Here is a 115,343-nt window from a genome sequence, read left to right on the forward strand (position 1 = left end):
GTCTGAATCGTCGTTTTTTTGTTCCGCATTTACGACTTCTTCTGACTTGACTTCGGCTTTCGGTGCGGCCTGCGGCGCTTGTTCGGAAGTTTCTGTTTTCGTCACCCCCGCTTTAAACCTCGGCTTAAATCCTGTTGGTTTGTTGGCAACAGGTTCTTGGGTATCCGAATTGTTATTTTCTGGTTCAGCGTTTATAGTTGTTTCTGAACTGATTTCCCCTATTGGTGCGGCCTGCGGCGCTTGTTCGGAAGTTTCTATTTTCGTCACCCCCGATTTAAACCTCGGCTTAAATCCTGTTGGTTTTGGTGCCGATGGAGTAGCTTTGTCAGTTGTTTCTTCGGATGCAGGAGTAGTTGCTGCTGTGTCAGGAGGTTTAGTGACTCCGGCTTTAAACCGCGGTTTGAATCCTGTTGGTTTGTTGGCAACAGGTTCTTGGGTATCCGAATTGTTATTTTCTGGTTCAGCGTTTATAGTTGTTTCTGAACTGATTTTATCTATTGGTGCGGCCTGCGGCGCTTGTTCGGAAGTTTCTGTTTTCGTCACCCCCGCTTTAAACCTCGGCTTAAATCCTGTTGGTTTTGGCGCCGATGGAGTAGTTTCGTCAGTTGTTTCTTCGGATACAGGAGTGCTTGCTGCTGTGTCAGGAGCTTTAGTGACTCCGGCTTTAAACCTAGGTTTGAATCCTGTTGGTTTTGGCGCCGATAGAGTAGTTTCGTCAGTTGTTTCTTCGGATACAGGAGTGCTTGCTGCTGTGTCAGGAGCTTTAGTTACTCCGGCCTTGAATCTCGGCTTAAATCCTGTAGGAGCAGAGTCAGTCTCAGTTTTAGCAGAATCAGGTGCTTCGGTGGTTTTACCCTCATCAACTGCAGGTGTAATTGCAGCTTTGAACCGAGGTTTGAAACCCGCCGGCTTTATCGCCTTCGAACCAGAAGTCTCCGTTGGAGTATCAGTCACGGCCTGTTTTACTGCAGGTTTTGCGGCTGGAGTTTCTTCCTCTTTCAGGTGGAAGCTTTTTCGAAGCTTATTGAACCAGAACTTCTTGCTGTGGTCAAAGCTTTTTTCTCCCATCGCAGAATAATGTGCTTTGAACTCCTCAAATAAAGGTTTATCTGCAGCTTGTAAAGCTTTTAAATCAATTTTCTTTTTTATGAAAAATTCTTCAAAAGTCATTCTGATACGAGTTTGATTTAGTCTATTACAAATGTAGTAATTTTTCTGACGGGGCTAGACGGTGTTTTAAACAAAAAAGAGCGACTAGCGCTCTTTTTTGTTATTTGACAGATTCCTTAACTATGCCATATTATGGTAAACAGCTTGAACATCATCATCTTCTTCGATTTTATCAATCATCTTTAAGACATCCGCTGCTTGTTCTTCGGTAATATCTGAATGCGATAAGGCGATGCGTTCCAATTTCGCAGATTTCACCTCAATTCCTTTCTCTTCCAGTAATTTTTGCATATTACCAAAGTCTTCAAAAGAAGTTTGAACGACAGCAACATCATTGCCCTCTTCATCAGATTCCACGTATAATTCTTCTAAGCCCCCATCGATCAACTCTAATTCCAACTCTTCTAAGTCCAGTTCTTCTGTTGCAGCAAAACGGAAAATGGATTTGCGGTTAAAAATAAAATCCAGTGATCCTGTTTTTCCCAGTGAACCGCCAGCTTTCGTAAAATAGCTGCGAATGTTTCCTACAGTTCGGTTGGTATTATCGGTAGCAGTTTCAATTAAAACAGGTACACCATGAGGGCCATAGCCTTCGTATACATATTCTTCATAACCCTTGGAATCTTTCTCTGAAGCGCGTTTGATTGCAGCTTCAATACGATCCTTGGGCATATTAACAGCCTTGGCATTGTGTATTGCTGTACGAAGTCTCGAGTTGGTTTCGGGATGAGGGCCGCTTTCTTTAACCGCCATAGCGATTTCTTTACCTAAACGTGTAAATTGAACGGCCATTTTGGCCCAGCGTTTGAATTTCCGCTCTTTTCTGAATTCGAAAGCTCTTCCCATTGTTATATTTTGTTTTTAAGATTTTCAATCATGTCGACCGTCATCTTTTGGATGTCAAATTCTGGCGTCCAGTTCCAGTCTTTTCTTGCATAGGAGTCATCTAGACTAGCAGGCCATGAATCGGCAATCTGTTGTCTCGGATCGTTCTCTACGTAAGAGATTGCAAAATTAGGAAGAATTTTTTTAATTTCTTGTGCAAGTTCTTTTGGAGTAAATGTGATACCTCCAAGATTATAACTGTGGCGAATGCTTAGTCTTTCTTTTGGTGCATCCATTAATTCGAGTGTACCCCGAATGGCGTCCTCCATGTACAACATCGGTAATGCTGTGTTTTCAGATAGGAAGCAAGCATAGGAACCGGTTTTTAATGCTTCATAAAAAATGTCTACCGCATAATCCGTTGTACCGCCCCCTGGTTCAGTTTTCCAAGAAATGATGCCGGGATAACGGAGGCTGCGAATATCAAGACCACGATGTTCTTGATACCATTCAATGAGGCGCTCGCCTGCAAGTTTGCTGATACCATAAATTGTGTTTGGATCCATTACACAATATTGTTCGGTATTATTTTTTGGAGAATGCGGTCCGAAAACGGCAATTGAGCTTGGCCAAAATATCTTCGAAACTTTATAGCTCACAGCTAAATCAAGAACATTTAATAAGCCATTCATATTCAATTCCCAAGCTTTTTCAGGGTACTTCTCTCCTGTAGCCGAAAGCATAGCCGCTAGTAGGTATACTTGAGTAGGTTTATATTGTTGAAATAATTTCTCAAGTCCATTTTTGTCAAGAACATTAGCGATTTCGAAATTTTCGTCAGGGCTTTTAATCTGTGGTTCTCTAATGTCAGTGGTTACAACATTCTCTGCACCAAACTTTTTGCGCAATGCGATAGCTAATTCTGTGCCGATCTGGCCATTTGCACCAATGATAATAATGCTTTCTTTCATTTGTAAGTTTAATTTATGAAGCTACTACTTTTACCATCTTGAGTATCCATGCTCAACAGTATAAAGGAATCGCTCCGCTCATTTGTTCCCATCGATTAGGACAGGATCTAGCCTGACATAATTTACGTTTCATCGTGTAATGAAAATGAAATTTCAACCATGGCGGTTTATGATGCAAATATAAAGGCTTTTCAGTATCTATCAACTGCGGGATGCTGGATGATGTGTGTAAAAAACGTTAATTTATAGACTCTTGGGGCTGTTTTTATGAGATTTTAAACTGTTTCAATCGTTTGTTCTTTTTTTTTGAATAAGCAGCGAAAATTTTTACTTTTTTTGAATTGCTTTAATATTAATTTTTATCGGCTGGTAAGTGATGTAGAGATCGTTCTTCGGCAATTAGCGCCAATAAACTCTAAATGTTGTGACATTTTTATTAGAGGGACTAATATTTTGTTATTTTAATAGTGAAATTGCTGAATATTTTTTAAATTTGAAGAATTCATTCTTCGAGAATCAACTAAAACAAAATCAAATAACAAATTTTATATACACAATTTAAACACAGACAAAAATGAAAGTGGCAGTAGTCGGCGCAACAGGCCTTGTAGGTACTGAAATGCTAACCGTGTTGGCGGCGCGAAATTTCCCAGTAACAGAATTAATTCCAGTAGCTTCAGAGCGTAGCAAGGGTAAGGAAATTGAATTCAAGGGAAAGAAGTATAAGGTGGTGACTCCATCTGAGGCTATTGCTTTGAAACCTGATGTTGCTTTGTTTTCCGCTGGCGGTGATACATCGAAAGAATTTGCTCCTAAATTTGCTGAAGCTGGAATTACGGTGATCGACAATTCTTCGGCTTGGCGTATGGATCCTACAAAAAAACTGGTAGTTCCGGAAGTAAACGGTGATGTGTTATCTGCTGACGACAAGATTATTGCAAATCCAAACTGTTCGACGATACAAATGGTAGTGGCATTGAAGCCATTACACGATAAATATAAAATTAAGCGTGTGGTAGTTTCGACCTACCAATCTGTGACAGGTACGGGTGTAAAAGCCGTCAACCAATTAATGGATGAGCGTGCCGGAAAAGATGGTGAGAAAGCTTATCCTTATCAGATTGATCTCAATGTAATCCCTCATATTGATGTTTTCCAAGAAAACGGCTATACAAAAGAGGAGATGAAAATGATTCTTGAAACAAATAAAATCATGCGTGATGATTCTATTAAAGTCACTGCAACGACAGTGCGCATACCTGTAATGGGTGGACACTCTGAGTCGTTGAATATCGAATTTGAAAATGACTTTGATTTGAATGATGTACGTGCAGCTTTAGCGGCACAAAGCGGTTGTATCGTTGTTGACGATCCATCTTCACTGCAATATCCGATGCCGAAAGATGCACATGGTAGAGATGAAGTGTTTGTAGGACGTATCCGTCGCGATGAATCTCAACCAAATACCCTTAACATGTGGGTAGTAGCGGATAACTTACGTAAAGGTGCTGCAACCAACGCCGTTCAAGTAGCCGAGTTATTAGCTGAAAAAGGATTGATCTAACTCAAGTAGATTCCATAATAAATATGGAGCCCTCATGATAACGTTCATGGGGGCTCTTTTTTATAAGCTATTAATAATTTAGGGCACTTACTGGTTGACTCTGAATCGTGTCCTAAAAGATTACGGCATCAATGTGCTGGGCTTGATAGAAAACTCAATCTTATCATTTAATGGGGAGTATGCTTCTTTACTTTGCTCTTCGAGTCGATCCGGAAACAAGATCCCGAAGAGATGATCGGTTTCGTGTTGAAAAATAACAGCAGTAAAGCCTTCGATATTTTCTTCGATCACTTTCCCTTCTTTATTGATGTATTGCAAGCGGATCGCGTAACTCCTCAATACGTCTTCTTTACGGTTAGGAATAGAAAGGCAACCTTCGGCACCCGTACGTTTTAATTTGGAGCGCCATAGAATTTTAGGATTGATATAGAACTCAAAAGGTTGATCTGGTTTGTCAAATCGCTGTACCCAGATTAGATTTTTATTTATACCGATTTGTGGCGCAGCGATGCCTACACCCGGGTGATTGGGATCACGTACCGTCGCAAACATTCTTTTGGAAAGTGATTCAATCAATGGGTCGTTGTATTTGACATCAGTGCATGTCGCTTTTAAAACTTTCAGATCTTTTTCGTCCGTTGTCTGCAATACACGAAGAATTGCATTTTCACCTCCAGATGAAATGATTTTCTTGTCGGCAGCACTGAATTCCTGGCCTGCATTAAGATTGACCGGCCTTTCGTTTTTTGACTTATGAAATGCTTTTTCTCCTGCCATAATTTTTGTTTCTAAATTGTTTTCAACTGGGGGAACCGGACAACGGTAACCGTTACTATAAGCGCAATAGGGGTTATATGCTTTGTTAAAATCTATCTCAACGTTGTCCCCTTTTATATCGTCTGTGGATAGATCAATATATCGGCCACCACTATAACTTTCCTGGCCATTTGTTAAATCTAAAAATGGCAAAAATAAATGCTTTTTGTATGCAGGGTTTTGAAATAATGCGACGCTTTGGTAGACATTCAGTACACGTTTTTTACCTTGAAGGATAAATGTTATGATTCCGTATCTTTTGTATTCATTGCTTGTGCCGTCGTAGGTCGGCATCCGAAAAACTGGTTCATCAAACAGAATATCAATTTTGCCCTTGACTTTGTAGCTGACGTCTACAGGAAAGTAATCCAAAAATGCCACTTGATCTGATTTCAATGGACCATATTGTTCTTTCGCCAATTCAGCGGCTTTTTCTTCACGAAGAGTGGTAATGTATTGCTCGTATTTAGTTTGTGCATGCGTATTCAAGCATAAGGCCAACAGGAAACTGGCGACAAGTGTTCTTTTCATTTGTTTAAATATCTTTCTGTCCGATTTTTATGATTTAATACTGTGCCACTTCTTGCCAACATTAGAATGTGACAAAGCGTAAAGGAAGAGATTATAGTTTCAAAAATCAATATCTTTTGTCGTAGCAAAATCGACAATCAAAGTTATTACTTGATTTCGATTATTCAAAACGTTGTTTTTCATTGTTTAACACCATTGTGCCCAATCTTAATGAGTTGAAATTTGACGTATTCAACCATCCATTTCCATGCAATAGCTGTGTTCATTTGCCCAGTGAGTAAATTTCGCTCTCAAGATCAATGTCTTCAAGCTTAAAATCGTCATTGGGATTTGATGAGGTATACAATGATATAGTAAAGATCTGTATGTTCCTACATTACCTTAGGATTTGTATAGCTATAAGTTAGATTTTAGTTAGGGTTTACTTAGGTTTTACCTATACTATACCTAAACTAACCCTAACTAAACCCTAAACTAAACCTAAGTAAACGTGGAACTAAATAGGACACAAAAGAACGTTATTTTAGTGTAAATAATTTAATCCGATTATGTTAACGTATAAATGGAACTTCATGCATATATCTCCCAATACTCATATCTAAATTGTACTTTTGTAAAAAAACATATCCATGAGACTGATGGCATTTGATTACGGTACAAAACGAATAGGGGTTGCAGTGACCGATCCAATGCAAATTATTGCGACGGCATTGACGACTGTACATCCGGAGGATATCTGGACATTTCTAGCAGCGTATTTACAGACAGAGCAGGTAGAAACTTTTGTTGTCGGCAAGCCGCGTCAGTTGGATGGTACCGACTCTGAATCCGCACAGCATGTTGTCGGTTTTATTCGAAAACTTAAAAAGACTTATCCAGCCATTGCTGTCGCTGAAATAGATGAGCGTTTTACTTCTAAAATGGCTTCTGCAGCGATCGCGCAAAGTGGGAAAAAAAAGAAGGACCGTCAACAGAAAGGGTTGATTGATACCGTGTCTGCAACAATCATTTTGCAAAGCTACATGGATAGCCGCAATTTTTAGATACACAACGACTAATACGTCAAACAAGAATGAATAAAAAATAGAAGGATGAAGAGCATATTATTTTTTACCGAGGATACGGATTTCAAATTAAAAGAAAAGGGAAAGATTCGCCAATGGATTGCTGATGCCATCAAAGGAGAAGGATTTAAACGTGTTGGCGAATTGAGCTTTATCCTTTGCTCGGATGCTTACTTGCTTGAAATCAATAAGCAATATTTAAATCACGACACCTATACTGATATCGTTACTTTTGATTCTTCCGAATATGATGACACTATCGCCGGCGATATTTTTATTAGTGTGGAGCGTATTCAGGAGAATGCTGAAAAGTTTAAGGTTGATGTGCGTGACGAGCTTCACCGGGTTATTATTCATGGTGTCATGCACCTGTGCGGTTATCCCGATAAAAAACCGGCAGATAAAGCCAAGATGACCGCCAAAGAGGATGAGTATCTTGATAAAAGAAACTTTTAAAGATTCCTACGCGGCTTTTTAAACTGCGACTACTGGTATGAGAACGGAATTGAACGCTGGAGCTTGTCGAGAGAGTGGAGGGCAAAACATAAAAAAAGGTCTTTACAAATTTTGTAAAGACCTTTTTTTATGTTGTTCTAAAGATTAAAATCTTTCAAATTGCGAGAAGAAGAAGTTACCCTCGATAGCAGCATTATCATCTGAATCAGATCCATGAATAGCGTTTGCATCGATTGATTTTGCATATTTATTACGGATTGTGCCTTCAGCCGCGTCAGCAGGGTTAGTTGCACCGATCAGTGTACGGAAATCTTCAACAGCATTGTCTTTTTCCAAGATGGCAGCAACGATAGGACCTGAGGTCATAAATTCCACCAATTCACCATAAAAAGGACGCTCTTTGTGTACTGCGTAAAATGCACCAGCTGTCTCTTTAGAAAGTTGAATGTATTTCATTGCGATGATTTTAAAACCACCAGCAATGATATCGTTTAAGATTGCACCGATGTGACCGTTCGCTACAGCGTCAGGTTTGATCATCGTAAAAGTTCTGTTAGTTGCCATTATTTTAATTTTTATGCAAAATTAGATAAATTGCATTTCATATGCAATATCCTTACGATTCATATACACACAATTCTTGATAAACTTAATAGGCTCTTACGGGTGAAATCTTTCTGTTTCACTTCCGATCGCTATTGATGTTTAGATAAATGTTTCTTTCTGATCCGTTACAATTGACTTTTTTTGTGCAGACGGTAACAAGCTTTACATTTTATCGATTGTATAAAAGTAAAAGAACAATTGATCTAAGTTCAATATGAATATGTAACTTTGTGATATTATGGCATTAAATCTAACAGTAGACATCGATAAGGATTCAGGCTTTTGCTTTGGAGTAGTATACGCTATTGATATGGCGGAAGAGATCTTGGAAGAGGATGGTTATCTTTATTGTTTGGGTGATATTGTTCATAATGATGAGGAAGTTGCTCGATTAAAAGCAAAAGGTTTACGAATTATAGATCATGCTGCTCTGCCCACTTTGAGCAATGAAAAGGTATTGATCCGTGCCCACGGTGAAGCGCCAGATACCTATCGTATTGCTTTGCAAAATAATATTACTTTGATAGATGCCTCTTGTCCAGTAGTCCTTAAATTGCAGAACCGTATAAAGACGTCCTTCGATCAAAAGGAGAAGATTTTGATTTTCGGTAAGCATGGACATGCTGAAGTGATTGGTTTACAGGGGCAGACGAATAATGAAGCCTTGGTTTTTCAGGATCTTTCTGAGCTGGATCAAGTCGCGTTGCCATCTTCATTTACGCTATATAGCCAGACAACAAAAAGTGTGGATAAATTTTATGCGATCAAAGACGAGCTTATCAAGCGTGGGTATGAAGTGAAGGCAAATGACACTATTTGTCGCCAGGTCTCCAATCGATATGAAGATCTGGGTGCTTTTGCGAAACAATATGACAAAATCGTTTTTGTGTCAGGCAAAAAATCGTCCAATGGAAAAGTGCTGTTTGAAGTCTGTCAAAACGCAAATCCAGCAAGTTATTTTATTTCTGATCCAGCCGAATTGGATGCATCGGTCTTCGCTGAGAACGATCGTATTGGTATTTGTGGTGCCACTTCAACGCCAATGTGGTTGATGAAAGATGTAAAGGCAACTTTAGAAGCCTTATAAGAGCAATTACCCGTCACAGATATTTCATAATTCCAAGGTTTAGATCCCTGGTGTATTCTTTTTGTGTAGCTTTGTAAGCTATGAGCAATAAAGGCAAAAAAGGTATTCTTTTGGTACAATTGGGTACACCTGATAGTCCCACTACTCCTGATGTTAGAAGATATTTAACGGAATTTCTAATGGATCCGCGTGTAATTGATATCCCTTACGTCCAACGAACCTTGTTGGTAAAAGGAATTATAGCACTGACACGTGCTCCGAAATCCGCAAAGGTATACAAATCAATCTGGGATAAAGAAACTGGATCACCTTTGATGCATTATAGTATCTTGCAGCGTGACCTGCTTCAGAAAGCGTTGGGAGATGAATACCATGTGGAACTGGCGATGCGCTACCAGAATCCATCGATTGAGTCTGCTTTGAAAAATATGGAAGGTCTATTGTTGGAATCTATTCGGGTCATCCCTTTATTCCCTCAATATGCCTCAGCAACATCGGGATCAGTGATAGACCGTGTTATGGAATTGATTCGCAAATGGAATTATTTGCCAGAAATCAGTTTTGTGAGCAATTTTTGTACTAATGATTTAATGGTAGAGACCTACGCAGATCATGCCCGCAGGCATGATTTAGAAAGTTTTGATCATTTTGTTTTTAGTTATCATGGCCTTCCTGTGCGGCAACTTGGAAAAGTTGATCCTACAGGTCAGCTAAAATGTCCCGAATCAGGCTGCGAGTCCTGTAAAGCGACAGTTAATTCATACTGCTATCTTTCTCAATGTTATGCAACAACACGTGCTATTGCTACCAAACTAGGTTTAAGAAAGGAGCAATATTCGCAGTGCTTTCAATCCCGTCTGGGTAAAGAACCCTGGATACAGCCTTATACTTCCGATTTATTGCATGATCTTGCCGCCAAAGGATGTAAGAAATTATTAATTTTCAGTCCTGCCTTTGTGGCAGATTGTATCGAGACCATTGATGAAATTGGCGTGGAATATGCTAATGAATTTAAGCAGTTGGGCGGAGAAGAAGTGTGTTTGGTAGAAAGTCTTAATGATGATCCCAAATGGATTGAATCTTTAAAACAAATGGCACTCAATGCCAAAAATTAAAACAGGTAAAAGATGTTGTTAATAAACGCGTGTGTATTACTCCTATTAGATTTTTATATTTTCTTTGCGCTCCGTGCAACGAAGATTAAGTTCCCCAAAACAAAAGTATTTTCGATCTTGTGGTGGTCTTATTCTGCTTTGCTTCTATTAGGTGTCTTTATCTCCGCAAAATATAGTATTCCTTTAATCGTAAGGTCGGTTATCTTGGTGGCCTTTTTTCTAACGGCGGCATCCAAGATATTTTTCTTTTTGATTTTGTTAATTGATGATATCCGACGTGGTGGTGTATGGGTAAAACGTCTTTTTGCAAGGAAGAAATCAGTCGAGGATTTGGTCGAAGATGCCGGGGACCCTTTACCAGAAAATCCAGTCAAAGGAATTAGCCGATCGGAGTTTTTGACCAAAGCAGGTATTCTAGTTGGCGCCTCGCCCTTGATACCGCTGAGCTGGGGTATTATTTCAGGAGCTTACGATTATCGTGTCAGAAGAGTTCCTTTGTATTTGCCTAATTTGCCGAAGGCATTTCACGGTATGACGATAGCGCAGATATCGGATGTGCACTCTGGATCTTTTTACAATAAGAAAGCTGTCAACGGAGGGATTGATATGCTATTGAAAGAAAAGGCTGATGTGACGTTTTTTACTGGTGATATTGTGAATGCACAAGCTTCCGAAATGCGCGGTTATCAAGATATTTTTGCACGTGTAAAATCTGATTTAGGCGTATTTTCTACACTGGGTAACCATGATTATGGCGACTATTATTATGGTAAAGAAGATTCTCCTGCAAAGCGCAAGAACCTCCAGAATGTGATCGATGTTCATAAAATCATGGGCTGGGATCTTTTAATGGATGAAAATCGTAAAATTAAAGTAGATGGGGAAGAACTTTGTATCGTAGGCGTTCAAAATTGGGGTACAGGCCGTTTTCCGAAGCATGGTGACATTCAGAAAGCTTTAATGGGCACCGAAGAACAGCCTGTTAAGTTATTGTTGTCGCATGATCCTTCTCATTGGCGCGCTCAGGTATTGGACACAGATGTGGATGTGATGTTTGCCGGTCATACGCATGGTATGCAATTTGGTGTCAGGTCTGAAATGTTGCAATGGAGCCCGGTACAATACATCTATAAAGAATGGGCGGGATTGTACCGTGCAAAACAGAATAAACGACTTTATGTCAATGTTGGCTATGGCTTTTTAGGTTATCCGGGACGTGTTGGTATTCTTCCTGAAATTACCATATTCGAATTGTTAAAAGCGCAGGACCCGAAGTTTAAAGCATAAAAAATCCCCTTTGACTTTTCAGTTAATATAGCTATAATTGTGTATTCTGTACACCAGTTATACATGACATGCAATCAACTTTAAACTTTGGGGACTCTCCCCACACACGCGTTAATATTCTTACCGGGGAAAAAGTACTTGTGTCTCCGCATCGTAGTAAAAGACCATGGCAAGGACAAGTGGAGGGTCTTCCGGGAGATAATAGGCCTGAATATGATCCAAAATGTTACTTGTGTCCCACCAATCAACGGGCAGATGGCGATATTAATCCAGATTATAAAGAAAGTTTTGTCTTCGTGAATGATTTTTCTGCTTTACTCCAAGATACAAGCCAGCAAGAATTTAATGAAGATGAATTATTTGTAGCCGAAACCGAAAGAGGAATCTGTAAAGTAATTGCATTCACGCCCCGCCACGACCTCACTCTGCCAGAAATGGATCAAGAGGCAATAAAAGCTGTGGTAGATCTTTGGCAAAAGGAATTTGTGGATCTCTCCAAGGTTGAATGGATCAAATACATTCAGATTTTTGAGAATAAAGGTGCAATTATGGGATGCAGTAACCCACATCCACATGGACAGATTTGGTCACAAAACCATTTGCCTGTAGAAATTCAAAAAGAATGTGTTCAGCAACAGAAGTATTTCGATAAATATCAGCGCACCATCCTGTCAGATTATGTTAAAGCTGAACTAAGTAAGGAAGAACGAATTATCGATGAAAATGATTCATTTGTTTCCTTGGTTCCTTTTTGGGCGGCTTGGCCTTATGAGACGATGATCGTCAGCAAACGGGCTATTCAGAATATTGCTGGCTTTGACGATAAAGAAAAGGCCGATTTTGCGGCTATACTCAAGCTTTTGACGACACGTTACGACAATCTTTTCAAGACATCTTTCCCTTATTCCGCTGGAATGCATCAGGCTCCAGTGAATGACGGCGAACATCCCGAGTGGCATTGGCATATGCACTTCTATCCACCACTGCTGCGTTCTGCAACGGTGAAAAAATTTATGGTCGGCTATGAGATGTTAGCAAACCCCCAACGTGATATTACACCAGAAGTTGCCGCTGAACAGTTGCGAAATTGTTCGACAATACATTATAAATCTAAACAAGATGATAACAAAGGATACAATAGTAAATAAATTTAAAGAGCACTATCAAGAAGAGCCGCTTGTGGTTTCTTCGCCTGGACGCATTAATATTATCGGCGAACATACCGATTACAATGATGGCTTTGTATTGCCTGCAGCGATTGATAAGGCAATTTATGTTGCTGTAAGTAAGCGATCGGATGATACGATCGTATTGTATGCAGAAGACTATCAGGAACGGCACGAGGTGAAAATGGCAGAGATTGCTATTTCGGAAAAACATTGGCCAAACTACATCCTCGGAGTGGTCGATCAGTATCAGAAACGCGGAGCAGTATTAGGTGGATTTAATCTTTATATCGATGGTGATGTGCCGCTAGGAGCAGGCTTGTCATCTTCAGCGGCTGTTGAATGTGCGGTTACCTTGGCCCTCAGCGAATTGTTCAATCTGCAGGTAGAACGACTTGATATTCCCCAGATCGCGCAGAAAGCTGAACATACTTACGCTGGCGTGATGTGTGGTATCATGGACCAGTTTGCGTCTGCTTTTGGTAAAGAAAAAAATGTTATTAAGCTGGATTGCCGTACGTTAGGGTTTGAGTATGTTCCGCTTGATCTGAAAGGATATGAAGTTGTATTATTGAATACCAACGTAAAACATTCATTGGCTTCTACCGCTTACAATACACGCCGAGAGCAGTGCGAGCAGGCCTCTGCGTGGATACAGGAGAAATACCCTGAAGTCAAAAACTTACGTGACGTAACTGTCGAGATGCTGGATGAATTGGTGAAAGAAAAAGATGCCGATATTTACGCTAAAGCAAGCTTTGTTGTCCGTGAGAATGAGCGCGTCGAAAAGTCATGCGATGCACTACGTTCTGGCGATGTTGTTCAGTTGGGGCAATATATTTTCGAAAGCCACGAAGGTTTAAGCAAAGTATATGAAGTCAGTTGTGCGGAACTGGATTATTTAGTGGATTATGTCAAGCAGTTTCCCGAAGTGATCGGAGCCCGAATGATGGGCGGCGGCTTCGGCGGCTGTACGATCAATATCGTTAAAGAAGGTGTATTACCTTCAATTTTGCCAACACTCGAAAAGGAGTACAAACAGAAATTTGATAAAGAACTCTCTGTGATTCAGGTCAGGATTGCGGATGGTACAAGGGTATTGTGATTGGATAGTATTAAAGAGGGGGATAGCAAGTTCATGTTATCCCCCTTTTTTGTTCTCCGCGATAACGATCTAATGGATAGATCCTAGTTAATCTGGTCCAAGGCTTGTTTTAAGTCGGCGATTAAATCATCGATATGTTCGATCCCAACGGAGATGCGTAGCATTCCAAGTGTGATTCCCGAAGCTTCTTTCTGTTCCTTTGTATGATGGCGTCCCCACATACTCGCAGGGTGTACAATAAGGGATTCAACACCACCTAAACTGGCAGCATTGATAAATATGTGCAAGCCATTGATGAGTTTCTGTGCATTTAAAAATGCCTTCTCCTCATCTTTACCATCAACATCGATGCAAAGCATGCCCGAAAAGCCTTTCATTTGTTGGGCTGCAAGCTCATGTTGTGGATGGTTGGCTAATCCAGGGTAACTGACTTTTTTGATTTTTGGATGTTGATCCAAAAATTCGGCCAGCTTCAGCGCATTGGTATTGATCTGTTTGACCCGTAGACTTAGCGTTTTTAATCCGCGTAACAATAACCAGGAGTCAAGCGGTGCAAGTGATGCCCCTAAAGCGACAGACCGTTTCCATACACGCGCAATATAGTCTCGTGTGCCGCACACGATACCTGCAGTGAGATCACTATGTCCACCCAAATATTTCGTAGCGCTATGTACAACGACATCAATTCCAAAATCTGTCGGTGTTTGGTTAATGGGGGAGGCAAAGGTATTATCGACCATGCTCTGAATCCCATGCTTTTTGGCGAGTTCTCCGATCGCTTTTAGATCCGTGATATAGAGATTGGGATTGGATGGAGTCTCTATATATATCAGCTTGGTATTTGTCTGAATAGCTTTTTCAAAAGCTGAAACATCTGTTTGATCCACAGCAGTAACTGTAATGCCATAATCCGTTAAGAACTCCTTAAAGAAAATAGCCGTTCCGGAATAATGTGCATGTTGGGCGACAATATGATCTCCCGATTTAACGATGGCCAATATGGCCGTACTGATCGCTGCCATACCAGTTGCAAATACCAGTGCATCCTCGGTTTTTTCCAACTTCGCTAAGATGGTAGCCACTTGACTATTCGTTGGATTGCCATGGCGATGATAAAAATAAGGATGCTTTGGTTCGGTAGCGGCTTTAATATACTCCATTGGATCTGGGTCGGCAACGTAGGTTGATGTCTGAAAAATTGGAGTGGTTACTGCAGATGTCTGGTTGAATTGCTGTCCTTCATGAACGAGGATCGTTTCAGTATTGCTTGTCATGCTAATGGTGTTTATTGATGCTTATGATGCCTTATTCCTCCATAACAAGATTGCTCAATAGCGAGAGTAAGTAAATTCCCATTTGTGTGGAAGTACTTTTGGTACTATTCGGAACGAATAAGGTGTTTCCTGCATACCAAATATAAATAAAATCTACAGATGGAGTAGATTTTATTTATACGCGGGGTATTTAAATATCTTATAACATTTCTCTCAAGAGGTTCAGTGCATATCCAATGGTATTCACATTGTTCAACGCCAAACGGAGCTGGCCTTTAACTTCTTTCAGGTTGCTAATCTCTGGATGGCTTTGTACAAAAGACAGTACGCGGCCGAATTGATCTGACTCAAAGTAGCTTGATTTAGGATTACTTACAAAGTAAGCTTTCAGCGTATGTTTTTTGTAAGCTATTTTTTCGAAGCCGATCGTTTTACCAAACCACTGCAGACGGAGTGTATTGAATAATTCAAACACTTCACGTGGAATAGGGCCAAAGCGATCTTCAAGCTCCTGCTCAAAGGCTGCCAATTGCTGCTCGTTTTCCAGTTTGGAGAGTTCGGTATACAGATTATATCGCTCCGTAATATTTGTCACATATTCGTCGGGAATCAATACCTCGAGGTCTGTGTCAATCTGTGTAAAGGACACATATTGTCGTTCTTTTTCATCGGCAAATACTTCCGAGAATTCGTCTTCTTTCAGTTCCTGAATGGCCTCGTCTAAGATTTTATGGTACATTTCGAAACCGATTTCGGCAATAAAACCCGATTGTTCGCCTCCTAGGAGGTTTCCCGAACCGCGTATATCCAGATCGCGCATGGCAACATTAAATCCAGAGCCCAGTTCAGAAAATTCTTCTATCGCCGAAAGTCGTTTGTAAGCCTCCGGTGTTAAGGTTGACAATGGTGGACTGAGGAGATAACAAAATGCTTTCTTATTGGAACGACCAACCCGACCGCGCATTTGGTGTAGATCGCTCAGACCAAACATATGCGCGTGATTGATAATGATCGTATTGGCATTTGGAATATCAAGACCTGCCTCAATAATCGTTGTTGCGATCAAGACATCAAAATCATGGTTGATAAATTTGAGCATCACATCCTCAAGTTCATCGCCTTCAAGCTGGCCATGAGCCACACCGACCCGGGCTCTGGGGACCAGTTTACGGATTAAATTGCCCAGCTGCGGAAGATCCGCCACACGATTATGGATAAAGAATACCTGCCCACCTCGATCAAGTTCGTAGCTGACTGCCTCGCCGATCAATGTTTCATTGAAAACGTGCAGTTCTGTCTGTACAGGCTGCCGGTTGGGGGGAGGAGTGGAGATAATACTTAAATCGCGGGCACCCATCAATGAAAAGTGCAATGTCCTTGGAATTGGTGTTGCTGTCAGTGTTAGCGAATCTACATTCGCACGCATAACTTTCAATTTTTCCTTTACAGCAACGCCAAATTTCTGCTCTTCATCAATAATCATCAGGCCGAGGTCTTTGAACTTAACATCTTTGCTGACTAGACGATGGGTACCGATAATAATGTCTATTTTTCCTTCGGCAAGCCTTGCTAAGGTATCTTTAATCTGTTTGGTCGTTTTAAAACGGTTGATGTAGTCTATATTGCATGGAAGACCTTCTAGTCGCTCCGAAAATGTACGGAAATGCTGCAATGCAAGAATTGTCGTCGGTACGAGTACGGCAACCTGCTTACTGTCTGCTACAGCTTTGAAAGCCGCACGGATGGCAACTTCCGTTTTTCCAAATCCAACGTCCCCACAGATCAATCGGTCCATTGGATGTGGAGATTCCATATCTTTTTTTACATCGGCAGTAGCTTTCTCCTGATCGGGCGTATCCTCATAAATAAAGGAGGCCTCCAATTCATTCTGTAAGTAGCTATCCGGTGAAAAAGCATTTCCGTGCTGTGCCTTTCTTTTGGCATAAAGCATGATTAGGTCACGCGCAATATCTTTTACCTTTTTCTTGGTCGTCTTCTTCAGTTTGTCCCAAGCATCGGTCCCGAGTTTGTTCATTTTGGGAACCGTACCCTCCTTACCGGAATATTTGGAAATACGGTTTAAAGAGTTGATGTTCACATATAAAAGATCATTATCTGCATAGATCAGACGGATCATTTCCTGGGATTTACCATTGACATCCACTTTTTCCAAACCTCCATATCGGCCGACACCGTGGTCAATATGGGTAATAAAATCGCCTGGTTTGAGATCCCGTAAATCCTTCAGTGTAATTGCCTGCGAACGTTCGTAAGCTTTCTTGCGTTTATATTTATAATAGCGGTCAAAAATTTGGTGATCTGTGTAGCAGGCCAACTTTAAACTGTCATCTCTAAAACCTTCGCGTAAAGCTTTATGAATCGGGATGAATGTTGCCGATTTGTCGAGATCTTCTAGAATGGTATAAATACGCTCAACCTGTTTCGTTGAATCTGAAAAGATAAGATTTTGGATGCGTTGGTCTTCATTCTCCTTGAAATTATGGATTAAAAGATTAAAATCTTTATTGAAAGAGGGTTGCGGATGGATATCAAACTTGAATGTATTCTCCGCTTTATAAAAGAATTGTTTGCCGAATTCAATAATTGGGAACTCAAAAAACAGCGCATTGAGGTTTTTTTCGTCTGTAAATTCGTGGGCTGGATTATGCCATTCGGGGTTGTCTTTTTTCTGCTTATCGTTCAATCCTGCCCATAATTTTTCCGCCTTCTTTATGCCCTCTCTAACAATATCTAAGGTGAATTGAGCGTCTTTTATCCAGATCGTGGCGCCCTGATCAATATATTCTAGCAGCGAAATGTGCTGTGATGTCAAGAACTTGGCCTGAACGTTAGGAACAATGGTTACTTTGTGGATCTTTTTGACGGAAAGCTGCGACTCAATGTCAAATGTCCGTATGCTTTCAATATCGTCGCCAAAGAATTCAATACGGTAAGGAAGATCGTTCGAAAAAGAAAAGATATCGACGATGCCTCCTCGTATCGCGAACTGCCCAGGCTCATACACAAAGTCTACACGATCAAAATCATATTCAATCAAGAATTCATTGATGAAATCAATACTTAAAGCGGTATTCTCTGTTATCTCCAATGTATTCTTATCCAAATCACTTCGGTTGATTACTTTCTCCGCAATAGCTTCCGGATACGTAACCACCATTTTAGGTAACTCTGAGGTATGGTTGAGTGAACTTAACGTCTCTGCACGCTGTAATACGTTGGCAGAGTCGGTCTGTGTAAAATCAAATGCTTTTCGATAAGACGAAGGAAAAAAAAGGACCTGTTTATCCAGTAGGCTTTCCAGATCGCTTAAAAAATAAGATGCGTCTTCATGGGTCGGTAAGATAAACACCATTGGACGTTCCTGTAAGTTGTAAGAAGATACGGCTATAAATGCATCCGATGATCCAATAAGTCCTTTAAGCTGAATTTTCGGATTTTTGGATTGCATAGCCTTGGTTAGCGACTGGATGGATTCGCTTTGGCTGTATTTTTCTAATATTTCTTGAATTCCCACGAGCAAAAATTTCGAATAATTGCGAATTTAGCGAAATACTATTAAGTATTGGGTATGAAGTGCTAAATTTTTTGGTAAAAAAATAGCAGACTTGCTCGTTATGAAAGGTGTGGCTTTTGTATGGATTGAAGTGTATAACCGATGACTCCGGGCGGACATTTATCTCGCTAGGTAAAAGGTATAGGCGAAAGCGAGTAAAACTAGCAATGTAGCTAGGTAAATTAATTTATATTGCTCGTAAGCAGTAACATGAAAGGATCCAATTTTAACGCGGTTTTTGCTATTTCTCATAATTAATTTAGGTCGATATCAATCTTCTGTTCACTAATATAGCTTTTTAGCGTCGTATTACCAAAGGTATCCAATGTATTTTGGAAATCTTCCCGATAGTCGAACTGAAAGTCCTCATGAAGTTTGCTGTATTTGCCCACCGCATGCTTTATACGTCCTGTTATATATTTATGTAATTTGTGCGCAGCAGATTGATAAGAGGAATCAAAAAGTCTGTCGTAATCCACGATCGTTCTTTTCAGGATATAGATTCTAAATTCCACCTCACTAACTTTATCCTTAGTGACTTTTTCGTGTTCATTGACCAGCCCACTCGCCTGTTTGACAAGTTTACTAAGCGCAATAAAATTACTGTGATGTGGCGTATTGCCAATCTGGCTTATACTAGTATCGAACAGTTGTGCCAGTTGCTTGCGTAGTTTTTCAATACGTTCCTCTAAGTCATCTGCATTCTCCAATAATTGGAAATGCAATTGTTTGATCAGCATTTTATCCTTGCTTATCAGACGTACGAGAAGCTTGTCTTTCTCCTTTTGGGGCAAGTCTAGGACAGCCTTCTTTAATTCGGGATCCTGATGTAAGGACATAACGCGTTTTTTTTTGTGAAAGAGAGCGATTGAAATATAAATCAGGCACCGCTATGGGGAGCCTGATTTATAGCAATCGTTTAATATAAGATTCTAAATTTTATTGTATTCTCGATCTGTTTGAGTTGTTTCAAAAGATCTTTATCGTATTCTCCTTGTATATCTGTTACCGCATATCCGATATCGCTTTTGGTCATTAGAAATTGGGCAACAATATTAATGTTATTTTGAGCATATACCTTATTGATTTGAGCCATGATTCCAGGAACGTTTTTATGGATATGGAGCAATCTGGTTACCTGTTTCACTTTGGGTAAAATCAGATTCGGGAAATTACGGCTAAGGTACGTGTCGCCATTATTAATGAATTCAGCCATTCGACGAGGAATAAACTCTGAATTCTTCTTTTTATTTTTCTTGTCGTCGAAAACGACAATACCTTTGGCGTTACAGATCTCCTTATTAATGTGACCTTTGATATCGCCCAAATACCCGATCGTTTTTAATTTGTCAGCTTGCTGAAGCAGCTCATCACTGATATCAATATTGCCGCCCAATAGTAGCATACCGACATCTTTGATGTACTTTTCTTCAATGGTATCCTTTATCCGGATTGAAAAGCCGTCTCTTTTTAAGATATGAGCTGCTATTTCTGGTACCTCGCCTACGATCAAACATAGGATACGATTCTTGGGATAGGATATTGCACGGGGAAGATCATTGACATAGAGGAACTCATCAAAACTTGGTGTAATGAAATCGGCTTTTTCAGTCACGCTTTTACGTTGGATATTCTCAGTGAATGCAAAAAACTTTTCAATTAACCCCGACTCTTTTAATTGGAAATCGGAATATCCGTCGCCAATGCCAAATAACCTTCCTTCAATTTTTAATTGTCTCAATAATTGCACTTTTCCACCTTCATTTGACAGTGGATTCTCTTCGTCAAAACCGATAATATTGCCTTCATCATCGAATCTGAATGTGTTGGCATAGATATTTTCCGTCTTTATATGGTAAGGGGTAACGACAGGTGTAATAAACTCTTTAAAACCTCCTGAAACAATCCATGCGGTGTCAGCGTTTTTTTTGAAGAATTCACGATTTCGCGAAAAAGAGGTTGATACTTTCTTTTTAAGATGTGAAACAAGTTTATCCAGATGAGTTTTATTCGCATTTAAGAGCTTTACGCGGCCAGCCAAAGCTTCGCGAAAAGATAGTTTACCCTCCATCGCGAGATTGGTATACCGCTCGATTTCGAGGTAGATAGCCTCGCGATCGGGGTGATGTTCCAAAGAGATTCTTGCAAGTTCATCAAGTGCTTCTACTTGCGTAAATGTACTATCAAAATCAATGATGTAATAGTTTTTCATTGTATTATTTTTTTATGAAACAATGGTGAATAATGCATCCAAATACTGATCTTCCCTATCGGTATTTCCCTTAAAAACATATTGATTAAGGGAAATAAAAAATAGTTAAGGGATCGTTATAGAATGTCTGTTACGCACGATGAATCAAGGTTTGGTTGTTTAATATGTTATAGTTTACTGTTTGTTATATAATGCTGCAATTTCTTTTAAGGTTTGTTCCAAAGGACGATAACTGTGATTAAGAAGTGCTTGGATTTTAGCATTGGAATAGTGCAATTTAGCACTGGAAGCAACTGCCGTCTCTTTTGTTAAGGTTGCATTTGATTTTTTAAATATGGAAAGCAAGCTGGATACTGTAGACGCAATTTGAAGCATGGTCTCTGACACTTCGATTGTCGGTTGAGGCTTGTTCATTAATACACTCGCCACACTCAAAAGGTCTTTGTTGCTAATATTGAGATTATTGATGATATAGCGTTCCGCAGTAACATCTTCTCTTTCCATCAGCTGAATCATGATTGAAGCAACGTCTTCTACATCAACAACGCCAACGCTTCCTGTTGGGTAAAATCGTAAGCCTTTATCGATCATCGAAAATATAGCTCCAGAGCCTTTATCGCTAGCTGAGGCCCCTAAAATTACAGAAGGATTGACAATAACTGCATTCAAACCTTCTGTTATACCGCGCCACACCTCCATCTCTGCCTGATATTTGGATAGCGAATAGTTAGATGTCAGTGAATTGTGTTCCCATTGATCTTCTTCGGATACAGAAATGTTATCCCTATTTGTACCCAAAGCGGCAATAGAGCTTACATGTAAGAGACGAATGCCCTTTTCAAGGCAAAGGTTGACTACGTTTGTCGTTCCTTCAACATTCACCTTAAACAGTGATTTAGCATCCTTTTTTTGGTAGGAAACCATTGCAGCGCAATGATACACTTTGGTGACTCCTTCGAGAGCATCCTTGAGTTCAAAATAGTTGTTGATATCTGCGTCGACCCACTGAATCAAAGAAGAAGATAACAGCGGGGTGGGAATAGTCGATTGAGCTCTTTTAATGGCAATTACGTCAATTCCTTGGTCTATCAACTGCCTAATTAGTGTAGACCCTAAAAAACCTGTTCCTCCAGTTATTAATATCACTTGATAAAGATACTGTTAAAAATAATGTTTTCAAAAGTTAGTTAATAAATGGATATTTGTGTGAATTGTATCTTGAAAAATAAGATATTTTACAAATTATAGCTTATGTCATCACTGTCCGTATTCTTTCGTCCAATTTCAGTTATAAGTTTTGCGCCCGAGCATGGCTTCTTAAATTCTCAACTAGGAAACGTTATTCAAGCCTATGAAACAGACTTTCCAAACTGGGAAGGAGATAAAAAGCCGCACTTAGCTATTGTCGGGGTAGAAGAAGACCGGGCTTCTCTGAATAATAACGGAACAGATAAAGCGCCAGATGCCGTGCGAAAACATCTATATGCGCTGTATCAGGGGGATTACAAGATGAATATTGTTGATCTGGGAAATATCAAAGCAGGCAATACAATTCAAGATACCTATATTGCTTTAAAATCCGTAGTTGAAGAGCTGGTGAAAGAAAATATTGTCCCTATTATCATTGGAGGAGGCCAGGATCTTACTTATGCACAATATTTGGGGTATCAAAATTTGGAACGGAAAATAGAGCTAGCGGTTATCGATGCACGTTTTGATATTGATCAGGAAGATGCTGAAAATGTAAGCTTAACATCTCGCTCTTATGTGAATCATATTATCCTTCATCAGCCAGACTATTTGTTCAATTTGAATTCCATAGCCTATCAAACCTACCTCGTCAGTAAGGAATCTATCAATATGTATGATAAGCTATTCTTCAACGCAACGCGAGTAGGTATGATTGCCGGTAAAATGGATCAATCAGAGCCACTAATTCGCGCAGCCGACCTAATTAGCTTTGACATTGGTGCTATTCGGTCTTCCGAAGCGCCAGGGAATGCCAATGCAATTCCGAATGGCTTGTATGGCGATGAAGCTTGCCAACTTGCACGTTATGCTGGGATGTCGGATAAATGTTCTTCCATTGGTTTTTATGAATTCAATCCAACATTTGATCCAATGGAGCAGACAGCGATGTTAGTATCTCAAATGATATGGTGCTTTATTGATGGCTACTATAACCGTAAGCAAGATACGCCTTTGTATCCCAAATCATCTTATATCATCTATCGTACAACACTGGAACACGAAGCGCACGAGTTGGTCTTTGTGAAGAGTAAAAAATCAGACCGTTGGTGGATCCAAGTTCCCTATTTTGGTTCAAAATCGGTCAATGAGCGCTATTATCTCGTCCCATGCCGTTATGAGGACTACCAATTGGCGATTTCTGGCGAAATGCCTGACCTGTGGTGGAAAACACATCAAAAGTTACAATAATGTGGCTTTGAATGAAATCTAACTATTATACTTTCCGATAGCGGGCAACTTTAGATTAAGAAGAGAGTTGACACGCTGTGTGCGCTGATAAAGGACTAAACTGTATTGCTCTTTAGAATCGTACTCAACCCTTAGAATATGGTCAGTTATATGTAATTAAACGTAATGGCAAAATATCATTAAGGATAATTTTAGCCATCTTAAGAAATACAAATCATGGAAATAGTTTTCTTTGCAGGAATCGTCCTGTTGTTAGTCATTTTGATAGTCTTGGTGCTTAAAAAGAATAACCAAGCCACTATTGAGCCTGGGTATAGTAAAGAAGTGGAAACACTGAAAATTGAGCTCGCTAGATCCCAACAGCGGGAGCAAAGCTTGTTGGAAGAACGTTTGATGCTAAGAAATGAACTGGAAAAGGAACGAGAGAATCTTTTGGTTGCCGAACGTTCTTTAGAAAGTACACGTTCATTTTATGAAGCGCAGCTTGATAAATACCAAGAGCAAAAGAATGAAATCGCCGAAATCAAACGGCAGTTCAATAATGAATTTCAGGTTATTGCCAATAAAATATTAGAAGAAAAGACGCAGAAATTTACAGAAACTAACCATCGTTCACTGGGCTTGATCTTGGATCCATTGAAAGAAAAGATCAAACTTTTTGAAGAAAAAGTTGAAAAAAATTACAATCAGGAAGCAGCAGAAAGGAATTCTTTAAAGGGGGTTGTTCTCCAGCTGGTTGAACAGAGTCTGAAAATCAAAGATGAAGCCAATAGCTTGACCAAAGCCTTAAAAGGAGATACCAAAAAACAGGGAAATTGGGGCGAAGTAATTTTAGAAAGGGTGTTGGAGCGTTCGGGACTTATGCGCGATCGTGAATTTAGATTACAGGTATCTCTTATGGATGCTGAGGGAAGGAGAATGCAGCCGGATGCAATTATTGATCTTCCCGAAGATAAACACTTAATTGTGGATTCAAAAGTCTCATTGGTTGCCTACGAACGCTGGGTCAATGCCGAGACGGATGAAGATCGAGCAATTTTTTCAAAACAGCACATACAATCCGTAGAAAACCATGTGAAAGAACTTTCCGCAAAAAATTACCACGAGTTATATGGTATTGAATCACCGGAATTTGTATTGTTATTTATGCCGATCGAATCTGCTTTAAGTATGTCAGTGGTTCAGAAACCAGATTTGTTTAGTGATGCCTGGGATCGCAAAGTTGTCATTGTTAGCCCTTCTACGTTATTGGCAACCCTTCGTACCATCGCTAGCATATGGAAGCAAGAACGTCAAACTAGAAATGTGATTGAAATTGCAAAAGAAGCAGGAAGTCTTTATGACAAATTTGTAAGCTTCTTAAATGATATGGAACAGGTACAAAACCAGTTGGAACGTGCATTAAAAAGCCATGAAGATGCGACCAAAAAACTGTCCACCGGAGCAGGGAATGTGATTGGTAAAGTGGAGAAATTAAAACGTCTGGGGGCTAAAGCAAATAAACAAATAGATCCTAAATTCCTGGACGAAGAAGATTAACGTAGACGGGCTTAACAAATAGTAAGCCCGTTTATAATTTTTATCTGTTAGATTTAAAGTCCGTTTTTCTACTAATAATAGTGGTTTCCCTTAGAGCTCTTTCATTCGCTTATTGATGGAAACATCAACATATGTATCCCTTAATCGGTCTACAGCTTCTTTCTGAACGGTTACATTGGTGTCTGACTCATAATCATGAATAGTCCTTTGGTTTTGGAGTTCATTATCATAAGGGTCTTTCCCTGCCAACAGTTTAACGATTACCGGCAAGCATTCAAGAAAGACAAAAAGCAAAGCAATAAAAAATACAGCGTTCGCATTTGACTCGTTGACTTTACCATTGGCATCATACCGGAGATTGCCTAAAGCCGAGTTGCGATCGGCAAAACCAGCCACATTCACGGCGCTATCCAACGAAGCGTTCGATAAAACTTTTTGATCTAATATACCTTCAAATTGTTGCTTTTGGCGTATCGCGTTCTGCTGGAGTGTTATTTTGTTGCGTAGCGTGTCCAAGTAGCCCTCTTTTTTCTTCAATTCCTCTTCTTTCATCTTGGCATAAGGGCCATAGCCCGTTACACCCGATGTTTCGGTCGTTTTGTTTCCAAAAATTTCATAATTCAATTTTGTTCGGTCATTTTTTATGCTAGATTCCAACGAATCCCGTTCTGTCGTAATCGATTTTAAAAGGGCAACCTCATTGGCATATTTCTTATTGAATGTACTATTAAGCGTATCAATTTTAGCACGTTGATCGGCGAGAAACCGAACTCGGAGGTTTTCTCGGATCTCTTTGTCAAAGATTTTTAACTCTAATGGCCTTGAAATTACCAATCCAATCAAAATGGCCAATAGAATTCGAGGAAGAGCCTGCAGAAGTTGCATAAAGCCACTTTTCGATTTATTTATACTCAGGACAATATAGCGATCCATATTAAATATCGCTAATCCCCAAATAATACCAAATACAAGGGCTAACAGCCAGTCAAATGCTCCCCCACTAAATACGAAATACATGGCATAGCCGCCAGAGAGGCTGGCAAATAATCCCGTGAAAAAAATAGTAGCACCTATGGCTGTGTACTTACTATGTTCTTCTGGATATTTTTCAAGAGTCTCTTGATGCACTCCGGCACATCTCCAAAAGAAACGGTTAATATCGCTCATTAAAATATTTTTACTCAAATTGACAGATTATTTTTAATAAGATTATGAATAAGTTTTTGTTTTACAATAGGATGACGTTTTTCCCTTCTCAATTTACAGTTCTAGTTCGAAGCCGTTCATTTGTCTAATTTTATTATCTTTGAAAAATAACAGGAATAATCAGATAATATGAAGAAAAGACAACTTTTGCCATTTTTTGCGATAGTGGCAACTGCATTTGTTGGTTGTGAGGAAAAAAAAGTGATGACAGATAATCCTCTTTTATTGGCTTATGAGACCCCATTCAATGTCCCTCCTTTTGACAAGATCAAAACTGAGGATTTTAGGCCAGCTTTTGATGAAGCTATAAAAGTACATAATTTGGAGATTGACACAATAGTCAATAATTCGGATAAAGCAACATTTCAAAATACTATAGTTGCACTTGAAAATGCAGGTAGGTTGTTGAATAATGTATCTACTGTATTTTATAATCTAAATAGCGCCAATACAAATGACAGTATTCAGGCAATAGCAAAAGATCTGGCGCCTATTTTATCGAGTCATTCAGATGAAATCTCGATGAATAGTAAATTATTCGACCGTATTAAAACCGTATGGAGTAACAGAAATACATTGGGACTTGATGAACAGGATAATAAGCTCCTGGAGGAAACTTATAAGAGCTTTGTACGTTCTGGAGCAAATCTTAAGGATGCCGATAAGGAAAAAATGAAAAAGATTAATGCTGAACTTTCAACATTAACAACCCAATTCGGACAAAATTTGCTTGCTGAAACAAATGCGTATATGCTCGTAGTTGATTCCGCTAGTCAATTGGAAGGATTGCCAGAGTCGTTGAAAACAGCGGCTGCTGAGGAGGCCATAGCAAAAGGTAAGAAGGACAAATGGGTTTTCACTTTACAGAATCCTTCAATTATGCCTTTCCTACAATATTCAAAAAATCGCGAGTTGAGAAAACAGCTTTGGGAAGCGTATCAGCTTCGCGGGAATCAAGATAATACAAACGATAACAAAGCAATTATTCAAAAAATTGTCAACCTTCGTCTCCAGAAAGCAAAATTGTTGGGCTATTCATCCCATGCAGCCTATGTACTGGAGGAGTCCATGGCCAAGAATCCAGCCAATGTGTATGCGTTGTTAAATAAGTTATGGAGTCCAGCGTTGGCGAAAGCGAAAGGTGAGGAAGCAGATATTGCGAAAGAAATAGCCGCTGAAGGTGGGAATTTTGCAGTAGCACCCTATGATTGGAGATATTATACAGAGATTATTCGCAAAAAGCGTTTTGCCTTGGATGAGGATGAGATTAAACCATATTTAAGTTTGCCTGCTGTCCGTGAAGGCGCATTTGGTGTAGCCAATAAATTATACGGTTTGACATTCGTCGCTTTAAACAATGTCCCAACTTATCATAAAGATGTGGAAGTATATGAAGTAAAAGATAAAGACGGTTCACATTTAGGTCTTCTATACGCTGATTTCTTTCCGCGCGAGTCTAAACGCGGTGGAGCTTGGATGACCTCTTACCGTAGCCAGTCAACAGAAGACGGAAAACGTGTCGCGCCGGTAATTTCCATCGTATGTAACTTTACAAAGCCAGTAGGAAAGAATCCAGCACTTTTAACATTTGATGAGGCTACTACACTGTTTCACGAATTTGGACATGCTTTACATGGGCTCCTCTCCAATGTGAGATACAGATCGATGGCCGGGACTTCCGTACCACGTGATTTTGTTGAACTGCCTTCGCAGGTGATGGAAAATTGGGCTGCAGATCCTGAGGTGCTCAAAACGTATGCAAAACATTTTAAAACCAAAGAGGCAATGCCAGATTCATTGATTCAGAAGATGGAGAAAGCTGGTACTTTTGACCAGGGATTTGCAACAGTTGAATACCTTTCGGCAGCATTGTTAGATATGGATTACCATGCTACGACAAAGCAGATTTCAAAAGATATCAATGGCTTTGAAAAAGCTGCGATGAAAAAAATAGGTATTATTGATGCGATTATCCCACGCTATAGAAGTACCTACTTTCAGCACATCTTCGCAGGTGGATATTCAGCCGGTTACTACGCCTATATCTGGTCTGAAGTATTAGACTCGGACGCTTTTGCAGCTTTCAAAGAAAAATCATTATACGATCAGGTAACAGCAGATTCTTTCCGCAAAAACATTCTTGAAAAAGGAGGTACAGATGATCCTGCCAAAATGTACCGCACGTTTAGGGGCGCGGATCCAGATCCAAAATATCTATTGAAGAAGAGAGGTTTAAACTAATCTTTAATGACTAAAAGGCGATATAGAAATATATCGCCTTTTTTTTGTTGATGTACTTGTTATTATAAAAACTATTCTTACATTTGAATATTATTTATAACAAGTCTAAATAAATAGATAAATATGTGTGATACGAAGATACTAAGCCAAAGAGGGGATACCCATATCAGTGTTTGTCTCAAGTGTCAAACCTATTATATCTGGCAACAGAGTTTTGTACTGACATTTACAAGGAATAAGTTTGTTGATTTTTTGAACATGACACGAACCACTGGTGATGAGCTCTTTTTTAGTTCTTTTCCAGACGGCGAATTTCGATTGATCATGAAGACACCCTATCCAGATATTGTATTTTCTTTTGACGAAGAACAATGGCAAAATTTTCGAGATGCACTCCAAGAATCTTATTATATGAATGAGTTTTATGGAATGCTGAATAATTAAGATAAAAAGTCCTGTTGCATCGCTTGTGTTTCATCTCTCTTTCCTTATGCGTTGACAACAGGCACAAACAAAACCCTCAGTTATACTTGCATAAGTTCATGCGGATATATCCTGGGGGTTCTTATTTATATCTATAAATCTTTGTATGTTTCCGAAGTATCAATTTACAAGCAGATTGATGGTGCCATTCAATATATTGGCATAGCTTTTTAAAACATTTTATCTAATTTTACATTAAAAAGCAAACGGTTTGATAAAGCAGGAAGTTATTGACAAGGTACTGGAAACAGCACGGATAGAAGAGGTGGTGGGCGACTTCGTTGATTTAAAGAAACGGGGTACGTCTTTGATTGGAAATTGCCCTTTCCATCATGAAAAGACACCCTCCTTTCACGTATCTGTTTCGAAGGGTATCTATAAGTGTTTTGGATGTGGTGTTGGTGGAGATTCCCTTAAATTTGTGATGGAACTGGAAAAGTTTTCTTATCCGGAGGCCATCCGTTATTTAGCCGATAAATATTCGATTCAAATAGAAGAGGTTGAGCGTTCTCCTGCTCAGCTTGCAGCACAAGATAAAAGGGAAAGCCTGTATGTACTGAATGCGTGGGCCGGTAAGTTTTTTGCCGAACAGCTCTGGAAAACTGAAATGGGGCAGGTCATTGGACTCAACTACTTTAAGGAGCGGGGCTACACTGAGGATATCATTAAAAAATTTGAATTGGGCTATTCGCCGGAGGAATGGACAGCATTGGTCGACAAGGCACAAGTGGCCGGTTTTCATCCCGATTATTTAGCAGCAAGTGGCCTGGCCATTGAACGTGACGATAAATCATTGTATGACCGCTTTCGTGGTCGGGTTATGTTTCCTATACATAACTTGACGGGCCGTGTAATTGGCTTCGGCGGGAGGACGCTAAAGACAGATAAAAAGATTGCCAAATATGTAAATTCTCCTGAAAGTGAAATCTACCATAAATCCGATGTGCTGTATGGATTGAATTTTGCCAAGAAGGCAATTATGGAAGAGGATAATTGCTACTTGGTAGAGGGGTATGCAGATGTTCTTTCGGTACATCAAGCTGGAGTCGAAAATGTTGTTTCCTCCTCGGGAACTTCGTTGACAACAGGTCAGATCAAGCTTATTTCCAGATTCACAAAAAATGTGACCATACTTTATGATGGGGATGAAGCAGGGATCAAAGCCTCACTACGGGGTACAGATATGCTGCTCGAAGAAGGCTTAAACGTTAAGGTATTGCTTTTTCCTGATGGAAATGACCCCGATTCTTACGTGCAGAAGTTTGGTGCCGCAGCTTTTAAGGATTATGTGAAATCCAAGCAGCAGGACTTTATCTTTTACAAAACGAATATTCTACTTCGCGATGCCAATAATGACCCAATAAAGAGGGCCGAGGTAATTCGTGATGTAGTCGAAAGTATTGCATTGATTCCAGATGAGATTAAGGTATCTGTTTTTATCCGGGAATGTAGCAGCCTTTTGGATATCGAAGAGCGGATTTTATTGGCCGAGCTCAATAAAATCAGACTAAATAGGGCAAGAAAAGCAGATAAGGATGCAGCACGGAAACCTCAAAGCTCACTGCCAAACGCCGGCATGTCGCATGTTGGAATGGATGGTCCGCCTCCGGATTTCTTTATGACTGACGATGAGCGAGGCGGAGTTGCCCCTATGGAGCCCATTGAGCAGCCGGCACAGCTGACATCGGAAATTCTCCAGGAACGTGAGATTGTACGTATCTTAATCAACTATGGTGACTATCTAGCTACTTGGGAAGGCGATGGAGATATTCCTGTTGCAGGCGTATTATTGGGAAATATAAGCGACATTGAGTTTAAAGACAAAGCCGCAGCTTATATTTTGAAAGTGTATCGAGAGGCTGCAGCAAAGTACGAGATTCCTGATGCCAAGCAGTTTTATTCGAACCCGGATCCGTCAATCTCGGATTTGGCAATTAATAGTGTTGCCAGTAAATATTCGCTTAGTGAAAATTGGAACGACGATAAGCGTAAAATTTATGTAACGCATGAATATGAGCATTTAAAACCGCTTGTTGTTACGGCGATCTATCGAATTAAAAAACGTAAAATTGAAACCGAAATGCATCATATTCGTGAAGAGATGAAACACGAAAAAGATGAGGCAAATTTGGAAGTCCTTATTTTTAAATATCAGAAGCTAAAAGAAGCTGAAAGGTTGTTGGGTGGGTTTCTGGGAAATACTATTGTAAAGTGATCAACTGTTATGGCCAAGCATCTTGAAACGGGCAACTGGGGTGAACAAATGGCGATGGAATACCTCGTAGAGAAAGGCTATAAAATAGTGTTAAGAAATTGGCGATTTAAGAATTTAGAGGTAGATTTGATCGTGAGGGACAAGGATACACTTGTATTTGTTGAAGTTAAAACACGGTCGGGAACTGATTTCGGCGAACCTTACGAATTTGTAGATGTAAAAAAGCAACGTCGACTGATTCGTGCTGCCCAGGCTTATATCCTTAAAACCCATTACACCGGTGAGCTTCGATTTGATGTTGTCTCCATAACGAGAGCCCCCAAAGTTGAACTCAATTATATCAAAGATGCGTTTTGGGATAGTTGATAATACGTACTTATAAATAACTATACATAGATGAGAAAAATCACTTATTTTATGGCAATTGCAGCACTTGCTTTTGCTTCTTGTAAGTCAAAAAAATCCAGTTTGGAATTTGCGTCTCCTGGAGCAAATCAAGCTGTTTTAAAAGGTGCTCAAGTGCAATTGAAACTGAAATTTGAATCAGTGACAATGGACTCTGTAGCTTATTTTGTAGATAATAAACATGTGGGCTCATCAACCGACACCACGGCGATTACCGTAGATACAAAGGACATGGCTTATGGTACACGGAATATTTCCGCTTTGGTATACAACGCCGGAAAACCTGATTCTGTTTCCAGTACCTTTTACGTTGTACCCGCAAGCGCAAAAAACTATGGTTTTGAGGTAGTGAACAAATATCCGCACGATACGACAGCATTTACACAAGGTCTACAGTTTGCAGATGGTGTTCTCTATGAATCGAATGGGCGCTATGGCGAGTCTAACCTGAGAAAAGTTGATCTAAAAACAGGTAAAGTACTGAAAGAGATTAAATTTGATGAAAAGACATTCGCTGAAGGAATGACCTTGGTTGGTAATAAGTTATTTATGTTAACTTGGCAACAAGGAGAAGGCTATGTCTTTGATAAAAACTCTTTTGTAAAGGAAAGTTCCTTTAAATATGAAAATAGTAAGGAAGGTTGGGGTCTAACCTACGATGGTCAGCACTTGATTAAATCTGATGGCTCCAATAAGCTATACTTTTTAGATGCAACAACCGGTAAGGAGTTGAATGCTATCGGAGTTTACGACGAAGCCGGCCCAGTGGATGAACTTAACGAACTGGAGTATATAGACGGCAAAGTCTATGCAAATGTCTATCAGAAAGATGTTATTGTTATCATCAACCCACAAACAGGAGCAGTAGAGGAGCGGATTAATTTGGTGGGCATTTATGAGCATACGTCTGCTTACGATAATGAATTGAATGGCATCGCTTATGATGAGGTGGGCAAACGCCTATTTGTAACAGGTAAGCTATGGGATACGTTGTATGAAATCAAAACCGTTGAAAAATAGCGTTCCAACAATATACTTTCCTCATAAACATCATGTGATGCAATCAATTTATAAAAACGGAATGGAGGTGTGGTTTTAATAAAAGTGAAAGGGGTTATCCAAATGGCATTTGATAACCCCTTTTACTTCGAGAAGTTTTGCATTCACCATTTGATATATGCATTCCCCTAAAAAGTCGTCTATATACCACTTGATAGGTAAAGCTAATGTAAAAACGTACCGACATTAAAAAAGGAATGCAGATAGACCACATTCCTTTTTTCTTTTGATTCCTAATTATTTACTAGTACACAGGTGTAAACATCCATGTGTCGTCAAGTGGATTTGTACCATTTAATCCGGTAGAGATAAATCCATTTGAACCAATAGCAAAGCTGATTGCGTTATACCTTGCGGAGCCAGCTAAAGCAGTATTTTCTGTCGTCCAATAATCTCCACTTGCTACATATTTATATGTTGTGTTTTGAGCAACAGAGTTCTTCAATCCACCTACTAAAAATCCATTGCCACCAATCGCAAATGTAGAAGCATTAGAACGCGTCAAATCGTATGAATAAGTTCCGTCCGAACGTTTAAGTGAATTTTTAGTAATCCATCCGCTTTTGCCATCGAATTGGCGAAGAGCTTCTCCATAACCATAAGAAGAAACACCACCACCTACGTAAGCTACGTTATTGATTACAAAAGCAAATGCACCAGTTACTTTATTAGGAAAAGTAACAGCATCAATTTCTGTCCATACGTTTGTTGCTGGATTATACTCAAAAAATCTATTTTCATTTTTTGAACCACCCTGCGTACCATTTGTGGCACCAGTACCTACATATCCTTTTCCACCTACCGAAAAAGCAACTGCACCATTTAATGCGATTGGTAAATCAGCTATTTTCTTCCATGTTTCTGTTGCGGAGTCAAATGAATAAAAATCACTTAAAGCGTTTGTACCATCATCAGTTCCGCTACCGACATAGCCAATTTTTCCTATAGAGAACCCCACTGCGCCACTTCTTGCGATACCCGGGAAATTAGACGAAGTTGGAAGAGATATCCATGATTTTTTATCTGCGTCAAATTTTTGCACATCAACTGCTCTAACCTTATTGTTGATTAATCCAGTCGTTGCATATACCTTATTATCGATCACGAAACTCGCAGCACCAGATCTAGGATCACCACTAAATGCTGCTTGAGCAGACCACTCTGTAGTTTTGTCGGTTTCATCGTTGTTATCTTTTTTACAAGAAGAAAAAGATGAAACGGTCAATACAAGAGCTGATAGAATGAGTAGCCAATTTTTCTTGTTCATAAATTATTGAAATTTAGTATAAAGGATGTTTAATTTAATTTTTGGTTCATTACCCTGTTTGGACAAGATCAATCTGTCGCCTGTTGCAAAAAGATTCTGCAACGGTAGAGATACGTATAACGACGTATTTTTATAAGTTGTCTTAAATCTGGTTAAATATTCAATCAAATTAAAAGTATATTTACCATAATTTGTATTGTCGGAGACAGCAACTGCTTGTTGAACTTCATTAGGATTACCGAAAGGTGGATGCAGTAGACCAATTGGGTTACCTAAACTATTTGCAATCATGAGTACCAAACTTCTTGGTTGCGCAAAATTCGTTTGAGCGCTATTTTCTGCCTCAATGACTAATTCAGCTTTATTGATTGCAATCGTCGGATCATTCACTAACTGTAGTAACGTAGGAAATTCTATTTTTGCTACAACACCTGTAGATCCTTCTATAAAGGTATAACCATCTGTTTGGCCGCTAGCTATCTCCGGGTTTGATAAAGTCATTGAAGCAAACTTGGTTGCTGAACGATCCGCTTCAACATGATTATACTGAAAACCTCTATTATCAATGTTAAAATATTGTTTCCCTGAAGTCTTTGCGCCCTGCGCATTCATGAAGGAGTAATGTACCTGTAGATAAATTGTATCTTTAAGTCCGATCATTGTTGTGTTCCCTGCATCAGGAACGAGCGCTAAACCTTTAAAATATTCTTGAAAACTTGAACTAGTAGAAACTCTATTATCTTTATTTTTGATCAGTGAAAACAATTCATTACTGATCATATCGTTGAATCTAAAATGAAGTGAATCAATCGATCTAACACGGGGTCTGAAAGAAATTTCCGCTAGATTATTAGTCTCGTAAGCAAATTTTTTCGTGCTTGCAATACTTAGTGAAGGCAGATAATAAGGACGCTCATAAATAGGTTTAGTAGGGTCGAGCTGAGTTTGCGTGATATCTTCCGAAACACGGTGAACCGAAATTTTTTGCATTTGAGTCGTATCACCATAATAATATTTGTTGAGCGGCATCACCAATGAAACAGAATCCAGTACCGCATCATCCGGTAAGGTAGCACTGTTAATCGTACCGATTCCCAAACGCATATAAGAAGTCGATTTCACGCTTCCTGTGACATCATTTTTATTGTTCCCGACTAAAATCATCCCGGTAGCAGACGATGGGACGATATTCAATTGATAAGTAGAAACTTTGACGGAAACGCTATCAATAGGTACTAAGCCGATTGTTTCATTTCTCGAACTATCCAAGGAGAGTGAAACGTCTTTATTACAACCAACAAAAGCGGCCAATGTAAAAAGTGGAAGTAAAAATTGTATACTACGTCTCTTAAAGTCTTTAATCATATTAATTTTTGAATAGTGCAAAAGTAATCAATGACAACTGTTAATCAGTGTTATATTTTGTTAAATATGGTTAATTACCACAGCGATTGCAAATCTAGTAATTTAAATTTGTTTTAGTTATGGGTAGAAGATTTAAATTACTGATCAGTTTGATCGTTTTAATCGGGGTAGGAATTACTGTAGTTCTGGGGATTTGGCTCTATGGAAGTTATACCAATCGGCGGGATCTATTTCTATCCACAGCTGAGCGTTCACTATTCAACGCAGTTCAGGAGGCGTACCAGGCTCGCAATGGAGACCGGCAATTGGATGGGCGGGAGGCTGATCGGAATCGCCTCCTACAAGATGTAAAACGAGAGCTTTCGGGATTATTGCCCGCTTCAGAGCTCGATAGGGCTTTACAACGAGTAAATGCCGAACGGCCTAAAAACGAGCATTTTGAGCGTGAGAGCCACAACAGACGAGAAAAAATATTTCCTAAAGATCGCGAAGGACAGGGTGCAATCATTCCGCCCTTTTTGTTCCGTGACTTTGATATGAATACAGCTAATCTCAATTTGATCGAAAGAAAATTCAAAGAATCTTTAAACAATAAGAGCATATCAGTGCCATTTGAAATGGCTATTGTTACGATTCCTCATGATCAAATCAAAGACGTGCGCCGCAAGTACCGTGAAGCAAATCTCGCTTGGACTAGGCCGATGATGGTCAATCCGCAAAAAAATGAATTTCTTGTTATCAAATTTCAGGAGGATTGGAAGTATCTCTTGTATAGCTTGAGCTGGCAGCTACTCATCTCGTTGCTATTGATAGGGCTGCTGCTGGGCACATTCTTCTATCTGATGAAAACGATTCTAAACCAAAATAAAATGGCCGAGCTCCGTAAGAATTTTGTCGACAACATGACACATGAGCTTAAAACACCAGTGTCTACAGTCATGGCAGCCATAGAAGCTATACAAATGTATGGTGTAAAGGATGATAAGGAAAAGATGAATCGGTATCTGGATATTTCTAAAAGAGAGCTGGAACATCTGTCCAATATGATCGAAAAGGTTCTTCAGATGGATATTGATGCCAACAGGGGGATTGTTTTACAACGTTCGGATTTCGATCTTGTCGCCATGGTGGAAGGAGCTATTCAAGTTGCCCAACTGAATAAAGCCAAAAAAGTGGATTTTAACCTTATTACGATACCGGATAAGATCATGATCAATGGCGATGAAGCCCATTTAAAAAATGTGGTCAATAATTTGCTTGAAAATGCGATAAAATATGCTGGACAGGAAGTTTATATTGAGGTGGAAGTAAAGGAAATGAAGGAAAATGCCCATATTCGTATTACAGATAATGGCAAAGGGATTAGCTCCGAATACCATAATCAGATTTTTGATATGTTTTTTCGGGTCCCGTCCGGTAATCTACACGATGTAAAAGGATTTGGTTTGGGCCTTGCCTATGTCAAGCAGGTGGTAAAAAGACACGATGGGAAAATTACTGTCGAAAGTGAGCTTAGCAAAGGAAGTACCTTTCGTATTCTTTTACCTCATTAATAAATAGTGATATATACGTCTGAAAGCAAATGCCATTATATAGTGAGTTGTTAACAAGTGAATTTCACCAAATGGTTTTTGAAACGAGGAAAAAATATATTTTAATTGGATCATTTACGCTATGATTGAAATTTTATATGTAGAAGATGAGCCGAGTCTCGGAATGATCGTTGCCGATAGCCTAGAAGCAAATGGGTTCCATGTCACCCATTGCAGCAATGGGCACGAAGCCCTGGAAGCATTTACAGCGACTCGGCCAGATATTTTGGTTGTTGATGTGATGATGCCAGTCATGGATGGCTTTACATTGGCAACAAAGATAAGGGAATCAGATACCCAAATACCCATTATATTTTTGACCGCCAAAGTGCAGACAGAGGATGTTGTGAAGGGATTTCGTCTGGGCGGAGACGATTACGTCAAAAAACCATTTAAGATCGAAGAATTGGTTGTGCGGATAGAGTCCCTATTAAAAAATAGCCCCAAAATGCTGTTCGGCCAAAAGCTGATGATAGGAGACTATAGCCTCGATAGCCTAAAACATCAGTTGACCTATCAAAGTGAGGTGCTTAAGCTGTCTTTCCGCGAAAGTGAACTACTGCGGAAGCTATACGAACAGAAGGATAAAGTCATTCCACGGGAGGATATCATGCGCGCCTATTGGAGCCATGATAAGTATTTTACAGGACGTAGCCTGGACGTGTTTATCAGCCGGATACGAAAATACCTCAGTCAGGATGAACGGATCAAGATTATCAATGTCAGGGGAGTGGGATATATGCTTACCGTTGATTGATCGAAGTGTTCCACGTGGATTGATCTAATGGGCATTTTAGGCTAACGACGATTTTTCATCACCGATTTTCCGCCAAGACCCCGAATATGATAAGTGAAACTTAATACCGCGTAGCGCGTTATGGCATTGGATTGCGAAACACGTACCCAAAGATCGTTGACCTGCTGATTGATATTTTTATTGTCATTAAATAGATCAAATACCGTGAGATTGATTTCAGCGTTCCTGCGCTTAAAAAGTTTTTTGCCAACAGAAACGTTCCATAGCAAACTTGTTGTACTCGGTGAATTCAGGATACTACCATTGTAGAGGTAGTTGAACGTTGAATTGAGCGTCCAGGTTTTTAACAGGGTTAAAGCGATAGAATTACCGATGGTATGCTTATAGACTGAATAATTGGACTTCTCGGTCGCTGAGTTCTTGGAAAATGCTATATTTCCATTGTAATCCAATCCAATGATAACGTCTTTACTGAATGCTGTATTGACGCCAATGCGTTGACCCATTCCATATGTTTGCGCGTTGACCTTTTCGAGATTTAACAAAGTGTAATTCTGGTTGAAATACATATTGTTGTTCAGGTTTAAGTTGAGCTTCAACGGTTCAAAGCGATACCCAAGACTGTTCTGCCATTTCAGGTTATAAACTCCATCGAAGTTTTCTGGCCTGATATACTGTCCTCCTGGTCCCAATACGACGTCCTCCGTAATTGTGAATGCCGAATCTGTGGTGAAAATGGTGTTGGCGATTTTATGTTGAATGAAATCTGCTGTAAAATCAGAGGTGAAGCTTTTCCCCGTGCCCTTATTGATTGATCTGAATTGCAAAACAAGGTTATGGTCATACTCCTGTTTGAGATTTGGGTTTCCGGAGCTGATACGAAGTGGGTTTTGATTGTCTATAAAATCCTGCAATTGCTCGATTGAAGGTGTGTTTGTCTTTGTATTGTACCGAAACTCAACCCGTGTGTCCTTATTGAAACTATACTGGAAGTTCAGATTAGGCAGCAGACTGGTAAAGTGACTTTTTGTTGTCAGCGTATTGGGGAATAATTTGTCATTGACTTGCGCTGCAGTCTGATAATCTAAGCCAATCTGAAACCTTATGCTGTCTTTTTTGCTAAATAAGTAGGAGACACCACCGCTATGGTAGACAAAATCATTTCGAAATTCATTGGAAAGACGGTTTTTTAATTCCCCGAGCTGACCTGTTTCAGCTAGGAATTCATAGGTCTTCCGGTCCGAATAACGTGCCGTATTCCGAAAAGTATAATTCCCCTGCACTCGGGAATATTTACCTAACATTTCTGTATAGGCAATTTTGGAACGAAAACCATTATTGTCACCAAGGGAATAATTTCTATTGTTGACCGTATCGACCCGGCTGAATAGCCCATCTTTATAATACGAGTTTAGCGCGAAATTTTCAGCATGGCTTTTATTACTGCTAAATGAGCCATTGATATTAAAACTGATCGTGCGACCGGGTTTGTTGAGTCTTCGCATATACGTGAGGTCTCCGCCCCAGTTGAAATTTTCTACAAAGCTCTTATTCCTGCGGTCAGAACTATTTAGCATCTCGGCAAGATTTAATAAGGTATTGCCCGTGGAGCTACTGTTCCTGTCATTATTTTGATAGGAGAAATTAGGTTGAAAGTCCAGCTTTTGAATAGAATCTATCTTCCAGTTCGCGCGGACCGACAGCGCATGGCTGTTGCTGTAAGTATTGTTAAATTGATTCTGGTTGTTGATTTGGTTGGCCCGGTTGCCTGCAGTATATTCTGTTTTGCTTTGGCTGAGTACATTGTTGTCGGTATAGTTGTAGGTGTAATTTGCATTGAAGTCCATCCGGTCATCAAAAAAACGGTCCAAATAATTAAACCCCGCATTGAAACGTGTGGTCACTCCCTGACCGGTGCGGCCTCTTGTGTTTCCGCGAGGGGCAAAACCATTGGGCTGATTGACATTGTTGGTATTAATGTCAATTGAATATTGCCGTTTAGGATTCATTTTCGTTACCTGTGTATTGATGGCATATTTTCGGTCAGGACCTGCCCCCCCAGAGAGCTTACCGAAATAGGATTTTCTTTTATCGGGTTTGGTGACAATATTGATCACTTTCATCCGTTTTCCATCATCAAAACCACTAAATTTCGCTTGTTCTGTTTTATCATCGATAATTTGGATCTTAGCAATAACATCGGCAGGAAGATTTTTCAACGCCACTTTAGGATCTGTGCTGAAAAACTCCCGACCATCAATAATAATCTTATTGACGGACTCACCCTGAGCTTTAACATTGCCATCGTCATCAATTTCAACCCCAGGAATCTGTTTGATCAATTCGTCGGCATCTGCAAAATCTTGTGTAACATATTTCTTCGTATCAAATTCGAGCGTATCTCCTCTAACCTGTATACTGCTCGCGGCGATACTGATTTCATCCAATACAATTTCAGTACTACTGAGTTTAAACGTAAGGTCAACGGTTTTACCAAGCAGCTTAACGCGCCGAAGGTCTGTCGTATAGCCCATCGCTTGTGCTGTAACCAAATAGTCGCCGTCGGAAAGTTTGCTGCTGCTAAACTTCCCTAAAATATCTGTAGGAACCTGAAATTTAATTGAATCTTTCACCGCGATGAACGTGATACTTGCAGCTTGGATAGGGCGTGATGTTCTATCATCCAGCAGCGTGCCCATAATATAGTGCTGGGCTAAGACATTTTTTCCCAATAACAACATACTGATCGCTAGGAGCGAGATAGTCCACAAGTTGATCTTCATTGATTGAACAGCGAATGTGTTTTAATATTCGGTTAATGGTTACATAAATTGATTTGCCAAAAATAGGGTACTATTTGTTACGAATTATTATCATTTTGGTTACAATACCCCCAAGAGAATGGAAAGATTAGATATATTTGCAGTGGAATTAAAAGTCAGCTAAACAAAACCGTATAGCAGATGTAGTGTTATAAGGTTTTGATAAAAGGAATAAAAGATGAAAGAAAGTGTTTTGAGTAGAAAAGAGCGTATTATGAAAGAAGCATTGCTGCTTTTCTCAGATCAAGGCTATACGAATACCTCTACCAAAACGATTGCCCAAAATGCTGGAGTTTCTGAAGCCTTGATCTTTAAACATTTTGGAAACAAAGATGCGTTGCTGGTTTATTTGATTAAATCAGGATATCGCAAAGTGCTTACCCATCACCGCGGCATGATGACCTATCGTGAACCAAAAGAATTTCTGCGCACAATGATCAATCTCCCAAGTAAGCTGGTGAGTGCAGAACCCATATTTTGGCGATTGCAGGAGCGTTTGTCTCATCATCCATTTTCAAAACAGCAGCATGAACAGTTTATGAAACCGGTTCAGCCCATTATTCATCGTGCTTTTAAAGAATTAGGTTATGAAAGTCCTGAGTTTGAAACCGAATTCTTATTGCTGATTATAGATACCTTATGGAAAAAAGAAGCTATCGGCGAATTGGAGAATACCATGGAACTGACCCTGTTTTTAGAGAAAAAGTATAACCTGATTTAGCATACAAGATTCAGTGATTGGTTTTTGCCAAAGAACTGTTTCGTTAATCGCGGTAATCAATTGCCGCCCCGCGTTTTGCTCCCTTAATCCGTAGCGTCAGTACTTTTGCTGCCCCTTCCAAATCTTGAGAAGTTCTTTACAGCCAGTTATGTAATAAAAATGCCGTTTTATGCGTTTTTATATAAAAATATTGCAAAAACAATTTCTTATTCTCCAAAATAATAGCGTTCTTAGTACTTTTAAATACATTATACAAACTAATTTATGTTCAAAAAATTCGGTCTGACAATATTGGCACTAGTCGGCACAATTCCTTTTTTGAAAGCTCAGGATAAAAAAGATTTTGTGCGCTATATTAACTCTCAGCATGAATGGGTCGATTCGGTATTCAATACTTTGACCCCAAAAGAAAAAGTTGCTCAGTTATTTTTAGTTCGTGCACACACCAATCTGGGGCAAAAGTATATTGACTCCGTCGCACAAGTGGTACAAGACGAGCATTTGGGGGGACTGGTCGTATTTCAGGGCGGTCCAGTACGACATGTGGAGATGTTTAATCGGTATCAGTCACTAGCTAAGGTTCCTTTGATGATGACATTTGATGGCGAATGGGGTTTGGGTATGCGCATGCCGGATTCTACCTTGTCTTTCCCTTATCAAATGACATTAGGCGCCGTGCAGGATAATAAGTTAATCTATCGTATGGGACGTGAGGTTGCCTTAGATTTCCATCGCATAGGGATGCATTTTAATTTTGCGCCCGACGTAGATATCAACAATAACCCCAAAAACCCAGTAATAGGTATACGTTCTTTTGGTGATAATAAATATAATGTGACGCAAAAGGCAAAGGCTTATATGGAGGGTATGGTGGATGGCGGAATATTGGCTTCCATCAAACATTTCCCTGGCCATGGTGATACCGACGTGGATTCACATTACGATCTGCCGCAGCTTCCTTTTGATAAAAAGCGATTGGATAGCCTTGAAATGTATCCTTTCAAAGAGTTGATCAAGGCTGGTGCTCCCGCTGTTATGGTGGCTCACATGAATATTCCGAGTTTGGACGACACTCCTAATATGCCATCCTCTATTTCCAAGAAAGTTGTTACCGATCTTTTACGCAATGAACTTGGCTTCAAAGGGCTAACGGTTACAGATGCAATGGACATGAAAGGCGTGAAGAAATTTTTTCCAAACGGTGAAGCCGATGTACAGGCCATTATTGCAGGCCATGATTTACTTGAAGTGTCGGAAAATAGCAAACGCGCAATCGATTTAATAATAAAAGCGATTGAAGCGGGACGTATTTCCCAGGCCGATATTGATGCGCGCGTCAAAAGAGTGCTCGCCGCTAAATTATGGCTTGGTTTAGATAAATACCAGGCAACTGCTTTACAGAATCTATATAGTGATCTACACCGTGCCTCGGCAGTTCAGCTTATTGATGAACTTTCAGATGCAGCAATAACCGCATTGAATTCGACAGAAAAATTAAAGTCATTCAAGAAAGATTTACCCACCGCTATTATCAATATCGGAATCACCGCCAACCAAACTTTTCAAAATGAATTAGGAGCAGCGCTGACTAATGAAACACAATATTTCATCACCGATAGCATGAGTAAAAATGAGATTAAGCGTTTGACAAAAGAAATTAAAAAGCATAAGCAGTTTATTATCGCTGTACACGATACAAGACTTCGTCCGCGCCCAACGATGGTGTTGAATAAAGATGTGCAAGGGTTGATGAAGAAATTTGCAAAAAAATCAATCTTGACCTTATTCACTAACGCTTATGCATTAGATGGTTTTGAAGCTGCAAAAAAGGCGAAGACCATTTTGCTTGCCTATCAGAATGATGCATTCATGCAGAAAGCAGTGGTAAAAACGATTTTAGGGCAAAATATCCCCAAAGGCAAGCTCCCTGTAACAATTAATAAGAAATTTAAATACGGGCAGGGAAAATAAAGTTTATAGCATTACACCCAAAAGCGCCTCTTCCCAAAATGGTCTCCCTACAAAGCAAAACCATTTAGGAAGAGGTGTTTTTTTAAGGGTTGGTTTAATTCTCTTCGATGGCTGTCCTACTATCAGACGGCTTACTTTCATTTTTCATTCGGTCTATTGCCGTCACGACATATTTATACTGTTGGTGCGGTTTGATGTCGTCATCGGTATACTGAAGCTTATCTCCGTCAAAGGTGATAAAAATAATTTTTCCCGGATCCTGGATACCGACTTTTTCATCGAGGTTGAATCGATAGATTACATAACCATAGGCAGACTCCCCATCGCTTGCCATATCTGGCTTTTGCCAAAATAGGGTGTTCATTTTAGCATTGGGCGATTTTTTCACTAAAAGACCAAAAGGTGCATTCGGTGGAATACTGTCTAGCCAAGGCATCGCAGGCGGTAAAGCAGGGCTTCGGTATAGGTCATTCCGCATAGAGTCCTGCAACCCAGCAAGGTTATCAGTAAGCGATTTGGAACTAAAATAAATACTTCCTTCCACATTGTGTTCCTCCCTTAAGTGGCGTACCTGTCTCGGAATTTGGCTTCGGTCTGTCCACCCGATCTTATTTTCGTTAACACGGTAAGCTCCATGGCCCACATAAAAATGGCGGCCATAGGTGTGTTTCTGCCACCAGTCAACTAAGATCTCATACGCCGCTGCTCGATTTTTGAAAGGAAAGTAGATCTGCGGATTGATATAATCAATCCAGCCTTCCTGCATCCATTTGACGCCATCAGCATATAACTCCCGATAAGCACTCAGCCCACGGGTCTCCGAGCCAGCACTATTGTTTTCTTTGTTGTCCCATACACCACAAGGACTGATACCGTATTTGACATAGGGCTTTACTTTTTTGATAGCAACACCAAGATCGCGTACCAACAGGTTGACGTTGTTGCGTCGCCAGTCGTCAATTTTTTCAATCCCATTATTATATTGACCAAAAGTAATCTGATCCGGTACGGGTGTATTTCTGTTATCAGGATAGGGGTAAAAATAGTCATCGAAGTGGACTCCGTCTACATCGTAGTTCTTAACCACATCCATAATCACATCAATTATATATTTACGTACTTCAGGAATCCCCGGATTGAAAAGTTTTTTACCGGCATAAGTGAAGAACCATTCAGGGTGACGCTTGGTAATATGGTCTTCCGAAAAATGAGCGGGATTTAACGTAGTTGAAGCACGATATGGATTGAACCAGGCATGAAGTTCCATTCCTCTCTTGTGTGCCTCATTGATTGCAAATTCCAAAGGATCATAAAATGGAGAAGGAGCCAATCCCTGTTTTCCGGTTAAGTATCTACTCCAAAGCTCTCTGCCTTTTGCATAGAAGGCGTCTGCCGCAGGACGCACTTGCAGAATAATCGCATTCAGTCCCGCACTACGATGTTGGTCCAGCAAATCGATGAATTCCTGTTTTTGCTTTGCAACATTATTGCCAGCTTTCACGGAGGGCCAGTCTATGTTACCTATCGTGGCAACCCATACACCGCGAAACTCCCGCTTAGGGAGCAGCTGAGAATGCGATCTAATCGAAAAGAAACAAATAAAAAATGTAAAAAAAGAATATAAAACTGTTTTTCCCGTCATCCTATAAATTATAGCCAACAAAGATAGGGAAGCATTTCTTACTTTTTCGCTAAAAAATGTAAGATGTTTGTTGGATACTTGCTAAAAGAACGTGAGCTTGGTTTTCAAATTGATAATAATGCAATTGCAGGTAACATTGTACTTTATTTGTACTAATTTAGATGCGGTTTTTAATAAAGCATGACTTGATCGGCTGACCGCAATAAAAAAAATTATGAGCAAAGAACAAATATCCGTTTTTGATATGTTTAAGATTGGTATAGGACCCTCTAGTTCGCATACCTTAGGACCGTGGCGTGCGGCGCAGCAATTTACCGCTGTGCTCAAGTCAAATGGTGTATTAAACGAGGTCGAACAGGTTAAAATTTTGCTTTATGGTTCTTTAGCTAAGACGGGGGCTGGGCACGGTACTGATATTGCTGTTCTATTAGGATTGAGCGGAGATGATCCCGTTACCTTTGATGTTAATCAAGTTACGCCTAAAGTGGACCATATCAAGGCAAGCGGTAAACTCCAAGTCGCTGGGGAACGAACCATTCCATTTTACTACCCAGAAGATTTACTTTTTTTATATGCTGAAAGCTTGCCTTTTCATCCGAATGCTGTTACTTTTCAGGCTTTTCTATCCAATGGGAAAGCAATTAGTGAAACCTATTATTCTATAGGTGGCGGTTTTGTCGTGCAAGAAAATGACACCGAAGGTGTTTTATCGGAAGTAGACCTTCCATTTCCTGTAGATACTGCACAGGAACTCCTGCATTGGACGATGAAAACCGGATTGAAAATTTCCGAGCTGGTCCTCGAAAATGAATGTGCATGGCGTGAAGAAAGCGAAACGCTGGCGGGGGTATTAACTATTTATCAAACGATACAGGAGTGTATCTACCGGGGCTGCCATACAGGAGGGACATTGCCCGGAGGATTAAATGTCGAACGTAGAGCGGCTAAGCTAAATAAAAAATTAATGCAGGGGCGTACCTATCAGGATTATACGTCTTGGGTTGGCGCAATTCGCGAAGGAGGGCAAAACTTTCAATATATTCTGGATTGGGTAAGTTGTTTTGCACTTGCCGTCAATGAAGAAAACGCCTCTTTCGGACGTGTGGTGACAGCTCCTACTAACGGCGCATCAGGTGTTATCCCGGCTGTATTGCAGTATTATATCACATTCCACGACGGAATGCGTGAAAATAAAATTATACAGTTTATCCTTACAGCATCTGAAATTGGTTCAATTTTTAAGAAAAATGCAACTATTTCTGCTGCAATGGGAGGCTGTCAGGCAGAGATCGGCGTTTCCTCGGCCATGGCTGCCGGAGCGTTGACCGAAGTGCTGGGTGGATCGCAGCGGCAGGTGCTAATGGCTGCCGAGATTGCTATGGAGCATCATCTTGGATTGACATGCGATCCAATCGGTGGGTTGGTTCAGATCCCATGTATTGAACGCAATACGATGGGGGCTATTAAAGCGATAACTGCAGCACAGTTAGCGTTACAATCGAATCCGGATAAAGCAAAGGTTAGTTTGGATACTGTGGTTAAAACGATGTGGGAGACGGCTCTTGATATGAACGCTAAATATAAAGAAACAGCCGATGGCGGACTGGCCGTCAATATTCCTTTGAGTTTGCCGGAATGTTAATGATTGTCTGAGTCTTTTTGTTTTTTGTATCTTTGAGGCGATAATATATATTCTTAAAAATAAATTCTACGAATGAAATATTGCGCAATCGCCTCCGGAAGTAATGGGAACTGTTATTATGTCGCTAAAGACGATTCTGCCATTTTGATAGATGCTGGTATCAACAGTAAACATATTCACCTTCGGATGTATAATTTGGGTATTTTACCCACGCAGATCAAAGCAATTTTCATTACACACGAGCATTCTGATCATATAAGGGGGCTATCCGTATTCGCTAAAAAGTATAATCTACCGGTTTATATCACTAAAGGTAGTTATGAGGGTACCAGGTTGCAACTTCCATCTCATTTGGTACATATCATAAGTCACGATGAAGTTGTTGAAATAGGAGGGCTCAAAGTGTATGGTATTCCCAAATATCACGATGCCAAAGAACCGTGCAGCTTTCTTGTTTCGGATGGCACATACAATATTGGTATATTGACCGATATAGGGCGGCCCTGTGAAAATGTACAACATGTTATCCAGCATTCGGATGTATTGCTTCTGGAATCAAATTATGATGAAGATATGTTGCGGATAGGCCGATATTCCTATTTTCTTAAAAACAGGATTAGTAGTGGATGGGGCCATCTTTCAAATCGGGTTGCCGTTGAACTGTTTAATGCCCATAAAACAAAACGTCTTAAACATCTTATTCTTACTCACCTCTCCGGTGAAAACAATACGGTTGATCTTGTACAGCAAACTTTCGAACCGCATTGCGAACGCATCAAGCTCCATGTCGCAACACGATATCAGGAAACTGAATTGTTCGATCTGAAACATGTGCTCGAACAACATTTAGCTGCGTTTTCAATGCCTGTGGCTCTTTCTTCTTAAACTTTAACTCCATTCGCTTCGCAGTTTTTCTTAACCCAAGAAGATAAAATACTGTAAAATAAAAAATATACTTGATTTAAAAAGATTTCCTGTTATATTTGCTCTGTTTTTAATCAGTCTAAATTACATCGGTGTAATAAAAGACGGCTAACAAATACCATGCAATAGACGGCAATCTATTACATGGTACAAATCTACATACAGCGGCAACTGCATGTAGGTGACTGAAACAGTATGCTGTATCAGTTACTCCCGATATACGATATGGAAGAATTTACAAGATAACGAATTTTATCATTTATTCGTTGTTGGACTCCAACAAAACCTGGAATTCTCCCATAATAAGTTGAAGAAAAACTAAACATCAATCAACATATTATGAAAATTTTAATTTCATTCTTTACCTTTTTAGCGGTACTGCTGTGTAGTAATAATAGTTATTCACACGCACTCTGGATTGAAGCATCTTCTTATGGGACACTCAACCAAGCCCATGAAGTAAAAGTATATTACGGTGAATTTGCAACAAACGAAAGAGATCAGGTCGACAAATGGTATTCCGACGTGAAGGACTTCTCACTAATGTTGCATACTCCTGGAAAAGAACCCATCAAACTTCAGCTGACGAATAAAGGTGATCATTTTAGCGGCTCATTTCAACCTGACGTAACCGGAACCTATTTTCTATCCATTGTCAAGGCACCTAAAGATTTGGGTGGTAAAACGAAATATGAATTTTCTTCGCTTGTACCGGTTATCGTTGGAAAACCGACAGTACTTGATTATAGCGTCGTAAAAAATCCATTGCAGATTGAACTGCTTACAGCGAATAACTTAAAAAAAGGTCAAAGCTTGCAAGCAAAGATCACCAGTAATGGCAAAGTCGTACCTCAAGCCAAAGTATCCGTTTTTTCTGCGACAGGTTGGGGGAAAGAGTTTGTTGCCGATGAGAATGGCCTGCTAACGTTTGATGCCCTCTGGTCGGGTCCTTATGTTTTGGAAGCAAGTACCTTTGCGGAGGTTGCGGGTGAACATGAAGGGAAACCCTATGCATCTGCATGGCAGGGTAGTACGACTTTTATTACCGTGAAATAGCTGCAGACCCGAAATATGCTGAATAATCAAAAGGATCCATTGAAACGTCGAAACATTAATGGATCCTTTTGAAAAAAGAAGATCTAAAAAAACATCTACCATACTACATTCATGAATAAAACATTATCCTTTTTAGCCATTCCTTTGATAAGTTCGGTTTTTTCTGTTGCACAGGCACAGACGAACAAAGTTATTGAAGGGGTTCTTATCAATGAAAAATCTGAGCCCATTTCCGGAGCGACCGTAAAATTGACGAATACTGGTGTCACGACAAGTACGGATAGTGAGGGACACTTCATCTTCGATAAGCTTGCTTCGAAGACCTACCATTTGGAGATTAAAGCGATCGGTTATAGCAAACACGTGATGGAAGTGAACGTGAAAGATGTACCTACAAACCTAGGCCCCATCCTATTAAAGGACCAATCGCAAGCAATCGATGAAGTTGCTGTGTATGGTAAATACTATGAACACTATAAATTCGATAGTATATCGGGATCTTTGCGTCTTAAAACACCAATCTTGGAGTTGCCTCAGAATATACAGGTTATTTCATCCGATTTAATGGCCGATCAGCAAGTATTTGATATTGTCGATGGTATCACCCGGAATATTAGCGGGGCTACACGCCAAGGTCACTGGGACAATCAGTACGCTAACATACGCATGCGCGGATCTAAGATTCCGGCATTTCGTAACGGTATGAATATCGAGGCCTCTTGGGGACCAACTGCCGAAGATGCGAGCATGATCGAACGAATCGAGTTTGTAAAAGGACCAGCAGGTTTTATGCTAGCGAATGGTGAGCCAGGAGGGTTTTATAATGTTGTTACCAAGAAACCAACAGGAAATACTAAGGGATCGGCGACATTTAATGTGGGAAGTTTCAGTACCTATCGCGCCGCGGTTGATTTTGATGGTAAATTACGGAAAGATGGCAAGTTGTTATACCGTTTAAATATGGCTGCCCAGCAAAAGGATTATTTTACAAAATACAACTACAATAATCGTGTTGTTGTGGCTCCAGTTGTGACTTATAAGGTCGATTCTTTGACGAATTTAACATTTGAATACACTTATCAAGGATCTACCTATCTGGCAAATGGTAATTATACTTTTTCGCCTAAGGGATTTGCCGATCCAGATATTTCCAATGATTTTTTCTATGGTGACCCTTCCATGGAACCAGGTAAGCTTAAGGACCACAGTGCATATGTTTATTTAGATCGAAAGTTGAGCGATCGCTGGAAATTACATGCGCAGATGGCGTACTTCAATTTTGATATGAAGGCGACAAGTACCTGGTTGAATTACATGACTGCGAATGGTAACATGCCTCGTTATTACAGTATTGCGGACGAGCATGGTGAAAATCGCTTCGGTCAGGTTTCTTTAAATGGAGAAGAATATACCGGTAGTGTTCGTCACCGAATATTGGTCGGAGCGGATTATGGAAATAAGAAGTTTTGGGGCGATTTTGGAACTCTACTCGCTGAAATTCCAGGTACGCCATTGAACGTCTATAATCCACAATATAACATTCCGGGAACAGTTTTTCCTGTTGTTGACCGATCAAAGAATATCAAGGTGCGCGCCGGAGGTTCCAACTATGTGAATTTAACTAGCTATATGTCTTTCTACGCACATGATGAGATGGCTTTTTTAAATGAAAAGTTACGTCTTTCTTTAGGATTGCGTTATACTGTGGCAGAGACGCTGGGAAAAACAGTAGGCACGCAGGTAATACCAGACCAAAATGATAAGGCATTTTCTCCACGTGTCGGGTTGAGTTATTCTATTGACAAATCGACAAGTGTTTATGGGTTATTTGATCAATCTTTTGTTCCTCAGGCTGGTTCTGATTGGGAAGGAAATCCTTTCAAGCCAGTTCGTGGGAACGATCTTGAAGCTGGTGTGAAAAGAGAATGGGGAGGTGGAAAGTGGATATCGACTTTAAGTGCCTATCAGATAAAAAGAAAAAATGCACTAGCTGATGATTTTGATCATCCAATACCAGGAAGTACAAATAGTTTCTTTAAAATAGCTATAGGTGAGACAACATCGAAAGGTATCGAATTTGATGTAACTGGCGAAGTGCTACCCGGATTAAATGTGAATGCCAACTATGCGTTGACGGACTCTAAAATATCAAAAGATTCAAGAGAAGAGAAGATTGGTGATATTACGCCAAATACTGCAAAACATACTGCCAACGCTTGGGTATCCTATCGTTTGCAGCAGGGTCCGTTGAAAGGTATCGGCTTTGTCGGTAGCGTTCAAGGAATGTTTGATCGTGCTATCGGAACCACGAAAGAAAGTAATTTCAAGAATTATTTGCGAACCGATGGTGGTATTAGTTACCAAAAAGGCAGATATAATATCTCTGTAATGGTTAATAACTTGTTGGACAATAGAAAGCTGCTTACAGCAGGCTCTATCACAGCAAAAAATGCTAAAATAGCAGAAAGTGTGAGCTATTATACCTACATCGTAGAAGCGCGACGTAATTTCCGTATGGGAGTTACCTATAAGTTTTAAACAAACGATCTAGCTAAAATATATAACTGATGTATAGTACATTGCTTATCGTGATACTTTGTGGAACCTATCTTTTTTACAGTTCAAGTAAAAAAGTGAAGTTCGGGCCTAGACCACCTTGGCTAGAAAGAATGTGCGCACAAACGAAGTTTGTGCGCATTTTAAGCATATTACTGCTACTCATTCCCTTTGCCGTCGTGCTTTATCTGCAAGGTTTCGGAGCGGGCTTTTTTGCTTTTTTTGCTTATTTCATGTGCATGATGAGTCTCGTGGTTTTATTGAATCCTTACCGCTATTTTAAATTGTATCCGATTTTGGGCCTCTATTTATTTAGCCTTTGTGTTGAATTGTTGATTTCCTAACCGATAAAATATGCCTGCCAATAAAAAATATCTCAGTACACCCTTTCAACGGTTCCTGAAAATTACAGCCGGTTTTGTCGGTGGTTATGTTGTGATGCTCTCATTTCATGTCTTAGTCACACATATTTTTGAGAAAAAAGATGTTGTTGCTACAGCGTGTCTCACCGGTTATCTATTATGGGCAATATTGCTCTTATTGGCCTTCCTTGCTAAGAGCGGATGGAAGATATGGGGGATATACTTGCTTTTGGCAGCAATTTTCTCTTTGCCTTATTTCTTTAAAATGTAATTCGTCATGAATAACCGAAATTATAATATTTACTTCAATACACATACCATCAGTGGCATTACCATTTGTGCTATCCTCTATGTGATATTCTTTGCGGGTTCATTTGCATTTTTTAGACATGAAATTGCTGCCTGGCAGAATAATACATCCTATAAAACCTACCGTGAAGATCATCAAAACTTTGACCGATTGCTAGATTCAATCAAGGGGCAGACCAATTTACAAGGACGTGATATCACCTTTTATATGCACCGCGAAGGCACAGCAGCTTATGTAGCACTTAGTGCATCTAATGATACAATCGTAAACAAAGAAAATTTAGCCAAGATAACGCCCGAACAAAAAGCCGCAAAAAAAAATAGCCGAAGAAGAGGAGGAGAGGATGATTCGAAAAACTTTACCTACAATTTCGCCAACAAAAAATATGGTGATTATGTGCAGAATTACGATATGGGAGAGTTTTTATTCCGTTTACATTTCTTGGCCCAACTCAATCAAGTACCGATTAGGGTAGGCATAGCACCATTTGGTTATCTTATTGCAGGCATAACCGCTTTTATTTTTCTATTTGCTCTTATCACTGGGTTATTGTTACATTGGGATAAGATTGTATCGAACTTCTTTGTATTCAGGCCTTTCAGCAAATGGAAAACAGTATGGACCGATATGCATACGGCATTGGGTGTTATCGGTTTTCCATTCCAATTTATCTTTGCCGTGACCGGAACCTTTTTGATTATCAATTCGGTATTGGCTTTACCACTTAGTAAGCTGCTTTATGACGGTGATCAACAAAAAATGTATCAAGACATAGGTGTTAGTGCGGATACAAATTTCCCTTATACCTATAAGCACCTTGATGCACAGGTTAAGATCGCTCCATTTTTGGATTTGGCAAAGTATAAATGGCCAGAATCCGATTTTCAGCGCATCACGATCAAAAATTACGCAGATTCCAATATGCATGTTGTTATGGAACTGGAGCCGCATTTTAATAAGAGTTTTGCTGGTTCGGGTATATTATCCGTGCGAGTTGCCGATAATACAATTGTTGCCGAAAAATCCCCTGTAAGCCAAGCTACCTATGCAGATGGGGTCCGCAGCATTATATATCGGCTGCATTATGGCGATTATGGAGGCTACCCGCTCAAGATGGTGTACTTTATTTTAGGCGTTATGGGCTGTCTCGTTATTATCTCCGGTATACTGATCTGGTTGGTCGCGCGTGACAAAAACAACGTAATTCCACGAAAACGAAAATTCAATTTCTGGGCGGCCAATATTTTCACAGCAATATGTCTGACGATGTTGCCTGTCACTGCATTAACTTTCATTGCTATTAAATTGATTCCGGAAGTCAATCAGGATTTTATATACCGCGTTTATTTCTATAGCTGGCTCCTATTTTCACTGTATTATATTATCCGGAGAAGCATTCGCAGAACCAATCGCGAAACATTGCTTGTGGGAAGTATCTTGGCATTTTTTATTCCACTTGTCAATGGTTTTATGACTGGTAACTGGATCTGGGATACCTTCCGCAATGGACAGCGGGATATTTTTGTCGTCGACTTTTTATGGCTGATGATTGGTATAATTGGTTTAATCGCCTATAACAAGACTAAAAAATTCTTTGAGACGATTCGTTAACAAAAATTCTTTTCTCTCTGCGAGGTAAATATATTTCGTGCTTTTAGATTTCAGCGCGCCAACAAGGTATCCTTGGCGCGTTTATAGGATAAGGGTTAAATACTTTTAAGGTCAAGATCTGGGTAGACAACGCCTCGCGGCGCAGATCAATTTTTATCCAATGATACCAAACTGATGATCGCGGAAATTTCCTCTTACAATACAGCCTTAAAAAATCGCCCGAGGCGCATCAGATCCTGTGCCGTCTTTTCGTTCCAGTCCACCGCATAGTTAAGCCGAATACAATTCTTAAACTGATCGTGCTGCGTAAACATCCTTCCAGGTGCAAAACTCAACTTTTGTCTGAGCGCATAATCGTAGAGCACCGTTGAGTCTATCTTTTTGTCCAGCTCTAACCAAAGTACAAAGCCACCTTCGGGCTGCGACATTTTGGTGTTTTCAGGAAAGTGTGCCTCAATGCTGTTTCTGAAATTGACATAATTGTTGTACAGTTTTTTTCTGAAACTATTGAGGTGATGGTCGTACCGGCCGATCTGTAAGAATTTAGAGACCGCCTCTTGATAAATTGCAGGCTGCGAAATCGTCTGTATGAGTTTTTGTTTTAGGATCTTATCCTTGTATTGCCCGGGCTCAACCCAACCGAGCCGAAAACTTGGGGCTAATACTTTGGTAAATGATCCACACCACATTACCAGTCCCTCTTCGTCAAAATATTTGCATGGCTTGGGCCGTGACGAACCGAAATAGATGTTCCCATAGAGGTCGTCTTCAATCAATGGAATATGGTGGTGTGCCAGTAGTTTGACAAGCTCTTTCTTGTGCTCCTCAGGCATGAGTGCGCCCAATGGATTGCTAAAGTTGGTGACAAAACAACAGACATCAATTTTATGAATAACTTTTTTCAGAGCATCCAATTCAATTCCCGTAATAGGGTGGGTAGGAATCTCGATGGTTTTGAGACCCAATAGTTGAAAAGCCTGAATAAAGCCAAAATAAAGGGGACTTTCTACCGCTATGGTGTCGCCGGGTTTAGTGACGGCACGAAGGCAGCTGTAGATGGCATTCATGGCACCCGACGTGATAATAAGATCCTCGTCACTTATTTTTCCTTCAAGTACCAATGACCATTTGGCAATTTCTTTCCGTAAGTTCGGACTTCCCTGTACCTGTCCATATTGATCACCGTAATCATGCAGCTCATGAACCGACTCTATAATGCATCGATTAAGTTTTTGAATCGGAAGTAATGATGCACTGGGTAAACCCAGTGAAAAGCGTGTAATTTCCTTGTCTTCCAGGGAGTGGAAAACTTTATCGATCAATGCCGCGGGATCTTGTTTCTTTTCGTCGATTTTGAAGGTAGAAATGGACGGGATAGCCATCCGACGAAGGCCGGATCGACTAACGAAATAGCCTGATTTGGGACGTGATTCAATTAGCGATCGACTCTCTAGTTCCATATAGGCACTTTTTGCCGTATTTAAACTTACATTGTATAATTTCTGAGCGCTGCGGACAGAAGGTAAACGATCGCCATATACTAAAGAACCATTTTTGATCTGGTTCTCGACAATATTGGCTATTTTTTTATATAACAGTTGCTGTTCCATCCTTATGCTAATTTACTGTTTCTGCTTTGATTTAACCAGTTATTATATCGGTAGATTCCTTTTCTGAGCGATTCTTCCGAACCAAATAGGTCCATCAACTGCTGCTCAAAGAAGGATTGCGCTTTGTCCGTGAATACTTTGAAGAGCGTATCCGAAATAGGACCCTCGTAGGTCATTTCGACCGACAGTAAATTCTTTTTGCAGAGTATTACAGATGAAAAGGCTTTTAATTGATTGCCTTGTTCGAGCACTAGGAAAGGCATGCTTATCGAGTCTGTATCCAGGTGTTTTTTGTTGAGTATTTCTTTGATAAGCGCTAAATCAGAAAGATCCACTTGTCTGATCAGATACGGTTGATGTGCAGTTGTCGGCATAAGAATAAATCTTTTTGCTAATTTAAGAAGGGTACAGGATGCAGTTTAGGTACAGAGTGGTGTTAAAACAGGGGTACAGAAAAAAATTAGGTTGTCCTGTGATTTTTGTAATTTCCATTTAAGATCTTTAGACTTTATCTGGATACTTGTCGGTGGCGTGGTTAGCTATTGGTTAGAAATTTTCTTACAATAGCTTTCCATCTCCTAGTTACATTCTTCGATAAATGTAATGGTGATTTCTTAAAGGCTTCAACTGATCAATTCTGCGTATTCCATCGTATTTAAGGCAGTATTTAATAGTATACAAAAGTTTAATAATCTTGTTATTCACCAAAAGTAATGCTTTTTGGTGAATAAACTCACCGAAAAGCATTACTTTTGGTGAATACAGAATGTACTATGATACAGCGATTAATCAAAAATAAGTTGGAGCAAGCACTTTTTAAGGGGAAGACTATCCTACTAATTGGTCCGCGGCAAGTAGGTAAAACTACCCTGATCAAAGAGATACTTTCTGGTGACGATTATTTATTTTTGGATGGGGATGATCCCTTGGTAAGGACTTATCTCAACAGTCCTAACACAAAAAAGATTGAAACAATTATTGGTCAAGCTAAAGTGGTATTTATTGATGAAGCACAGCGCATCGAAAATATAGGTTTAACAGCAAAAATTATACATGACCAATTTAAAGATGTACAGCTTATCCTCAGCGGATCCTCGGCGCTTGAGTTGAAAACTCATACGCATGAACCATTGACAGAACGTAAGAGAGAGTTCAATCTTTTCCCTATTTCTTATGCAGAATATGAGCATAGTAGTGGCTTTCTTAATGCTGCAAGCGATCTGGAAACCAGACTGGTTTATGGATTTTATCCAGAATCGATTACTAGCCGCGGTGACGAACGGGAAGTACTCAATGAGATCTCTCAAAGTTATTTGTATCGGGATATTTTAGCCTTAGCGAATATAAAAAAACCAGAAGTTCTCGAGAAGATCCTTCAAGCCCTAGCCTTTCAAATTGGATCCGAAGTGAGCTATAATGAAATTGCCCAGCTGACAGGAGTTGATAAAAACACTGTTGCCAATTATATTCATCTCTTGGAAATTTCTTACATTATATTCCCCTTGACTTCCTTTAGCCGAAACCTGCGTAATGAAATAAAGACAAATCGAAAAATATATTTTTATGACAACGGAATCCGCAATGCTGTGATACAAAACTTTAATCCAATCGAATTAAGAGATGATGTGGGTGCACTTTGGGAGAATTTTCTGATTTCAGAACGCTTAAAACACAACAGTTATAGCCGACGTTTTGTCAACAAATACTTTTGGCGGACGAAACAGCAGCAAGAAATCGATTATGTAGAAGAAGCGGACGGCAAAATAACTGGTTACGAATTTAAATGGAACCCTAAGGCGAAAGCAAAAATACCGTCAAATTTTGTAGAAGCCTATAGCGCAGATGTTCAGGTAATCTCAAAGGATAATTTTAGAGCGTTTATTGGTCTTGAATAATCCCTTGAAATAAGGGTGCCCAGGCTTCTATTTTTGATAGCCCGTTCTATTCAACTTGTTCGACCAGCTGTTGGTTAGAAATTTTCTCAAAATAGCTTTCCATCTCTTGGTTACATCTTTCCATAAACGTTTTTGTGCGTTTTTGCAATTCTATAATTGTTAATGGATCTCCTTTATAATTTGCATTGTGCGTAAATTGTTGTTGTGCTTCCGTAATGTTTTTAAAGGCCTTAAGCGACTCTTCACGGTCCAAGCAAAATGTGGCGTAAGCATCAGGAACTATCAATTTGCAGAGTTGCATGAGGAAAGTGAGATTGATCCGTTGCGGTTTGTATTGAAGTACGGTATTGATTACGCCAAGACAAACTTGTTCCAGCGCTTGAGATAACATATAATATATGGCCTCGATGCTTATTGCTAAGTAGTCTTCCTCACAAGGTAAATATAATGTGCGCGCGTTATTATAGCGTGTCTTCCATTGTTGACGTACATAACCTAGATTTAGCTGTGGGGCAATGATGCTTTCCCGATCGATATTGGCTATGGATGGATTCTGAAACCAGATGTCGCCCACTTTGATGAGCGAGACAAAAAATGGATGCCCGTTTGAGAGCTGTTTGGTGAAAGCTTTCGTGTTTTCCGCGACCATCGTAAGTGATACATTGTTGGGAAGCATACCTGTTATGAGCTGCGTTAGATTATTGATGTCGGTGCTTAAAATATCATAAGCGACCAAGATATAGTAAGCATGCGTTATGCAATCATTTTTTACCCTTTTCAGCGCATTATGATAGTTGTGATGATCAGAATCATAACCGAAACATACGACCAGCGCAGGGGTGCAATAGCGCTCTATAGCATTTAAAATGAGGTCCCGATAATTAGCGTTACAATAACTTTGATTGTATATTTCATTGTTATTTTTGCAATTTTCAACTTCGAAGTTAGTGACTGCAGGCGAGTTAAGTTTTGACTTAATTTCTTTGAATAAAATATTCGAATAATCGTATATCCAGTTTAATGTATTGATAGCAATCTGATAGGCTGTTTCTAATACATCTTCATCGATAAAATAGTCAAAGTGATATCGATAGTCAATGTAAGCCTTATTAATTTTCTCCAAAGCCTGTTTGTTTTCGTTATTATCGGCTAGTGTGCCGAGGCGATCGTCGAAAGCTTTGAGATAGTTTATATGGTTTTTTAGCGAATGCGACTTTTTATCCTCAACGACGAGGATGTTTTCTGCTGTTCGAAATGCAAGTTCTAAAGCTTGGTGTAGCATAAATGCTGCGTGTGCATGATTTTTATGTTCGAAATAGAAATTGTAACCCTCTATAAAAGATCGAATCTTGCCCTTTTCCTTATCGATATATGTTCGTGTTTTTTCGATGACTTCGTCACTTTTATTATCTGGTAAGACAAGGGGGATGTCTTGCACAGGATTCAGATAAATGCGGTTTTCAGGTTGGCAAATAAGGTATGCCCGACCTAAACCTTGATCTATTTTTTGTTGTATTTCGTGCGTGAAGTTCACATTGATATATACATTGGGATAGGAACCAACAGTTTTGTTTATAAGACCATTGGCATCGGAAAATCGGATTCCGGCATTTGAGCTAAGATTGACCTGTAACATTTGATACTTTTTACCATCGTGGTCAAAAGTCCATTGGTAAATTTCATCGACGGCAACGGCACGAAGGATTGCCTCGATAATAGGGGTAAGTTCGGTGTTCATAATTAATTTGGTTTGGTGTTCTGGTTATTATCTATTTTTCCTTCATACCTCTTTGTCGACGCACAAATTAGGTTTTTATTAAGCACTGTTTTAAGCGGTATTCAACGAGCCTGATACCATTTATTAATTCCCTTCTTTAATTAATCATGAATAGTTTATTTTTCAACTGTATTCATGAATTGGTTGCACTTTGGTAAAATAATTTATGCGGGTTTCATTGATCTTTGGTGATTTAAAAGAGATTAGTCTATCGTTTCTAAAGTGCTATTTTCGCTTACGGGGATTTCTGATGTGTCCGAGCTTTGGCTGTCTTCAATATCACTACTATTTTTCTGCGCTTCTTTTTGAGCATATTTTTTATCAATACTTTCTTCCATGATTTGCCGTAATATAGGTTTCTCTTTGGTAGACTGATGAGGTTCATCATTGATAGCTTTTACATAAGATGGAACATTTAAGGATATTCCCTCATCTTTATAAATATAGTGTAGGGCGAATGCGAGGCGCATCAGCAATTCTCGTATGGCCATAATTTGATCGCCAAAATATTCGTAGTTACCGGAGTCGGATACCGTTAGATAGTGCATGATATCATCCATTGTATCGTACCATTTTTGAAGAGATTGGTAGGAGAAGAACTTACTGATGGTGTCAGAAGGATCTATATGTCCATGGGTCGTATATTCCAGTTTAAATACGTAGTTGTGGTAGTCTTCTTTTGTCGAAAAGAAATTCAATGGATTTTCTTGTTTCGGAAGTTGACATTGGTGAAAAATTACATAAGCCACCTCAATCTGTTTGATCATTTCTTTGCAATAATATCCGTTTTCAGCAAAATTGCGATTTGCCATTTCGGGGACAGTTGCTGCGTTGACAAAAAGCTGAATATGATTCATCCAACAAATAATATCCATTTCATAGCGATAGAAATCCCTGATATAGATCATTGGATTTTTGACTATATCCTTGCATAAATAGCGAAAATGTTTCGCTTTTAGTTTCTTTTCCGTATTTTTCATCAGATTATAATTTTTTAGTCAATGAAACCGCTGTTAGGGCTAATGCTGATCCGTGCACTGATTTAAAGCCTTGTTGGTTTCATATTTTTTGGTTCGTAAAGTAGTTTATAATTGTCTTCGATGACACTAAATTAAGAACTATTTTTCGGTAAAGCAAATATTTATATTAAAATTTTCGGTAATGGGTTCTGTTTTGAAGAGAATTAAGATTGTTGCGGATAGGGAGGGGATGAGTGTTTCAGCTTTTGAAGCTACAATAGGGGCAAGTAAAGGGGTTTTTACCCGTGCGCTTGCCAATGGAACTGATATACAATCTAAGTGGTTAATAAATCTTGTTGAAAAATATCCGCAATATTCTTCCGAGTGGTTACTAAAGGGGGAAGGCGATATGCTAAAGCCTAATCTCATATTAAAAGAAGAAGAGGGAACTTATTTAACACCTGAATTGGAGGGAATTACGAATTCTGTAATCAATAGTTTGAGACAGGTTATAGCTTCGCAAAACATCACGATTAAATCTCAAGAGAAGACAATTATGTCCTTGGAGAGATTGTTGTCTTCATTAGAAAGAGAGCTCGATTTACTAAAGAATAAATAAAGCACAAAACATTTTTTAAAAAGGGGCAAAAGTGAATGTAAAGGAACGCGTGCTGCTGATCGCCGAAACCAAAGGCATCAGTAAAACCAAATTTTTCAGAGATGTGCAACTTTCCTATGCAAACTTTAAAGGAGGGCAGAAGAATACCGCACTCAGTTCGGATGCCATGATCGCTATATTGTCCAAACATCCCGATATTAGTCCCGCATGGTTGTTGATGGGCGAAGGAACCATGATGCGGAAGGATGAGAAAGTGGAGGTAAGTGCGCCGCCTGTCGAAACACCTCCAACCACAGCCGAAGGCCTTGGGATTTATAAGCAGTTGGTCAATGCTTTAGAGCAAACGGTCAAAGCACAAGAAAAGACAATCCTCTCATTGGAAGTTCAGGTGAGTTTACTGCAACGCAAATAGTGACATACGGTAGTTTATACATCTGATCGTTCCCTAGCTCAAAAAATACCTGACCCCCGTGATTTCATTGGCTTCTTTTTTGTTTTAATTTCGATACTAAGAAGCTGTTTGTTTAACTGGCATTTGGGAACGCTTCAATTGCATTTAGAGAAAGAGTATTCCCTGCTGTTTGAGCGATATTAAACGTAGCTCATATCTGAAAAAGAATTAAATGTATGTCAAAAAAAGGATTACTTATACTCTGCTTTTTTGTTAGTTGGTTTATCAATTACGCAGTAGCACAGCCAGCAGGTCAGCGGCCAATGTATACCTCAACATGGGGGCACCTTTACCGTGAAGCAGGAAACAGTAAAGACCTCTTGGGAGTTTTTCCGACGGAGGCACCTGTCTACCTGCTAGATTCCACCAATACACAGTATAAGGTGCAGGTGAGTAATGGGGATATCGGGTATATAAACCGTCAGCCCCTCAAAAGTGCCATGTTCGGAAAAAAATCTGCTGGCGAGCCAAAACAATATTTCTATCGTGGAACAACAGATGCCCAATGCCCACATTTCTATATACAGGTCTCGCAATTGCGCGTGCATAAGGCACCCAATACAACAAGCACCGCTGTGCGTAGGGCAGGGCTCAATGAAATGGTATGTGTCGATTATGTGCCGCTGTATGCTGACGGATGGGTGTATATTGGCGATCACTTTCATGAGCGACCTGAATATATTCAAATGAAATATCTGGGGGCTCAACTCACCTATGAAAAGGTCTTAAAAGATTACTTGGACGTCAAAGGAAAGGATCAGGAAAAGGAGCTGGCGGCGGTAGGTCGTCTGCGGGAAATAGGCTGGACCAAGTATTCCAAATTGAAAGAAGCCCTTACTTATTGGAAGGAAACCTACACCAAAGCAGGAGTAGTGGATCCCAAAGTTGATATCGATTTTGAATTGGTCTTGGCCGATAAGTTTCACAATGAACTCCAGTCTGAAGTATATGCAAAGAAACTAAAAGCTTTAAACTTTCATTTCGAGTGGAAAGGCGTGTCTTTATTTGACGGAAAGATCACAGATGCTCAAATGAAGCAACTGGCTTTACAACGGGTTTCCGAAATCCCGGATATGCCCGAATGTGGGTGGGAGCCACAGTACTATTATAAAACACCCAATATGATCGTCGCTTTTGAAAAAAATAGTAAAGGGCGAGTGGCGGGTAGTTTGTACCAGCTATTTTTTAGTGCTGGCGAAACCATTGTCATGGGGAGTGAGCGGATGGGTGCTAATTATGCAGAAAAAGACTTTGTAGACCACTTTGGCGACCTGCTTTCGGCGAATTGGATCACTGATCCGCATGTATATTATATCCAGAACGGCGATGCTGGGCTATTTATCTTCAGATTCGCCGATGGGAAACTCGCCAGCTACGAATGTATGTTTTACTGTTAATATTCGAAAATAGCGTCGGGGGCACGGAAAGACCACTAAGTGTCTGAAGATGTCCTTCGTCTGTGTCCTTAGCAGGAATTTTATTAAACAGGAGGAACGGGGATGCTCAGAAATAAGGCCCTTTGAAGGGAAATTAAAATTCCGCTTTCAAAGGGCCTTAGTATGTTGTTGAAAACTTAAATTACACTATTTGCATTTCAAAGAGTTTCGCAATATGGCCTTTCAGTTTTTCTTTCACATCTTCCATGTCGACTTCTTTGCCAAGTTCCCGCTTTAACGACGTAACATCTTTATCGTCAATGCCACAAGGAATGATATTGCTAAAATAGTCAAGATCTGTATTGACATTGAAGGCAAAGCCATGCATGGTCACCCAGCGTGAAGCACGTACGCCCATCGCACATATTTTGCGCGCTGTTGGCTTATCCGGTTCAATCCATACACCTGTAAACCCGGGATATCTTCCGGCTTCAATACCAAAATCAGCACAGGTCAATATGATCGCTTCTTCCAGTGTGCGCAGATAAAGGTGGATATCCGTAAAGAAGTTGTCAAGATCCAGAATCGGGTAACCGACAATCTGCCCGGGGCCGTGATAAGTAATGTCACCACCGCGGTTGATCTTGTAGAATTTGGCCTCCTTCTCTTCGAGCCCTTTTTCATCTAACAGCAAGTATTCCTCGTGCCCGCTTTTCCCCAAGGTGTAAACATGCGGATGTGCTGTGAAGATCAAGTAATTTGGGGTAATGGTCGTTGTCGCATTGACCCTATTGTCGTGCTTGATATCCAATACTCCCTTAAAGATGGATTCTTGTCTGTCCCATGCTTCTTGGTAATCGACAAGACCCCAATCTTGAAACTGCACCTCTTTGTTCATTTCGTATTTTTTTAAACTTTGAATGGGCATAAGGCCCATTCACAGGATTGTTTGTCAAAATTAATACAATAAGTTATTGTATGGATAACGTTCATTGTGCATCTTCACAATGATATCGTACAGTTTTTGTTTGAACTCTTCGATATTCGTTTTATTTGTTGCTGATAGGAAGATTGCGGGATCTGCATTTTTTGCCATCCATGAATTACGGAAATCATCCAATGTGACCTCGATCTCTTCGCCATCATGCCCTTCTTCAACAGCCGGTTTGTAAAGATCAATCTTGTTAAATACCGTAATCACTGGTTTGTCCAATGCCTTAAGATCTTTCAATGTCTCATTTACTGCTTGGATATGGTCCTCAAAGTTGGGGTGTGAGATGTCGACTACATGGATCAGTACATCGGCTTCGCGAACTTCATCCAATGTCGATTTGAAACATTCCACCAAATGGTGCGGTAGTTTACGGATAAAGCCGACCGTATCTGAAAGCAGGAAGGGGAGGTTGTCGATCACAACTTTGCGTACTGTGGTGTCCAGTGTAGCAAAAAGTTTATTCTCGATCAGTACGTCAGACTTGGAGATCATATTCATAATCGTCGATTTTCCTACGTTGGTATAACCTACCAAAGCTACACGGATCATCTCACCACGGTTTTTCCGTTGCGTCTCGTTTTGCTTGTCGATTGCTTTTAGGCGTTCTTTGAACAAAGAAATTTTGTCCAGGATGATACGTCTATCGGTTTCAATCTGTGATTCACCCGGACCACGCATACCAATACCCCCGCGCTGACGTTCCAAGTGGGTCCACATACGGGTCAGACGTGGTAAAAGATATTGCAATTGGGCCAATTCTACTTGTGTCTTTGCCTGTGCAGTTTTGGCATGTCGGGCAAAGATGTCCAAGATCAGATTGGAACGGTCCAGTATCTTGCGTTTGAGTTCTTTTTCAATATTGCGCAGCTGGGAAGGTGAAAGCTCGTCGTCGAAAACAACGATATCAATTTCTTCAGCTTCAACATAAGCTTTTATTTCTTCCAGCTTTCCGCTGCCGACAAATGTGGCACGGTCTGGGAAACCCAGCTTTTGTGTAAACATGCCTTTGGTCTCCCCACCGGCAGTCTCCACAAGAAATTCAAGTTCCTCCAAGTATTCCTTTGCTTTTGTTTCCGTTACGCTTGGGGTGATGACACTCACCAAGACGGCTGTTTCGGGTTTTATAGCTGTATCGTGTATTTTAAATCTGGCCATTTTGTACTATTAAGTCTTTTAAGTGAAATCGAAAGGAGATTGAACAGTGCTGTGCAAGCTATTTATTACCTAACTCTTGTTATTCATTCACTTTTTTAATTATTGTTCAATGAGCCCGAAAGCTCGATGTTTGTTTGAAAAGGTAAATTTAAGAATTTATGTATTTGTACACCACACAAGACTGATGCCGATTATGACATAATTCTCCATTAACCAATAAATTTCCTGTGATTTGCTTACCAGGGCAACTCAAAATATGTAAACGTTCGGTCGCCATCTTTTGCCTAGTAAAAGAAGGGATATTTTCTATATCATGTTCATAATGATGCAAAAGTAAATAAATTTGGTTTTATATACAAAAAAGATAAGGGGCTTTTAGGAAGCCCTGCCCTGATGGATCAATTTTCCTAGCGAAAATGACATGCGATTAAGAAATCTTGTCCCAGGCGATACCCTCTGATTTTCTTGCGAGGAAGCTTCGGAGCAAATGATTTTTTTCGCTTTGGAGCATCGGGTCTTCTTTGAAGATTTCGATAACGGTATTTCGGCACTCGGTGAGCAGCGCTTGATCTGTGGCCAGATTTGCCATTTTGAGATCAAGAACACCCGACTGCTGTGTCCCGGATATATCGCCCGGCCCACGGAGCTGCAGATCCACTTCTGCAATTTCAAATCCATCGTTGGTACGCACCATGGTATCCAGTCTCAACCGTCCTTCTTTGCTCAGTTTATTCCCCGACATCAGGATACAGAAAGACTGTTCGGCACCACGGCCTACGCGGCCACGCAATTGGTGCAGCTGGGATAGCCCAAAACGTTCGGAATTTTCAATGACCATGACCGAAGCATTCGGGACATTGACACCGACCTCAATAACGGTGGTAGCAACCATGATCTGCGTTTCATGTTTGACAAAGCGCTGCATCTCAAAGTCTTTATCTTTTACGGGCATTTTACCATGAACAATGCTGATCTTATACTGTGGTAGCGGAAATTCACGTTGCAAATTTTCTAGGCCTGCTTCTAAATATATCAGATCAAGTTTTTCGCTTTCCTTGATGAGCGGGTACACCACATAGACCTGCCTGCCTTTGGCAATCTCCTCACGCATAAAACCAAACATTCGTAAACGCGAACTTTCAAAAAAGTGGACAGTTTTGATTGGTTTACGTCCTGCAGGTAATTCGTCTATGACGGAAATGTCCAAGTCGCCGTACATGGTCATGGCTAGTGTCCGTGGGATTGGTGTCGCTGTCATAACCAGCATATGCGGTGGAATGACATTCTTGCGCCAGAGTTTTGCCCGCTGTTCTACACCAAAACGGTGCTGTTCGTCAATTACTACGAAGCCTAGGTTGTTGAATTTTACCTTATCCTCGATCAGGGCATGGGTGCCAATCAAAATATCCAGGCTACCATCCTCCAGGGCCTGGTGGATCAGACGACGTTCTTTCGTACTGGTGGAGCCAGTGAGAAGCTTTATCGTAACAATATCTTCGCCAACAAGATCTTTAAGTCCATGATAATGCTGGGTCGCCAGGATTTCTGTCGGAGCCATCATGCAGGCCTGAAATCCATTGTCTACAGCGAGCAGCATGCTCATCAGGGCAACAACAGTTTTCCCGGACCCTACATCGCCCTGTACGAGGCGGTTCATCTGCGCGCCTGTGTTGGTATCCAGGCGAATTTCCTTCACAACGCGTTTCTGCGCTCCTGTTAAAGGAAATGGAAGGCGCTCGTTAAAGAACGTGTTGAATTTTTCACCGACTTTATTGAAGCGCTGGCCTCTAAACTTCTGGGTATTGAGCTGTTTGTTGTTGAGCAACTTGAGCTGTATAAAGAATAGTTCTTCAAACTTGATGCGTTTAATCGCTTGGTTCAGCTCCTTTTGATCGCTTGGAAAATGTATGGATGCAAAAGCCTGTTGTCTGGAAATCAAACGATGCTTAATGATGACATCCTGAGGAAGCGATTCGTCAATACCACGGAATACAGTTTCCAATGCAGTCTGCTGCAAGCGTTGGATCCCTTTGGTATCCAGATTGAACTTTTTGAGTTTTTCTGTCGACGAATACACCGGCTGCAAACTCATGTTGCCGATCTGTTTAACCTGCGGATTATATAAATCCATTTCGGGATGCGTAATGGAAAGCTGCCCATTGAATTCGCTCGGCTTGCCGTAAATAATATAGGCTGAGCCGACTTTTAATGATTTTTGGAGCCATGGGATGGACTGAAACCAGACCAGTTCCATGGAGCCCGTTTCATCTTTGAAAGAACCGACAAGACGTTTCGTTCTTTTCTCGCCCACGAGTTGTAGCGAAACCAATCGCCCCAGTACCTGTGCCGCCATCATATCGGGATGAAGTTTCCGGATTTTATGAAACTCTGTACGGTCGATATAACGGAAAGGATATTGCGTTAGTAGATCACCAATGGTAAATACCTGTAACTCTTTCTTGAGCACATCAGCCTTTTGTGGACCTACACCTTTGAGGTATTCTATGGGGGTAATTAAACTTAATTCAGTCATTCTTCTTGAATGGCTAAATTACGAAAAATTTATGCGTTTATGGAGCCGTTTCTTGGGCTAGTGTGACTATTTTGAAGCAGATTCTTCATATTTAATGTCTGCTTTTCCTTCTTTACAGATCATGCCCAATGGTTTGCGATAAGGTATACAATTTATTTTGGGAGCCATCATTGGCTGGTATATCTCCATCAACCGGTTGTTGTCATTGATCATATTTTGCAAGGTTGTTTTGTCAACGGATTTGTGATAGGGAAGGTAACTTGTCCCACATACTGTCCGTATTTCCATCATTTCCCATTCTGTGGCGTCAGTACATGATTTTGGGCTAGCAAAGGCAATGATTTTGCTGTACTTCTCATTGGAAAGCGACTCAAGTTCCTTTTCTGTTTTATCCTTGTAGGCATTTTCGAAATGTGACTCCGATTTACAAACAACAAATAGCATGCAACATGCCAATAGGGTCGTAATACTCAAAATTGAGAGATTTTTCATAATCTTCTTCTTGGTTTTATTAATCAAACGGGTAATTCTTGGTCTTTGCTACAAAGGATTTCCATTAAGTTTTTGTCAAGAGAAATTTGATTTTGAACTCTATTGCGCATAATTTTCATTAGATTGTAGGTTTGAAACAACAATATGTTGGTAAAAATGTAGTTTTAAAACAACATTATTTAGTTGACTTTGTAATATAGTTACAACAATCTGGAAACTTTGTTAATTTTCAAGATATCATAAAAAAGGGGCATCCAGTTATGGATTGCCCCTTTTTTATGATATCTTGGCTAATTTCTCGATTAGAAATTGCCCTTATTTACATCCCACCAAAGTCTGGTACCGCCGTTGTCAGGTCCGCCCAACAACGAGATTGCAGATTGTACTTCAGCTGCATTAGTGTTGTATTCATTTTGTGGGAACGGTAAGCGACGGATCTGTATTTTAGTATCGATCAGTCCACCGCTATTGTTGACCACAACTGGGAATAGACGTGGATATCCAGTACGGCGGAATTCACTCCAAGCTTCTTGTCCTTCAGGGAAGATCGCCAACCATTTTTGGGTGATAATACGTTCCAGTTTTACTTCGTTGGAAGCTGCATCATCCCATTTTACTGTAAGAGCACTTGGTGAATCAGCGTTATTCTTCGCATTGAAAGGATCGACATATGCGGCGGCTTTGCTGGTGTTATCATTGAGGTAAGAACTTAGACTCGAGGTTACACCCCATTGCGTGAAGGAAGTCTCCACTCCTTTTTCATAAAGTGATTGCGCTGTTCCGCCAGCATTGTTCCAACCTCTCAATGCTGCTTCCGCACGAAGGAAGTAAACCTCAGCTGCGGTCATTAATACCGGTGCTGTTGTTGCCACGAAAGTTGGTGTTGTACCTTCGGTATTCAATGCCGATAGCTTTTGGTATTTGTCTTTTTCGATACCATCTGCACCTGTGCGGATTCCGATGTATTGACCAGCAAAAGCCGTTGTTGATGCATCTTTAGTAACGGGTGACATGTATTTGGAAAGACGGGGGTCTTTTAACCCAACCATATAGGATGAAAGTGATGCGTTGATCCGTGTGTCAGCCCAATTTTTGGAAATAAACCAAAGTGGGTTGCTGTAGGTTCCGTCTGCTGGTACAGTGATCTTGAAGTTTTCGCTGTTACTTTCCAATACACCGCCATTTGCTGGATCCAGTGCTTTTTCAGCTTGTGTTTTTGCTAAAGCAGCATCGACTTTAACCAAGCGCATCGCTAAACGCAGGCGTAATGAATTGGCAATTTTTAACCAATTTGCAAATCGAACCTGATTATCTGAATTTGGAAATACAAGATCGATCTGGTCGATTTTAGCCGCCATTGGACTATCCGCTTTGTACGATTTCAAGGCCGTTACAGCCTCATCGAGCTCTTTGAAGAAAGCAGCATATACATCGGATTGTTTGTCGTATGGAACAGTATTGGAGGTGCCTACTTTACTATATGGAATAGGGCCATAGATATCTGTAACACGGCTCGCCGCTTCTACTTTGATCACTAATGCGGAGCCCCATAGTGCTGGATAGGTCTCTGCAAGACCATTGCTTTTTAATTTTTCAATGGATTTGATAACGTTAAGATAAAGCACTTTAAATGGTTCTCCATTCCATCCATTTACCATGGCATAATTCAGGTTGTTCTGACCGCTATTAAACGGCGTGGGAGACATGAAATAGCCCGAAAACACGTCTGCATTCAGATTTTGTTGTACTTGATAAGAATTAGGGTCTCCCGCACCGGAGAAATTGTAAATAGACATTTGTGCATTTTTTAAAAAAAGCACAAGATCTTGTCCGTCCCCCTTTAAATCTTCATCTGTAAGCCCAATATTGTTTTTGTTGTAATCCTCAAAATTCTTTGTACAGCTGGTCATCGTTCCTCCAAGAAGTAACATGGCCAGGGAGAATTTGGATATATATTTGATGTTAAAATTCATTGTTGATCGTTTAGAAAGTTGCATTTAGTGTAAGTCCGTAATTGCGGGTTGCAGGCATCATAAAGATATCTACACCACTCAGCGAATTGCCTGTTGACATCGTTACTTCAGGATCAAATGGAGCCTTTTTAGAAATGTAGAATAGGTTTCTTCCTACAGCATTGACGCGCAATTTTTTGAAGAAACTGTCTTTAATATTGAAGTCATAGCCGAAAGTCAATTCACGCAGTCTCACGACCGTTCCATCGTAAATGTATTGGCTACTGACGGGACCTATACCTCCTGTTGATGTGTACCATTTCTCTGCGTCGACGACAGCAACAGGAGTTCCATTCGGTGTAACACCGTTTACGGCAACGCCACCATTTGCACGAGCGGCTCCACTTGCTTCTGATACGCCATAACCATCCATGACAGACTGAGTAATAGACATAACATCGTAATTAAATTTGCCGTCAATCAAGAAACTTAAATTGAAGTTTTTATAATTGAAACTGTTATTCCAGCCCATTTGCCAAATTGGATTCGAATTTCCTAGCTTTGTATAAGCGTTGGTTTTTTGAGGAATACCATCTTCTGAAATAATAATCCTTCCTTCAGCATCCCGTACAAAATCCTGTCCATAGATATCGCCAAAAGAACCGCCTACCTCAAGTTTGGAAGCAAAGTTGTTTTGATTTTCACCAGTTAAACTAAACTCAGGAACAGCATCAGCTAGTTTTTTTATCTTGTTTTTATTGTAGGTGAAGTTGATACTTGTTGTCCATTTGAAATCATCATTTCTAATTGCATCTAATGATACCAATGCTTCAACTCCTTGATTTTGGATGTCACCGGCATTAATCGCATATTGTTGATTTAACGAAGCTTGGCTCGCAGCGACTTTGAAGAACTGGTTGGTTGTGTTTGTTTTGTAGTACGTAACATCCACATTCAAACGATTGTTCCACATGCGCCATTCCGTTCCAATTTCAAAAGATTTCGTTTTTTCGGGCTTTAATGTTTTCAAGAACGCAATGTCATTTACTGTCAATACAGCGTATGGATTCACCGTGTTTGTTAATAAACTCGTGTAAGGAGGCAAATCATTGCCCACTACTGCATACGAACCACGAATCTTGGCCATATTGACAAACTCAGGTAAGTTTAATTTGTCATTCAATACAATACCCAAGCCTGCAGATGGGTAGAAGAAAGACTTTGTACCTGTGAAAGCTAATGTACTGGACCAGTCATTCCTCGCCGTCAGATCCAAATAAATCCAGTTGTCGTAGGCCAAATTTGCTGATGCAAATACCGATTGTAATTGTCTACGATTAGCCGATAATGTAGATGTGACAGGCGTTGTTGTATTTTGGATAAAGAATTGATTTGGGATTTTTAACCCGTCAATACCTGTGTTAAAATCAACACCTTCGGTTTTCCAGTCGGTGATGCTTGTTCCGACCAATCCTGTGATCTGAAACTTATCGCTGACATTAAAGTTCATGTTGGCAACGACATCACCGTATTGTTGTGTAATGGTGGTATTTGTATAATTGTAATTACCATTTACTTTTCCTAGGGGATTTGGTGTGCTCGCATAGACTTTACGGTCCCAAACCTCTGAGGTGCGATCGACGCTTCCCCTAGCCTGAATACTGATCCATGGCGCTACTTTATATTTTGCACTACCATTTAAAAGCAAACGGTTGCGGGTAGAGCTTGTTGGATTCCTGTTGACGATCCACCATGGATTTTGTTGTGTTGTGGGACTATCACTTAGGCTGAACCAGTTTTGCTCGTTCAGATTGCGGCTTGGATTGAATGTTTCGTAATTTTTATAATCCGCAATATTTAAGCTTCGAGGTAATAGGTAGGTTCCAACCAGTGGATTATAATAAAATCCTGAACTAGGGGCATTATCCAATTTTTGTGTAATATAATTGGCGCTTCCTTCAACGGTCAACTTATTATCAAAGAATGAGGCACTTTCCTTGAGATTGAAGTTGTGACGCATCAGGTCGTTTTCTGGAAGAATACCTTTTGCAAGTGTATTCGCGTAAGAAAAGTAGGTCTGATTTTTTTCGTTACCTCCGGACAATGTCAATGAATTGGTGAAGTTGCTACCTGTGCGGAAAAATTCGCCCACATTGTCGTAGTTAGCACCGTTGGTTTTGTCTCCCCAGCTAAATACACTGGTGTTACTGTTTTTACCACCCGAACCTTGACCATATTGGTTTTGGAATTTCGGTGTCGATACAGCCTGTTCGATTTGCGCACTTGAGGAGAAGTTGATTGTGGTGCGACCTTGTTTACCTGATTTTGTTGTGACCAAGATAACGCCATTGGCTGCTTGGCTACCGTACAGTGCCGCTGCAGATGCTCCTTTTAATACAGAAATGTTTTCAATATCCTCTGGATTGATCAATGAAATAGGATCGCCACCATCGCGCTGACCCCCAAAAACATTGTCTGGCTGGCTGGCTAATGTCTGGTTGTTAATAGGGACCCCATCAACAACATAAAGTACCTGATTATTGCCAGAAGCCGACTTGTTACCACGCAAAATAACCTTCGCCGAGCCACCTGGTCCTGAAGAGCTGGAAGCAATATTAACACCGGCTACTTTACCGTTTAAATTATTAGCCAAGTTGGTACTTTTGACTTTGTTCAATTCGTCCCCATTGACCTGTTGCGTAGAGTATGTTAATGATTTTTGTGCACGGCTAATACCTAGAGCGGTGACCACGACACTTTCCAACTGCTGTGTTTGTTCTTCTAAACTTACCGTTACTGTCGTTTCACCAGGTCCTAGTGTGACTGTTTTATTTTCATAACCGACAGTACTGATGTTCAATATGCGGTTTTTATCATCAACATTGATCTGAAATGCGCCTTTAACATCCGTAGAACTTGCGTTGGAAGTGCCCAGTACTTTAATTGTGGCACTTGGAATAGGAGCTTTGGTTTTAGCGTCAACAACCGTTCCCTTTATCTGGTTGGTTTGCGCATGCAATAAGGATGCTGAAAAAAGCATTGTCGGAACAATACTCAACACCCTCAAAGTAGAGTATAATTTGTTATTCATATAGTATATGTGTTATATTCAGTTTTTTATATACGTATTTTCATAACGGTGAAGTTCTAATGGAGTGGGCTAATTCCATTTAGCATTTTGGTTAGAAGAAGAGATATTGAATAATCGAGGGGCGAAATAAATGATTATTTTTTAATAGTATAAGCTATTCAATACCTAATTTATAGGAAGAAAAAGCGGTGTGATTTCCCTTAATAAGGGTCTAATTTACTATTGTTGGACAAAATTCAAAAATTTTATGCAATGGAAATGTTTTATATGAACGTTTTTTTGTTTGTAATTGATTATTAGTCAGTGTTATGTGTGGTTTGTCATTTTTTTATGTCGATACATCGAGCATCCCTTCCATAGTCAAAGAGGTGTATTTATTGGGGCGTTGTGCTTAAACTCGGGATGGTCTGTTAAAGGCCTGTTTAATGTTTGCAGCATTAAATAGGATGATAGCAATAAAGATGATTCCGTATGCGATATATTTTATTGGCTGTACAGGTTCTTGAAAGTAGGTCGCTGCCAAAGTAAATGCGATCAGCGGATTAATATACAAAAGAACACCAGTCGTGGTGGATGAAATGCCTATGAGGGCATACATGCTCAAAAAAAGAGGGATGATCGTAAACAGAGATGCGATGAGCACTATGGTGCCCCAAAACACGGGCTCTTTAGGGATGGTGTGATGATTATAGATCAGTTTGGGTATCACAAACAATGCACATATACTGAGTTGAAGAACCAATTGATTGAGCTTGTCAAAGCCTGTCGATACCCGTTGCACGATCAGATAAAACGCGTAACAGGATGCGATAGTAATCGCCCATAGGACATCATTCAATGAACCTCTTGCCAGTAGGCATACGCTGCTGAAAGCAATGAAAAGTGCAGTTTTTTGCCATCCAGTCAATTTTTCCTTGAGCATGAGATAGGCTCCTGCCGCGGTAATTAGGGGGCAGGTCAGATAGGCTAATGCGGCGGATTGAATGCTCACATGGTTGACAGCATAGATGTAAGTAAACCAGTTCCCAAAAATCAGCGCGGAGGCGAGAAGCATAAGGCCCGTTTGAATGAGCTTGTCTGCCCGTGACAGAAGCCCAAATTTGCGAATATCAGCTGCTAGCATTTTTCTCCGAAAAAGAAGCAGGTATACCCATAAGACCAACAGGGCGGTAATAATTCTAAAATAAAGAATATCTTCGGCAGGATAGCCACGTATCCACCGTACAGGTATGGACATAAATCCCCAAATAAAGGGAGCCAAAAAAGCCGCGAAAAGATATTTTCCGCGGCTTGCTGTTTCGTTGCTATTTTCCACGGATTAATCTTTCCACGCAATGACTGAAATCTCGACATTTACATGCTTCGGCAATGTTTTTACCGCAACACACTCTCGGGCTGGCTGTGCTTCTTTAAAATATTCAGCATAAACTTCATTGACTAAGGCAAAATTGTCCATATCACTTAGGAAAATGGATGCTTTGACAACGTCTTCAAAAGTATATCCAGCATTTGTCAGGATAGCTTCGATATTTTTCAGCACCTGATGCGCTTCGTCTTTTATACCAGATGCAATTAGCTCCATTGTTTCGGGAACCAGTGGGATTTGCCCAGAGATATAAAGTGTATTGCCAGCTTTAATAGCTTGGTTATATGGCCCTATAGCAGCAGGAGCTTTGTCCGTATTTAAGATTTCTTTTTTTGACATGGATTACAGTGTTTAGGAAGTAAAAAATATTTTGTAGATCAGCCCCAATAAAAAGACAATAATGGCCGTTGCATTAATAATATGCATGGCTTTTATATTCCCATTCGTCGGGCGGTCTGCATTGCGCTTTCTAAATAAGTACATGGAACTAAGTTACAACAGTAAATTAGAAAGTTAAAATGAAAAGATCAAAAACTTTGAGCGTACATTTATCGACTGTGAAACAAATCGTTTACAAGGGACAGTATATTTTCGAATTTTGGTAAATTGGTAAACGAAATAAAAATCTATGAACAAGCTAGCGTTAATTGGAGGTAAGATATATACTGGTGAGACGGTCTTTGAAGAAAAAGCATTACTGATTAATGAAGGTAAAATTGCCGCAATTGTCGATGAGCATGACGTGCCTCTGGATTACACCAGTTATCCAGTCAATGGATGCAATATTTGTGCTGGGCTGATTGACCTTCAACTGTATGGCGACGGTTCGGATCTGTATTCCGCCGAGCGTAGTGTAGCCTCTTTGGAACGCATCGCCGAGGGCTTGGTCGGTAAAGGCACGACTTCTTTTATGATGACCCTGGCGACCAATACCATACCCGTCTTTAAGGATGCCATTCGTGTGGCAGAAGGTTTTCATCATGACGCATTCTTAGGGCTGCACCTAGAAGGTCCATTCTTGAATCCTAAAAAACGAGGTGCGCATCCCGCGGATTTAATCATCGAGCCTACAAAGGAAAAGATTGATGAGCTTTTGGTGGGAGTCCAGGTTGTCAAAATGATGACCATAGCACCCGAATGTATATCAGACGATGTATTGCAGCATTTACAGGGTTATAATTTGCTGCTCAGTGCAGGGCATAGTGATGCTACATTTGAAGAAGGAACGCGCGGGTATGATCTTGGGATTCCAACAAGTACCCATCTATTTAACGCCATGTCGCCTTTGCACCATCGCGAAGTTGGGTTGGTTGGCGCGATTTTTAACCATTCGACCGCTCAGGCAAGTATTATTGTCGACGGGCATCACGTCAGCTTTGAAGCTGTGAAAATTGCGAAACGTCAGATGGGAATGCGTCTGTTTATGATTACCGATGCTGTAGCCGCTTGCGATAAAGATATCTACCAGCATGTATTGAATGATGGCTATTACTCGCTGCCGGACGGAACCATTTCGGGGGCGGCAATCTCCTTATTTGAGGGAGTGAAAAATGCGGTGCAAAAGGTGGGCATACCACTCGATGAAGCGATCCGAATGGCGACGGTGTATCCGGCAAACCTGCTAAAGCGAGCGGATATCGGAAATCTAAATGCAGGAAGCATAGCGAATGTTATTGTCTTTAATGACGATTTTCAGCTGGAACAGGTGATCTTTAAAGGCGAGTTAAAGCGCTGATCCATTTCGCAGAAGATTGGCCCATTGTCCAAGATTGACTAATATTATATGTATCTTCGTTCGTTATTTTGAAAAAACACTATTCTATAGATTGATGAAACGTTCCCTATTATTTTTAGCGACAGCACTTTTTGTTTTATCTTCTTGTTCATCCAAGAAAAATAAGAAACACGAGCCTGTCAATACCACAACGACCAATGTCGAAATTGTAAAAAAGGATCCTCCCACATTACCTAAGCGCGAACGGGTGAAAAATACAGTTGAGACAAAAGCGCAGCCAGTTGCAGAGAAAAAGAAGGACATTGTCGTCAATCTCCCAGCTTTACCCCGTGAGTTTCGTGCAGCCTGGGTGGCCTCTGTTGCCAATATCAATTGGCCGAGCAAAAATAACCTGAGTACAGCAGAGCAGCAACAGGAAGCCATCGGTATTTTAGATTTCTTGAAAAATAATAATTTTAATGCAGTAATTTTTCAGGTGCGTCCATCAGCAGATGCATTTTATAAAAGTGATCTCGAGCCTTGGTCATATTTTTTGACGGGAACAGAAGGGCAGGCACCATCCCCTTATTATGATCCCCTAGATTTTTGGGTAGAACAGGCACATAAAAGAGGGATCGAGCTTCACGTTTGGTTAAACCCTTACCGTGCACATCATACTGCTGGCGGTGCTGTTACGTCTGCTTCTATGGCACGTAAAATGCCCGAATCTGTTGTCAAACTCAAACAAGGGTATTACTGGTTTGATCCATCCAAACAATCTACCCAGGACCATGCTGCTCGCGTAGTAATGGATATTGTCAAACGTTATGATATCGATGGCGTACATTTTGACGATTACTTCTATCCTTATGCTGAATATAATGGTGGCCAGGATTTTCCTGATTTGGATAGTTACAATGAATACAAACGTAATGGTGGTACGCTTTCCCGAGGTGACTTCCGGAGAAATAGTGTAAACACCTTTATCGAGCGTATTTATAAAGATATTAAAAAGGAAAAGAATTTTGTCAAATTTGGGATCAGCCCGTTCGGCATCTGGAAACCAGGTTATCCGGCAGGGATCCAGGGATCGAGTCAGTATGATATGCTTTATGCGGATGCTAAATTATGGTTGAACAAAGGTTGGATCGACTATTTTGCTCCCCAATTGTATTGGCCGATACAACCCGCTAAGCAGAGCTATACCGCGCTGTTAAAATGGTGGGAAAGTGAAAATACCTTGGGACGCCACCTTTGGCCGGGTATCAATACAGTGGGCAGGCGCGGGACAGAATATGTTCAAGAAATTGTTAATCAAGTAGAGGCTGCACGGACACTATTGCCTGATAATCGGGAGGGTGTAATCCACTGGAGTTTGGCAGGGCTGACCAAAAACCCGGCCATGACACAGGCTTTGGTTAATGGACCCTACCAGGTGAAAGCGCTGGTGCCAACAAGTCCCTGGTTAAATGCAAATCCACTTTTGAAACCATCCTTGTTACTAACGCCGCAAGGTGGAAATATTTTTGCGAAGTGGCAGCATCAGCAAATTGATCAGGTTGCAAAATGGGTATTGTATCTCAACTATGGGGGGGTATGGCAATACGAGATTTTGGATCCTGGAGTCACGAGTAAAGAGATCCCAATGACATCGAACAACAAAAAGCTTCAGTATGTTGCGGTAAAAGCTGTCGATCGTCTGAGTAATGAAGGACCGTATGCTGCTGAGCATGTAAAATAAGTGGTTTCCAGACCATCAGGAAAGGGATATCTGTATTACGGATATCCCTTTTTTGAGAAATTAACTATCCCCACCCCTGTTTACCAAGTTGTCAATGTTTTGCTTTGAATTGTAACCGATCCGATGTACATTTATAGGTATGGAGGAAATCTATAAAACAGTAAGCGATTCTGTGATTCGGATGTCACAGCTGATGTTGCCATCCAATGCTAATTTTGGCGGTAAAATTCACGGGGGCTATATTTTGTCCTTGATGGATCAGATCGCATTTGCTGTTGCTTCCAAATTTTCAGCGCATTATTGTGTGACGGCTTCGGTTGGCAAAGTGGATTTTTTGAAGCCTATTGAAGTGGGCGAACTCGTTACCTTGATCGCTTCGGTAAATTACGTGGGCAACTCATCTATGGAAGTCGGTATTCGAGTAGAAGCGATGAACATTCAGACGGGCGAAACCAAACATTGTAATTCCTCCTACTTTACGATGGTGGCCAAAGATGAAACAGGAAGGCCAGCCCGCGTACCGAGGTTAATACTGGAGACTGAAAAAGACATATTTCGGTTCTACCGCTGTGTGGTGAAGATGGAAGTTGACAAAGAAAGAGATCGTGCCATTCACGACATGGAAACAGACTCTGCCGAGCAGCAAGCTTATATTCAGAAGCACTTTGATGTACAGATCAATCTTGCTCCGTAAAAGATTGAAGGCTCTTCACTACCATTCGACAGTACCTAGATATTTGCTGTCTGTACATTCGTCGCTTCCATCTGATTTATGGAAGAACACATAGATGTGGTAGGTGCCGATATGCTCTTGTCGTTGAAGTTTTACCGTTTGTGTTTGTTGGAGAAGCGTATTCATGCCCTCATTGGCAAATGCAAGTTCTTCTGGGCCAGATAGAATCAGTCGACAGCTGCTTGCATTGAGGCCAGAAGCTACACTTAGCTTTGTGTCATAATCCCAGAAGAGGGTGAATGTTTCTGTCTCTTTATCTATCTCAAATCTATAGGAGGTAATCGGATTAAGGATCCCTTTACTAATACGGAAGTTTTCATAGTTGATGGCATAGCCCGTTGCGGTTTTTTCTATAGCATTATTAAGATTGTAGGACATGGCGTTGCTATAAGCCTTTTTATTGGGGTTATAGTTTTTAAATCCGATCCGTAACAAATAGAGCATTGAGGAGCTAAATTTTTGGATGAGAGAAAACCGTAAACGCGACTGGATTTGATCCACAGTAGGCTTTTTTGTGCTTTTCTTTGGTAAGCCCCTTGCATAGGTTTTGTTTCCATTTGTAACAAAAACTATTGATCCTGCTTTCCCCGAAAGTGTGCCGTTGGCACCGTTTTTAATGACTGCCATAATCGATATCAATTAGTGTTTATTTTTCCCTTAAGTTAGCAAATTAATACGTATTTGTCAATATCAAGTTCGACCTTCTCTCGTTATTTTTACGTAACTAGATCGGTATTTGCTCGGTGTTTCTTCGGTTACAACCGAAGAAACACCGAACAAGTACCGAGGAAGTACCGAACAAGCACCGAAGGATCTCCGAAAATGGTATCTATTTGTTAACGTAAATTGTGGTAGACAGGGGAAGCCTGCGTAAGCGCGCTGGTATTTATTGGATGATGCATGTATTGGTGATTTTTTTATATTTATGTCTATACTTTTACCATCAAATACGGTGAAAGAGCTTCTATGGACGCTTTTAATAAAAGTTTTAGATGTTTTTAATAGATATTTTGCTTTTATTTTGCTAAGCTGTGCGGTTTTGTATCTATTTTGAGGTGTAATTTCAGCTTTTTTGCTGTTAAATTGTGCGTTAATGTGTTTGTTGTCATTTCTTTTTTAAATAATTGCGCATAAACTTGCATAAATACGATGCTTTTCATAGTATTGTGTAGCAATTGAAAAAACCGTGGACTGGAACCTCCTGTCGCGGGCAATTATTAACAACTAACTAAAAACCATGAATAAAAAATTTCTCTTATTCTGTTCAGGGGTGATGCTCTCCACTAGCTTGTGGGCGCAGACCAAAACTGTAACGGGTAAAGTGACGAATGCTTCTGATGGAGGTAACATGGCCAATGTCACCGTGAGTATCAAAGGTAAAGCTGTCAGTACACAAACAAAGCCCGATGGCAGTTTTACGATCAGTGCAGAGCCAGGTGATATTTTGATTTTTAGAGCAGTGGGTTCTCAAGAAAGGCAACAATTAGTTGGCACAAATGCAACGATCAATGTTGCACTTTCTGGTAGAGAGGAAGCTCTCGAAGAAGTTGTTGTGACGGCAATGGGAATCAAGAAGGAAAAAAAGGCGCTAGGGTATGCTGTCCAAGATATTAAATCGGATGAGTTGATGAAGAATAAAAATCCGAATGTGATCAATTCATTAAATGGCAAGATTGCTGGTGTGAATGTGACAAATTCGGGAGGAGCGCCAGGAGCATCTGCTTCCATCGTTATTCGTGGCGGTACATCCCTCGAACGGGATAATCAACCCTTATTTGTTATCGATGGTATGCCAATGGATAATTCCACTGGGCAAGGTGATAATTCCGCCTTTGATGGTAATACGAATATTTCCACCACGAATGGTAATCGTGCGTTGGATTTAAATCCGGAGGATATTGAATCTATATCGGTTTTGAAAGGGCCTGCAGCTGCGGCACTGTATGGCTTGCGGGCAGCAGCGGGTGCTATTGTCGTAACGACCAAAAAGGGGAAAGATGGGGCTACTTCGATAGGAATAAACTCACGCTTTGGTGTGAATTGGGTAAATCGCTTGCCGAAGTTACAAGATAAATTTAAGCAGGGTTCTAATTATAAAGGGAATAGGATTACTAATAATACGTATCTGTCTTGGGGAGATGCTTTTCAACCTGGAGAAACTGTTTATGATAATTTAGGGGACTTCTATCAAAATGCAACGAGTTTTGATAACTCATTCAATGTGTCAGGGGGTAATGCAAAGGGTAATTTTTATTTATCTGGCTCGAATTTAGACCAATCAGGTATTGTGCCCACCACCGATTTTAAACGTACTACTTTCCGATTTAACGGCGAACAAAAAGTTGGTATTTTTACATTTGGCGCAAACGCATCCTACTCGCATAGTACCACGCAGAAAACCTTAACCGGGTCCGGTCTTTGGGGAGGTTCGGGGTTGGGGTATATGGAATCTATTCTAGCTTTTCCGCGTAATGTGGACATGAAAAACTGGATAGATCCTAGTGGCAAACAGATTTTACTGTTACCGAACGTGGCGCTTGAAGATAATGTTGATAATCCGTATTGGACAATCCATAAAAACCCTCAAAATGACAAGACAAACCGCTTTCTAGGGAATGTATATACGAATGTAAAGATTACGGATTGGTTAGATGCGACTTACAAGTTAGGTGTTGATAATTACACCACGAATTTTAGATCTATTATAACGCCCGGCTCAGCCGTAAAGGAAGCTTGGCAAAAAGGAATGCTCTCCGAAAGTATTCGTCAATATAATTATATCAATTCCAATTTTATGTTGAATTTCCATAAACAAATTAAACAGGATTGGGATGTTAATTTCCTGCTGGGTACAACAGCAGAGGATACATATCTTCAAGCAAATTCCATGCGTGCCGAGAAATTCTCTATTCCGAATTTTGAAAGCATAAACAATGCGGATGCAAAGAATAAGTATTTCAATGAATCCATCACCAAAAAAAGATTGCTAGGTGTCTATGGGGATTTGCGTATCGGTTATAAAAACCTATTATTCCTAAGTGCTACAGGTCGTAATGATTGGTCTTCTACCTTGCCGATACAAAATCGTTCGTTCTTTTATCCTTCTTTTTCTGGGAGTTTAATCTTCACGGAACTCATGGAGAAAAGCGATATTTTGAATTATGGTAAGTTGCGAGCTTCATGGGCACAGGTCGGCAAAGATGCGCCTGCTTATCAAACAGCAACCTATTTGTTTGAGCCTCAATTGACCGTTGGAGGTGGGTTTAGAAATTATTGGACGAGGGGTAATGATCAATTGAAACCTGAGACAACGACCTCTTTTGAAGTTGGTACTGATCTGAAGTTATTCAAAAACAAGTTAGGTTTAGAATTTACGTATTATAAAAACAATTCTAAAGATCAAATCTTGCAACCTCGCGTTTCAAATGCAACAGGATATATATTAAGTTTTGTCAATACGGGCGAGATTGAAAATAAGGGAATAGAGGTGTCTATTAATACCTCTCCAATTAAAAAAGAAGATTTTAGATGGGATTTGGCCTTGAATTTCTCTCATAACAAAGGAGTGGTGAAGTCATTGCCAGCTTCTTTACCTATTTTGTATGTTACTGATGTTCAAGTGGGTAATGGAAAGGCTGCTTCTTTTGGTAATGGAAATTTTATGGGTATAAGTGGTTCAACCTGGCAGCGCGATGCTGACGGAAATTTGTTGTTGGATTGGAAAACAGGATATCCATTGACATCAACAGATGCCACTAAGCCGATAGGGAACAGAGAGCCGAGTTTTATTGGGGGGCTAAATAATACCTTCGTCTATAAAAACTGGGAGCTATCATTCTTATTTGATTTTAGAAAAGGTGGAGATATCTTAAATGGCACAGAGTATCTTTTGGCCTATAATGGCTTAAGTAAAGTGACGGAAAACAGAGGTGATAAACTTTCCTTTACGGGGATGGCGCTTAATCCGGAGACGAAAGCATATGAGATGATTACGAAGGAAGTGGTCGCAACAGAAGACTATTACAGAGATATTTATTCGCTCAATACTCCAAATTTCGTTGAAACTGTAAATTGGTTGCGTCTCCGTTCCTTAAGTCTGACGTATAGCTTGCCTCCTGACTTTTTGAAGCGTTCTAAAATATTTAAAGCGGCATCAGTCACAGCGACCGGAACAAATCTCTGGTTGTGGACAAATTATTCTGGTATGGATCCAGAGGTGAGTGCTGCTGGAGCAGGCGTGATTGGTTCTGGTTCTGTAGGTGTGGATTATGCTGGTGTACCGGCGACTGCTGGAGTAACCTTTGGTTTAAATCTAAAGTTTTAAAAAATGAAAAAGTTTATTTATATAGTAGCTGCAGCCTCAGCACTCGCTTTGGGTTCGTGTAGCAAATGGCTTGATGTAAATGAAAACCCTAATTCGGCGAATACGACTGTTCCGACAGCTGTGCAACGTTTGCCCCCTATACTGGCTCAATTTGCTGATGGGTATGAAAGTGCCGGCACAAGAGTTTCTTTTATTACACAGCAACTGGCAGTGGTAAATGCGAATAGCAATAACTGGAATTTGACAAGATGGAATCTGACCAATGCCGCTGTGGGATGGCCGTGGCAAGCCTGGTATGTCAATACTGCTGTAAATATTCAGCCGATGATCGATGCCGCTAATAAGGTGGGCGCAAATCATTATGTGGGTGTTGGTAAGATTATAAAGGCATGGGGTTTTGGATATATGGTCGACTGTTATGGAATTTTGCCTTATGATGAATTTGATAATAAAGATATTCTTACCCCTAAGTTTGATGACGGAGAATATATATATGGGAAAGTGCTGCCGCTGCTTGATGAAGCAATTTTAGATCTTAGTAAAGCACAAGATCAGTATGCACCTTCTTTGAAAGAAGGCGATACCTATAACGGTGGTGATGTACAAAAGTGGATAAAATTGGCCTATGGTCTAAAGGCGCGTTTTTTAAACCATTATAGTAAAAAGGCAAATTATAATCCGGATGAAATTCTGTCTTTATTGGCTAAGGCTCCTTCTTCAAGTATTGATGGTACTACGTATCAGTATGTGGATGAAGGTAAAGATGTCAGTGATAATTCTAAAGCTGCTCTGCAATGGGCGAATACCGGTACTACTGCAAGAATAACGAAACTATATTATGACTATATCACCAATAATTATACTGGTGCTCCGACAGGAGCGAATAATATGGTAGACCCTCGCTTGGATCTATTAGTTCCTAGTATGGATAACGGTAAAGGAGCATTGGTGCGTTCAAAAGTAGTGGATATGCAATCTTCTTTACCCGCTACAGGTCCTGTAGCGGTGACTTTCAACGAAAAAAATAATCAGTTTTCCCATGCTGATTCTGTCTATATATCCTTGCGAAGCAATACGGCAGCTTCTACTGGGCGTGTTTTGTCAACCGGAACATGGTATACGCGGAAAGGTGGAAAAGGTTTATTGTTAACCGGTGCCGAAATGAAATTTATAGAAGCAGAGATACGTTTCAAAAAGGGACAGCTTGCTCAGGCTCTCCAGGCGTATAAAGATGGAATTAAAATTCATATGGAAATACTGGGAGTAGCCAGTGGAGATCTGACAAAGTTCTTGGCGAGTACATCTGTTGTTCAGGATGCTTCCAAGCTGACGTTAAGCCAAATTATGATTCAAAAGTATATAGCGCTTTCTTACTCGCAAGAGCAATGGGCAGACTTGCGTAGAATGGATTTTTGCACAGATGCGTCTGGTAATTATAACGAGGCAATCGGTATTTATAAAGGTTTCAATCGTCCTAGTCATGTTTTTGCAAATTCTTTTCCTAATCCAACTGATTGGCCAAGGAGATTTGCAATAGCTTCTTACGAAAACAGCTATAATCTTGACCAAGTGAAAAAGGCCGATCCTGATGCAGGTTCGCCAACATATATTACTAAACCCGTATTTTGGGATAAAAAATAAGTGTATAAACGAATGTTTTTTAAGGCTTGAAGGTATATCCTTCAGGCCTTTTTCAATAGCATGATTACTGACCTAAATTTTTAATTTGTTAGATTTGTATAATGAGATCTATTCTGTTAGTTGTTAATTGCCTCGTGGCGGCGATGTTGTTCGCCCAATCTCCCAAGATCATTCAAAAACCAATTACTTGGAATCAGGAACGAATACAGCTTTCCTTGGATTATTTGAAAAATAGACATGGTCTGACCCAGTCAGCCCCGATTATTCATCCTAAAATGATTGTTGTGCACTGGACTGCAAACAATAGTGTGAAAGCAACATTCAACACTTTCAATCCGGTGAAATTGCCGGGAAGACCTGAGCTGACCAAAGCAAGTGCTTTGAATGTATCTTCCCAATTTGTCATTGATCGTGATGGCACTATTTACCAATTTTTGCCCGATTCTATCTTTGCGCGACATACAATAGGGCTCAACTATTGTGCGATCGGTATCGAGAATATCGGTAGCCGTCAGTTTCCACTAACCAATGCACAACTGAAAGCTAATGAAGAACTGATTCGCTATCTCAGCAAAAAATACCCGATAGAATTTGTTTTGGGACACCATGAATATCAGCGTTTCAAAAAAACAAGTTGGTGGAAAGAGACAGATCCAAATTATATTACAGGTAAAGACGATCCGGGCGATAAATTCATGAATGAATTGCGGTCAGAGCTGAATGATTTAAAATTAAAGAGACTACCCTAGTCTCTTTTTTTGTTTTGAGAATTTTTAATGTTATTGCCACTTGTTGCGTTTTGTTACTTAATGGTGTCGCTCATACTATTCTCGGTTTTAAGAATGAATTCCATGAAATGGCTCCAATCTGCGGCTTCTACTTTTCCGAATTGTCTTTTTTTTTGCTTTGTTATTCGTTTTTATGAGTTATGTGCTTGACTTTATGCGAACAAAATGAAAATAATAGCTTATGTTTTGCATTTTTGTGCTATATTAGAGGTGAAAAGAAGAACAAACCAATATTTTTACCTAAAAATAGCAGCTGCTTATGAACAAATAATGTGCGTATTTTGCGTTTTGTTGCCGTACTAGGTTACGGTGCAACCTATTTAAAACCGAATTGATCTAATGAATTAAAATTTAAAATTATGAAAAGGAGTTTGCTCATTTTTTTGGGTTTACTATGTTTTTGTGGTGCTGCCCTAGCACAAAAAAATATTGCCGGCAGAGTGACCAGTGCAAGTGGAGCCGGTTTGGCTGGAGTTACCGTGCGGGAGACTGGAAAAGGGGGGCAGGCAGCGACGAATAGTCAAGGTAATTACAAGATAACAGTTTCTGAAGGTGCGTCTTTGGTATTCCGATATGTGGGGTATCAATCGCAGGAAGTTGCGGTAAATGGCCGGTCAGTCATCAATGTTGTTCTCCAAGAGAATAATGCATCCCTAGATGAAGTTGTGGTAACAGCGATGGGTATTGAGCGGTCAAAAAAATCCTTGGGTTATTCTACACCGAAAGTTAGCGGAGAGGATGTTTCGGATACACAGCGGGAAGGTTTTTTTCAAGGCTTGCAAGGACGTGTACCGGGCTTGTCCATTAACAGTACGTCGGGTATGCCCGGCGCCTCGGCTCAAATCGTGCTTCGGGGTTTTGCCTCTATTTCAGGGGATAATAATGCATTGATTGTTGTCGATGGCGTGCCGATTAACAATTCGACAGTCAATGAAAATGATCTAGCAATGAATGGAGCCAATCGGGATCTGGATTATTCCAATCGGGCACTGGATATTAACCCTTCGGATATTGAAACTTATGTCGTGATGAAGGGGCCAGAGGCAACAGCATTATATGGGAGTTCGGGTGCTGGAGGTGCAATCATTATTACAACAAAGAAAGCTAAGAGTGGTAAATTTGGGGTTGATTATAGCTATTCGGGAAGAATGGAGTTTGTTAATAAATTTCCTGAACGGCAGTATACCTACATGCAAGGGTTGAATGGGAATTATGATGGTACATCCTCCTACGCATTAGGTCCAAAATACAAGGAGGAAATGCTGTTGCATAAAGATAATGTGAAAAATTTCTTTCGTCATGGATATAATCAAAAGCATAACTTAACCTTTAATGGTGGTAATGAAAATCTAAGCTATCGCTGGTCAAATGAATATAATGATAATACGGGTATCGTTCCCAATACACGTTACACGCGTTTCTCTTCGCGATTAAATTCTACTGCTAAATTTTCAAATAAATTTGAATTGAATACTTCTTTCAACTTTATCTTTTCGGACAATGATAAAGCAAGAAAAGGAACTACAGGTTATTTAATGACACTGATGCGCTTTAATCCGCTCTACGACGTCAGGAATTGGATCGATGAAAAAGGCAATCGTGTATTAAATACCAAGGATATTTATAATGAACTGGATAACCCTTTTTGGGATGTGTATCGGAACATTGCCAACGATAAAACCAACCGCACGCTGGCTTCTTCAAATTTTACCTATAAACCATTGTCCTGGCTCAGATTTGAAGGTGTTGTGGGGATAGATTATTCCAGCACAAAAGGTGAAAGCGTTTATCATCCGCAGTCCTATTCCGGCTCGGGTTCCTCCACTTCACCTACCGGTGGTAAGTATAGTACTTATCAGAATAATACGCGTATCCTGTACGGTAATGCGCGTTTTTCGGCCAATAAAACTTTTGGTGATTATTCAATCAGTGCGTTTTTAGGTGGTGAAATTCGCGATCAAAGCTCAATTACGGATTCGCAATACGGAACTAATTTTTTTGATCCGAACTTCTACAGTATCAATAATACCTATGCGTCGACGCGTCTGGCAAAAAATATCATCAACAACTACCGGTCTATCGGATTCTTTGGTCAGGCTGTATTAGGGTATAAAACTTTGCTGTATCTGACCTTATCTGGGCGTTTGGATGGGACATCACGTTTAATGCCGAATGATCCCTATTTCTCATATCCTTCGGGTTCTTTGGCCTTTAATTTTACAGATTTAAATCCAATTAAGGCAGTCTCGGATGTGATTTCAGATGGAAAAATTAGATTTTCAGCAGGTAAAACAGGTAAAGGGCCACTTCGGTCTTATTTTATCAAATCGAATTATGAGCCTCAGTACTCTACAGGCGGTGGATATGCTTATGGTTTCAATGGGGGAAATGATAAACTCGTTGCTGAAATGACGAATGAGCTTGAGGCTGGGATAGAATTTTCTTTGTTTAAAAAGTTTGTTTCTTTTGATTTTAGTTATTTCTCCAGACTGAGTGATGGTCAGATTATTTTGCCCCGACTGAGTTATGGCTCGGGCTTCGTTTTAAAAATGATGAACGGAGGTAAAGTCAAAAATGTGGGTACCGAGCTTCAGGCAATATTCAATCCGATTGTCAAGAATAATTTCAACTGGAACCTTGTGTTCAACTTTACCCAATATAAAGGCCGTGTGTTGTCGCTAGCTGAAGATTTGCCGGAACTGTATGATTCGGATACTTGGCTGCTCAGCGGGGTGCGCTCGGCTGTATTGCCTGGTTACAGTATGGGTGCTCTTTCCGGAACGCAGTTTATGCGTAATACGAAAGGCGACGTACTGATCGATCCGGCAACTGGTTTGCCGGTCGCTGGGACAGACCGCTATTACCCGATTGCCGACCGCCTGCCGAAGTTTACGCTGGGGATGGTCAACAAGTTCAATTATAAAGATTGGTACCTGACATTTTTGTGGGACTGGCGTAAAGGTGGCGATGTATTGAATGGACTGGATTATAATATGTATACGCTGGGTATGTCGACGAAAACGCTAAATAGAGAAGATCCGCGGGTGATAAGGGGTGTTTTGAAGGATGGATTGGAGAATTCGGAAAATCCTACAATCAACCATATTGCGGTAACACCATATACTTCCTCCGCTTATTATTTTACCAATATCGAGCCGGGTATGTTCGTGGAACGGAATATCTACACAATGAGACTGCGTGATATTACGTTAAGTTATCGGTTGCCAAAAAGACTGACACGGTTCTTAGGTGAAAGGTCTTCACTAAAGGCGTTTTTTACAGCTACTGACCTCGTTATGTTTACAAATTATACTGGATTGGATCCCGAAAGTAACTCGAATACAACCGGCATAGGTGGAATGGGAGGATATGGAATAGATTTTGGTAATATGGCCAGACCGAAGGGCTTCAACCTTGGCGTTAACCTACAATTATAAAATTATGAAAGCAAAAATAGTCACGGCTTTGTTGTTATTGACTTTGATAATGACAGGTTGTAAAAAATTTATGGATATCAATGATAATCCATCTTATCCACAAAATGTTAAGGCCGAGATTTTGTTGGCTCCCATTATATTTCATATGGCAAACGGTTATGCGCAGGATCAGACCATTATGAATAAGTTTAATCAGTCCATTATGGGAGCTTCTGCTGACGATGCTTCAAAAGTTTGGGAAAGGCATGGGTTTAGACTACAGAGTGATGTTGGTGGAGTGATGTGGCGAATGGTCTATTTTAACCATGGGCGGAACCTGGCTAATATGATCAGGGATGCCGTGGAAAATGAGAAATACGAGTATGCAGCAATAGGTTATGCCGTTAAGGCCTGGGGGTACCAAATGCTTACGGATTATCATGGTCCAGTGATTATGAAAGAAGCTTTGCGCGATCAGCTTAGCTTCCAATATGACGATCAAAAAGAAGTTTATGCGCAGGTGAGGGTATGGTGTGATTCTGCTTTGTATTATATGGATCAAAAAAGCCCACTCGATTATAGTGCTAATTTGAGTTCAGAAAAAGGAGACAATCTTTTTCGGGGCGATATGGGTAAATGGCGCAAGTTTGTTTATGGTATTCGCGCCCTTCAGTATATCCATTTGGTGAATAAGCCTGATTTTAAATCAAAATATGCAGATTCTGTTATTTATTACGTCAACCAGTCGTTGGCATCAAATGATGACGATGCGGCGGTTAAGTTTTTGGGCGATAAAGCCGAGACCTCAAGTGTGGTCGGGCCATTGTATGGAGTTTATACGAGTACGTACTATAGCCGTGCCGGTCAACCTATTGTAAGTTATTTATCTGGAGGGCTAAGGGGTATCGTAACGGCGCCTTCACGTGTCGCAAGTGACCCGCGCCTTTTAAGAATAATCAATAGGAATTTAGATAACGCCGCCGATACGGTCTTTTCTGGGGCTCTGCCAAATGTAACCAATTCGGCGACAATTATACCTTCGGTTCTGGGTAAGATCGTGGGAGGTGTGTATGAAGGAAAATTCATTTTTAGAGACAAAGTCGATTTTCCATTGATGACGTATGCACAACTGCAGTTGGTTAAGTCGGAGGCTCTTTTTATTAAGGGATCGCTGCCTGAGGCCTATGAAGCTTATCTGAATGCAATTCGCTCGCATATGACTTTTGTGAACAAGTATATCAATACCAATGCTGAAACTGCTATCAGTGAAGCGCAGATCAAATCATATTTGACGAGTAGTGAAATCCCGCAGACTTCGGCTGATCTGATGCTTTCCGATATTATGGGACAGAAATATATCGTACAATGGGGCTGGGGCGGATTGGAACAGTGGTGTGATCTGCGCAAGTATAATTACGACACGAATATTTTTAAGCAGTATCAGTCACTTAGCGGTTCGGGCTTGCAATATCAGGCTTACTGTTATAGGGTGCGTCCCCGTTATAACTCGGAGTATGCGTGGAATGCAAAAGAGTTGGATAAGTGGGGAGCCTTGGATCCATATTATGTCACCAAACCTACCTGGTTTGTAACAAAAGATAATTAATCCATTAAAGATTAAAGTATGAAAAGTTTGAAAATTATATTAGGTGCCTGCTTGTTTCTTTTTGGTTTTTATTCTTGTGATAAAGCCATACAGAATTTTGGCGATGTGGAATTTATGGGGGCAGACGATGCAATTGTTAAAATCAACATGGCTTCTGTTTATCCAGACGATCGTTATATGTATGTAAAGTTTGATGGCCAGCGCGTTACTCCGCTTATCCGGGGCAGAGAGCCTTTTCCAGGCGGCGGTTATAATACCCGTGGTGATTCTCGTCCGGACTTTCTGAAATGGAAATCGGGTTCTGTTAATGTGCAGGTTGGATTGCCTTATAAGACGGATAGTGGTTTGGATTCCATCATATTATACCAATCTACGGTGAAGTTTGAGGCGGGTAAGCGTTATACGCTGCATGTGACGGATACTGCAAAAAATACAAGAATGATTTTGAATGAAGAAGATTTAACGCGTCCAGATAGTACACAGGCGCGCTACCGTTTTACAAATCTAATGCCTAATGTGGAAGCTATAGATCTCTATTATGGTGCTGCCGTAACATCCTCTGAGCCAACACAGGACTCATTGGTCGCTAAAAATGTGAAGTATTTGGAGACTAGTCCGTATTTTGAGTTAAATCGTATCACAACCCGTACCTGGAAGATACGTCGGGCAGGATCGCCTATCACAAACGCTTCGGTATTAGCTTCTTATTCAAATGCCGGTGCGATTTTGGACCGAAGATCATATACTGTCTATGCGCTGGGGTACGAAGGTTTTACATCTACCATCATGAAACCTTATGTTTCATTTTTCTTAATTCGATAGTCATGAAAAATAAAAAATATAGAAATAAACTGTGTATAACTGCATCGTTTTACTTGCTCCTTTCGCTGGTGGCCTGTAAACAGCGGGATGATTATCCTGTATTTGAGCAAAAAGAGCCTGTGGTGACTACTCCGGAAGTGATACCGCCTGACAATGAGATCGGTACGCTCATAAAAAAGATTATGGACAAAACGGATATTATCTCAATTTTTAAGCTGGATTCTACGACAACCCTTGCAAATGGAATAAAGCGTACGCATGTTCGTTATGTGAATAAATTAAATCAGGCCATGAGTATGCAGATTTTAGAGGTGGATCTTTCGAAGTCTAATGTAAAGGTGGCAGCACTAAGTCCTTTCGATGATTATCTATTTACGGTGCAGACTATGGCAGATATGGCTAAATATAATGAAGGCCGTTCTGGAGGTAAAGTAATAGCAGCAATCAATGGAGATGTCGTAACCTCTTCGGCGCCGACAGGTTCGTTCATCTTTAGAAGTCGACTGTTGAAAACGACCACCACGACAGCGACATCAAATACAAGGCCCTTCTTGGGGGTGAAAAAGGACGGCTCTGTTTTTGTAGGCAATAAACCATCGGAATCATCGTCGATGGACGCATATAATTTAAATGATCTTGCGTCATTGGTGTCTGGGGGTACATGGCTGTTATATAAAGGTGCTACTGTGGCTTCGACGGCAACAACGGTACAGGCGAATACAGCCGTGGGAATCAGTGCTGATAAAAATTATTTGTATGCTGTTGTGGTGGATGGTGGTACGAATGCTTTTTCCGTTGGTATTACCTATAATGATTTAGGAAAGATTATGCAATCAATCGGAGCTTCTGATGCTTTTGTTACAAATGGTGGAGCTGCATCCGTAATGGTGCAACGCATAGAAAATGACGCGCAGACCGGCGGAGTAAGCTGGAAAGTGGTCAATAAACCGGTAGCAGCTGCAGGTGGTTCTAGTGCCAATGGTATTGGTTTTGTGGTAAAATAGTTTCTATCTAAATAGCATGCATAAGGGCTTTTGGAAGAGATATCCGAAAGCCCTTTTGCATGATATGGAATTTATGCAAGGCTCAGACGGTCGTAAATCTTGGGCGCTGAAATAGTCGATGTGTTCGTTGGCTTTTTGGGGTAAAAGATTATAGAGGCACGCAGGCGTTGCCGCCAATAGCGGCAGGGTGGTGAGGTAATAAAATAGTTGCAGTTTTTTGCTGAATGGCAATTTGGTGGTTTGATAGCCAATGTTTTAGTTGCTTTCTAATACTGATTTATGCGTGTTATGCGTGCTGTTTTAAAAATAATGTGTTTGTTACTTGTTCGTATTTTTATCCCGCGACGTCATAATGAATTTAATATTGAGATATTTCTTTAAATGGTTGTAATTCTACTGTTTAACTCATATTTTTAGTGGCTGTGCGGTGATTCATAATTGATGGCTTTATTCCATTTTTAACTTTGAGAAAAAGTGAACACTTACTTTCTTTTGCGTTTTTGTGACAAGTTTTGTTTTAAAAACGAAAACTTCTACTTACTTTTATCCTGATTTTCAATTATTCATGCATAAAACTGCATTTCTGCATGAGCTAAAAGTCTATTTATGATGAAAACTACCTTATTAAAACTTGCCTTTGTGATTTCGATTGCCGGTTTTGTCTCTTGCGGCAGTTCACTAAAGTCTGCTCAGGTCAATGCGGAAAATGGGATACGTGTAGCGGGGGCCGCGGAGAATGTGATTCTGCCAGGAGCGGACCAGCTCGATTTATATCTGCCTCAATTAAAAGGTAAGAAGGTAGGTATTATGGGGAATCAAACTTCGATTGTTGGTTCCAATAAAAAGCATGTTGTTGATGTATTGATGGAGAACAAAGTTGACTTAAAGTTTGCTTTTGCTCCTGAGCACGGTTTCCGTGGTAATGTTGAACGTGGCGAGAAGTTTGGGAATGATGTGGATCAGAAAACAGGTTTGCCTTTGTTTACATTATATGGCGGCAATAAAAAGCAGGATTCCATTGTGAATTCCATTGATGTCATGATTTTCGATCTACAAGATGTGGGTGCGCGTTTTTATACCTATATCACTTCATTGCATCGTGTCATGGAACTTTGTGCAAAACATAATAAAAAGCTGATCATTCTAGATCGCCCAAACCCAAATGGCGATCAAGTAGATGGTCCTGTCAGGCATGACGATAAATTTAAATCCGATGTGTCTTGGCATAAGATAGCTATGATTCATGGTCTGACTATTGGAGAGCTTGCACAGATGATCAATGGAGAACGTTGGTTGGAGAATGGGCGCCAGGCGGATATACAGATTGTGAAGGTGCAAAACTGGGATCACAAAACAATGTATGATTTGCCCGTAGTTCCCTCGCCAAGCTTACCCAATCCACTGTCTGTACGTTTATATCTTTCATTGTGCCTTTTCGAAGGGACTGACATTTCGGTAGGACGTGGTACAGATTGGCCTTTTCAGGTTTTAGGATATACAAATCCGGTATACGGTTCTTTTACGTTTACCCCCGGCGAACGCCATGGTATGTCGAAGCATGTGGAAGGAAAAGGGGCTACAAATTATGGTATAGACCTACGTGCTTTAGATCCAGCGAGTCAAAAATTTACCTTAAAATATCTACTGGATTTTTATCAAAAGACACCGGATAAATCCACTTTTTTTGCACGGCCTGAATTTTTTGATAAGCTCGCAGGCACAGATCAATTACGCAAGCAGATCCTTGCAGGTCAATCCGAGGCACAGATTCGTGCGTCATGGTCCGATGACCTAAAAGCGTATAAGCAAATGCGTAAAAAGTATCTGCTTTACACTGATTTTGAATAGCAATAACTAACAAATATTAACTAGAATCATTTATTTTAAAACTCTATAATCAATGAGAAAATTTGTACTATTTTCTGTTGCTCTTGGATTGAGTTTTCCTTCTGAATCCTATTCTTTTACTAAAAAAGAAGGTACGTTGAACAGTGGTAATTTAACAAGCGCTCTTCTACGTTCTTCTGCAAAAGGTGCGGTTCAAAATACGGTGCAAGGTACTGTAAAGGATGGAAAAGGTCCAGTCTCTGGGGTAAGTGTATTTTTGATTGGCGGTACTGCGTCAACAAAGACCGATGCTCAAGGACAATTTAAAATTACAGCTGCCGTGGGGAGCAAGTTGCGTTTTTCATCTGTTGGATACGTGACGAAGGAAGTTACCGTAACTTCAGGTTCGCTTGATGTGACGCTAGCAGACGATAATCAAGCGTTGGATGAAGTTGTGGTGGTGGGGTACGGTACTCAGAAAAAAGGTAACTTAACTGGTGCTGTTTCTACTATTAACGTAAAGGATAATCTTCAGGGCCGTGCTATTGCAGATGTTGGCCGCGGTATTCAAGGTACGACACCGGGTCTGACTGTTGTGGTGCCTAGTGGAGAAGTTGGTTCCGATCCGGTGATGAAAATCCGTGGTCAAATGGGTTCGATTGCTGGGGGATCTAGTCCGCTTATTTTATTGGATAATGTGGAGATTCCAAGTATCCAATTGGTTAATCCTGCTGATGTCGAGTCTATTTCGGTACTGAAGGATGCAGCTGCTTCTTCTATTTATGGTGCTAAAGCTGCATTTGGTGTGGTATTGATTACCACAAAAAAAGGAGCAAAGGGTGGCGATAGCTTCAATATCAATTATTCCAATAACTTCTCCTTTCAGAACTCTGCCGTAGATTATAATATGGGCGATGTGAATGCGCTCAAATATTCTTTGGAAGCAGCTGAACGTGTCGGGGAATCTGAGACAGGTGCTTTTTACAAAATTAACCGCGAAAGCTATCAGCGGGCATTGGATTGGAAAAAGAATTACGGTAACTCCATTGGTGCTAATGATCCTACTGTTTATGGCCGTGATTGGTATGTCAATCCTGCCGAACCTACTAAAAAGTATGGTGTTCGCACCTACAACGTAGAGGATTATATGATCCGTAAGGCTGCCCCTACTTCTCAGCATGATTTAAGTATTTCGGGTACATCTGGTAAGACACAATATAATTTGAGCATGGGTTTGTTGAGTCAGTCTGGTATGATGAAAACAACGGATCATGACAAGTTTAACCGTACAAATGCGGCATTGCGCATATCCTCTGATATTAATAAATATTTAACGGTGCGCGGTGGTGCTATGGTGTCGCGCCGTAAAAAAGAGTACCCTTATACAACAAGTTCAACCACCGCAGATCCGTGGTTGTATCTCTATCGCTGGAGCTCATTGTATCCGATGGGGTATGACGACAGAGGTAATATGATTCGTAGCCCATGGAGTGAGACGTCTTCCGCAAATACGGCGAGTTTCCAAAATAACTACATCAATTTGAATTTAGGAGCAACTGTGAATATCAAGAAGAACTGGAAAGTTGATTTTGATTACACATTCTCCAATCAAGAGGAAATCACAACGCAGCCTGGTACACGTTTTACTGCGGCAGATTCTTGGGTTGCGGGTGTAGCAAGAAAAGATGCTTCGGGTAATCCGATCTATGTAAATTCTGATGGTCAGGTGGTTGCTGCAGGTGCTACAGGAGCGATGGCTGCATATGATCTGAATTACTATACATATACGGCTAATGGAGCAAATCCTGATCACTTTTTGAGAGCTTCAGGTGCTCGTCGTAATAATACTATCAATGCGTTCACGACCTATGATTTAAATCTGGACGATGATCATGATTTCAAATTTATTGCCGGTGTTAACCGTGTGACGTTGGATTATGATATGAACTCTTCGCAAACATTTAACTTATTGGATATTCGTAATCCACAATTGGGTTTCGGTGTAAATACGTCTGCGCAATTGGCGAAAGGTGATGCTGCATGGGAGGCACAACTAGGCTATTTCGGACGTGTAAATTATGCCTATAAAAATAAATATCTTGTGGAGGCAAACATTCGCTATGATGGTTCTTCGAAATTTCCGAAAGATTTGAAATGGCAATGGTTCCCATCTTTCTCGGCAGGTTGGGTAGCTTCGGAAGAGAGTTTTATGGAATGGGCTAAGCCTACACTTAATCAGTTGAAGTTTAGAGGTTCGTGGGGATCTATTGGTGATCAAACTGTACCTCCAAGTTTATACACATCGACCATGATACCGGGGGATGTAGCTTGGTTGGGTGCTGACGGTAGCCGTTATTTTACGATTGGAACTCCTTCGGCAGTAAGAAGTGAATTGAAGTGGCAGCGTATTGAAACGACAGACATAGGTTTGGATATGCGCATGTTCAAAAATAAATTGGGATTAGTTTTCGATTGGTATAGAAGAGATACTAAAAACATGATCGTCCCAAGTGGTGATGTTAGTGCAACTTTTGGAGCTCCTGCACCACAGGGTAACTTTGGCGCCTTACGTACACAAGGATGGGAACTCGCTTTAGATTTTAACCATCGTTTTGAAGGCGGCTTTGGCTTTAATGTCAGAGGAACGTTATCGGATGCGAAAACGACTATTCTGCAATATACAAACACGCGGGTAATTTCAGATTACTATAATGGTAAAGATGTGGGTGAAATCTGGGGTTATCGTACTGATAGATTATATCAGGCGGGTGATTTTGAATATGGTTCGGATGGTAAGCTAGTTACGACAACAGTGGCAGGTAAAGTGATGAATAAACTTTCAGATCCGAATGGTGCTTACAATACCTTCCCGACAAGCAGTAATTTTAAATTTGGTCCTGGTGACGTGAAATTTACTGATTTGAATGGCGATGGTCAGATTAATGCCGGAGCTGGTACCCTGGATGATCATGGTGATATGGAAATCATCGGTAACGAAACACCGCGTTATGAATATGGCTTCCGTTTGGGATTTGACTATAAGGGCTTTGATCTTTCTGGATTTATGCAGGGGGTTGGAAAGCGTCAGATCTGGGGTAATGGTTTCTTGACGATTCCAGGTTATAACGCTTCGGATGGTGCTATGCCTTCAGCAATCGCTGATAATTTCTGGTCTGCAGACCATACAGGTGCTTTCTATCCGAGAGCATATAATAATGCGGCAAGCAATGATGCAAACAATATGGTTAAACAGTCCCGTTACCTATTGGATATGTCGTATTTACGTATTAAAAATATCACATTGGGTTATACCTTTCCGTCGACATTGACGCGAAAAGCATTTATCAAAACGGCAAGAGTATATACTTCATTGGAAAACTTCTTCACTTTTGATAAGCTGAACGGCTTACCGGTAGACCCAGAGGCAATCAATGGATTTTCTATTTTTAATGCTACAAATTATAACTCGGGTAGAACAGGTGTTGGTACACCAATGTTTAAGTCGGTGTCGTTTGGTGTTCAGGTTAATTTTTAAAATTTACAACAATGAAATTTACAAAGAAAATAGCATTTTTGGCGCTTGGAGCAACGTTGGTGCTATCATCCTGTAATAAAGACGTGCTTGATCGTAATCAGTTGACAAGCTTGGAAGATGATAAAGGTTGGGGCAACGAACTTGCGCTGCGTCTGTACGCTAACGGGTTTTATGCCAATTATTTTACAGGATATAATACAGGTTTCGCTACGGCTTATGCGCCGGTAACAGGTTATAACTTTTCGGATGATCTCACGAAGAAAAATATTCAGGATAATTTTGAGAATACGATTCCTACAAGTCGAAAAAATCAATATTCCAGCACGATAGCTTTAATGGAAACTCCTGAAATGATCCGTGAGTATGCGGGTCCGACTTGGAGTTTTACTTATGTGCGCAAAGCAAATATCTTTATCGACCGTATTGAGAACAAAACCAAACCGAATATCAATGATGAAACGTACCGTCATTGGATGGCGGTAGCTCGTTTTTTCAGAGGGTTTGAATATAGCCGATTGGTCGAAGTGTTTGGTGACGTACCTTATTATGATAAGGAATTGAAAGATACTGAACTGGATTTGATGTACAAGGATCGCGACAGCCGTGCGGTAGTGATGGATCATGTGTATGACGATTTTCAGTATGTACTGGATAATATGCGTACAAATGATGGTAAGCAATATTTGAACAAATATGTGGCGGCATCGTTTATCTCCAGACTGATGTTGTTTGAAGGTTCCTTTTTGTATTATCACAATTTAGATAAGGAAAGAGCAAAAAAATACCTTGAAATGGCACAAAAAGCCGCGGAAGTTGTTATGGCTTCCAATGCCTATAATTTTAGCAGTGATTTCAAAAGCTTATTTGCTTCGGAAGATTTAAGTGCTAATAAGGAGGTAATTATGTATCGCGCTTATGATGCTACGAAGAGTGCAACGCATAGTGTAGGATCGTATAGTAATGGTACAGAAGGCCAGAGTAATGCTGCTAATCTTGTGTTGATTAAATCTTTTATCTGTAACGACGGTAAGCCATGGCAAAGTTCTTCTTTGGCAAATGCAAATAGCTTTACGCTGAAAGATTTGGCGCTTACGCGTGATCCACGTTTTGAGGCTTCCATCTACGAGAAACCTCTAACATCTTCGTCGACACTTTTCTATGCGTATAAGTTTGCATCCCGAGAAGCTTTGGGTTATTTGGGCAAAACTTATCCAGCAGCTTGGGCTTCCAGTACAAATACCTCGGATGCTCCTGTGATCCGCCTGGCGGAAGTTGTGCTGAACTGGGTTGAGGCGAAGCAAATTTTGGCAGAAGGTTTCGGTGGTGTTGCAGTGACACAGACTGATATCGATAAATCCATTAATGCGATCCGTAATCGTCCACTTGATGCTGTTGCGGTTGCAAAGGGTGTTCAGAAAACAGCTCCATTGCAAGTTGGCGCCATTGCAAATGATCCTTCCCGCGATGCTGACGTTTCGCCGTTAATGTGGGAAATCAGACGTGAGCGACGTATGGAGTTTGTTTATGAAGGATTACGCCTGCTTGATATCAAGCGTTGGAAGAAGTTGAATTACATGGATTTCAGCAAAAACAACGACTATTTCTTGGGTCCTTGGATCAATGTTAAACAAGATATGCCGGCCTTGTTGGTGGATAGCAAAAAAGGTTTGTTGAAAGTGGTGGATGCGAATGGTAATACCATTTCGTATGATGGTACGAATGGCGATAAGTTAATTGGTTATTATCGCGTTGAGGACGTACGCAACCGGGAATCATTTACAGATCGCTCTTATATTGCGCCTGTTGGATTAGAGCAGGTGAATGAATATGCTGCCAAAGGTTATAAGTTAACCCAAACTAAAGGGTGGTAATTTAATTTACATATCTATTAAGCCTTGTCTATGTTTGTAGACAAGGCTTTTTTATGCTCTGATAGCGAATGCTGTCTAGGCGCATCTAAACCAATATCTAACATTACTTTTGCATAAAAATGCATTATTATTTCTGTTTTATGCATAAAAACGCTATTTTTAAGAAAACATTACGCATGAGGTTTCCAATTATTACCTTTTTTATTGCATTATCCTGCATTTTTAATGTCTCGATTGCACAGCAGTCTTTCAAATTCGCTCACGTGACCGATACGCATGTTGGCGGTGCAACAGGAGCGGAAGATTTGCGACGTACAGTAAAGGATCTAAATACGGTGAAAGATATTGATTTCGTGATACTGTCTGGTGATATCACCGAGTTTGGTGCTGATCACGAGCTCAAGCTGGCTAAGCGGATTTTGGATAGCTTGCAGCTTCCCTGGTATGTTATTCCGGGGAATCATGATGGAAATTGGTCTGAAAATGGAGCGAATACGTTTCGCACCGTTTTTGGTGGTGAAACTTTTTTCTTCAAGCACAAAGGCTATGCATTTATGGGGACCAATTCTGGTCCAAACATGCGGATGAGCCCTGGTCAGATTCCGCGTGAAAATCTGGTCTGGATGGACGCTGTTTTTGCCGCGAATCCGGATAAACAGCTACCATTGATCTATATTAACCACTATCCACAAGATTCATCGTTGAATAACTGGTTTGACGCCTTGAAAAGGGTTAAAACACGGAATGTTCAACTGGCAATTTGTGGGCATGGGCATATCAATAAATTATACGATTGGGAAGGAATTCCTGGTGTAATGGGGCGCTCTAATCTGCGGGCAAATAAGGAAATTGGTGGTTATAATATTGTAACCATAGCAGATGGTAAGGCCACTTATCAAGAGCGTAACCCGGGGTTGGGTACGCAAGAAAAGCCTTGGCTCGTTGTTCCTCTTTTCAACCATCATTTTGAAAATGAAACCGCGACTTACCCAAGACCTAGTTACGCTGTCAATACAAAATATGCCAATCAAGTTAAGGTCAATTGGACTTTTGAAGATGCAAGTGATATCGGAGCGGGACTGACGGTTTACAAAAATAGCGTGATTACATCAAACACTGCCGGAGATATCTTTGCGCTCGATTTAAAGACCGGCAGGAAGTTATGGGCATTCCGTACTGGTGGTAAAGTGTATTCCACGCCAGCAGTTTCGAAAGGAATCGTGGTGGCTGGATCATCGGATCATGCAATTTATGCAGTGGATGCTCGGAATGGTCGATTACTGTGGAAGGTGCAGACAGAGAAGGCGGTTTTGGGATCGCCATTACTACACGATGGTGTTGCTTTTATCGGCGGTTCTGATGGTAAGTTTAGAGCGTTGGATATTAAAACAGGTGCTGTAAAATGGAGTTTTGATCAGGTCAAAGGATTTGTGTCAACATTACCGACCTATTATTTGGGCAATGTAATTTTCGGTTCATGGAGTAATGGGTTTTATGCCCTGAATGCCAAGACAGGTCGTCTTTCCTGGGAATGGAACAATGGACAGGCCAATCGCATGTTTTCTGCTGCTGCATGTAATCCAGTCGGCGTAAATAATCGTGTTTTTGTGGTTGCGCCCGATCGTTTTATGACAGCGCTGGATGCGAAATCAGGAGCAGTTATTTGGCGGGAAAAAAGAGATACGATCCGAGTGCGGGAGTCGATGGGACTTTCTGCAGATCGTAAATTGGTTTATGTAAAGACAATGGATGGTGATCTGTTGGGTGTATCGGTGGCCGGAAACAGCATGGATGTTGTTTGGAAGTCTGCATTGAAGTTGCCTTATGAGTTGACGCCGTCGGCTATTAATACAAACGGTAGATTGGTGTTTGTGCCGAGTCATTCGGGTTTACTTTCTGCAGTAAGCGCAAAAACAGGCGAAGTTGTATGGCAATATAAAATATCTAATGGAATGCTAAATCCCGTTGCAATAAATGGTCAAAAAGGTGTGATTGCGAGCACAATGGATGGTAAAATAGTGTCGTTAGCATTTTAAACAATTGGACGTAAAGATCTTTTTTGAAAATAAATGCCTTGATATGATAAAAAAATGTCTAAACTTCTTAAATTTACGTCAAGCTTTTATGCTTGTTTTTGCATGTTTTGTTTGTAACTTTGCGAAAGCACAGCAAAATGCTTGGATTAGAATAAACCAATTGGGCTATACTCCGGCAAGTAAGAAGGTTGCAGTATGGGGTGGAAAATCAATCAGGCAGCTTCGTTCTTTTGAGATTAAAAATGCAAAAACAGGTAAAACCGTGTATGTGCATCCTGTTGGAAAAGATTATGGGGCCTACGGTCCTTTTATTCAAAGTTTTCGTTTTGATTTTTCTGCCGTACAAGATACAGGACGCTTCTTTGTTCAAGCTGACGACGTAAAATCAGCAACATTCCGAATTGCACGGGACGTTTATCAAGGGGCCGCAGATTTTGTATTGCGATATATGCGACAACAACGGACATTATTCAACCCTTTTCTGCAAGATAGTTGCCATACACACGATGGTTTTACACTTTACGCTGGAAAGGTGGGTATTCAAGATAGTTCGTATATCGATGCTGGTGGTGGTTGGCACGATGCTTCTGATTACTTGCAATATGCGACAACCTCGGCAAATGCAACATTTCACTTGCTTGCTGCCTATCGTGATTTTCCAAGAGTGTTTAGTGATCGGAAGCTGGCGAATGGGCTTGATGGTAAAAATGGTCGTGCGGATGTTCTGGATGAAGCGAAATGGGGGTTAGATTGGTTGTTGAAAATGCATCCCAAGGCTAATGAAATGTACAATCAGATTGGAGACGACCGGGATCATGCCAGTATGCGGATGCCTAAGGAAGATCCGTATTATGGACGTGGATTTGAAAGGCCGGTGTATTTTATCGATGGTGCGCCACAACAGCGGGGCAAGTATATGAACAACACGACCGGTACAAGCTCTACTGCGGGTAAATTTAGCAGTGCTTTTCGCCTCGGGGCGACGTTGTTTGCTAAGGAAGATCGGAAGTATGCCAAACTGCTGTCGAAGAAATCAGCGTCCGCCTATGCCTATGCCAATATTAAGCCCGGCGTGACACAGACGGTTTCTGTGAAATCGCCCTATATTTATGCAGAGGACAATTGGGTGGATGATATGCAGTTGGCTGCTGCAATGGAGTTTTCAGCGACAAAGAAAAAGAAATTTGCCCAAGAGGGTTTACAATATGCCAGACAGGAGAAGGTGACACCTTGGATGATAACCGATACTGCCGCTCACTATCAGTGGTATCCGTTTATCAACCTTGGACATTATGAACTGGCAAAAGGATTAAAAGGGCAAGATCGCGAGGAGATTGTTTCTTACTATAAGCAAGGGATTGAGGAAGTTAATCGCAGAGCAGAGTTAAATGCCTTTTATCGGGGAGTTCCCTTTATCTGGTGCAGCAATAATTTGACTGTCTCTTTTGCCATCCAATGTTTGTGGTACAAGGAACTGACAGGAGATGCACAATTTGATGAGCTCGCTCAGGCTAATTTTGACTGGTTGTTTGGGACAAATCCCTGGGGAACAAGCATGGTTTATGGTCTTCCATCTTGGGGCGATACACCTGTGGATCCGCATTCGGCATTCACGTTTCTGGGAAAGCACCCGATCGACGGAGGTTTGGTTGATGGCCCTATTATGGCATCAACTTATCGCAATTTGATTGGTATCAAGCTGAATAATCCCGATCGTTATGCGGAGTTTCAAAGTGATTTGGCCGTCTATCACGATGATTACGGGGACTATAGTACCAATGAGCCGACCATGGATGGAACAGCTTCTCTCATTTATTTGCTTGCTTCAAAAGAGGGTAAGGCCATGGAGGAGCCTATTGGAAAAAAGTAACCCAGGATATTTTTGGTGCTATTGTCCGGGGCGACTCGACAACACAAAAGGTGGCGCTGATGTTTACTGGTCATGATTTGTCGGAAGGTACTTCAGCAGTGTTGGATGCCTTAAAACGTCATCATGTAAAAGGTTCATTTTTCTTGACAGGTGATTACCTCAGAAATCCGACCTTTAAACCGTATGTGCGTCGGATGTTAAGGGATGGTCACTATGTCTCGGGGCATTCGGATAAGCATCTTTTGGTCAGCGACTGGGGAAGTAGAAGTGTGTTATTGGTTACACGCGACTCTTTTGTGACTGATGTAAAGGCTAATCTGAATGCATTGCAAAGTGCAGGTATTAATAGCCGAAATCTGTCCTATTATATTCCTTCGTATGAATGGTATACGACTGAAACGGTCAATTGGGCAAAAGCGTTGGGGCTATCTTCGGTTAATTATACACCCGGAATACGGACAGCGGCCGATTATACGTATCCTGAAATGGGGGTTCGTTATTTGTCATCGGAAGTGATTCTCGACAATCTGTGGTCCTACGAGGCACGATTTGGGCTTAACGGGTTTATGCTGTTGATTCATATGGGAACGGATGACCGGCGTAAAGATAAACTGTATCATCATTTGGATGATATCATTCGCATATTAAAGGGAAAAGGGTATCAATTTGTAGATGTGCCCGATTTATTGAAATAAAGAAATACAATACATACTAATAATGGTAAATACAACGGAGAAAGATTCGAATTATCAGGATTTGGACAAGATGTCTGTGCATGAATTATTGACTAATATCAATAATGAGGATAAATCTGTGCCACTTGCTGTAGAGCAGGCTATCCCTCAGATTGAAGCATTGGTTAAGGTCACTGTGGAGAAAATGAAGGCTGGTGGTCGAACTTTTTATATCGGCGCTGGTACGAGTGGCCGTCTAGGCGTGTTAGATGCATCTGAATTACCTCCAACTTACGGTGTGCCATTTGAATGGATAATCGGCTTGATCGCCGGTGGCGATACCGCAATTCGGAAAGCGGTTGAATTTGCAGAAGATGATCTGGAGCAGGCCTGGAAGGATATGGAAGCCTATGATATCGATGAGAACGATGTTGTGGTGGGTATTGCGGCTTCTGGCACGACTCCTTATGTGATTGGTGGATTGAAAACCGCAAATGAAAAAGGACTTGTGACAGGATGTATCGTCTGCAATGGTGGCTCTCCTATTGCGGAAATAGCGCAATATCCTGTCGAAGTAATTGTGGGACCAGAATTCGTCACTGGGTCTACACGCATGAAATCGGGTACTGCACAGAAGCTGGTATTAAATATGTTTAGCACCGCAGTTATGATCCAATTGGGTAGGGTCAAAGGGAATAAGATGGTCGATATGCAATTGTCAAATCATAAGCTGGTAGGTCGTGGTGTGCGTATCATTATGGATCAAACAGGGGCGCCCGAGGATGAAGCTGCTGCTTTGCTTGAGCAGTTCGGGAACGTGAGACAGGCGATAGAATCCTATCAGGCAGCGCATTGACTATAACCAATTACTAATCACCTATTTTAAAAACAAACTATGTCACCAGTAATATTATTATCTTTTATAATAATCTATTTTGCGGTTTTGCTAGCAGTTGCGCACTTTACCTCAAAGGGAGCTTCTGATAACTCTACTTTTTTTGTTGCAAACCGTAATTCTAAATGGTATATGGTCGCCTTTGGGATGATCGGTACCGCACTCTCCGGCGTAACTTTTATTTCAGTTCCCGGTGCCGTCGGTGCTTCCGAATTCAGCTATTTCCAATTCGTTCTTGGCAATGCAGTGGGGTTTGTCATTATTGCCTACGTATTGCTTCCGCTCTATTACCGAATGAATCTGACGTCTATCTATACCTATTTGGAAGAGCGTTTTGGGCACACTACTTATAAAACTGGTGCCGCTATTTTTTTGGTTTCCCGAACGATAGGTTCCGCATTTCGTCTATATTTGGTCGCCATTGTATTACAGCATTTTATTTTTGATGCCTGGAATGTGCCTTTCGCGATTACGGTCGTTATATGTTTGGTGTTAATCTGGATGTATACCAATAAGGGCGGTTTAAAAACGATTATCGTAACAGATACCCTACAGACTACCTTCTTAGTGACTGCTGTCATTCTTTCCATTTATTTTATGGCAAAAGGATTGGATTTTGGTATTGTGGATACTTTTGAGGCCGTGAAAGAAAGTAGCTACTCCAAGATCTTTTTCTGGGATGATTTTGTGGGCAGTAAAGCAAATTTTTGGAAACAATTCTTGGGAGGAATTTTTGTGACCATTGCGATGACAGGGCTCGATCAGGATTTGATGCAGAAGAACTTATCGATGGGGACCATTAAAGAGGCGCAAAAAAATATGATCACTTTTACAAGCGTTTTTGTGGTCATTAATATTTTCTTTTTGGCTGTAGGCGCTCTGTTGTATATCTATGCGGCTAAAAACGGTATTGATGTCACCCAGTTGGCCACGCGTGATTATTTGTATCCGGAAATTGCATTGAACCATTTGACCATCGTTCCTGCCATTATTTTTATGATGGGTTTGACAGCTGCTACTTTTGCAACGACGGATAGTGCGCTAACGGCCTTAACGACTTCTTTTTGTGTAGACTTTTTGAACTTCAATAAAAAGGAAAACCCCAATGATCCAGCTTTGATCAAACAGCGTAACTATGTGCATTTTGGCTTTTCTATTGTGATGTTATTGGTTATTCTTGTCTTTAAGCTCATCAATGACGATTCGGTCGTCAATGCAATTTTTACCGCGGCGAGCTATACCTATGGACCTTTATTGGGCTTATTTGTTTTTGGGATTTTTACAAAATATGCGGTGCGGGATAAGGCTGTACCTTACATCTGTATCCTTTCGCCAACTATATTATTTTTGCTTAAGACCTATATTATCGAGGTGCATACGCCTTATGTTATCGGATTGGATCTAATTATCATTAATGGCTTTATTACATTTGTGATGCTTTTGATCAGTACGCCGGGTAAAGCTAGCGAAAGCGCATTGTCCCACAACTAATACATTTTGGCTATAAAAAGTTTCTCCATTGGTGAGAAGATGTAAATACAAGTATTGATTTGATTTGTACGTACAGAAAAATTAAGTTAAGTTTGATATACTTAGTTTTTCTGTACGTATGTATCATAGCATAAATGAGACTACGGAATTTATCCGTAGAAAAATTGGAGATTTTACTCCAGAGTTCGGTATCATCCTAGGTACCGGTTTAGGTAAATTGGTTGATGAGATTGAAGTCGAGTATCAGCTGATGTATTCCAATATACCTAATTTCCCTATTTCAACTGTTGAATTTCATTCTGGTAAGCTTATTTTTGGCAAGCTGAGTGGCCGTAATGTGGTCGCCATGCAAGGAAGGCTACATTACTATGAGGGTTACGATATGCAGCAGATTACATTTCCAATCCGTATTATGAAGGTGTTGGGGATAAAAAAATTGTTTGTTTCAAATGCTGCCGGATCGCTAAATCCTGAGGTAAAAAAGGGTGACCTCGGCATTATTGAAGACCACATCAACTTATTGCCCGACAATCCACTTCGCGGACAAAATCTGGCTGAGTTTGGCCCACGATTTCCGGATATGAGTGAGCCGTATAACCAGGAGATGATCGCACAGGCTCTTGAAATTGCGAGCCAACACACGATTACTGCACGAAAAGTTGTTTATGTTTCTTCTGCGGGTCCTAATTTGGAAACCAAAGCGGAGTATCGCTATATGCGTTTGATCGGTGGGGATGTGGTCGGTATGAGTACGGTTCCGGAAGTTATCGTTGCCAATCATATGGGGCTACCGGTATTTGCCATTTCGGTTGTTACGGATGAAGGCTTTCATGAACAGCTTAAACCTGTATCCCTGCAGGAAATTGTTGCAGTTGCGGAGAAAGCAGAACCTAAAATGACATTAATTTTGAAAGAATTAATAGCTTTGCAATAAATTGCATTTTTATATGCCATCTTTTCAGGGTAACGGTGTTCGATTGGTGGGCATTGTAGGTAATTTGTTCATTCCGGTGAATTTAGCTTTTTTGGTTTTTATATAATTTTAGATGAAGTTGTTTGTACGCATTCTTGCCGCATGGTGTTTTTTATTTATTTATTCCATGGATGTCATTGCGCAGAGCAAAGAGGATTGGAGCAGTGCATTGGATTCGGCGAGAGCCAAGGAGGACGGAAAAAAGGATTCTGTTATCCTATCGGCCAAGTATATCCGCTATGCAACATTGGATATGTTGAAAAAAGGCACCTATACAAGACAGATTGACACTTCACATCATAATTACCAATATTATAACCCGCAAAATTTACCTTGGAATCCCAGTGTGAATCTCGGTTCTTATGGTCTGGCTACGCGCGACCTGCTGTTTCAGCCTAAAAAAACCATTGGATTTCAGTCTGGTTTTACCGCATTGGAGCGTTATTTACTAAATCCTGATTCGGTTCAATATTTTAGGGCACGGGCCAGATACTCTGAGTTGTCAGCGGTGGGGTTTTTCTTTAATGATCAGGTTTTTAGGGCTCGGGTAGCGCAAAATATCAATTCCCAATGGAATATGAATGTGGATTTCCATTCGACTAAAACGGATGGTTATTACCTGAATCAGAATTACTCCGACTTAAAGGCTTCAATTGCCTCGTGGTACGAATCAAAAAATAATCGGTATAACCTGTTGATCAATGCGGTATTTAACCGGTTGGATGCCATGGAAAATGGCTCTATTACCGAAGATCGCCCGTTTGCACCTGAAAACAGACAGGCTCCAAATCGTTTTAACCCTAAATTTGGCAATTCTGACAAGAATGTGATTCCACGATCCAGATGGTGGGATAAATCATTTTTTCTAAGACAGTCGCTTTACGTGGGGCGATTGGATACCATTGATAAAGGTAAGCCCACCATGGAGATTCGGCCTACCAATAGCATGGCGCACAATACCCGTATTAGAAGACAAACCTATAACTTCTTCAAGAATACGGATGATCAGAATGCAGTGTTGCCCTACAACAACAAAGCCTTGGCATTAAATAATGATAAGACCCTGATTACAAATGTTTCGAATGAGTTTGAATACAACTTTTTCCTCCGTGGGAAGTCGGTATTTAAGAATGAGGCAAAATTAAACCTGGCCTTTCAGCACGATATGAACTGGGTGGAGCAAAACCAGCTCGATTCCAATCGCTATTATAATAACCGTGCGGCTTATCCGCAGGCGATTAATAAATTGCCAGATAGCACCACGTTTGATCGCTTTTACCAAAATGGCATCGTAAAGGGCGAATTGGGCTATCAGTTTTCCGACCGTCTTGATTTTAGTTTGAAGGCGAATCAGATTGTATTCGGTCACAATTTTGGGGATTTTTTATATGATGCCAAAGCGGATATCGCTATGGGCGATAAAATCGGAAAGGTAACGCTATCTGCGTATTCACAGAATAAGTCCCCTGAGATGGTTTTTGAGAATTTAAATTATACGTATGCAAAATGGAATGATTTGAATCTTAAAAAGACTAAAATTCAGAATCTAGGTTTTCAATATGCTAATCCGATGCTTGGTTTTCATGGTAAGGTTGAATATTTCCTGATGAATAATTATACGTATTTTGCAGAGCGGCCCAATCCGCAGGACGATCCTAAAAATGACAAATGGATTGTTCCGACCCAATTGGATAAGGCCAATTTATTGAAGGTAACGGTCGGACAAAAATTTAAATTGAACCATTTTACTTTAGACAACCTGGTTGTCTATCAAAAGACAGACCAACAAGACGTATTGGCGGTCCCCGAATTGTATACTTGGCATAGTTTGTATTACAGCAATCTTTTCTATAAAGTAATTGATTACAGCATTGGTTTGGATGCGAAGTTTAATACACCTTATGCAAATCCAAATTATTCGGTTGGTACAGGACAATTTTACAATGCATATAAGCAAATCGAGTTTTCGACTTATCCAATTATGGATTTGTGGATTACAGCAAACATACAACGGGTAAACATGTTTTTGAGCTATAATTTTTTAAACCAGAACTTCTATCCACACGGATACTACACGGTTCGGCGCTATCCGATGAATACCGCCAACTTTAGGTTTGGAATTTCGTGGAAGTTCTATGACTAAAAATTATTTCGGTGTTTCTTAGCTTGTTGTGATCGTTAGGGCATAAAATCTTATAAAATAATTTTGAGAATAGAATTTTTAAGCTATATTTGCACACGCAATTAGGGAACGGCGTTCTTTAAAAAAGTATGGAGGCTTAGCTCAGCTGGTTCAGAGCATCTGCCTTACAAGCAGAGGGTCACAGGTTCGAATCCTGTAGCCTCCACCATACAAAGTCGGAGAATTAGCTCAGCTGGTTCAGAGCATCTGCCTTACAAGCAGAGGGTCACTGGTTCGAATCCAGTATTCTCCACCAATCCAAAACGGAGGCTTAGCTCAGCTGGTTCAGAGCATCTGCCTTACAAGCAGAGGGTCACAGGTTCGAATCCTGTAGCCTCCACAAAGCATCATTGACTGGTGCTTTTTTTTCGTTAGGGGGTTTAGCTCAGCTGGTTTAGAGCACTACCTCGACAAGGTAGGGGTCACTGGTTCGAACCCAGTAATCCCCACAATAAAAAAAAGCGTTCATCATGAACGCTTTTTTTTATGCATTGAATTGCCTGTAAATTTCGAAATTCCCTTTCAGGTAGTTAGTCTGCTTTGGGAATCTCTTGTGGTTATTTTATTGTTAGTTCTTCTTTTTACCTAGCTTAATGCCGTAGCCTGTCGTCCATTCAATAAAGTCGGCTTTACCTCCATGGGCTTTAATAGAAACGCCAGCAAAGAAATCTTTGTAGACTTTATAGCGTACACCTACTCTAAGGTATATGGGCATGCTCTCGCCATTGAATTTGTTGCGATGCAGGTAGGCCCCTACATTTCCGTTGATATACAATCTGGAGTTTAAAACATGGTCGATGTAGAACGCTGGTCCATACGAAAATAAGGCTGAAAATTTGCCAGCTTTGTCGCCTGCCACCTTTTCATCATTCCCGCTGGCAGAATAGAATGCATCAACCCCAGCGCCGAGGCGCCATTTGTAGCCCAAATGTCTGCTATAATAAGCTCCCAACATCGATTTAAAATATTGGCTATCATGCTCCCGATCGATCTGCTTGAAACCAAAGGCATAATTGAAATGTAGCTCTTCGGTTTTCTCCATCGGGGGAATATGCGTTTTTCTGTAGTCAAATGGCTTGTCTGTTGGTGTATACGAAACGGATAAACTCAAAGGGACGAGATTTATCCCTGTATTGGGTAATGCCAGTGCTCCATTGCTGAAGTGGTGAAATGCCGCGCCAGCACCAACCTGAAAATGTTTGTTTAACCGATAGTTGGCCTGAATTCCGAAATCAATAAAAACGTTGTTTTTACTGCCGATAAGGAGGTTGAAAGGGTTATCTTCTTCGTTATAGGGGTTGAATCTGCCGGAGAGACCGAGGGCAATCCGATAATTGAAATTCCATCTCGAATTTACTTTTGGTCGAATGGGGATAGCCACAAAGCCGTATGCGGCAAAAGGCTGGCCCAGATGTTCCTGTCCAAAGGTGCTGCTATAGATACCGATACCGTAGATCGGATAGTTGTACAGTTCATTGTAGATGCTTTTTATTGAATCTTGAAACTGGGTTTGAAAACCTACTCTGAAATTTAACCCATTATAGTAAGAATCAGCTAGTGTTTCTTTGGAGCGTTCATTGAATTTAAGTTCGCCGCCGCTTTCATGTTCAAGTTGAAATATAAGTCTTTTCTTGGCTGGGATAAGGCTTTGTAAAGTGTCTGTTGAAGTTTCTATTCGAGGTGTAACCTGGGCTGTGGTACGAAAGGAAAGCAGTGCCAAGGTTACAAAAGCAAGTATTCTTGATGTCATGAAATAAAACGTTAGCGTTTTTTAAAATTTTTGCAAAAGTAAGCATGATATACCATTGTAACAAAAGTATTTAAACGGATGGGATATAAAGGTATCAAAACTGCCCGTTTTTAGCTACAGCTTTTTAATCCGACACAGGGAATTGTGCCCTTCGTTGTCACGATATCAAATGGATAAATAATTGTGGGTTATGCCTTTAATTATATTGCATATAAAAAGCAATTTATCTAAGTTTGAGCTGAAAAGAAAAAGGAAATATGATTAAAAACCTATTTAGAATTACTGCTGTTACGTTTGTACTAACAACAGCGGGGGGTGCTTTGTTTGCTCAGCACGCCAAATTTAATTGGAAAGAAGCATCTGAAGGGGGGTATACCTACAAGTACGTAACCAACGATCCTACTCATTCGCGGTTCTATAAGTTAAAAAATGGCTTAACTGTAATATTGAGTCCCACCAAAAAGGAACCCCGTATTCAAACGTACATCGCTACAAAGGCGGGTAGTAAAACAGATCCGAAAGATCATACTGGTTTAGCGCATTATCTGGAGCATATGCTATTCAAAGGAACAGATCAATTTGGGTCGAAAGACTGGAACAAAGAAAAGCCGCTGCTGGACCAGATTGATGCGCTCTATGAGAAATACAATAGTACAACAGACGAAACCGAACGGAAAGCAATTTATAAGGAGATTGATCAAGTGTCTGGAGAGGCTGCTAAATATGCGATAGCCAATGAGTACGATAAATTGATGGCGTCGATGGGGGCCGAAGGAACGAATGCTTTCACTTCATTTGAACAGACTGTTTATCAAGAGCAAATTCCTAGCAATGTGCTGGATAAATATCTGGCAGTGCAGGCGGAAAGGTTTAGAAATCCGGTATTGCGCTTGTTTCATACCGAGCTTGAAGCTGTTTATGAAGAGAAAAATATAAGTCTCGATAAAGATAATCGTAAGGCCGTGGAATCGATGTTTTCAGCGGCTTTTCCTGATAATAATTATGGAAAGCAGACCACAATTGGGACTGTTGAGCATCTTAAAAATCCGTCGTTGAAGGCAATTCGGGAGTATTTCCATACGTATTATGTCCCTAATAATATGGGTGTTATTATGTCGGGTGATTTTGATCCTACTGAGGTCGTTAAAAAAGTGGATAAGAGCTTTGCTTTTATGCAGCCCAAAGAGATTCCTGCCTACACTTTTGATGCTGAAAAACCAATTTTGACACCTATTGTCCGTGAGGTCAAAGGTCCGGATGCAGAGTTTATGCTGATGGGATTCCGTTTTCCGGGTGCTGCAACGAAGGATGCCCGCATGCTCAATTTGATGAGTCAGATCTTGACGAACGGATCTGCGGGTCTGATCGATCTGGATTTGGTGAAGAACCAAAAATTGTTGGGTGCTGGTGCTTTTCCTTACGTATTAAAAGATTATTCCTTGCTGCTACTACAAGGTAATCCTGGTCAGGGACAGCGCTTGGAAGAGGTAAAGCAGCTACTGTTGCAAGAATTGGCGAAATTGAGAAAAGGTGATTTCTCGGATGATCTGATAACCGCAATTGTCAATAATGCAAAGAAAGATGAAATTAAACAGAACGAAAGCTATGGCGACCGCGCTGAATCATTGATGGATGCCTTTACTTCTGGTCAAGATTGGGCATCTGTTGTGGGGTATTCGGATGAGTTAAATAAGATTACCAAGCAAGATGTGGTGGACTTTGCAAACAAATACCTGAACGACAATAATTATGTTGTCGTTTATAAACGTAAGGGGGTGGACAACAGTGTAGTTAAGGTTGTTAAACCAGAGATTACGCCTGTAACGGTCAATCGTGACGACCAATCCGATTTCCTAAAGCGGGTTGAAGCAATGCCGGAGGATAAAATCCAGCCGGTATGGGTAGATTATGATAAAGCTATTCAGAAAGCTACTGCAAATGGACTGCCAGTGCTTGCTGTAAAGAACTCAGATAATGAGCTGTTTTCCCTGTCTTATCGTTTTGATGGTGGAAAATGGGGTAATAAGTTATTGGCTTTAGCTGCTGGTTATCTTGAATTTTTGGGTACAAAGGATAAGTCAAGTGAACAGTTTAGCAAAGATTTTTATCAATTAGCTTCTGATTTTTCGGTGTCTGCCGGTAACGAAGAGACCATGGTGTCGATTTCGGGTTTAAATTCAAACTTCACGGCCACATTGAACTTGATCCAAGATTTGTTGCGCAATTGTGTTGCTGACCAGGAAGCTTTCAAAATGTATATTGCCCGTGCAAAAAAAGCGAGAGCAAATGCGAAAGAAAGCAAGACTGCAATCATGGAGGGCTTGAAATCCTATGCAAAATATGGTGCTAAAAATCCATTTAATAATGTGTTTACAGATGCTGAATTGGATGCTTTAAAAGCGGAAGACTTGGTGAAGGTGTTGCACGATTTGGTTAATATGAAGCATACAATGCTTTATTTTGGTCCGTTATCGGCTACGGAATTTGTGGCGAAAGCGAAGCCTTTAAAACAAAGTACCGGAGCCTACGTAGCGGCAAAAAAGGCGGTTGTGTTTGAAGAGTTACCAACAACCAAGAATCAGGTGCTTTTTGCTGATTTTGATATGAAGCAAGCTGAGGTGTTTTGGTATAGAAGTTCAGAAGCTTACGACAGTGCCCTGACGCCTACAGTTTCGTTATTTAATAATTATTTTGGCGGCGGCATGGGAAGTATTGTTTTTCAGACTATCCGTGAGTCAAAAGCTTTGGCATATTCCACTTATGCTTATTATGGCCAACCGTATAAAAAAGGCAATCGGTATACGGTAGGAGCTTACGTCGGCACACAGGCAGATAAGTTTAACGATGCGATTAAAGGCATGAACGAGTTGTTGGATGTATTGCCTGAAAGTGCTAAAGGACTGGATATCGCGAAAGTTAGTCTAGAAAAGTCAATTGCCAGTGAGCGTGTGTTGAATGCTGCTATTTTAGGGAGTTATTTGGCAGCACAACGCTTGGGAAATACAACTGATATTCGTAAAGTCGTCTACGAAGAGGCACCGAAATTAACGTATGACAATCTGCATGCTTTTCATAAAAAGGAAATGAGTCAAAAGCCCTATGTTTATTGTATCGTAGCGAAAGAAGACAGTCTTAAGCCAGCTGATCTCGCCAAATTAGGCGAAGTTAAGAAGCTGGATCTAAAAGAGATTTTTGGGTATTAGCTCAGCCGCTATTAGCGTAGCCTTTATACACCTGAGAGAAGCCTTCAGTGATACTGAAGGCTTCTTTTGGTATGGGGTTATTAGAATCGGATAATTTCATCAATCTGCTCATTGATGAATTGCAGTGTATCTTCCTTAAATAACTCTCCGTCATCATTCAATTCATTCTGAACGCCGGGTATAAAAATCTTGAGTGGAAGTACATGCATTCTTAAATAGTTGCATATCCCAGTGAGATGATCGATTCCACGGAGGTTGCCATAGCGTCCAGAAGATAGTCCGACCAATGCAACTTTCTTGTGATAAAAGCTGATCGGAAATGTGCAGCAGTCAATAAAAAGCTTGAGTGCTCCGGGTATACTTCCGTTGTATTCTGGGGCGATGAAGATAAACAGTTCCGCTTTACTGACCTTTTCTTGGATAGGTTCGAATGCTGTGCTTCTTTTGCCATAAAGATCTGTCTCTAAAATGTTTGCTGGTAGATCTTCCAAAGAAAAAATGTCACTTTCAATTGACTTACGATCAAGTATTTGCTTGTAGCACTTTGCTATTTTTAACGTCTTGCTATTGGGGCGGTTTGTTCCGGATATTATTAAAATCATTGTGTTGTTGGTACTTATAAAAAGCGCAATTTCAAAGTGGATACATATCTCGATTTTTTGTATCTTAGCATCCTGAGGATATGTGCTTTTGCTTCGTCAAAAGTACGAAATATGCTGAACTTGTTCTGTTAATTTGAGTTGCGGATAGAGATTTTGGCAAATTGATCTTCAAAAAAGTGACATGTGGGATAAAATGACATTTTAATTAAGAAAGATTTTCATTCAGATGGGAAAAGTAATTGCAATCGCAAATCAAAAGGGTGGGGTCGGAAAAACCACAACGTCAATTAATTTGGCGGCTAGTTTGGCGGTTTTAGAATATAAAACATTGTTAGTGGATGCAGATCCTCAAGCAAACTCTACTTCTGGGATTGGCTTTGACCCGCGTACAATCACCGCAAGTGTATATGAATGTTTGGTAAATGATTTGGATCCCCGGGAGGCTATCCAATCGACAGAAACGCCAAATCTTGACCTTTTGCCTGCTCATATCGATTTGGTTGGGGCAGAAATTGAGATGATCAATATGCATGAAAGGGAGTACAAGATGAAAAAAATCTTGGATCAGGTGAAACATGATTATGATTTTATTATCATTGACTGTTCGCCTTCTTTGGGCTTAATTACAATCAATGCACTGTCTGCTTCGGACTCCGTCATCATTCCTGTACAGTGCGAATACTTTGCTTTAGAGGGTCTTGGTAAATTATTAAACACGATTAAGATTGTTCAAAATCGTTTAAATACGAGCTTGGAGATTGAAGGGATTTTGTTGACCATGTACGATGTCCGTTTGAGGCTGTCTAATCAGGTGGTCGAGGAAGTGAAAACACATTTCACGGATTTAGTTTTTGATACGATTATTCAGCGGAATACCCGTTTGAGCGAAGCTCCAAGTTTTGGAATTTCTGTTATCATGCATGATGCGTCCTGTAAAGGGGCAATCAATTATTTGAATTTGGCGCGTGAGATCTTACAGAAAAACGGGCATCTTAGTGAAATGAATAAAACAGTAACCGCATAATATGGCAGCACATCAGCGTAAAACAGGACTGGGAAGAGGTTTAGGTGCGCTATTAAACGATAGTGTAGAAGTTCCTGCTAAAAGTAATCAGCAAGTGGAAGAAGCTCCTCAAGTTACAACCACAGCTGTAAAAACAACGAATGAGAATGGCAGTATTAGCCATGTCCGTGTAGAAGAAATAGCTGTCAATCCTTTTCAACCGAGAACAGAATTTGACCCGGTTGCCTTACAGGAACTGTCGGAATCTATTCGTCTACAGGGGTTAATTCAACCCATCACCGTACGTAAAATTTCGGATGGTAATTATCAATTGATTTCCGGCGAACGTCGTCTCCGTGCTTCA

At 40.5% G+C, this 115,343-nt stretch carries 84 protein-coding genes and 4 tRNA genes (2 of these 88 running past the window's edge); 56 read left to right on the plus strand and 32 right to left on the minus strand.

Going from position 1 to position 115,343, the window contains the following annotated elements:
- The 3 genes from J2X77_RS17875 to J2X77_RS17885 all read right to left on the minus strand — a co-directional run.
- Positions 1 to 1,170 carry the 5' portion of a hypothetical protein gene (locus tag J2X77_RS17875; protein WP_209578413.1) on the minus strand. It extends 141 nt beyond the left edge of the window, so only the first 1,170 of its 1,311 coding nucleotides appear in the window; its start codon is at positions 1,168 to 1,170; the stop codon falls past the left edge of the window.
- A 120-nt stretch (positions 1,171 to 1,290) separates the two neighbouring features.
- The gene (locus J2X77_RS17880) at positions 1,291 to 2,016 is read right to left on the minus strand and encodes a YebC/PmpR family DNA-binding transcriptional regulator (protein WP_209578414.1); all 726 of its coding nucleotides are present in this window, start codon (positions 2,014 to 2,016) and stop codon (positions 1,291 to 1,293) included.
- A 2-nt stretch (positions 2,017 to 2,018) separates the two neighbouring features.
- Positions 2,019 to 2,966, minus strand: coding sequence for an NAD-dependent epimerase/dehydratase family protein (locus J2X77_RS17885; protein ID WP_209578416.1), 948 nt, complete (start codon positions 2,964 to 2,966; stop codon positions 2,019 to 2,021).
- Between the two features lie 574 nt (positions 2,967 to 3,540).
- Here J2X77_RS17885 and J2X77_RS17890 point away from each other — a divergent pair.
- On the plus strand, positions 3,541 to 4,530 hold the full coding sequence (locus J2X77_RS17890) for an aspartate-semialdehyde dehydrogenase (RefSeq protein WP_209578418.1): 990 nt from the start codon (positions 3,541 to 3,543) through the stop codon (positions 4,528 to 4,530).
- 120 nt (positions 4,531 to 4,650) lie between these two features.
- Here J2X77_RS17890 and def read toward each other — a convergent pair whose 3' ends face one another.
- Complete coding sequence (def, locus tag J2X77_RS17895) at positions 4,651 to 5,877, minus strand: peptide deformylase (protein ID WP_209578420.1); 1,227 nt, start codon at positions 5,875 to 5,877, stop codon at positions 4,651 to 4,653.
- Between the two features lie 629 nt (positions 5,878 to 6,506).
- Between def and ruvX the strand changes: the two genes are divergently transcribed.
- On the plus strand, positions 6,507 to 6,920 hold the full coding sequence (gene ruvX / locus J2X77_RS17900; protein WP_209578422.1) for a Holliday junction resolvase RuvX: 414 nt from the start codon (positions 6,507 to 6,509) through the stop codon (positions 6,918 to 6,920).
- 48 nt (positions 6,921 to 6,968) lie between these two features.
- Entirely contained in the window at positions 6,969 to 7,397 is a 429-nt protein-coding gene (gene ybeY / locus J2X77_RS17905; protein WP_209578424.1) for an rRNA maturation RNase YbeY, read from the plus strand.
- A 144-nt stretch (positions 7,398 to 7,541) separates the two neighbouring features.
- On the opposite strand, the gene J2X77_RS17910 is transcribed toward ybeY, so the two are convergent.
- Positions 7,542 to 7,961 carry a nucleoside-diphosphate kinase gene (locus J2X77_RS17910; protein ID WP_209578426.1) on the minus strand — a complete coding sequence of 140 codons (420 nt, stop codon included), beginning with the start codon at positions 7,959 to 7,961 and terminating at the stop codon, positions 7,542 to 7,544.
- 280 nt (positions 7,962 to 8,241) lie between these two features.
- On the opposite strand from J2X77_RS17910, the gene J2X77_RS17915 reads away from it, so the two are divergent.
- The 5 genes from J2X77_RS17915 (at position 8,242) to galK (ending at position 13,763) form a co-directional block, all read left to right on the plus strand.
- Positions 8,242 to 9,090: a 4-hydroxy-3-methylbut-2-enyl diphosphate reductase gene (locus J2X77_RS17915; RefSeq protein ID WP_209578428.1), complete on the plus strand. Its 849-nt coding sequence runs from the start codon at positions 8,242 to 8,244 to the stop codon at positions 9,088 to 9,090.
- 80 nt (positions 9,091 to 9,170) lie between these two features.
- Positions 9,171 to 10,205: a ferrochelatase gene (gene hemH, locus J2X77_RS17920; protein ID WP_209578429.1), complete on the plus strand. Its 1,035-nt coding sequence runs from the start codon at positions 9,171 to 9,173 to the stop codon at positions 10,203 to 10,205.
- A gap of 12 nt (positions 10,206 to 10,217) precedes the next feature.
- Positions 10,218 to 11,492, plus strand: a complete 1,275-nt coding sequence (locus J2X77_RS17925) for a metallophosphoesterase (protein ID WP_209578431.1) — start codon at positions 10,218 to 10,220, stop codon at positions 11,490 to 11,492.
- Between the two features lie 68 nt (positions 11,493 to 11,560).
- Positions 11,561 to 12,640: a UDP-glucose--hexose-1-phosphate uridylyltransferase gene (locus J2X77_RS17930; protein WP_209578433.1), complete on the plus strand. Its 1,080-nt coding sequence runs from the start codon at positions 11,561 to 11,563 to the stop codon at positions 12,638 to 12,640.
- Positions 12,612 to 13,763, plus strand: a complete 1,152-nt coding sequence (gene galK, locus J2X77_RS17935) for a galactokinase (RefSeq protein ID WP_209578434.1) — start codon at positions 12,612 to 12,614, stop codon at positions 13,761 to 13,763. The genes J2X77_RS17930 and galK overlap by 29 nt, the downstream gene beginning before the upstream one ends.
- 83 nt (positions 13,764 to 13,846) lie before the next feature.
- Here the strand turns inward: galK and J2X77_RS17940 are convergent, their stop codons facing one another.
- From J2X77_RS17940 to J2X77_RS17960, 5 genes are all read right to left on the minus strand, one after another.
- Complete coding sequence (locus J2X77_RS17940; protein ID WP_310081869.1) at positions 13,847 to 15,037, minus strand: aminotransferase class I/II-fold pyridoxal phosphate-dependent enzyme; 1,191 nt, start codon at positions 15,035 to 15,037, stop codon at positions 13,847 to 13,849.
- A 199-nt stretch (positions 15,038 to 15,236) separates the two neighbouring features.
- Positions 15,237 to 18,572, minus strand: a complete 3,336-nt coding sequence (mfd, locus tag J2X77_RS17945; protein WP_310081870.1) for a transcription-repair coupling factor — start codon at positions 18,570 to 18,572, stop codon at positions 15,237 to 15,239.
- 293 nt (positions 18,573 to 18,865) lie between these two features.
- Positions 18,866 to 19,450, minus strand: a complete 585-nt coding sequence (locus tag J2X77_RS17950; protein WP_209578439.1) for a hypothetical protein — start codon at positions 19,448 to 19,450, stop codon at positions 18,866 to 18,868.
- Positions 19,451 to 19,530: 80 nt separating this feature from the next.
- Complete coding sequence (locus tag J2X77_RS17955; RefSeq protein ID WP_310081872.1) at positions 19,531 to 20,823, minus strand: HAD-IB family phosphatase; 1,293 nt, start codon at positions 20,821 to 20,823, stop codon at positions 19,531 to 19,533.
- A 174-nt stretch (positions 20,824 to 20,997) separates the two neighbouring features.
- Complete coding sequence (locus J2X77_RS17960) at positions 20,998 to 21,969, minus strand: NAD-dependent epimerase/dehydratase family protein (protein WP_209578443.1); 972 nt, start codon at positions 21,967 to 21,969, stop codon at positions 20,998 to 21,000.
- Positions 21,970 to 22,074: 105 nt separating this feature from the next.
- Between J2X77_RS17960 and J2X77_RS17965 the strand changes: the two genes are divergently transcribed.
- On the plus strand, positions 22,075 to 23,262 hold the full coding sequence (locus tag J2X77_RS17965; protein WP_209578444.1) for a formimidoylglutamase: 1,188 nt from the start codon (positions 22,075 to 22,077) through the stop codon (positions 23,260 to 23,262).
- A 216-nt stretch (positions 23,263 to 23,478) separates the two neighbouring features.
- On the plus strand, positions 23,479 to 24,801 hold the full coding sequence (gene rmuC, locus J2X77_RS17970) for a DNA recombination protein RmuC (RefSeq protein ID WP_209578445.1): 1,323 nt from the start codon (positions 23,479 to 23,481) through the stop codon (positions 24,799 to 24,801).
- Positions 24,802 to 24,891: 90 nt separating this feature from the next.
- Here the strand turns inward: rmuC and J2X77_RS17975 are convergent, their stop codons facing one another.
- Positions 24,892 to 25,968 carry a DUF4407 domain-containing protein gene (locus J2X77_RS17975; RefSeq protein WP_310081873.1) on the minus strand — a complete coding sequence of 359 codons (1,077 nt, stop codon included), beginning with the start codon at positions 25,966 to 25,968 and terminating at the stop codon, positions 24,892 to 24,894.
- A gap of 168 nt (positions 25,969 to 26,136) precedes the next feature.
- Here J2X77_RS17975 and J2X77_RS17980 point away from each other — a divergent pair, with 168 nt between their 5' ends.
- The 5 genes from J2X77_RS17980 (at position 26,137) to J2X77_RS18000 (ending at position 32,371) form a co-directional block, all read left to right on the plus strand.
- Entirely contained in the window at positions 26,137 to 28,248 is a 2,112-nt protein-coding gene (locus J2X77_RS17980; RefSeq protein ID WP_209578449.1) for a M3 family metallopeptidase, read from the plus strand.
- Positions 28,249 to 28,371: 123 nt separating this feature from the next.
- Entirely contained in the window at positions 28,372 to 28,692 is a 321-nt protein-coding gene (locus J2X77_RS17985) for a hypothetical protein (RefSeq protein ID WP_209578450.1), read from the plus strand.
- Positions 28,693 to 28,942: 250 nt separating this feature from the next.
- Entirely contained in the window at positions 28,943 to 30,946 is a 2,004-nt protein-coding gene (gene dnaG, locus J2X77_RS17990; protein ID WP_209578451.1) for a DNA primase, read from the plus strand.
- 9 nt (positions 30,947 to 30,955) lie between these two features.
- Positions 30,956 to 31,312, plus strand: a complete 357-nt coding sequence (locus J2X77_RS17995; protein ID WP_307184603.1) for a YraN family protein — start codon at positions 30,956 to 30,958, stop codon at positions 31,310 to 31,312.
- 30 nt (positions 31,313 to 31,342) lie between these two features.
- Positions 31,343 to 32,371 (plus strand): glutaminyl-peptide cyclotransferase, encoded by a 1,029-nt coding sequence (locus J2X77_RS18000; protein ID WP_307184604.1) that lies wholly within the window; start codon positions 31,343 to 31,345, stop codon positions 32,369 to 32,371.
- A gap of 283 nt (positions 32,372 to 32,654) precedes the next feature.
- On the opposite strand, the gene J2X77_RS18005 is transcribed toward J2X77_RS18000, so the two are convergent.
- Complete coding sequence (locus J2X77_RS18005; protein WP_310081877.1) at positions 32,655 to 33,677, minus strand: kelch repeat-containing protein; 1,023 nt, start codon at positions 33,675 to 33,677, stop codon at positions 32,655 to 32,657.
- 3 nt (positions 33,678 to 33,680) lie between these two features.
- Complete coding sequence (locus tag J2X77_RS18010) at positions 33,681 to 35,042, minus strand: DUF4270 family protein (protein WP_307184607.1); 1,362 nt, start codon at positions 35,040 to 35,042, stop codon at positions 33,681 to 33,683.
- Positions 35,043 to 35,161: 119 nt separating this feature from the next.
- Here J2X77_RS18010 and J2X77_RS18015 point away from each other — a divergent pair, with 119 nt between their 5' ends.
- Both J2X77_RS18015 and J2X77_RS18020 read left to right on the plus strand, forming a co-directional pair.
- Positions 35,162 to 36,595, plus strand: coding sequence for a cell wall metabolism sensor histidine kinase WalK (locus J2X77_RS18015; RefSeq protein ID WP_307184608.1), 1,434 nt, complete (start codon positions 35,162 to 35,164; stop codon positions 36,593 to 36,595).
- Between the two features lie 121 nt (positions 36,596 to 36,716).
- Positions 36,717 to 37,391 (plus strand): response regulator transcription factor, encoded by a 675-nt coding sequence (locus J2X77_RS18020; RefSeq protein ID WP_307184609.1) that lies wholly within the window; start codon positions 36,717 to 36,719, stop codon positions 37,389 to 37,391.
- A 41-nt stretch (positions 37,392 to 37,432) separates the two neighbouring features.
- Here J2X77_RS18020 and J2X77_RS18025 read toward each other — a convergent pair whose 3' ends face one another.
- Positions 37,433 to 40,174 carry a TonB-dependent receptor gene (locus J2X77_RS18025; protein WP_310081881.1) on the minus strand — a complete coding sequence of 914 codons (2,742 nt, stop codon included), beginning with the start codon at positions 40,172 to 40,174 and terminating at the stop codon, positions 37,433 to 37,435.
- Between the two features lie 217 nt (positions 40,175 to 40,391).
- Here J2X77_RS18025 and J2X77_RS18030 point away from each other — a divergent pair, with 217 nt between their 5' ends.
- Positions 40,392 to 40,934, plus strand: a complete 543-nt coding sequence (locus tag J2X77_RS18030; RefSeq protein ID WP_293884240.1) for a TetR/AcrR family transcriptional regulator — start codon at positions 40,392 to 40,394, stop codon at positions 40,932 to 40,934.
- A gap of 264 nt (positions 40,935 to 41,198) precedes the next feature.
- Entirely contained in the window at positions 41,199 to 42,905 is a 1,707-nt protein-coding gene (locus J2X77_RS18035; RefSeq protein WP_310081883.1) for a glycoside hydrolase family 3 N-terminal domain-containing protein, read from the plus strand.
- 94 nt (positions 42,906 to 42,999) lie between these two features.
- Here the strand turns inward: J2X77_RS18035 and J2X77_RS18040 are convergent, their stop codons facing one another.
- A complete protein-coding gene (locus tag J2X77_RS18040) occupies positions 43,000 to 44,547 on the minus strand; it encodes a glycoside hydrolase family 10 protein (protein WP_307184612.1) in 1,548 nt (515 codons plus the stop codon).
- 214 nt (positions 44,548 to 44,761) lie between these two features.
- On the opposite strand from J2X77_RS18040, the gene J2X77_RS18045 reads away from it, so the two are divergent.
- From J2X77_RS18045 to J2X77_RS18070, 6 genes are all read left to right on the plus strand, one after another.
- On the plus strand, positions 44,762 to 46,189 hold the full coding sequence (locus J2X77_RS18045; protein WP_310081885.1) for an L-serine ammonia-lyase: 1,428 nt from the start codon (positions 44,762 to 44,764) through the stop codon (positions 46,187 to 46,189).
- A gap of 72 nt (positions 46,190 to 46,261) precedes the next feature.
- The gene (locus J2X77_RS18050; RefSeq protein WP_307184614.1) at positions 46,262 to 47,074 is read left to right on the plus strand and encodes an MBL fold metallo-hydrolase; all 813 of its coding nucleotides are present in this window, start codon (positions 46,262 to 46,264) and stop codon (positions 47,072 to 47,074) included.
- A 378-nt stretch (positions 47,075 to 47,452) separates the two neighbouring features.
- Positions 47,453 to 48,169 carry a DUF4198 domain-containing protein gene (locus J2X77_RS18055; protein WP_307184615.1) on the plus strand — a complete coding sequence of 239 codons (717 nt, stop codon included), beginning with the start codon at positions 47,453 to 47,455 and terminating at the stop codon, positions 48,167 to 48,169.
- Positions 48,170 to 48,280: 111 nt separating this feature from the next.
- Positions 48,281 to 50,707 carry a TonB-dependent receptor gene (locus J2X77_RS18060; protein WP_307184616.1) on the plus strand — a complete coding sequence of 809 codons (2,427 nt, stop codon included), beginning with the start codon at positions 48,281 to 48,283 and terminating at the stop codon, positions 50,705 to 50,707.
- Between the two features lie 372 nt (positions 50,708 to 51,079).
- On the plus strand, positions 51,080 to 51,358 hold the full coding sequence (locus J2X77_RS18065) for a hypothetical protein (protein ID WP_307184617.1): 279 nt from the start codon (positions 51,080 to 51,082) through the stop codon (positions 51,356 to 51,358).
- A 6-nt stretch (positions 51,359 to 51,364) separates the two neighbouring features.
- On the plus strand, positions 51,365 to 53,008 hold the full coding sequence (locus J2X77_RS18070) for a PepSY domain-containing protein (RefSeq protein ID WP_307184618.1): 1,644 nt from the start codon (positions 51,365 to 51,367) through the stop codon (positions 53,006 to 53,008).
- 194 nt (positions 53,009 to 53,202) lie between these two features.
- On the opposite strand, the gene J2X77_RS18075 is transcribed toward J2X77_RS18070, so the two are convergent.
- Positions 53,203 to 54,618 (minus strand): PLP-dependent aminotransferase family protein, encoded by a 1,416-nt coding sequence (locus J2X77_RS18075; RefSeq protein ID WP_307184619.1) that lies wholly within the window; start codon positions 54,616 to 54,618, stop codon positions 53,203 to 53,205.
- 2 nt (positions 54,619 to 54,620) lie between these two features.
- Entirely contained in the window at positions 54,621 to 54,992 is a 372-nt protein-coding gene (locus J2X77_RS18080) for a hypothetical protein (protein ID WP_307184620.1), read from the minus strand.
- Positions 54,993 to 55,391: 399 nt separating this feature from the next.
- Here J2X77_RS18080 and J2X77_RS18085 point away from each other — a divergent pair, with 399 nt between their 5' ends.
- The gene (locus J2X77_RS18085) at positions 55,392 to 56,513 is read left to right on the plus strand and encodes an ATP-binding protein (protein ID WP_310081890.1); all 1,122 of its coding nucleotides are present in this window, start codon (positions 55,392 to 55,394) and stop codon (positions 56,511 to 56,513) included.
- Between the two features lie 46 nt (positions 56,514 to 56,559).
- On the opposite strand, the gene J2X77_RS18090 is transcribed toward J2X77_RS18085, so the two are convergent.
- Complete coding sequence (locus tag J2X77_RS18090; protein ID WP_307184622.1) at positions 56,560 to 58,251, minus strand: HEPN domain-containing protein; 1,692 nt, start codon at positions 58,249 to 58,251, stop codon at positions 56,560 to 56,562.
- Positions 58,252 to 58,493: 242 nt separating this feature from the next.
- Positions 58,494 to 59,270 (minus strand): hypothetical protein, encoded by a 777-nt coding sequence (locus J2X77_RS18095; protein ID WP_307184623.1) that lies wholly within the window; start codon positions 59,268 to 59,270, stop codon positions 58,494 to 58,496.
- Between the two features lie 181 nt (positions 59,271 to 59,451).
- On the opposite strand from J2X77_RS18095, the gene J2X77_RS18100 reads away from it, so the two are divergent.
- The 3 genes from J2X77_RS18100 (at position 59,452) to J2X77_RS18110 (ending at position 61,716) form a co-directional block, all read left to right on the plus strand.
- A complete protein-coding gene (locus tag J2X77_RS18100; RefSeq protein ID WP_307184624.1) occupies positions 59,452 to 59,868 on the plus strand; it encodes a hypothetical protein in 417 nt (138 codons plus the stop codon).
- A gap of 31 nt (positions 59,869 to 59,899) precedes the next feature.
- Positions 59,900 to 60,280 (plus strand): hypothetical protein, encoded by a 381-nt coding sequence (locus J2X77_RS18105; RefSeq protein ID WP_307184625.1) that lies wholly within the window; start codon positions 59,900 to 59,902, stop codon positions 60,278 to 60,280.
- A gap of 215 nt (positions 60,281 to 60,495) precedes the next feature.
- Positions 60,496 to 61,716: a hypothetical protein gene (locus tag J2X77_RS18110; protein WP_310081892.1), complete on the plus strand. Its 1,221-nt coding sequence runs from the start codon at positions 60,496 to 60,498 to the stop codon at positions 61,714 to 61,716.
- Between the two features lie 181 nt (positions 61,717 to 61,897).
- Here J2X77_RS18110 and lipB read toward each other — a convergent pair whose 3' ends face one another.
- From lipB to J2X77_RS18155, 9 genes are all read right to left on the minus strand, one after another.
- Positions 61,898 to 62,593: a lipoyl(octanoyl) transferase LipB gene (gene lipB, locus J2X77_RS18115; protein WP_307184627.1), complete on the minus strand. Its 696-nt coding sequence runs from the start codon at positions 62,591 to 62,593 to the stop codon at positions 61,898 to 61,900.
- A gap of 60 nt (positions 62,594 to 62,653) precedes the next feature.
- Complete coding sequence (gene hflX / locus J2X77_RS18120; RefSeq protein WP_310081894.1) at positions 62,654 to 63,844, minus strand: GTPase HflX; 1,191 nt, start codon at positions 63,842 to 63,844, stop codon at positions 62,654 to 62,656.
- A gap of 427 nt (positions 63,845 to 64,271) precedes the next feature.
- Complete coding sequence (recG, locus tag J2X77_RS18125) at positions 64,272 to 66,377, minus strand: ATP-dependent DNA helicase RecG (RefSeq protein ID WP_310081895.1); 2,106 nt, start codon at positions 66,375 to 66,377, stop codon at positions 64,272 to 64,274.
- A gap of 66 nt (positions 66,378 to 66,443) precedes the next feature.
- The gene (locus tag J2X77_RS18130) at positions 66,444 to 66,869 is read right to left on the minus strand and encodes a hypothetical protein (RefSeq protein WP_293938043.1); all 426 of its coding nucleotides are present in this window, start codon (positions 66,867 to 66,869) and stop codon (positions 66,444 to 66,446) included.
- 302 nt (positions 66,870 to 67,171) lie between these two features.
- Complete coding sequence (locus J2X77_RS18135; protein WP_209578490.1) at positions 67,172 to 68,842, minus strand: SusD/RagB family nutrient-binding outer membrane lipoprotein; 1,671 nt, start codon at positions 68,840 to 68,842, stop codon at positions 67,172 to 67,174.
- Positions 68,843 to 68,852: 10 nt separating this feature from the next.
- Positions 68,853 to 71,912, minus strand: coding sequence for a SusC/RagA family TonB-linked outer membrane protein (locus tag J2X77_RS18140; protein ID WP_310081899.1), 3,060 nt, complete (start codon positions 71,910 to 71,912; stop codon positions 68,853 to 68,855).
- Positions 71,913 to 72,303: 391 nt separating this feature from the next.
- A complete protein-coding gene (locus J2X77_RS18145) occupies positions 72,304 to 73,227 on the minus strand; it encodes an EamA family transporter (RefSeq protein WP_293938050.1) in 924 nt (307 codons plus the stop codon).
- 3 nt (positions 73,228 to 73,230) lie between these two features.
- A complete protein-coding gene (locus J2X77_RS18150; protein ID WP_293938052.1) occupies positions 73,231 to 73,617 on the minus strand; it encodes a RidA family protein in 387 nt (128 codons plus the stop codon).
- 12 nt (positions 73,618 to 73,629) lie between these two features.
- A complete protein-coding gene (locus J2X77_RS18155) occupies positions 73,630 to 73,761 on the minus strand; it encodes a DUF6728 family protein (protein WP_293938054.1) in 132 nt (43 codons plus the stop codon).
- A gap of 145 nt (positions 73,762 to 73,906) precedes the next feature.
- On the opposite strand from J2X77_RS18155, the gene nagA reads away from it, so the two are divergent.
- The 3 genes from nagA to J2X77_RS18170 all read left to right on the plus strand — a co-directional run bounded on the left by nagA (position 73,907) and on the right by J2X77_RS18170 (position 77,427).
- Entirely contained in the window at positions 73,907 to 75,013 is a 1,107-nt protein-coding gene (gene nagA, locus J2X77_RS18160; protein ID WP_310081903.1) for an N-acetylglucosamine-6-phosphate deacetylase, read from the plus strand.
- 94 nt (positions 75,014 to 75,107) lie between these two features.
- Positions 75,108 to 76,733 (plus strand): glycoside hydrolase family 10 protein, encoded by a 1,626-nt coding sequence (locus J2X77_RS18165; protein WP_209578494.1) that lies wholly within the window; start codon positions 75,108 to 75,110, stop codon positions 76,731 to 76,733.
- A gap of 139 nt (positions 76,734 to 76,872) precedes the next feature.
- Entirely contained in the window at positions 76,873 to 77,427 is a 555-nt protein-coding gene (locus J2X77_RS18170) for an acyl-CoA thioesterase (RefSeq protein WP_293938058.1), read from the plus strand.
- An 18-nt stretch (positions 77,428 to 77,445) separates the two neighbouring features.
- Here J2X77_RS18170 and J2X77_RS18175 read toward each other — a convergent pair whose 3' ends face one another.
- On the minus strand, positions 77,446 to 78,093 hold the full coding sequence (locus J2X77_RS18175; protein ID WP_209578496.1) for a DUF6266 family protein: 648 nt from the start codon (positions 78,091 to 78,093) through the stop codon (positions 77,446 to 77,448).
- 610 nt (positions 78,094 to 78,703) lie between these two features.
- On the opposite strand from J2X77_RS18175, the gene J2X77_RS18180 reads away from it, so the two are divergent.
- The 10 genes from J2X77_RS18180 (at position 78,704) to J2X77_RS18225 (ending at position 98,300) form a co-directional block, all read left to right on the plus strand.
- Complete coding sequence (locus tag J2X77_RS18180; RefSeq protein ID WP_310081905.1) at positions 78,704 to 81,790, plus strand: SusC/RagA family TonB-linked outer membrane protein; 3,087 nt, start codon at positions 78,704 to 78,706, stop codon at positions 81,788 to 81,790.
- A gap of 3 nt (positions 81,791 to 81,793) precedes the next feature.
- Positions 81,794 to 83,431 carry a SusD/RagB family nutrient-binding outer membrane lipoprotein gene (locus J2X77_RS18185; RefSeq protein WP_209578500.1) on the plus strand — a complete coding sequence of 546 codons (1,638 nt, stop codon included), beginning with the start codon at positions 81,794 to 81,796 and terminating at the stop codon, positions 83,429 to 83,431.
- 101 nt (positions 83,432 to 83,532) lie between these two features.
- Positions 83,533 to 84,180, plus strand: a complete 648-nt coding sequence (locus J2X77_RS18190; RefSeq protein ID WP_209578501.1) for an N-acetylmuramoyl-L-alanine amidase — start codon at positions 83,533 to 83,535, stop codon at positions 84,178 to 84,180.
- A gap of 398 nt (positions 84,181 to 84,578) precedes the next feature.
- Positions 84,579 to 87,656 (plus strand): SusC/RagA family TonB-linked outer membrane protein, encoded by a 3,078-nt coding sequence (locus tag J2X77_RS18195; protein ID WP_209578502.1) that lies wholly within the window; start codon positions 84,579 to 84,581, stop codon positions 87,654 to 87,656.
- Positions 87,657 to 87,660: 4 nt separating this feature from the next.
- Entirely contained in the window at positions 87,661 to 89,241 is a 1,581-nt protein-coding gene (locus J2X77_RS18200) for a SusD/RagB family nutrient-binding outer membrane lipoprotein (RefSeq protein ID WP_209578503.1), read from the plus strand.
- An 18-nt stretch (positions 89,242 to 89,259) separates the two neighbouring features.
- Entirely contained in the window at positions 89,260 to 90,063 is an 804-nt protein-coding gene (locus tag J2X77_RS18205) for a DUF4397 domain-containing protein (RefSeq protein ID WP_209578504.1), read from the plus strand.
- A 2-nt stretch (positions 90,064 to 90,065) separates the two neighbouring features.
- Entirely contained in the window at positions 90,066 to 91,067 is a 1,002-nt protein-coding gene (locus tag J2X77_RS18210; protein ID WP_209578505.1) for a phosphodiester glycosidase family protein, read from the plus strand.
- 606 nt (positions 91,068 to 91,673) lie between these two features.
- On the plus strand, positions 91,674 to 92,915 hold the full coding sequence (locus J2X77_RS18215; RefSeq protein WP_310081911.1) for a DUF1343 domain-containing protein: 1,242 nt from the start codon (positions 91,674 to 91,676) through the stop codon (positions 92,913 to 92,915).
- A gap of 52 nt (positions 92,916 to 92,967) precedes the next feature.
- Entirely contained in the window at positions 92,968 to 96,429 is a 3,462-nt protein-coding gene (locus J2X77_RS18220) for a TonB-dependent receptor (protein WP_310081913.1), read from the plus strand.
- Positions 96,430 to 96,440: 11 nt separating this feature from the next.
- Complete coding sequence (locus J2X77_RS18225) at positions 96,441 to 98,300, plus strand: RagB/SusD family nutrient uptake outer membrane protein (protein ID WP_209578507.1); 1,860 nt, start codon at positions 96,441 to 96,443, stop codon at positions 98,298 to 98,300.
- A gap of 17 nt (positions 98,301 to 98,317) precedes the next feature.
- On the opposite strand, the gene J2X77_RS18230 is transcribed toward J2X77_RS18225, so the two are convergent.
- Positions 98,318 to 98,446 carry a hypothetical protein gene (locus J2X77_RS18230; RefSeq protein ID WP_310081915.1) on the minus strand — a complete coding sequence of 43 codons (129 nt, stop codon included), beginning with the start codon at positions 98,444 to 98,446 and terminating at the stop codon, positions 98,318 to 98,320.
- A gap of 30 nt (positions 98,447 to 98,476) precedes the next feature.
- On the opposite strand from J2X77_RS18230, the gene J2X77_RS18235 reads away from it, so the two are divergent.
- From J2X77_RS18235 to J2X77_RS18285, 11 genes are all read left to right on the plus strand, one after another.
- Positions 98,477 to 100,336, plus strand: a complete 1,860-nt coding sequence (locus J2X77_RS18235; RefSeq protein ID WP_209578508.1) for a PQQ-binding-like beta-propeller repeat protein — start codon at positions 98,477 to 98,479, stop codon at positions 100,334 to 100,336.
- Between the two features lie 43 nt (positions 100,337 to 100,379).
- Positions 100,380 to 102,206: a glycoside hydrolase family 9 protein gene (locus J2X77_RS18240; protein WP_310081917.1), complete on the plus strand. Its 1,827-nt coding sequence runs from the start codon at positions 100,380 to 100,382 to the stop codon at positions 102,204 to 102,206.
- Positions 102,207 to 102,265: 59 nt separating this feature from the next.
- Positions 102,266 to 102,901: a polysaccharide deacetylase family protein gene (locus tag J2X77_RS18245; RefSeq protein ID WP_293884155.1), complete on the plus strand. Its 636-nt coding sequence runs from the start codon at positions 102,266 to 102,268 to the stop codon at positions 102,899 to 102,901.
- A gap of 22 nt (positions 102,902 to 102,923) precedes the next feature.
- Positions 102,924 to 103,736, plus strand: coding sequence for an N-acetylmuramic acid 6-phosphate etherase (murQ, locus tag J2X77_RS18250; protein ID WP_209578509.1), 813 nt, complete (start codon positions 102,924 to 102,926; stop codon positions 103,734 to 103,736).
- 39 nt (positions 103,737 to 103,775) lie between these two features.
- A complete protein-coding gene (locus tag J2X77_RS18255; RefSeq protein WP_209578510.1) occupies positions 103,776 to 105,266 on the plus strand; it encodes a sodium:solute symporter in 1,491 nt (496 codons plus the stop codon).
- A gap of 118 nt (positions 105,267 to 105,384) precedes the next feature.
- Positions 105,385 to 106,200 carry a purine-nucleoside phosphorylase gene (locus J2X77_RS18260; RefSeq protein ID WP_209578511.1) on the plus strand — a complete coding sequence of 272 codons (816 nt, stop codon included), beginning with the start codon at positions 105,385 to 105,387 and terminating at the stop codon, positions 106,198 to 106,200.
- Positions 106,201 to 106,312: 112 nt separating this feature from the next.
- The gene (locus tag J2X77_RS18265; protein ID WP_209578512.1) at positions 106,313 to 108,382 is read left to right on the plus strand and encodes a putative porin; all 2,070 of its coding nucleotides are present in this window, start codon (positions 106,313 to 106,315) and stop codon (positions 108,380 to 108,382) included.
- Between the two features lie 130 nt (positions 108,383 to 108,512).
- A tRNA-Val gene (locus tag J2X77_RS18270) sits at positions 108,513 to 108,590 on the plus strand.
- A gap of 9 nt (positions 108,591 to 108,599) precedes the next feature.
- A tRNA-Val gene (locus tag J2X77_RS18275) sits at positions 108,600 to 108,677 on the plus strand.
- A 9-nt stretch (positions 108,678 to 108,686) separates the two neighbouring features.
- Positions 108,687 to 108,761, plus strand: a tRNA-Val gene (locus tag J2X77_RS18280).
- Between the two features lie 34 nt (positions 108,762 to 108,795).
- Positions 108,796 to 108,870, plus strand: a tRNA-Val gene (locus tag J2X77_RS18285).
- Positions 108,871 to 108,989: 119 nt separating this feature from the next.
- On the opposite strand, the gene J2X77_RS18290 is transcribed toward J2X77_RS18285, so the two are convergent.
- Complete coding sequence (locus J2X77_RS18290; RefSeq protein ID WP_209578513.1) at positions 108,990 to 110,171, minus strand: acyloxyacyl hydrolase; 1,182 nt, start codon at positions 110,169 to 110,171, stop codon at positions 108,990 to 108,992.
- A 257-nt stretch (positions 110,172 to 110,428) separates the two neighbouring features.
- Between J2X77_RS18290 and J2X77_RS18295 the strand changes: the two genes are divergently transcribed.
- Entirely contained in the window at positions 110,429 to 113,374 is a 2,946-nt protein-coding gene (locus tag J2X77_RS18295; RefSeq protein ID WP_293938068.1) for a pitrilysin family protein, read from the plus strand.
- A gap of 80 nt (positions 113,375 to 113,454) precedes the next feature.
- On the opposite strand, the gene J2X77_RS18300 is transcribed toward J2X77_RS18295, so the two are convergent.
- Positions 113,455 to 113,976: an NADPH-dependent FMN reductase gene (locus J2X77_RS18300; protein WP_209578515.1), complete on the minus strand. Its 522-nt coding sequence runs from the start codon at positions 113,974 to 113,976 to the stop codon at positions 113,455 to 113,457.
- 226 nt (positions 113,977 to 114,202) lie between these two features.
- Between J2X77_RS18300 and J2X77_RS18305 the strand changes: the two genes are divergently transcribed.
- Both J2X77_RS18305 and J2X77_RS18310 read left to right on the plus strand, forming a co-directional pair.
- On the plus strand, positions 114,203 to 115,000 hold the full coding sequence (locus J2X77_RS18305; protein ID WP_209578516.1) for a ParA family protein: 798 nt from the start codon (positions 114,203 to 114,205) through the stop codon (positions 114,998 to 115,000).
- 1 nt (position 115,001) lies between these two features.
- Positions 115,002 to 115,343, plus strand: the start of a protein-coding gene (locus tag J2X77_RS18310) for a ParB/RepB/Spo0J family partition protein (RefSeq protein WP_209578517.1). The gene runs 594 nt beyond the window's last position; 342 of the gene's 936 nt are visible here — the first part of the coding sequence; its start codon is at positions 115,002 to 115,004; its stop codon lies off the right edge, out of view.

The organism is Sphingobacterium sp. 2149, assembly GCF_031455655.1.
Classification (GTDB): domain Bacteria; phylum Bacteroidota; class Bacteroidia; order Sphingobacteriales; family Sphingobacteriaceae; genus Sphingobacterium.

Excerpts from the sequence above, each read along its gene's own strand:
- J2X77_RS17915 (WP_209578428.1), top strand. The coding sequence starts at position 8,242 with ATGGCATTAAATCTAACAGTAGACATCGATAAGGATTCAGGCTTTTGC.
- J2X77_RS17930 (WP_209578433.1), top strand. The coding sequence starts at position 11,561 with ATGCAATCAACTTTAAACTTTGGGGACTCTCCCCACACACGCGTTAAT.
- hemH (WP_209578429.1), top strand. The coding sequence starts at position 9,171 with ATGAGCAATAAAGGCAAAAAAGGTATTCTTTTGGTACAATTGGGTACA.
- J2X77_RS18055 (WP_307184615.1), top strand. The coding sequence starts at position 47,453 with ATGAAAATTTTAATTTCATTCTTTACCTTTTTAGCGGTACTGCTGTGT.
- J2X77_RS18040 (WP_307184612.1), bottom strand. The coding sequence starts at position 44,547 with ATGACGGGAAAAACAGTTTTATATTCTTTTTTTACATTTTTTATTTGT.
- J2X77_RS18305 (WP_209578516.1), top strand. The coding sequence starts at position 114,203 with ATGGGAAAAGTAATTGCAATCGCAAATCAAAAGGGTGGGGTCGGAAAA.
- J2X77_RS18035 (WP_310081883.1), top strand. The coding sequence starts at position 41,199 with ATGTTCAAAAAATTCGGTCTGACAATATTGGCACTAGTCGGCACAATT.
- J2X77_RS18195 (WP_209578502.1), top strand. The coding sequence starts at position 84,579 with ATGAAAAGGAGTTTGCTCATTTTTTTGGGTTTACTATGTTTTTGTGGT.
- J2X77_RS18170 (WP_293938058.1), top strand. The coding sequence starts at position 76,873 with ATGGAGGAAATCTATAAAACAGTAAGCGATTCTGTGATTCGGATGTCA.
- lipB (WP_307184627.1), bottom strand. The coding sequence starts at position 62,593 with ATGAACAAAGAGGTGCAGTTTCAAGATTGGGGTCTTGTCGATTACCAA.
- J2X77_RS18140 (WP_310081899.1), bottom strand. The coding sequence starts at position 71,912 with ATGAATAACAAATTATACTCTACTTTGAGGGTGTTGAGTATTGTTCCG.
- J2X77_RS18030 (WP_293884240.1), top strand. The coding sequence starts at position 40,392 with ATGAAAGAAAGTGTTTTGAGTAGAAAAGAGCGTATTATGAAAGAAGCA.
- J2X77_RS18220 (WP_310081913.1), top strand. The coding sequence starts at position 92,968 with ATGAGAAAATTTGTACTATTTTCTGTTGCTCTTGGATTGAGTTTTCCT.
- J2X77_RS18255 (WP_209578510.1), top strand. The coding sequence starts at position 103,776 with ATGTCACCAGTAATATTATTATCTTTTATAATAATCTATTTTGCGGTT.
- J2X77_RS18205 (WP_209578504.1), top strand. The coding sequence starts at position 89,260 with ATGAAAAGTTTGAAAATTATATTAGGTGCCTGCTTGTTTCTTTTTGGT.
- J2X77_RS18245 (WP_293884155.1), top strand. The coding sequence starts at position 102,266 with ATGTTTACTGGTCATGATTTGTCGGAAGGTACTTCAGCAGTGTTGGAT.
- J2X77_RS18290 (WP_209578513.1), bottom strand. The coding sequence starts at position 110,171 with ATGACATCAAGAATACTTGCTTTTGTAACCTTGGCACTGCTTTCCTTT.
- galK (WP_209578434.1), top strand. The coding sequence starts at position 12,612 with ATGATAACAAAGGATACAATAGTAAATAAATTTAAAGAGCACTATCAA.
- recG (WP_310081895.1), bottom strand. The coding sequence starts at position 66,377 with ATGACTGAATTAAGTTTAATTACCCCCATAGAATACCTCAAAGGTGTA.
- J2X77_RS18150 (WP_293938052.1), bottom strand. The coding sequence starts at position 73,617 with ATGTCAAAAAAAGAAATCTTAAATACGGACAAAGCTCCTGCTGCTATA.
- J2X77_RS17985 (WP_209578450.1), top strand. The coding sequence starts at position 28,372 with ATGTGTGATACGAAGATACTAAGCCAAAGAGGGGATACCCATATCAGT.
- J2X77_RS18185 (WP_209578500.1), top strand. The coding sequence starts at position 81,794 with ATGAAAAAGTTTATTTATATAGTAGCTGCAGCCTCAGCACTCGCTTTG.
- J2X77_RS18010 (WP_307184607.1), bottom strand. The coding sequence starts at position 35,042 with ATGATTAAAGACTTTAAGAGACGTAGTATACAATTTTTACTTCCACTT.
- J2X77_RS18090 (WP_307184622.1), bottom strand. The coding sequence starts at position 58,251 with ATGAACACCGAACTTACCCCTATTATCGAGGCAATCCTTCGTGCCGTT.
- J2X77_RS17965 (WP_209578444.1), top strand. The coding sequence starts at position 22,075 with ATGTCATCACTGTCCGTATTCTTTCGTCCAATTTCAGTTATAAGTTTT.
- nagA (WP_310081903.1), top strand. The coding sequence starts at position 73,907 with ATGAACAAGCTAGCGTTAATTGGAGGTAAGATATATACTGGTGAGACG.
- J2X77_RS17995 (WP_307184603.1), top strand. The coding sequence starts at position 30,956 with ATGGCCAAGCATCTTGAAACGGGCAACTGGGGTGAACAAATGGCGATG.
- J2X77_RS17885 (WP_209578416.1), bottom strand. The coding sequence starts at position 2,966 with ATGAAAGAAAGCATTATTATCATTGGTGCAAATGGCCAGATCGGCACA.
- ruvX (WP_209578422.1), top strand. The coding sequence starts at position 6,507 with ATGAGACTGATGGCATTTGATTACGGTACAAAACGAATAGGGGTTGCA.
- J2X77_RS18265 (WP_209578512.1), top strand. The coding sequence starts at position 106,313 with ATGAAGTTGTTTGTACGCATTCTTGCCGCATGGTGTTTTTTATTTATT.
- J2X77_RS18300 (WP_209578515.1), bottom strand. The coding sequence starts at position 113,976 with ATGATTTTAATAATATCCGGAACAAACCGCCCCAATAGCAAGACGTTA.
- J2X77_RS17940 (WP_310081869.1), bottom strand. The coding sequence starts at position 15,037 with ATGACAAGCAATACTGAAACGATCCTCGTTCATGAAGGACAGCAATTC.
- J2X77_RS18175 (WP_209578496.1), bottom strand. The coding sequence starts at position 78,093 with ATGGCAGTCATTAAAAACGGTGCCAACGGCACACTTTCGGGGAAAGCA.
- J2X77_RS18295 (WP_293938068.1), top strand. The coding sequence starts at position 110,429 with ATGATTAAAAACCTATTTAGAATTACTGCTGTTACGTTTGTACTAACA.
- J2X77_RS18215 (WP_310081911.1), top strand. The coding sequence starts at position 91,674 with ATGATGAAAACTACCTTATTAAAACTTGCCTTTGTGATTTCGATTGCC.
- rmuC (WP_209578445.1), top strand. The coding sequence starts at position 23,479 with ATGGAAATAGTTTTCTTTGCAGGAATCGTCCTGTTGTTAGTCATTTTG.
- J2X77_RS17955 (WP_310081872.1), bottom strand. The coding sequence starts at position 20,823 with ATGAAAAACTATTACATCATTGATTTTGATAGTACATTTACGCAAGTA.
- J2X77_RS18100 (WP_307184624.1), top strand. The coding sequence starts at position 59,452 with ATGGGTTCTGTTTTGAAGAGAATTAAGATTGTTGCGGATAGGGAGGGG.
- J2X77_RS17975 (WP_310081873.1), bottom strand. The coding sequence starts at position 25,968 with ATGAGCGATATTAACCGTTTCTTTTGGAGATGTGCCGGAGTGCATCAA.
- J2X77_RS18110 (WP_310081892.1), top strand. The coding sequence starts at position 60,496 with ATGTCAAAAAAAGGATTACTTATACTCTGCTTTTTTGTTAGTTGGTTT.
- J2X77_RS18080 (WP_307184620.1), bottom strand. The coding sequence starts at position 54,992 with ATGCCGACAACTGCACATCAACCGTATCTGATCAGACAAGTGGATCTT.
- J2X77_RS17980 (WP_209578449.1), top strand. The coding sequence starts at position 26,137 with ATGAAGAAAAGACAACTTTTGCCATTTTTTGCGATAGTGGCAACTGCA.
- J2X77_RS18065 (WP_307184617.1), top strand. The coding sequence starts at position 51,080 with ATGCCTGCCAATAAAAAATATCTCAGTACACCCTTTCAACGGTTCCTG.
- J2X77_RS17880 (WP_209578414.1), bottom strand. The coding sequence starts at position 2,016 with ATGGGAAGAGCTTTCGAATTCAGAAAAGAGCGGAAATTCAAACGCTGG.
- J2X77_RS17950 (WP_209578439.1), bottom strand. The coding sequence starts at position 19,450 with ATGTCCTTACATCAGGATCCCGAATTAAAGAAGGCTGTCCTAGACTTG.
- J2X77_RS18070 (WP_307184618.1), top strand. The coding sequence starts at position 51,365 with ATGAATAACCGAAATTATAATATTTACTTCAATACACATACCATCAGT.
- J2X77_RS18135 (WP_209578490.1), bottom strand. The coding sequence starts at position 68,842 with ATGAATTTTAACATCAAATATATATCCAAATTCTCCCTGGCCATGTTA.
- J2X77_RS18015 (WP_307184608.1), top strand. The coding sequence starts at position 35,162 with ATGGGTAGAAGATTTAAATTACTGATCAGTTTGATCGTTTTAATCGGG.
- ybeY (WP_209578424.1), top strand. The coding sequence starts at position 6,969 with ATGAAGAGCATATTATTTTTTACCGAGGATACGGATTTCAAATTAAAA.
- J2X77_RS18000 (WP_307184604.1), top strand. The coding sequence starts at position 31,343 with ATGAGAAAAATCACTTATTTTATGGCAATTGCAGCACTTGCTTTTGCT.
- hflX (WP_310081894.1), bottom strand. The coding sequence starts at position 63,844 with ATGGCCAGATTTAAAATACACGATACAGCTATAAAACCCGAAACAGCC.
- def (WP_209578420.1), bottom strand. The coding sequence starts at position 5,877 with ATGAAAAGAACACTTGTCGCCAGTTTCCTGTTGGCCTTATGCTTGAAT.
- J2X77_RS18085 (WP_310081890.1), top strand. The coding sequence starts at position 55,392 with ATGATACAGCGATTAATCAAAAATAAGTTGGAGCAAGCACTTTTTAAG.
- J2X77_RS18190 (WP_209578501.1), top strand. The coding sequence starts at position 83,533 with ATGAGATCTATTCTGTTAGTTGTTAATTGCCTCGTGGCGGCGATGTTG.
- J2X77_RS18200 (WP_209578503.1), top strand. The coding sequence starts at position 87,661 with ATGAAAGCAAAAATAGTCACGGCTTTGTTGTTATTGACTTTGATAATG.
- J2X77_RS18165 (WP_209578494.1), top strand. The coding sequence starts at position 75,108 with ATGAAACGTTCCCTATTATTTTTAGCGACAGCACTTTTTGTTTTATCT.
- J2X77_RS18075 (WP_307184619.1), bottom strand. The coding sequence starts at position 54,618 with ATGGAACAGCAACTGTTATATAAAAAAATAGCCAATATTGTCGAGAAC.
- J2X77_RS18020 (WP_307184609.1), top strand. The coding sequence starts at position 36,717 with ATGATTGAAATTTTATATGTAGAAGATGAGCCGAGTCTCGGAATGATC.
- J2X77_RS18155 (WP_293938054.1), bottom strand. The coding sequence starts at position 73,761 with ATGTACTTATTTAGAAAGCGCAATGCAGACCGCCCGACGAATGGGAAT.
- J2X77_RS18240 (WP_310081917.1), top strand. The coding sequence starts at position 100,380 with ATGATAAAAAAATGTCTAAACTTCTTAAATTTACGTCAAGCTTTTATG.
- J2X77_RS18260 (WP_209578511.1), top strand. The coding sequence starts at position 105,385 with ATGTATCATAGCATAAATGAGACTACGGAATTTATCCGTAGAAAAATT.
- J2X77_RS17890 (WP_209578418.1), top strand. The coding sequence starts at position 3,541 with ATGAAAGTGGCAGTAGTCGGCGCAACAGGCCTTGTAGGTACTGAAATG.
- J2X77_RS17910 (WP_209578426.1), bottom strand. The coding sequence starts at position 7,961 with ATGGCAACTAACAGAACTTTTACGATGATCAAACCTGACGCTGTAGCG.
- murQ (WP_209578509.1), top strand. The coding sequence starts at position 102,924 with ATGGTAAATACAACGGAGAAAGATTCGAATTATCAGGATTTGGACAAG.
- J2X77_RS18235 (WP_209578508.1), top strand. The coding sequence starts at position 98,477 with ATGAGGTTTCCAATTATTACCTTTTTTATTGCATTATCCTGCATTTTT.
- J2X77_RS18050 (WP_307184614.1), top strand. The coding sequence starts at position 46,262 with ATGAAATATTGCGCAATCGCCTCCGGAAGTAATGGGAACTGTTATTAT.
- J2X77_RS18230 (WP_310081915.1), bottom strand. The coding sequence starts at position 98,446 with ATGCATAAAACAGAAATAATAATGCATTTTTATGCAAAAGTAATGTTA.
- J2X77_RS18005 (WP_310081877.1), bottom strand. The coding sequence starts at position 33,677 with ATGAACAAGAAAAATTGGCTACTCATTCTATCAGCTCTTGTATTGACC.
- J2X77_RS18045 (WP_310081885.1), top strand. The coding sequence starts at position 44,762 with ATGAGCAAAGAACAAATATCCGTTTTTGATATGTTTAAGATTGGTATA.
- J2X77_RS18060 (WP_307184616.1), top strand. The coding sequence starts at position 48,281 with ATGAATAAAACATTATCCTTTTTAGCCATTCCTTTGATAAGTTCGGTT.
- J2X77_RS18095 (WP_307184623.1), bottom strand. The coding sequence starts at position 59,270 with ATGAAAAATACGGAAAAGAAACTAAAAGCGAAACATTTTCGCTATTTA.
- J2X77_RS18130 (WP_293938043.1), bottom strand. The coding sequence starts at position 66,869 with ATGAAAAATCTCTCAATTTTGAGTATTACGACCCTATTGGCATGTTGC.
- J2X77_RS17925 (WP_209578431.1), top strand. The coding sequence starts at position 10,218 with ATGTTGTTAATAAACGCGTGTGTATTACTCCTATTAGATTTTTATATT.
- J2X77_RS18180 (WP_310081905.1), top strand. The coding sequence starts at position 78,704 with ATGAATAAAAAATTTCTCTTATTCTGTTCAGGGGTGATGCTCTCCACT.
- J2X77_RS18210 (WP_209578505.1), top strand. The coding sequence starts at position 90,066 with ATGAAAAATAAAAAATATAGAAATAAACTGTGTATAACTGCATCGTTT.
- J2X77_RS18225 (WP_209578507.1), top strand. The coding sequence starts at position 96,441 with ATGAAATTTACAAAGAAAATAGCATTTTTGGCGCTTGGAGCAACGTTG.
- J2X77_RS18025 (WP_310081881.1), bottom strand. The coding sequence starts at position 40,174 with ATGAAGATCAACTTGTGGACTATCTCGCTCCTAGCGATCAGTATGTTG.